This is a genomic window from Streptomyces sp. H27-D2 (genome assembly GCF_035828615.1).
Classification (GTDB): Bacteria; Actinomycetota; Actinomycetes; order Streptomycetales; family Streptomycetaceae; genus Streptomyces.
Genome location: NZ_JAYMZR010000002.1, coordinates 56,686 through 172,028, shown reverse-complemented (window position 1 = coordinate 172,028; position 115,343 = coordinate 56,686). Strand labels below are relative to the sequence as shown.

86 protein-coding genes, 2 tRNA genes and 2 pseudogenes (2 of these 90 only partly in view) are annotated in these 115,343 nt (G+C 69.9%); 43 read left to right on the top strand and 47 right to left on the bottom strand.

Going from position 1 to position 115,343, the window contains the following annotated elements; translation table 11 throughout:
- Both QMK28_RS01560 and QMK28_RS01555 read right to left on the bottom strand, forming a co-directional pair.
- On the bottom strand, positions 1 to 971 hold the 5' portion of the coding sequence (locus QMK28_RS01560) for an NAD-dependent epimerase/dehydratase family protein (RefSeq protein ID WP_326435100.1). It extends 31 nt beyond the left edge of the window; 971 of the gene's 1,002 nt are visible here — the first part of the coding sequence; its start codon is at positions 969 to 971; the stop codon falls past the left edge of the window.
- Positions 968 to 1,603: a ScbR family autoregulator-binding transcription factor gene (locus QMK28_RS01555; RefSeq protein WP_326435099.1), complete on the bottom strand. Its 636-nt coding sequence runs from the start codon at positions 1,601 to 1,603 to the stop codon at positions 968 to 970. Before QMK28_RS01555 ends, QMK28_RS01560 begins: the two co-directional genes overlap by 4 nt.
- 199 nt (positions 1,604 to 1,802) lie before the next feature.
- Between QMK28_RS01555 and QMK28_RS01550 the strand changes: the two genes are divergently transcribed.
- On the top strand, positions 1,803 to 2,756 hold the full coding sequence (locus QMK28_RS01550; RefSeq protein WP_326435098.1) for a ScbA/BarX family gamma-butyrolactone biosynthesis protein: 954 nt from the start codon (positions 1,803 to 1,805) through the stop codon (positions 2,754 to 2,756).
- Positions 2,757 to 2,983: 227 nt separating this feature from the next.
- Here QMK28_RS01550 and QMK28_RS01545 read toward each other — a convergent pair whose 3' ends face one another.
- The 3 genes from QMK28_RS01545 to QMK28_RS01535 are packed head-to-tail and all read right to left on the bottom strand — an operon-like array spanning position 2,984 to position 6,343.
- Positions 2,984 to 3,727, bottom strand: coding sequence for a succinate dehydrogenase/fumarate reductase iron-sulfur subunit (locus QMK28_RS01545; RefSeq protein ID WP_326435097.1), 744 nt, complete (start codon positions 3,725 to 3,727; stop codon positions 2,984 to 2,986).
- A complete protein-coding gene (locus QMK28_RS01540; protein ID WP_326435096.1) occupies positions 3,724 to 5,673 on the bottom strand; it encodes a fumarate reductase/succinate dehydrogenase flavoprotein subunit in 1,950 nt (649 codons plus the stop codon). Before QMK28_RS01540 ends, QMK28_RS01545 begins: the two co-directional genes overlap by 4 nt.
- Before the next feature lies 1 nt (position 5,674).
- On the bottom strand, positions 5,675 to 6,343 hold the full coding sequence (locus QMK28_RS01535) for a succinate dehydrogenase cytochrome b subunit (RefSeq protein ID WP_326435095.1): 669 nt from the start codon (positions 6,341 to 6,343) through the stop codon (positions 5,675 to 5,677).
- Positions 6,344 to 6,902: 559 nt separating this feature from the next.
- Between QMK28_RS01535 and QMK28_RS01530 the strand changes: the two genes are divergently transcribed.
- The 21 genes and pseudogenes from QMK28_RS01530 to QMK28_RS01430 form a co-directional block, all read left to right on the top strand.
- Positions 6,903 to 8,447: a class I adenylate-forming enzyme family protein gene (locus tag QMK28_RS01530; protein ID WP_326435094.1), complete on the top strand. Its 1,545-nt coding sequence runs from the start codon at positions 6,903 to 6,905 to the stop codon at positions 8,445 to 8,447.
- A gap of 98 nt (positions 8,448 to 8,545) precedes the next feature.
- Entirely contained in the window at positions 8,546 to 9,244 is a 699-nt protein-coding gene (locus QMK28_RS01525; protein ID WP_326435093.1) for an ABC transporter ATP-binding protein, read from the top strand.
- A complete protein-coding gene (locus QMK28_RS01520; RefSeq protein WP_326435092.1) occupies positions 9,244 to 11,763 on the top strand; it encodes an FtsX-like permease family protein in 2,520 nt (839 codons plus the stop codon). The genes QMK28_RS01525 and QMK28_RS01520 overlap by 1 nt, the downstream gene beginning before the upstream one ends.
- A 109-nt stretch (positions 11,764 to 11,872) precedes the next feature.
- Positions 11,873 to 12,616 (top strand): fructose-bisphosphate aldolase, encoded by a 744-nt coding sequence (locus QMK28_RS01515; RefSeq protein WP_326435090.1) that lies wholly within the window; start codon positions 11,873 to 11,875, stop codon positions 12,614 to 12,616.
- A gap of 74 nt (positions 12,617 to 12,690) precedes the next feature.
- Positions 12,691 to 13,812 (top strand): 3-dehydroquinate synthase II, encoded by a 1,122-nt coding sequence (locus QMK28_RS01510; RefSeq protein WP_326435089.1) that lies wholly within the window; start codon positions 12,691 to 12,693, stop codon positions 13,810 to 13,812.
- The gene (locus tag QMK28_RS01505) at positions 13,802 to 14,776 is read left to right on the top strand and encodes a UbiA family prenyltransferase (RefSeq protein ID WP_326435088.1); all 975 of its coding nucleotides are present in this window, start codon (positions 13,802 to 13,804) and stop codon (positions 14,774 to 14,776) included. The genes QMK28_RS01510 and QMK28_RS01505 overlap by 11 nt, the downstream gene beginning before the upstream one ends.
- Before the next feature lie 193 nt (positions 14,777 to 14,969).
- Positions 14,970 to 16,037: an acyl-CoA dehydrogenase family protein gene (locus QMK28_RS01500; protein WP_326435087.1), complete on the top strand. Its 1,068-nt coding sequence runs from the start codon at positions 14,970 to 14,972 to the stop codon at positions 16,035 to 16,037.
- A 14-nt stretch (positions 16,038 to 16,051) separates the two neighbouring features.
- The gene (locus tag QMK28_RS01495) at positions 16,052 to 17,239 is read left to right on the top strand and encodes an SDR family oxidoreductase (RefSeq protein WP_326435086.1); all 1,188 of its coding nucleotides are present in this window, start codon (positions 16,052 to 16,054) and stop codon (positions 17,237 to 17,239) included.
- Positions 17,236 to 18,234, top strand: coding sequence for an SDR family oxidoreductase (locus QMK28_RS01490; RefSeq protein WP_326435085.1), 999 nt, complete (start codon positions 17,236 to 17,238; stop codon positions 18,232 to 18,234). The genes QMK28_RS01495 and QMK28_RS01490 overlap by 4 nt, the downstream gene beginning before the upstream one ends.
- Positions 18,231 to 19,754, top strand: coding sequence for a PEP-utilizing enzyme (locus QMK28_RS01485; protein WP_326435084.1), 1,524 nt, complete (start codon positions 18,231 to 18,233; stop codon positions 19,752 to 19,754). Before QMK28_RS01490 ends, QMK28_RS01485 begins: the two co-directional genes overlap by 4 nt.
- A complete protein-coding gene (locus QMK28_RS01480) occupies positions 19,747 to 20,070 on the top strand; it encodes an acyl carrier protein (RefSeq protein WP_326435083.1) in 324 nt (107 codons plus the stop codon). The genes QMK28_RS01485 and QMK28_RS01480 overlap by 8 nt, the downstream gene beginning before the upstream one ends.
- Positions 20,070 to 23,705, top strand: a complete 3,636-nt coding sequence (locus tag QMK28_RS01475; RefSeq protein WP_326435082.1) for an AMP-binding protein — start codon at positions 20,070 to 20,072, stop codon at positions 23,703 to 23,705. The genes QMK28_RS01480 and QMK28_RS01475 overlap by 1 nt, the downstream gene beginning before the upstream one ends.
- Entirely contained in the window at positions 23,702 to 24,463 is a 762-nt protein-coding gene (locus QMK28_RS01470; RefSeq protein ID WP_326435081.1) for a maleylpyruvate isomerase family mycothiol-dependent enzyme, read from the top strand. Before QMK28_RS01475 ends, QMK28_RS01470 begins: the two co-directional genes overlap by 4 nt.
- Before the next feature lie 91 nt (positions 24,464 to 24,554).
- Complete coding sequence (locus tag QMK28_RS01465) at positions 24,555 to 25,133, top strand: hypothetical protein (protein ID WP_326435080.1); 579 nt, start codon at positions 24,555 to 24,557, stop codon at positions 25,131 to 25,133.
- Positions 25,134 to 25,170: 37 nt separating this feature from the next.
- Positions 25,171 to 26,118: a LysR family transcriptional regulator gene (locus QMK28_RS01460; protein WP_326435079.1), complete on the top strand. Its 948-nt coding sequence runs from the start codon at positions 25,171 to 25,173 to the stop codon at positions 26,116 to 26,118.
- 135 nt (positions 26,119 to 26,253) lie between these two features.
- Positions 26,254 to 28,236, top strand: coding sequence for an FAD/NAD(P)-binding protein (locus tag QMK28_RS01455; RefSeq protein ID WP_326435078.1), 1,983 nt, complete (start codon positions 26,254 to 26,256; stop codon positions 28,234 to 28,236).
- A complete protein-coding gene (gene pcaB, locus QMK28_RS01450) occupies positions 28,233 to 29,636 on the top strand; it encodes a 3-carboxy-cis,cis-muconate cycloisomerase (RefSeq protein ID WP_326435077.1) in 1,404 nt (467 codons plus the stop codon). Before QMK28_RS01455 ends, pcaB begins: the two co-directional genes overlap by 4 nt.
- Before the next feature lie 383 nt (positions 29,637 to 30,019).
- Positions 30,020 to 30,274, top strand: coding sequence for a type II toxin-antitoxin system VapB family antitoxin (locus QMK28_RS01445; RefSeq protein ID WP_326435076.1), 255 nt, complete (start codon positions 30,020 to 30,022; stop codon positions 30,272 to 30,274).
- Positions 30,274 to 30,693 carry a PIN domain nuclease gene (locus QMK28_RS01440; protein WP_326435075.1) on the top strand — a complete coding sequence of 140 codons (420 nt, stop codon included), beginning with the start codon at positions 30,274 to 30,276 and terminating at the stop codon, positions 30,691 to 30,693. Before QMK28_RS01445 ends, QMK28_RS01440 begins: the two co-directional genes overlap by 1 nt.
- A 36-nt stretch (positions 30,694 to 30,729) precedes the next feature.
- On the top strand, positions 30,730 to 30,957 hold the full coding sequence (locus tag QMK28_RS01435; protein WP_326435074.1) for a hypothetical protein: 228 nt from the start codon (positions 30,730 to 30,732) through the stop codon (positions 30,955 to 30,957).
- A 359-nt stretch (positions 30,958 to 31,316) separates the two neighbouring features.
- Positions 31,317 to 32,047 (top strand): annotated as a pseudogene (locus QMK28_RS01430) (tyrosine-type recombinase/integrase); the annotation flags it as partial.
- Positions 32,048 to 32,093: 46 nt separating this feature from the next.
- Here QMK28_RS01430 and QMK28_RS01425 read toward each other — a convergent pair.
- From QMK28_RS01425 to bldG, 11 genes are all read right to left on the bottom strand, one after another.
- Positions 32,094 to 32,167 (bottom strand) — tRNA-Thr (locus QMK28_RS01425).
- A 177-nt stretch (positions 32,168 to 32,344) separates the two neighbouring features.
- The gene (locus QMK28_RS01420) at positions 32,345 to 33,955 is read right to left on the bottom strand and encodes an alpha/beta hydrolase (protein ID WP_326435073.1); all 1,611 of its coding nucleotides are present in this window, start codon (positions 33,953 to 33,955) and stop codon (positions 32,345 to 32,347) included.
- Between the two features lie 209 nt (positions 33,956 to 34,164).
- Positions 34,165 to 35,376, bottom strand: coding sequence for a DNA polymerase III subunit delta' (locus QMK28_RS01415; RefSeq protein WP_326435072.1), 1,212 nt, complete (start codon positions 35,374 to 35,376; stop codon positions 34,165 to 34,167).
- A gap of 275 nt (positions 35,377 to 35,651) precedes the next feature.
- A complete protein-coding gene (tmk, locus tag QMK28_RS01410; protein WP_326435071.1) occupies positions 35,652 to 39,317 on the bottom strand; it encodes a dTMP kinase in 3,666 nt (1,221 codons plus the stop codon).
- Between the two features lie 343 nt (positions 39,318 to 39,660).
- Complete coding sequence (topA, locus tag QMK28_RS01405) at positions 39,661 to 42,549, bottom strand: type I DNA topoisomerase (RefSeq protein WP_326435070.1); 2,889 nt, start codon at positions 42,547 to 42,549, stop codon at positions 39,661 to 39,663.
- Positions 42,550 to 42,769: 220 nt separating this feature from the next.
- Complete coding sequence (locus tag QMK28_RS01400) at positions 42,770 to 42,967, bottom strand: hypothetical protein (protein WP_326435069.1); 198 nt, start codon at positions 42,965 to 42,967, stop codon at positions 42,770 to 42,772.
- 349 nt (positions 42,968 to 43,316) lie between these two features.
- Positions 43,317 to 44,858 carry a DUF7059 domain-containing protein gene (locus tag QMK28_RS01395; protein WP_326435068.1) on the bottom strand — a complete coding sequence of 514 codons (1,542 nt, stop codon included), beginning with the start codon at positions 44,856 to 44,858 and terminating at the stop codon, positions 43,317 to 43,319.
- 243 nt (positions 44,859 to 45,101) lie between these two features.
- Positions 45,102 to 45,677 (bottom strand): small secreted protein, encoded by a 576-nt coding sequence (locus QMK28_RS01390; protein WP_326435067.1) that lies wholly within the window; start codon positions 45,675 to 45,677, stop codon positions 45,102 to 45,104.
- A 247-nt stretch (positions 45,678 to 45,924) separates the two neighbouring features.
- Positions 45,925 to 48,333 carry a sodium-translocating pyrophosphatase gene (locus tag QMK28_RS01385; RefSeq protein WP_326435066.1) on the bottom strand — a complete coding sequence of 803 codons (2,409 nt, stop codon included), beginning with the start codon at positions 48,331 to 48,333 and terminating at the stop codon, positions 45,925 to 45,927.
- A 356-nt stretch (positions 48,334 to 48,689) separates the two neighbouring features.
- Positions 48,690 to 49,175: an ATP-binding protein gene (locus QMK28_RS01380; RefSeq protein WP_326435065.1), complete on the bottom strand. Its 486-nt coding sequence runs from the start codon at positions 49,173 to 49,175 to the stop codon at positions 48,690 to 48,692.
- 148 nt (positions 49,176 to 49,323) lie between these two features.
- Complete coding sequence (gene bldG / locus QMK28_RS01375; protein WP_098752640.1) at positions 49,324 to 49,665, bottom strand: anti-sigma factor antagonist BldG; 342 nt, start codon at positions 49,663 to 49,665, stop codon at positions 49,324 to 49,326.
- A 55-nt stretch (positions 49,666 to 49,720) separates the two neighbouring features.
- Between bldG and QMK28_RS01370 the strand changes: the two genes are divergently transcribed.
- A complete protein-coding gene (locus QMK28_RS01370; protein WP_326435064.1) occupies positions 49,721 to 52,177 on the top strand; it encodes a DEAD/DEAH box helicase in 2,457 nt (818 codons plus the stop codon).
- Here the strand turns inward: QMK28_RS01370 and QMK28_RS01365 are convergent.
- The 7 genes from QMK28_RS01365 to ssd form a co-directional block, all read right to left on the bottom strand.
- Positions 52,140 to 52,439, bottom strand: a complete 300-nt coding sequence (locus QMK28_RS01365) for an Rv3654c family TadE-like protein (RefSeq protein ID WP_326435063.1) — start codon at positions 52,437 to 52,439, stop codon at positions 52,140 to 52,142. The genes QMK28_RS01370 and QMK28_RS01365 overlap by 38 nt on opposite strands.
- Positions 52,440 to 52,455: 16 nt before the next feature.
- Complete coding sequence (locus QMK28_RS01360) at positions 52,456 to 52,941, bottom strand: TadE family type IV pilus minor pilin (protein ID WP_326435062.1); 486 nt, start codon at positions 52,939 to 52,941, stop codon at positions 52,456 to 52,458.
- Complete coding sequence (locus QMK28_RS01355) at positions 52,928 to 53,113, bottom strand: DUF4244 domain-containing protein (RefSeq protein WP_326435130.1); 186 nt, start codon at positions 53,111 to 53,113, stop codon at positions 52,928 to 52,930. Before QMK28_RS01355 ends, QMK28_RS01360 begins: the two co-directional genes overlap by 14 nt.
- 304 nt (positions 53,114 to 53,417) lie before the next feature.
- On the bottom strand, positions 53,418 to 54,338 hold the full coding sequence (locus tag QMK28_RS01350) for a type II secretion system F family protein (protein ID WP_443050486.1): 921 nt from the start codon (positions 54,336 to 54,338) through the stop codon (positions 53,418 to 53,420).
- A complete protein-coding gene (locus QMK28_RS01345; RefSeq protein ID WP_443050491.1) occupies positions 54,335 to 55,318 on the bottom strand; it encodes a type II secretion system F family protein in 984 nt (327 codons plus the stop codon). The genes QMK28_RS01350 and QMK28_RS01345 overlap by 4 nt, the downstream gene beginning before the upstream one ends.
- A 41-nt stretch (positions 55,319 to 55,359) precedes the next feature.
- Positions 55,360 to 56,517: a TadA family conjugal transfer-associated ATPase gene (locus QMK28_RS01340; protein WP_326435061.1), complete on the bottom strand. Its 1,158-nt coding sequence runs from the start codon at positions 56,515 to 56,517 to the stop codon at positions 55,360 to 55,362.
- Positions 56,514 to 57,623, bottom strand: coding sequence for a septum site-determining protein Ssd (ssd, locus tag QMK28_RS01335; RefSeq protein WP_443050485.1), 1,110 nt, complete (start codon positions 57,621 to 57,623; stop codon positions 56,514 to 56,516). Before ssd ends, QMK28_RS01340 begins: the two co-directional genes overlap by 4 nt.
- Before the next feature lie 462 nt (positions 57,624 to 58,085).
- Between ssd and QMK28_RS01330 the strand changes: the two genes are divergently transcribed.
- Positions 58,086 to 58,910 carry an HAD family hydrolase gene (locus QMK28_RS01330; protein WP_326435059.1) on the top strand — a complete coding sequence of 275 codons (825 nt, stop codon included), beginning with the start codon at positions 58,086 to 58,088 and terminating at the stop codon, positions 58,908 to 58,910.
- 397 nt (positions 58,911 to 59,307) lie between these two features.
- Here the strand turns inward: QMK28_RS01330 and QMK28_RS01325 are convergent, their stop codons facing one another.
- Complete coding sequence (locus tag QMK28_RS01325) at positions 59,308 to 60,129, bottom strand: oxidoreductase (RefSeq protein WP_326435058.1); 822 nt, start codon at positions 60,127 to 60,129, stop codon at positions 59,308 to 59,310.
- Positions 60,130 to 60,230: 101 nt separating this feature from the next.
- On the opposite strand from QMK28_RS01325, the gene QMK28_RS01320 reads away from it, so the two are divergent.
- Entirely contained in the window at positions 60,231 to 61,322 is a 1,092-nt protein-coding gene (locus QMK28_RS01320) for an ATP-binding protein (RefSeq protein ID WP_326435057.1), read from the top strand.
- Here QMK28_RS01320 and QMK28_RS01315 read toward each other — a convergent pair.
- Positions 61,303 to 62,592, bottom strand: a complete 1,290-nt coding sequence (locus QMK28_RS01315) for a hypothetical protein (RefSeq protein WP_326435056.1) — start codon at positions 62,590 to 62,592, stop codon at positions 61,303 to 61,305. The two genes, QMK28_RS01320 and QMK28_RS01315, sit on opposite strands and share 20 nt — an antisense overlap.
- A gap of 315 nt (positions 62,593 to 62,907) precedes the next feature.
- Here QMK28_RS01315 and QMK28_RS01310 point away from each other — a divergent pair, with 315 nt between their 5' ends.
- From QMK28_RS01310 to QMK28_RS01285, 6 genes are all read left to right on the top strand, one after another.
- A complete protein-coding gene (locus QMK28_RS01310; RefSeq protein ID WP_326435055.1) occupies positions 62,908 to 65,286 on the top strand; it encodes a bifunctional SulP family inorganic anion transporter/carbonic anhydrase in 2,379 nt (792 codons plus the stop codon).
- 92 nt (positions 65,287 to 65,378) lie between these two features.
- A complete protein-coding gene (acs, locus tag QMK28_RS01305; protein WP_326435054.1) occupies positions 65,379 to 67,358 on the top strand; it encodes an acetate--CoA ligase in 1,980 nt (659 codons plus the stop codon).
- Between the two features lie 258 nt (positions 67,359 to 67,616).
- Complete coding sequence (gene nhaA, locus QMK28_RS01300; protein ID WP_326435052.1) at positions 67,617 to 69,008, top strand: Na+/H+ antiporter NhaA; 1,392 nt, start codon at positions 67,617 to 67,619, stop codon at positions 69,006 to 69,008.
- A 142-nt stretch (positions 69,009 to 69,150) separates the two neighbouring features.
- Positions 69,151 to 69,609 (top strand): phage holin family protein, encoded by a 459-nt coding sequence (locus QMK28_RS01295; protein ID WP_326435051.1) that lies wholly within the window; start codon positions 69,151 to 69,153, stop codon positions 69,607 to 69,609.
- On the top strand, positions 69,606 to 70,568 hold the full coding sequence (locus QMK28_RS01290; RefSeq protein ID WP_326435050.1) for an alpha/beta fold hydrolase: 963 nt from the start codon (positions 69,606 to 69,608) through the stop codon (positions 70,566 to 70,568). Before QMK28_RS01295 ends, QMK28_RS01290 begins: the two co-directional genes overlap by 4 nt.
- Positions 70,569 to 70,777: 209 nt before the next feature.
- Positions 70,778 to 70,972 (top strand): hypothetical protein, encoded by a 195-nt coding sequence (locus QMK28_RS01285; RefSeq protein ID WP_326435049.1) that lies wholly within the window; start codon positions 70,778 to 70,780, stop codon positions 70,970 to 70,972.
- Positions 70,973 to 71,155: 183 nt separating this feature from the next.
- On the opposite strand, the gene QMK28_RS01280 is transcribed toward QMK28_RS01285, so the two are convergent.
- The 3 genes from QMK28_RS01280 to nth all read right to left on the bottom strand — a co-directional run bounded on the left by QMK28_RS01280 (position 71,156) and on the right by nth (position 74,222).
- Entirely contained in the window at positions 71,156 to 72,355 is a 1,200-nt protein-coding gene (locus QMK28_RS01280; RefSeq protein WP_326435048.1) for a MarP family serine protease, read from the bottom strand.
- 147 nt (positions 72,356 to 72,502) lie between these two features.
- A complete protein-coding gene (locus QMK28_RS01275; RefSeq protein ID WP_326435047.1) occupies positions 72,503 to 73,195 on the bottom strand; it encodes an NUDIX hydrolase in 693 nt (230 codons plus the stop codon).
- Positions 73,196 to 73,265: 70 nt separating this feature from the next.
- Positions 73,266 to 74,222: an endonuclease III gene (nth, locus tag QMK28_RS01270; protein WP_443050484.1), complete on the bottom strand. Its 957-nt coding sequence runs from the start codon at positions 74,220 to 74,222 to the stop codon at positions 73,266 to 73,268.
- A gap of 295 nt (positions 74,223 to 74,517) precedes the next feature.
- On the opposite strand from nth, the gene QMK28_RS01265 reads away from it, so the two are divergent.
- Positions 74,518 to 75,192, top strand: coding sequence for a Crp/Fnr family transcriptional regulator (locus QMK28_RS01265; RefSeq protein WP_326435045.1), 675 nt, complete (start codon positions 74,518 to 74,520; stop codon positions 75,190 to 75,192).
- A 428-nt stretch (positions 75,193 to 75,620) separates the two neighbouring features.
- Here QMK28_RS01265 and QMK28_RS01260 read toward each other — a convergent pair whose 3' ends face one another.
- The 4 genes from QMK28_RS01260 to QMK28_RS01245 form a co-directional block, all read right to left on the bottom strand.
- The gene (locus tag QMK28_RS01260; RefSeq protein WP_326435044.1) at positions 75,621 to 76,451 is read right to left on the bottom strand and encodes an MBL fold metallo-hydrolase; all 831 of its coding nucleotides are present in this window, start codon (positions 76,449 to 76,451) and stop codon (positions 75,621 to 75,623) included.
- A complete protein-coding gene (locus QMK28_RS01255; RefSeq protein ID WP_326435042.1) occupies positions 76,448 to 77,506 on the bottom strand; it encodes an NUDIX hydrolase in 1,059 nt (352 codons plus the stop codon). Before QMK28_RS01255 ends, QMK28_RS01260 begins: the two co-directional genes overlap by 4 nt.
- A 101-nt stretch (positions 77,507 to 77,607) precedes the next feature.
- On the bottom strand, positions 77,608 to 78,072 hold the full coding sequence (locus tag QMK28_RS01250) for a RidA family protein (RefSeq protein WP_326435041.1): 465 nt from the start codon (positions 78,070 to 78,072) through the stop codon (positions 77,608 to 77,610).
- The gene (locus QMK28_RS01245; protein WP_326435040.1) at positions 78,069 to 78,230 is read right to left on the bottom strand and encodes a hypothetical protein; all 162 of its coding nucleotides are present in this window, start codon (positions 78,228 to 78,230) and stop codon (positions 78,069 to 78,071) included. The genes QMK28_RS01250 and QMK28_RS01245 overlap by 4 nt, the downstream gene beginning before the upstream one ends.
- A 70-nt stretch (positions 78,231 to 78,300) precedes the next feature.
- Here QMK28_RS01245 and QMK28_RS01240 point away from each other — a divergent pair, with 70 nt between their 5' ends.
- On the top strand, positions 78,301 to 79,281 hold the full coding sequence (locus tag QMK28_RS01240; RefSeq protein WP_326435039.1) for an ArsA family ATPase: 981 nt from the start codon (positions 78,301 to 78,303) through the stop codon (positions 79,279 to 79,281).
- Positions 79,278 to 80,666: pseudogene (locus QMK28_RS01235) on the top strand (ArsA family ATPase); the annotation flags it as partial. The gene QMK28_RS01240 and the pseudogene QMK28_RS01235, both read left to right, overlap by 4 nt.
- Positions 80,667 to 80,966: 300 nt before the next feature.
- Here the strand turns inward: QMK28_RS01235 and QMK28_RS01230 are convergent.
- A complete protein-coding gene (locus tag QMK28_RS01230; RefSeq protein WP_326435127.1) occupies positions 80,967 to 81,308 on the bottom strand; it encodes a WhiB family transcriptional regulator in 342 nt (113 codons plus the stop codon).
- A gap of 383 nt (positions 81,309 to 81,691) precedes the next feature.
- Between QMK28_RS01230 and QMK28_RS01225 the strand changes: the two genes are divergently transcribed.
- The gene (locus QMK28_RS01225) at positions 81,692 to 83,965 is read left to right on the top strand and encodes a transglycosylase domain-containing protein (RefSeq protein ID WP_326435037.1); all 2,274 of its coding nucleotides are present in this window, start codon (positions 81,692 to 81,694) and stop codon (positions 83,963 to 83,965) included.
- A gap of 496 nt (positions 83,966 to 84,461) precedes the next feature.
- Here QMK28_RS01225 and QMK28_RS01220 read toward each other — a convergent pair whose 3' ends face one another.
- Complete coding sequence (locus tag QMK28_RS01220) at positions 84,462 to 84,929, bottom strand: GatB/YqeY domain-containing protein (RefSeq protein ID WP_326435036.1); 468 nt, start codon at positions 84,927 to 84,929, stop codon at positions 84,462 to 84,464.
- 75 nt (positions 84,930 to 85,004) lie between these two features.
- On the opposite strand from QMK28_RS01220, the gene QMK28_RS01215 reads away from it, so the two are divergent.
- The 3 genes from QMK28_RS01215 (at position 85,005) to QMK28_RS01205 (ending at position 86,734) form a co-directional block, all read left to right on the top strand.
- Positions 85,005 to 85,931: a metallophosphoesterase gene (locus QMK28_RS01215; protein WP_326435035.1), complete on the top strand. Its 927-nt coding sequence runs from the start codon at positions 85,005 to 85,007 to the stop codon at positions 85,929 to 85,931.
- A gap of 313 nt (positions 85,932 to 86,244) precedes the next feature.
- Positions 86,245 to 86,610: a Pr6Pr family membrane protein gene (locus tag QMK28_RS01210; RefSeq protein ID WP_326435034.1), complete on the top strand. Its 366-nt coding sequence runs from the start codon at positions 86,245 to 86,247 to the stop codon at positions 86,608 to 86,610.
- Between the two features lie 50 nt (positions 86,611 to 86,660).
- A tRNA-Pro gene (locus QMK28_RS01205) sits at positions 86,661 to 86,734 on the top strand.
- Between the two features lie 173 nt (positions 86,735 to 86,907).
- Here the strand turns inward: QMK28_RS01205 and QMK28_RS34135 are convergent.
- From QMK28_RS34135 to QMK28_RS01185, 4 genes are all read right to left on the bottom strand, one after another.
- Positions 86,908 to 87,123: a hypothetical protein gene (locus QMK28_RS34135; RefSeq protein WP_443050483.1), complete on the bottom strand. Its 216-nt coding sequence runs from the start codon at positions 87,121 to 87,123 to the stop codon at positions 86,908 to 86,910.
- Positions 87,124 to 87,423: 300 nt separating this feature from the next.
- Complete coding sequence (locus QMK28_RS01195) at positions 87,424 to 87,585, bottom strand: hypothetical protein (protein WP_326435033.1); 162 nt, start codon at positions 87,583 to 87,585, stop codon at positions 87,424 to 87,426.
- 344 nt (positions 87,586 to 87,929) lie between these two features.
- The gene (locus tag QMK28_RS01190; RefSeq protein ID WP_326435032.1) at positions 87,930 to 91,760 is read right to left on the bottom strand and encodes a caspase, EACC1-associated type; all 3,831 of its coding nucleotides are present in this window, start codon (positions 91,758 to 91,760) and stop codon (positions 87,930 to 87,932) included.
- Between the two features lie 9 nt (positions 91,761 to 91,769).
- Entirely contained in the window at positions 91,770 to 92,264 is a 495-nt protein-coding gene (locus QMK28_RS01185; protein WP_326435031.1) for an effector-associated constant component EACC1, read from the bottom strand.
- Positions 92,265 to 92,529: 265 nt separating this feature from the next.
- Here QMK28_RS01185 and QMK28_RS01180 point away from each other — a divergent pair, with 265 nt between their 5' ends.
- Entirely contained in the window at positions 92,530 to 94,131 is a 1,602-nt protein-coding gene (locus tag QMK28_RS01180) for a hypothetical protein (protein ID WP_326435030.1), read from the top strand.
- A gap of 261 nt (positions 94,132 to 94,392) precedes the next feature.
- Here the strand turns inward: QMK28_RS01180 and QMK28_RS01175 are convergent, their stop codons facing one another.
- Positions 94,393 to 95,187 carry a hypothetical protein gene (locus QMK28_RS01175; protein WP_326435028.1) on the bottom strand — a complete coding sequence of 265 codons (795 nt, stop codon included), beginning with the start codon at positions 95,185 to 95,187 and terminating at the stop codon, positions 94,393 to 94,395.
- On the opposite strand from QMK28_RS01175, the gene QMK28_RS01170 reads away from it, so the two are divergent.
- A complete protein-coding gene (locus tag QMK28_RS01170; RefSeq protein ID WP_326435027.1) occupies positions 95,179 to 95,472 on the top strand; it encodes a hypothetical protein in 294 nt (97 codons plus the stop codon). The genes QMK28_RS01175 and QMK28_RS01170 overlap by 9 nt on opposite strands.
- 508 nt (positions 95,473 to 95,980) lie before the next feature.
- Here the strand turns inward: QMK28_RS01170 and QMK28_RS01165 are convergent.
- Entirely contained in the window at positions 95,981 to 97,243 is a 1,263-nt protein-coding gene (locus QMK28_RS01165; protein ID WP_326435026.1) for a hypothetical protein, read from the bottom strand.
- A 703-nt stretch (positions 97,244 to 97,946) separates the two neighbouring features.
- Positions 97,947 to 98,393, bottom strand: coding sequence for an HD domain-containing protein (locus tag QMK28_RS34130; protein ID WP_443050490.1), 447 nt, complete (start codon positions 98,391 to 98,393; stop codon positions 97,947 to 97,949).
- A 623-nt stretch (positions 98,394 to 99,016) separates the two neighbouring features.
- On the opposite strand from QMK28_RS34130, the gene QMK28_RS01155 reads away from it, so the two are divergent.
- Positions 99,017 to 100,144: a site-2 protease family protein gene (locus QMK28_RS01155; RefSeq protein WP_326435024.1), complete on the top strand. Its 1,128-nt coding sequence runs from the start codon at positions 99,017 to 99,019 to the stop codon at positions 100,142 to 100,144.
- A gap of 185 nt (positions 100,145 to 100,329) precedes the next feature.
- Here the strand turns inward: QMK28_RS01155 and QMK28_RS01150 are convergent, their stop codons facing one another.
- From QMK28_RS01150 to QMK28_RS01130, 5 genes are all read right to left on the bottom strand, one after another.
- Complete coding sequence (locus tag QMK28_RS01150) at positions 100,330 to 102,489, bottom strand: DEAD/DEAH box helicase (RefSeq protein ID WP_326435126.1); 2,160 nt, start codon at positions 102,487 to 102,489, stop codon at positions 100,330 to 100,332.
- A gap of 14 nt (positions 102,490 to 102,503) precedes the next feature.
- Positions 102,504 to 103,853 (bottom strand): BREX system ATP-binding protein BrxD, encoded by a 1,350-nt coding sequence (gene brxD, locus QMK28_RS01145; protein ID WP_326435023.1) that lies wholly within the window; start codon positions 103,851 to 103,853, stop codon positions 102,504 to 102,506.
- On the bottom strand, positions 103,850 to 106,645 hold the full coding sequence (gene pglZ, locus QMK28_RS01140) for a BREX-2 system phosphatase PglZ (protein ID WP_326435022.1): 2,796 nt from the start codon (positions 106,643 to 106,645) through the stop codon (positions 103,850 to 103,852). Before pglZ ends, brxD begins: the two co-directional genes overlap by 4 nt.
- On the bottom strand, positions 106,645 to 110,616 hold the full coding sequence (locus QMK28_RS01135; RefSeq protein WP_326435021.1) for a PglY protein: 3,972 nt from the start codon (positions 110,614 to 110,616) through the stop codon (positions 106,645 to 106,647). The genes pglZ and QMK28_RS01135 overlap by 1 nt, the downstream gene beginning before the upstream one ends.
- A gap of 96 nt (positions 110,617 to 110,712) precedes the next feature.
- Positions 110,713 to 111,252: an ATP-binding protein gene (locus QMK28_RS01130; RefSeq protein ID WP_326435020.1), complete on the bottom strand. Its 540-nt coding sequence runs from the start codon at positions 111,250 to 111,252 to the stop codon at positions 110,713 to 110,715.
- Positions 111,253 to 111,368: 116 nt separating this feature from the next.
- Here QMK28_RS01130 and QMK28_RS01125 point away from each other — a divergent pair, with 116 nt between their 5' ends.
- Positions 111,369 to 112,214, top strand: coding sequence for a helix-turn-helix domain-containing protein (locus tag QMK28_RS01125; RefSeq protein WP_326435019.1), 846 nt, complete (start codon positions 111,369 to 111,371; stop codon positions 112,212 to 112,214).
- The gene (locus QMK28_RS01120) at positions 112,193 to 112,402 is read left to right on the top strand and encodes a DUF397 domain-containing protein (RefSeq protein WP_326435018.1); all 210 of its coding nucleotides are present in this window, start codon (positions 112,193 to 112,195) and stop codon (positions 112,400 to 112,402) included. Before QMK28_RS01125 ends, QMK28_RS01120 begins: the two co-directional genes overlap by 22 nt.
- Before the next feature lie 64 nt (positions 112,403 to 112,466).
- Here QMK28_RS01120 and pglX read toward each other — a convergent pair whose 3' ends face one another.
- On the bottom strand, positions 112,467 to 115,343 hold the 3' portion of the coding sequence (gene pglX, locus QMK28_RS01115) for a BREX-2 system adenine-specific DNA-methyltransferase PglX (RefSeq protein WP_326435017.1). The gene runs 828 nt beyond the window's last position; 2,877 of the gene's 3,705 nt are visible here — the last part of the coding sequence; its start codon lies off the right edge, out of view — the gene reads right to left on this strand; it ends in the stop codon at positions 112,467 to 112,469.

The following is a 115,343-nucleotide window of genomic DNA, read 5'->3' as shown; positions in this document are numbered from 1 at the left end:
CAGGGCGCGGCGTCGGCCAGCCGCTGCAGCGGTCCCGGGCCTTCGGCGCATCCGGTCAGCCGCCAGACGTCATCGCTCAGGTACCAGTGGTCCCCGGCGAGCAGGGTGAACTGCCGCTCGCTGATCCGCCCCGGAGTCTCCCGCAGCCGTCGCAGGCACTCCGCCCAGGACAGGCTGCCCGTGACCGCCGGCAGCACCGTCAACTCCGCCAGCCGCGCCATAAGTTCACTATTGCGAACGGGTACGGGGTGGCTGGCGTGGTACACGCCGCCGTCCGGCGCGGCCCCCGTGCGCACCAGCGCCCGGATGAGCCGGGCCAGGTCGCCGACGTCCACCATGGAGGCGCGCCCGCGCCCGCCGTCCCAGCCGGCCGGCACCCGCTCCAGCAGCTCCCGCAGCGCGGGCACCACCCAGCGGTCACCGGCCCCCGACACCAGCCCCGGCCGCAGCACGACGGCGCCCGCGTCGAGCGCGTACCGCTCACCGGCCAGCCTGGTCCTGCTGGCGTGCGAGAGCGGCCGCGGAGTGACACCGCCGACGGGTATGCCGCGGTGGGGGCCCGGACCGTAGACCGCGGCGGTGGACAGGTGGATGATCCGCCGCACGCCGGAGCGCCGGGCCTCCGCCAGGATGGCGCGGGTGCCGTGGATGTTGACCGTGCCGCACTCCTCTTCGCTTCCGGAAACACGTGAAGCAAGATGGACCAGGACGTCGACGCCGTCGGTCACGCCCCGCAGCGAGCCGGGGTCCGACAGATCGGCCGCCACCCACTCGATTCCCGCGCTCGCCGCTCCGTCCCCAGCGGCGGGTGCGGGGATCGAGTGGGTGGCGGCGACGGTGCGCGCCACCGCCCGGACCGACACAGCGGGCTCCCCCGCCGACTCCCCCGCCCGCTCCCGCGCCAGTTCCCGCAGGACCGCCGCACCGACGAACCCCGTCCCACCCGTCACCAGCACCCGCACAGGTCTCACGCGCCCTCGGCAGTCCGGCCCGACGGCCAGGGCGAGACGTCGAGGGTGGCGATCACCTCGGGGGGCGCGATGGCGGGCAGCAGACATCGCCACATGTCACTGATCCGGTCCGGCAGGTCGGCCCGGCCGGAGGAGATCCTGGCCATGATCTGCGTTCCGGTGTAAGCGGCGACCAGGACCCGGGAGAACCGCGCCTCGTCCGCCTCTGGAAGCAGCTGCCCGAGCTCCCTGGACTTGATGAGCTGCTCCTGGAACTGCTCGGCCCACCAGTCATAGATCGAGTAGTCCAGCAGGTTCGTCTCGTTCTGCTCCACCGCGAGGCGGACACCGGCGCGGAAGAGCACGTTGCCCTGCATCCGCACGGCCAGGTACTGGCACATGTCCAGCAGCTGCTGGAGGCCGACGTTCTTCTCGGGGAAGCACAGCTCGGCGGCCTGCTGGACCACGACCGCCCTGGCCAGGTCCTCCTTGGACTTGAAGTGGAAGTACATGGCGCCCGCGGTGACGCCCGCCCGTCCCAGGATCTTGTTCAACCCCGCCCCGGCGTAACCGTGTTCATCAAATGCTTCCGCTGCCGCGTGAAGGAGCGCCCAGCGCGTCTGCTCCGCACGCTCCTGACGGGGTCGTGCCATAACTCTCGCCCTCCAAACCCTCGACAAACAAAAAGAACGACCTCTATGTTATTCCTACCGGCCTACTCGCCCCACAGAGCGCCGCTGCCACTCTCGCACGCCCGAACACACAGTTCTTGCACGCCCGAAGACACAGCATTCAGGGGGAGCCATGTCGTTGCACCTTACAGAGAGTCACCTCACCAGCACTCTCATACCCGTGGACCAGGCATTCACGCATAAGACGAACGCTGAAGAGGTGCTGCTCAAGAGCTGGCAACGGACCGGGGACGACACCTTCACCGTCATCGCCCAGTGGCCCCGCACCCACCGGTTCTACACCAGCCGGAACGGACTGCACGATCCACTCCTGCTGACGGAGACGATCCGGCAGACCCTGCCCCTACTCTCCCACAGCGCTTACGGCGTGCCGTTCGGCCATCAACTGATGTGGCACGATTTCGCCTTCGACATCCGCCCGGAGGCCACCTACGACGACGGTGACCCGGCCGACGTCGCACTGCACATCACCTGCTCCGACGTCACGTACCGCAGGAAGCACGCGTCCGCCGTGACGCTGAGTGTCGAGGTCGAGCGAGCCGGCCGTCAGCTGGCCACCGCACGCTCCCGCTTCACCATCCAGGACCGGGCCGTCTACAACCGGCTGCGAGGCCCCTACGCCGACATCGCGGCGGCCAACGCGCGCGCCCTGCCGCTGCCGCCCCCCGCCGCCATGACGCCCTTCGGCCGCGACCGCTTCGAGGACGTCGCGCTCGCCTCCACCGACCGGCCCCGCCGCTGGCAGCTGCGCACCGACACGGCCCACCCCATCTTCTTCGACCACCTGGTCGACCACACCCCCGGCATGCTGCTGCTGGAAGCCGCGCGCCAGGCCGCGCTGGCCACCGCCTACCCCGCGCCGGTCACCGTCACCGGCATGGATTCCGTCTTCTCGCGCTACGCCGAACTCGACGTCCCCTGCTGGGTCACCGCCGAGCCGCTCACCGACAGCGGTTCGTCCGAGCACGGTTCGCCCCCGAAGCCGTTCGCCGACCGAGTCCGGATCACCGCCGAGCAGAACGACCGCGAGATCTTCTCCTCCCTGGTCACCCTGGCCCCGATCCCCGCCCAGGCCCCGGTCTCCGCCGCCGCCCCCACACACACCGCACGCTGACAACGGCCCCTGGGGCAGCCGTCCGGACGGGCGGCCCATCGATCCCCGGGACGACCGGCAGGAGTTCAAGGACCTGTCGGCCGAGGCCGGCAGGCAGCGGTAACGAGAAAACCCCAGGTCAGAATGGACTCTGACCTGGGGTTGGCGCTGAGCCGCCTTCGGGATGCGAACCCGAGACCTACGCAGGTCCGGATAGCGTCGGCAATCTCAGCGAGAGCCTCGGTTGCTCAGCGGGGCCGCACGCTGGCCCTCAGGAACTCCCGGTTCATGGCGGCGATGGACGGCAGCGGGATGCCCTTCGGGCAGGCGGTCGCACATTCGCCGGCCAGGGTGCAGCCTCCAAAGCCCTCCGCGTCCATCGTCTCCACCATGTCGAGCACCCTGGTCTCGCGCTCGGGTGCGCCCTGAGGCAGCACATTGAGATGGTTGATCTTCGCCGAAGTGAAGAGCATCGCGGAGCCGTTCGGGCAGGCCGCGACGCAGGCTCCGCACCCGATGCACTCGGCGTGTTCGAAGGCCGCGTCCGCGACGGGTTTCGGCACAGGGGTGGCATGCGCCTCGGGGGCAGCACCGGTGGGGACCGTGATGTAGCCGCCGGCGCCGATGATCCGGTCGAAAGCGCTGCGGTCCACGACAAGGTCCTTGACGACCGGGAAGGCTCCGGCCCGCCACGGTTCGATGTCGATGGTGTCGCCGTCGCGGAAGTGGCGCATGTGGAGCTGGCAGGTGGTGGTGCGTTCCGGGCCGTGGGCATCGCCGTTGATGACGACGCCGCAGGCGCCGCAGATGCCCTCGCGACAGTCGTGGTCGAAGGCCACGGGGTCCTCACCCTTGAGAATGAGTTCCTCATTGAGGGTGTCGAGCATTTCCAGGAACGACATGTTCTCGGAGATGCCATCGAGTCGGTAAGTGACCATGGCGCCGGGTGCGTCAGCGTTGCGCTGGCGCCAGACGCGGAGAACAAGCCTCATGCGTAGCTCCGCTGGGTGGGATGGACGTACTCGAAGACGAGGTCTTCCTTGTGCAGGACGGGCGCGGCACCGGTGCCGGTGAATTCCCAGGCAGCGGCGTACGAGAATTCGTCGTCCTTGCGGGCGGCCTCGCCGCCGTCGGTCTGACTCTCCTCGCGGAAGTGTCCGCCGCTGGACTCGCTGCGGTGCAGCGCGTCCAGGCACAGCAGCTCGGCCAGTTCCAGGTAGTCGACGACGCGATTGGCCTTCTCCAGGGACTGGTTGAGCTCCTCGCCGCTGCCTGGCACCTTGATCCGGCGCCAGAACTCCTCGCGGATCTCGGGGATGCGGCCGAGTGCCTTTTGCAGGCCCGCCTCGGTGCGGGCCATGCCGCAGTACTCCCAGAGAAGTTCGCCGATCTCCTTGTGGAAGGAGTCGGGGGTGCGGTCGCCGTCGACCGCGAGCAGCCGCTCGAGTCGCTCGGTGGTCTCCGCGACGGCTGCGACCGCCGTCGGGTGGCTCGCGTCGAGCTTGTCGTGGTGCGGGTGGCGGGCGAGATAGTCGTTGATCGTCGCGGGAAGGACGAAGTAGCCGTCGGCCAGCCCCTGCATCAGGGCGGAGGCGCCGAGCCGGTTGGCGCCGTGGTCGGAGAAGTTGGCCTCGCCGATCGCGAACAGACCAGGGACGGTGGTCTGCAGGTCGTAGTCGACCCACAGCCCGCCCATCGTGTAATGGATCGCCGGATAGATGCGCATCGGCGTTTCGTACGGATTCTCCGCGGTGATCCGCTCGTACATCTCGAAAAGGTTGCCGTACTTCTCGGCGACCTTCTCCTTGCCCATGCGCGCTATCGCGTCGGCGAAGTCGAGGTAGACACCCTGCCCCCCGGGTCCGGCGCCACGGCCCTCGTCACACACGTTCTTCGCGGCCCTGGAGGCGATGTCGCGCGGCACGAGATTGCCGAAAGCGGGGTAAATGCGCTCCAGGTAATAGTCGCGCTCGTCCTCGGGAATCTCCGCAGGTGGGCGGGTGTCGCCCTGGGCTTTGGGCACCCAGATCCGGCCGTCGTTGCGCAGTGACTCGCTCATCAGCGTCAGCTTGGACTGATGGTCGCCGGAGCGCGGGATGCAGGTGGGGTGAATCTGGGTGAAACAGGGGTTGGCGAAGTACGCGCCGCGCCGGTGGGCCCGCCAGATGGCGGTGGCGTTGGAGTTCATGGCGTTCGTCGACAGGTAGAAGACATTGCCGTAGCCGCCGGAGGCGAGCACCACGGCGTCGGCGAAGTAAGTGGAGATATTTCCGGTGATCAGGTCGCGGGCGACGATTCCTCGTGCCCGTCCGTCGATGACGATCAGGTCGAGCATCTCGGTGCGCGGGTGCATCTCCACGCTGCCGGCCGCGATCTGCCGCGAGAGCGCCTGGTAGGCGCCGAGCAGCAACTGCTGGCCGGTCTGGCCGCGGGCGTAGAACGTACGGGAGACCTGGACGCCGCCGAAGGAGCGGGTGTCGAGCAGGCCACCGTACTCGCGGGCGAAGGGGACGCCCTGCGCCACGCACTGGTCGATGATCGCGGCGGAGACCTGGGCGAGGCGGTGGACGTTGGACTCGCGGGCGCGGAAGTCGCCGCCCTTGACGGTGTCGTAGAAGAGCCGGTGCACCGAGTCGCCGTCGTTGCGATAGTTCTTGGCCGCGTTGATGCCGCCCTGTGCGGCGATGGAGTGGGCGCGACGGGGCGAGTCCTGGTAGCAGAACTGCACGACGTGGTAGCCCTGTTCGGCCAGCGTCGCTCCCGCCGCACCGCCCGCGAGGCCGGTGCCCACGACGATCACCGTGTGCTTGCGGCGGTTGGCCGGGTTGACCAGCTTCGCCTCGAAGCGGCGGCGGTCCCAGCGGTCGGCGATCGGGCCGTCGGGGGCCTTGGTGTCGGCGATCGGCTCGCCGACACCGTATTCGGTGTATTCGGTCATGTCAGCTCACCACTCCAGTCATGACGGCGACGGGTACACAGATGAATCCCAGGGTCAGCACCGCCGCGAGGACGTTGGCGACGGTCTTGAAGATCCGGTCGCGGATCGCGTTACCCACGCCGAGGGTCTGAGCGGCGCTCCAGAAGCCGTGCCGTATGTGGAGCCCGAGGGCCAGCATCGCAACGATGTAAATGACATCGCCGTACCAGGTGTCGAAGGTCGCGACGACATTCTCGTACGGGTGCCCCGCTTGGGCGTTCTCGTTCACCGTGAGGGTCGTGAGGTCCAGCAGGTGCCAGACGATGAACAGTCCAAGGATCACGCCGCCCCAGCGCATGGTGCGCGTCGCATAGCTCGCGCGCCGCTTCTTACGGGCGTACGAGACGGGGCGCGCCGCGATATCCCGCCGACTGAGCTGGTACGCGGACACCCCGTGCAGGACCACTGCGGCGACCAGCACGACCCGGAAGATCCACAGCGCCCACTCATAGTGCAGGAAGGGCTCGCCAAGGGTCCGCAACCAGTGTGCGTAACCGTTGAACTCACCCGCCCCGAAGAAGATCTTCAGATTGCCCATCATGTGGACGACCAGGTAGGACAGCATGATCAGGCCGGTCACGGCCATGACGATCTTTTTGCCGACGGTTGATCCCCAGAGCGTTCGCGTCATCGACGGCCGTCGGTCCGTCCGTGTAGCCAGTGCCATGAACACTGACCGTAGACGTACTAGTCGCATTGGTCCAAGACGTATTTTGGTTCGAGCCGATAGCTATCCCCTATGATCCGGGGGACGCCGGTGACAGCCATATCCGCCCGGCCGGTGGCGACTTGGCAGCGGCCGGCGTTAACGCCCCTGGTCCATCGCGAGAACGCCGTCGGTCGCCGCGGTGGCACCCCGTCCGGTTCTCACGGTGCGATGAGAGCCGCTCCGCGTGACGTGGGTCACGCGCCTTGCGGGACCGGCCCGCCCGCCCTGGGCCCGCCCAGGCCACCTGACCAGCAGTGACGTGATGATCACGAGCCGTATGGGCCAGCTTTCCCTGAGGGCGAGCAGCGGACTTTGCTTGACAACGCAATCCAGAACTTGATCAGATTCTTCCACCTGCTGAACCAGCCAACGCCTGGAAGTCCTAGTCTTCTTGGCGGGCAGTCAGTAGTTGGCTAGAGCATTTTTTCGGGTAGTGAAGCGAAATGCCTCACCACCCGACTATCTCGGGGGAGATGCTGCTATGGAGACGCCTCAGTCTGCTGACTTGCTTTTCGCTCAACTGACTGCCGTGGGCCGCGTCGCCACACGCCCTTGGGCAACCGACCATGAATCCGCAGCCGTCGTGGTCAAGGGCGGTACGGTCGAACCCAGCGAAATCGCGGCCGCCGCAAAACGCTTTGCATATACCGCGGCGGCCGAGGGTATCTCAGCGGAGTCCTGGTGTGTGGTGCGCCTGGACAACCCTCTCGACATTCTTGTGGCGGTCTCGGGTTTGACCGCCATCGGCGCCATCCCGGTGTTGATCAGCCCTGGCCTCGACGCGCAGACCGCGCGGGCCGCGCTTGAAGACGTGCCGTACCCGATGCATCTGCTGATCAGCGAAGCGCGCGCGGGTGATTTCCCTGACGGCCTGTCCTCAAACGCTGCCACGCTGGTCTGGGAGGACGCCGTGTCGCGCCCTTCTGCAAAGGTCGCGGAACCATTGCCGCCCAACGGCGTCGAAAGAGCTCCGGACCGCCCCTACTTGGCGACTCACACGTCCGGCACGACGGGTGTGCCGAAATTCGTTATCCATACCCGTGCCAGCTTTTACCAGCAGTCGTCTGTGCAGACGAGGATGCTGCGACCGATGTTCCTCCGGGGGTACCTGGCGGCGGCCATATCGCCCGTGCACGTACGCACGTTGTCGGGCATCCTCAGCGCCCTGCGGCTACGCTTGTCGCTTCTGTTGTGCGCGTCGGAGGACCCGGACAGCATCGGCGGGTTGCTGGAGCGGTGGCGGCCGGAGTATCTGGAGACGCACCCCAACACCTACGTGACGTGGGAGGACTTGGCAGCCTCTGGCGCGATGGCCTCGGTGCGGATCTTCCTCGGCACGTTCGACGCGATGCACCCGCGGACGGTCGACCGCATGCTTGCCGGGTCACGCCGTCGTCTGCCGGTGTTCACCGAGGTGTACGCGCAGTCGGAACTCGGACCGATCTCCTGCCGTGTGCGCATGCGCGGCATGGCCCGGGGGCGACGTGGTGTGGATGCGGAGCTGGCGGGACATCGCGTCGGCTGGGCCATCCCCGGATATGACCGGGTCCGCGTCGTCGACGAAAGCGGCCGCAAGCTCCCGCAGGGCGGGCAAGGCCGGATTCAGGTGCGGTCCAAGGGAATGTTCGCCGGCTACCTCAACTTTCCCGAGCGCACGGAACACCTGTCGGCCGGTGATTGGTGGGACTCCGGAGACTGGGGTTCGCTCGGGCGCTCCGGTGCGCTCCGGTTGCTCGACCGGCAGGTCGAGAGACTGGACGGGGCGCCCAGCGGGATCGCACTCGAAGACGTGCTGATGAGCCGTATCCCTGAACTGTCCGAAGTCGTCGTTCTGGAGACGGACGGAAGGCTGCTCCCCGTCATCGCGAGCCGAGGAGCCGTGCCCATTACGGACGAGCGATGGGCTGCGGCGACCCATGACATGCCCTCGCTCGAACCGCCCCGCTCAGTGGCCTGGGACGACATTCCCAGGACGGCTACCGGCAAGGTGCGGCGGGAAATCCTGCGCGGGCGACTCACCGGCTGATTCAGCCGACCGGAACCGATTCCATCGGCTGGTCCGTACCGCCGGACGCGCCCAGTCCAGCGGCATGTTTCATTCATATCGATAGGGACGGTTGTCGAGTGACCGAGAAAAAAATAGTGCTGCGCGCCAAAAACGTGCAGCGCGAATTTGTCAGCGGAGATACCACGGTGACGGCCCTCCGGAACTGCAGTCTGGATGTTTCCGCGGGAGAATTCGTTGCCATCGTGGGGAAGAGCGGAAGTGGCAAGTCCACTTTGGCTAACTGTCTCTCCGGCCTCGACCGCCCGACCTCGGGAACGGTGACACTGCTCGACCGGGACTTGGCCACACTCAGTGAGGCCGAAATGGCGGGACTGAGGGCCAAGGAAATCGGATTCGTCCTGCAGAAGGACAACCTCATCCCATCCCTGACCATTGAGGAGAATGTGGCAGCGCCGCTCGTGATGGGCGGAATGAAGCTGTCAGCGGCCCTCGACCGGGCCCGCGACATGCTGGCCGAGGTCGGCCTCCAACACCGAGCCGGACAGTGGCCCAGTCAGGTATCCGGCGGCGAGGCGCAGCGCGCGGCCGTCGCCCGAGCCTGTGTCGCCGAGCCGGCCATCATCTTCGCCGACGAGCCTACGGGCTCACTCGACGAGGAGAACGGCAAGCAGGTTCAGGAGATCTTCCACAAGCTCGTCGCCACCACCGGCGCGGCTGGGCTGATCATCACGCACGATATGGACCTGGCAGCGGGCGCGGACGTCGTCGTCACCATCGTTGACGGCCAAGTGGTCAGCACCGAGAGGAAGGCGTGATGGCGCTCGACCCCGCTCGCCTGGTCGCGCGCTCGCTGAGCAGGAGCTGGCGGCAGCGGCCCGCCCGGATGGCCGCCGCCATCGCTGCGGGCATCGGCGGCGTACTGCTGACCACCGCGATGCTGCTGGTCTCCGCATCCGTACTGGACGCGATCAAGGGCGCCTCCATCAGCGGCATCCGCGACAACGTCGTCGCGGTGGAGGCGAGGGCCCCCGGTGGCATGAGCAAGGCAGTGGTGGACCGCACCGAGCGGGAGACCGGGGTGCGGGGCTCCCGCGCCCTGGTGATCAGCACCAGTGTGGCCACCAAGCCCGGCGGTGACACGACCCCGATCATCGTCTTCGGCGTCGATCAGCGTCTTGGAAACCTCACCGACAAGACGCTGGCGGACGAGATCAGCCGTACCCGGCTCGGTCCCGACGAGGTCTTCCTGTCCGCGGTGTGGGCCGACGACCACGCAGTGGGCAAGGGCGACGTGATCCATGTCGGATCGCCCACCGGTATGCAGACCTGGAAGGTGGCCGGCCTGCTCAACGGGGAGGTCGCCAACCGCGGTGCCGTGGTCATCGCTCCCTTGCCCAGTGTCGCCACCGCCTTCGATCGTGGCGATAACAGCGACGTGCTCCTCCTCGATCCGGGCAAGAAGAGCCGTGGCGAGATCGCCGCCGTGGCGCAGAAGGCGGTCGACGGCGCGGCCGACATCAAGCACCCCGGCGACCTGCTCTCCGGTTACAGCAAGACGTTCAGGACCTCGCTCACGATCCTGGGCATGTTCGCGGTGATCGCTGTACTCACCGCTGCCGTAGTGCTGTTCCTGACCTGGCGGCTCGCGCTCGACGACGCCCGCAAGACGCTCGCCCGCATGCGGTTGTTCGGCGTGCGCACCAAGCACCTCATGCTTGGTTCGGCCGCGGTGATGGTTCCCCTGTTGCTCGGCACCTACGTCATCGGGGCCGGTCTGGGCGTCTTCGTCGGCACCCTGCTCGGCTCCTTCACCCAGCAGATCACGGACCTGACCCAGCAGGCCGTCACTCCGGGCCTGCCCTGGCAGTGGCCGGTGGCGGGCGCGTTCGTCGCCGCGGTGCTGATGTTCGCCGTGGCCTGGTTGTCGGGTGTGCGGCGCTTCACCAAGATCACCGCGATCGAAGCGGTGACCGGACGCGACCAGATCGCGCTGATGCCTGGCGGCGCCGGCCCGCGGTTCGTCGCCGGGTTCATCACTCTCGCCATTGGGACGCTGTTGGTGGCGCTGGGCGGGGACATGGTCAAGTCGACCAGCCTGGTGTTTCTGTTCATCGGTGCGGCCCTGCTCAGCGTGGTGCTGCCGGTGATGGTCGGCACGCTGTTGCGCAAGGGGGATCCCGGAGCCGTACGGCTGGCCGTCAGCAGGCACCTGCAGCTCGGCTGGCGGCGCAACGTAGCGCTCAGCATCACCTTCACCGTCGCTGTGGTGACGTCGGTGGCCATGGCCGGGGTGTCCAGCAGTATCAAGAACGATGTGGCGTCTTCCGTGGAGCGGTGGACTCAGGGCGAGCTGTTCGTCCAGGCAGCCCCGGTCGGGCAGAACCTGCAGAACGAGAAGTTCCCCATCTCCCTGGAGAAGGAGCTGCGCGATGTCGACGGCGTGGATGCCGTGACCTCCTTCAGCTACGCGAACGTCGGCCTCGACGGCCGCAAGGTGCAGGTGTGGAGCTGGGGGGCGCAAGGCGACTCCGACAAGCTCACCAAGCTCAAGGTGTCCAAGGGCGCGAAGGACTTCATCCACACGCTCGGCACGGACGAGATCGCGATTTCGTCGAACTTCGGCCGCACCCGCGACCTTTCGGTCGGCGACACGATGGATCTTCCGCTGCCCAGCGGTCACCGCACCGTGCGGGTGAAGTCCGTACTGGAGGACTCCGCCTCCGACGGCGGCATGATCGTCGCCGGGACGCGCCTCTACGAGGAACTCACCGCCACCAAGGGTGTGTACGCGTTCTACATCGGCGTGAAGGACGGGGCCGATGTCGGCCAGGTCCAAAGCGCTCTGGAGAAGAAAATCGGCGACCGCTATCCGCGGGCCCATGTCCCGAACCAGACGGAGATGCGGGACGCCTTCGCGGGTATCACCGCCCGGCTGGTGAGCGCCTTCGAGGCTTTCGCCTGGGTGATGTTCCTGCTCGCCGTACTGGTGGGGGCGGCGACACTCGCCTCCGGCCTGGTGGAGCGGCAGCGCGGCCTGGCGCTGACCAGGCTGGCCGGCGCGACGAAGAAGGCGATCAACCGGCAGCTCGTCGCAGAGTCGGTGCTGATCGCGTTCAGCTCGTGGATCGTGGCATTGCCCGTGGGCTGCCTGGCGATCCCGGCGATGCTCGACGCTCAGGCCGGGACGAGCGGGCTGCTGCCCCCGATCACCGTGCCGATGCTGCTCAGCGTGCTCAGCCTGCCCCTGGTGGTGCTCTGCATGCTGCTCGCCCTGGCGGTGGCCAACCCCCGCCGGGCGAACCCGCCACTGCGGGAACTGCTGGCCCAGGAGTAGCCGGGCGGTCGCGGTGGCGACACTTCCAACTCGCCCGGAACCCGGGCGGCATCAGGAGAACTACGGGGGAACAGTCGTGATTACAGGAAAACAGCGCCGACTCCGGCGTGTGCTGGGAGCGGACGGACGCACCCTGCTGGTTGCCGTCGACCACGCGTTGACGACCGGTGGCGAGGGCGGCCTGTCGCGGATGAGCACGGTGCTCGGCGCGGTGGTCGACGGCGGCGCCGACGGTGTCGTGATGCACCGCGGTTCAGCGGCCAACTCCATGCCTCTGCAACGAGACACGGCGTTGATCGTGCACCTGTCCGGCAACACACGGCTCAGCTCCGGCTCCGAGCTGAAGACACGGGTCTGCGACCCGGAGACCGCCCTCGCCCTGGGCGCGGACCTGGTCTCGGTGCACGTCACCTTCGGAGGCGGGAGCCAGGAGGACCGGGCGGCGCTCACCGATCTCGGCCGCGTCGCGGCGTCGTGCGACCGGACCGGGCTGCCGCTGCTCGTCATGACCTACGCGCAGACCCAGCACACCGGGCGCGAACAGAGCCTGGCGATCATCCATGCCGCCAGGGCCGTCGCCGAACTCGGGGCGGATGTGGTCAAGGCCGCGCATCCCGGGCCCGAGTACCTGAGTGAGCTCGTGGCCTCGGTGGAGGTGCCAGTGGTCCTCGCGGGCGGCGAGGCCGCCGGCGGCTGGGACGAGTTCGTCGCCACCGCCAAGGACGCGATCGGCCACGGCGTGGCAGGTCTGTGCGTCGGCCGCCGGGTGTTCAGCAGCCCGGACCCGGCCGACGCGGTGGCCCAGCTCCGCGCTGTCGTGCACGGAGACGTATCGGCCCTCGCGGCGGGCTGACCCGGCTCGGCGTACCGAGACAGACCTTGGAGCCGACGGCTTCAAGAGTTACCGCTTCTGACAGGAGGAACCTCATGACCATGACCGAACTCTGGGTGGACGTCAGCACACTGACTCCCGCGGAAACGCCCGACACTCTCGCCTACCTGCGGTCGTCCTCGGCCACCGTCCTCGTGCTGCGCCACGACCAGTACGTGGACTGGCAGCCGATCGACCGGCTGCGGACCGCCTGCCTGGTGGGCGCGGAGGAGGCGGACGTCGCGGAGCAGATATCCGCCGACGAACGGGTCGACATGATCATCGCCCGCTCCCCCGCGGATATCGATCTCGCCCGGCAGGTAGTCGGCTCCCGCCCCTTGGTCGTCCGCTGCGAGATCGTCGACGGTGACACGATGAACGAGGCCGCGGACCTGTCCGGCAAGGTGGACGTCGTCGTCGCCGCGTTCAGCGATGAGACCAACATCCCCCTCGAACTGCTGCTGGCGAAGGCGCAGAGCACGAAGACGGGCATCGTCAAGCAGCTCCTGAACACCGCGGAGGCGTCCACGGTGGCCGGCGTGCTGGAGAGCGGGCCCGCCGGGCTGATGGTCTCCGCCGAGCGGCTGAGCGACGTGGAGCTGGTTACGTCGGTCGTGGCGGCGCAGCGCAAGGTGCACAAGGATCTCGTCCAGCTTGAGGTCATCCGGGCCGAGCCGGTGGGCATGGGTTACCGCGGGTGCATCGATACCACGACGCTCTTCGGCGAGGACGAGGGGATGATCATCGGCTCCACGTCGTCCGGCGGAATCCTGGTGTGCGCGGAGGTGCACTACCTGCCGTACATGAACCTGCGGCCGTTCCGGGTGAACGCGGGTGCGGTTCATTCCTACGTCTTCGGAGCGCAGGACACGGCGTACATCACCGACCTGCGCGCCGGCGAGCAGTCGCACGCGGTGGCGGCCGACGGCCAGTTCCGGGAGGTGGGGATCGGCCGGGTCAAGGTCGAGATGCGGCCGCTGCGGCTGATCGAGGCCCGGTACGGCGATGTCACGGTCAACGTCATCCTCCAGGACGACTGGCACGTACGTGTCATGGGCGGGGACGGCAAGGCGAAGAACCTGACGGACGTCACCCCGGGCAGCACACTGCTCGGCATGATCACCGAGCCCGGGCGGCACGTGGGCATCAAGGTGTCCGAGTACATCGATGAATACTGAGACCACGTCTTCGCGCACGGGCCGCGGGGACCGGGCCGAGCGCTCCGGGTGGGAAACCACCCGGGCGTTCGTCCGGCTCTCGAAGGCCACGGTGTACCAGCACTTCTTCCCATGGGCGCTGGCACTGGCCCTGCTCGACACGGCGGCCCTGGGCCGGTCCGGGGCCGCCGTGGCCCTCGCTCTCTTCCTGGTGGCCTCAGCGGCGATCGTGGCGTGCACCTCAGCGGTGGACGACGTCATCGGCTTCCGCAACGGCAGCGACAGCATGAACTACCAGGAGGGCGACCTGGGCCGGGACATCCGGCGCAAGCCGCTGCTCAGCGGGGCGATCACAGAACGCCAGGCGCAGATCTTCGCCGCCGTCACAGGGGCGGCGGCACTGGTCACCGGGCTCGGCGGGTTCGCGGTGCTCGGCTGGGACGTGCCGGCCGAGTCGGTGGTCATCTTCCTCGTCGTGACCGCATGTTCGGTGCAGTACTCGGGCGGTTTCCGGTTCAGCTTCCGCACCGGCGGCTCGGAGTCCATGCTCGGACTGGTCACGGCCGGGGGGTTGATCTTCCCCTACCTGGCGCTCGCACAGCGCTGGTCCACGGCCGCGGTGCTGGAAGCGCTGCTCATGGGCCTGTGGCTGGTCATGGTGATCTCGTACTCCAATGTCAACGACAAGGACGGCGACGCCGCCGTAGGCCGCCGGACGCTGGCGGTAGTGAGCGGACCCAAGGTCTTCAAATCGGCCATGGTGACCTTCTTCATCGTTGATGTCGGGCTGCTGGCCGCCTTCGTGGCACTGCCGTCGGTGCCGTGGTGGGCCGCCCTGACGCTGCTGCCCGCCGCGGGCCTGCACATCGCGCAGCTGTGGTTCGGCGTGGGCCAGGAGAACTGGCTCAAGGCCCGGCTGTGCGGGTTCATCGGCTACGACCTCGGCTTCCTGGGACTGCTCGTGCCGACTCTGTTCATCGGCTGAAGCGCCCTCGACCGGCACCTTTTTAACTCATTGCCGAGAGATTGATAGTTACTAGCCATTCTTTTTGGGGGGAAATATGGCAGTCGCTTCCGATACTGTCGCTGTTGAATTCTCTGGCCCGCTGGGCGACGCGGTCCGCGAGTCTCTCTCTGATATCGGTGAACCTTCCGAACTCCGCAGGTTCCCGCGCAGTGTGCTCGAAAGGCTCGGCAAGCTCGGCGTGCTGCGCCACCGTTGGCGCGGGGAACACCCTGGTGACGTGCGCTTCGGCGCCGCCCTCGCCGAGGAGGTCGCCAAGAGGGCGCCGACCGGGATCGCCGTCGGCGTGAGTCTGCACACCGAGTCCGTACTCGCCATGCTGCATCGCTTCGGGGGCAGCTCCGGCTACCTTGCCGACCTGCGGGAACGCGCGCTGGACGGTACGGCGATCGGCGCGTTCGCCGCAAGCGAGCCCGCCGGCGGCAGCGACCTGTCCGCCATACAGTGCCTGGCCACGCCGGTCTCCGAAGGCTGGCGAATCAAGGGCAGCAAGAAGTACGTCTCCCTCGGCGCGGTCGGCGACTTCGTCATCGTCCTGTGCCGGCTCGCCGACCGCTCCGGCACGCCCACCCAACGGCTAGGGACCCTGGTCGTGCCGCTGGAGGCCGCCGACCTGGTCCGCGAGCACGAGAAGCTCGGCACTCACGCCTTGGACACAGTGGCGGTGGAGTTCAACGACGTCGTGGTGCCGGCGGAAGCCATGCTCGGCCGCCCCGGCCTGGGCCTGGCCAATGTCAGTTACGGCCTTTCCTTCGAGCGGCTCGCGGTGGCCGCACAGGTCCTCGGAGCCTGCGGCCACGCCCTGGCGCTGGCCGTGGAGCACACCGAGCGACGGGTGCAGTTCGGCAGGCCACTGCGTGGACATCAGCACCTGGAATTCCGGCTCGCCGACGTCCTGGTCGAGCTGGAGGTGCTGCGCGGGGCCGTTAACCACACAGCCGACCAGCTCATGACCCAGCCGCTGGACCGCAAGCTCATCGCCCGGATCGCCGCGGTGAAGGTGCACGCGGCCCGGCTGGCGGAACGTCTCATGAGCGAGTGCATGCAGATGTTCGGCGGAGCCGGCTACCTCCCCCGGGAGACGCCGCTCGGCCAGATGTGGCAGGACGTCCGGCTGGCCCGGATCGGCGGTGGCACGGACGAGATGATGCTCGCCCTCGTCGCCGGTGAGCTGCGCGGCGCCGCCGAGGCGTACGACTCCTCCATCCGGATCTCGACGTGAACGGGGTGAACGGGGTGAGTTCTCCCCCAGAGCACTTCCTGGACTCCCGGCCGCGGACATCCGGCGCGCCGGGCACGCAGGGCATGCGCATCCTGGTCGCCGGGCTGACCGGGCAGGTCGGCCAGGGGCTGCTGGAGGCGTGCCACGCGTCCGGCGATGACGCGCCCTCCGTGATCGGGCTCGTACGGCGCAGGCCGCGGGCCGCGCACATCATGGGCGAGTCCGTCACACAGCAGGTCGTCGGGGATGTCCGAAGCGCCGGCTGGGGCCTGTCCGAGACGGACCTCGACCAGCTCGGCGAGATCGACGCCGTGCTCAACCTCTCCGGAGCCACCGACTGGACGGCGAGCCACGCCGCGCTGGACCAAGTGAACGTCCTCGGGGCGGTGCACGGCCTCGACCTCAGCAAGGCGCTCAGCGAGCGGCTCGGGCGCCCGGTTCCGTACCTGTCGGCGAGCTCGGTGTTCGTCGCGGGGCTCTCCGACGGCGTCGTCGTGGAGGACCTGCTCCCCCCGAACGTGGACCGCACCCCGTACGAGCTCAGCAAATGGACCGCCGAGCGGGCGCTGATGGCCCGCGCCCGCCGCACCGACCACCCCCTCGCGCTGGCGCGGGTCGGCGGCGTCGTCGGCAACTCCCTGACCGCGCGCACCACTCGGCGCAGCTCGCTCTACCAATTGGTGTCCCGGCGCGAGGAGGACAAGCGCCTGCGGGTGCTGCCCGCCCAGCGCGGCGCACGCGTGGACACCTTGCCGCGCGATGTGATCGGCGAATCCCTGCTGCGCATGCTCGGCCAAGGCCGCCGTAACGGGTTCGCCGACTGGCGGTCGGGAACCATCGCACAGGTCGCGGCCGGCGAGCGTGCCCCGACCCTGGCGGCGCTGCTGGCACAACTGGAGTCGATGGACACCGGTTCCCGCTACTGCGTCCCGCGGCTGGTGCCGGCCTCACGCTCCATGCTCGAGATGGTGACCCGGGTGGGGACAAGGTATGTCCGCTGGAGCCGGCAGACCGGCAACAGACTGCACGGACTGCGCTACGTGACCGTCGACCGCGTCTTCGAGCGGACCCGCTTCGCCGGTCTGACCGGCGGCTGGCTGCCCGCGGTGCCGCTGGAGACGATCCTGCGCGTCACCTTTGACCTGCACGAGCAGCACCCCACCGCGCCCGTGGCCAACCTGCCGCTCGGGAGGTTCCAGTGAAGGTTCTCGTCATCGGCGCCAGCGGATACCTGGGCTACTGGGTGACCAAGCTGCTGACCGATTCCGGAGACAGCGTCGTAGAGCTGAGTCGGCGGGGCGAGTCCCGGCACGGCGAGGCCATCGTCGGCGATGTCACCTCGACCGGCCTCGGCCTGTCGCCCGAGGCGCTCGCCGAACTGGCCGACGTCGACGCCGTGGTGTCCTGCTTCGGCTCTGTCGACTGGGACCTGGACCCGTCAGCGTTGGTCAACCTGCACCTGACCGGCACCCGCAACGTGCTGGACACAGCGGCGAAGCTGCCCTCCGTGCGACGCGTGGTGCATGTGTCGTCGCTGCTGGCGCTCGGCCGCGCCGAGGGTGTCGTCGGCAACGGCGAGCTGGCCGTGGGCCAGACCTTCCGCAACTGGTACGAATACGCCAAGTACCGCAGTGAGGCGCTGGCCAGGCGTGAGCGGCGGGTTCCGGTGAGCATCGTCAGGTTCGGCCCGCTGCTCGGCCCGGCTCCCGCGGAGCTGGTGCCCGCTACCGGCGGTCCGCTGCAGGCTCTGCCGAGCCTGCTGCAGGGCATGCCGCTGTTCCTGGAGCGCGGCGGGCGGTTCCCGGTCTACGTCGGTGACGTGGCCGCCGCCGCCGGGGTGGTCGCCTCACTGGCCCGTGCTGCCGAAGCCCCGGCTGTGTGCACCTACTTCGACCCCAAGCGGCCGACGCTGGCGCGGGTGCTGCATGAGCTGTGCCAGCCGTACGGCGTGGTTCCGCGGCTGGTGGACGGTACCCGCGGACGCTGGCTGCAGCGCTTGGTCGCGAGTCGGATGGGGCTCACCGACAGCACCCTGGAGTACACCTCGCCGCTGCCGTCTCTCGCCCCGGACGTGCTGGAGGCCCTGCCGTGGCCGAGCCCTGTCGAACGGCCCGGCTACATATCGGCGACAGCGGACATCCTGCGCGATGCGCGGCGTGTACTGCTGCCCGTGGACGCGGAAGTGAGCACGCCATGACCCAACCTGCGATCGCGTCCGGTGACACAGCGCCGGCCTCCGCGTGGCAGCCCCCGTTCTGCCGGATGGACACCCATGTCCATCCTCGGATGCGGGTTTACTCGGCGGGCAATTTCGGCGAAGTCGCTCCCGAGCGACTGTCTCCGATGTCCTGGTCGCTCGTCGGCCGTCCCATGGAGCTCGGCACCCGCCGGTTCACGGGCCGAGTCCTCGGTCACCCGCGATGGACCACCGGTTCCACCTATGTCTTCACCGGTTACCACGGCCTGCGCCCTTACCACAACCTGACGGCGTACTGCCATGTCGCCGACAACGTCGTGCTGACCGAGCCGCGCGATGTCACCGACGCGTACTTCGAGGGCGTCGCACCGCCACCGCCGTCCGACATCGAACGTGTCATGGGCTGGCGCAAGGTGATGGTCGGCCCGCGGATGTTCACCGAACTGCTGGGATTGCGCACCCGCAACGCCAAGCTGGAACAGCAGGTGTTCGCCTTCGAGCAGGACGTACGCGAGGCCGCAGCGGCCGGAATCGACTGGCGGCTCGGCGAGTTCGTCATGCGTGGCAAGCGACTGCTGGAGATCGCCTGGGAGGTGCACATCACCTGCACCTCGGGTGCCGTCGCGGCCGAGGTGATCCGGCGCAAGGTGACCGAGAAGCTGGTGCCGAACGCGGACTCGGTGGCCGGCTGGCTGCGGGAGCCGGCCGAACTTCCGTGGACCCGGCTGTTCGGGCTCGGCAGCATGAAGGACGGGCCGGCCAGCTTCCTGGACAAGGTCTTCTACGAGGTCGCCGACCAGCACAGCCCTTGGTCGGAGTACGCGTTGCGGCCGCTCGCCCAGCCCATGGAGGGCAACGGCGGCGCGGTCGACGTGAGCCCGCGCGAGGCTCTCATCGGCATGCGGGAGACGCTGCGCGGCCGGGCTGTCGACGCGTCCGTGCTCTTCCTCGGCGACATGATGTCCGTACGTGAGCAGAGCAAGTCCCTGGCGATGCGGCTGCTGCACGTTCACCGCACACTCGCCCGGGAGTTGGCCCGCTGCCGAGGGGTGGCGCACGACGACTGGCCGTACCTGTCGATGGACGAGCTGAGCGGTCAGGTCGTGCCCACACCGGCCGAGATCGAAAGGCGCAGGGAGTCCTGCGCCGAGGCGCTCGGCCTCGTCATGCCGGACTATCTGGACCTGCGGCCGGGCGCTTCGCCCGATGCCGTGCCTCGCCGCCGCCCCACCGGTGTTTCACCGGGCGTGTTCGAAGGGGTGGCCATCGGCATCGAGGACATGCCGACGGAAGAGGGCGTCGTCCTCGTCTGTGAGAGCGCCGACGCGAACATCATGCCGATCCTTCCTTTCGTCGGTGCGGTGGTGACCGCACGCGGCAGCCAGTATTCGCACGTCGCGATCCTCTGCCGGGAGATGGGGGTGCCCGCTGTGGTGTCCCACCCGCTGGCCGGCGAAATCGCCGCAGGACGGCGCGTGCACGTAAACGGTGATACGGGAGAAGTGAGGACCCTTGACTGAGAACAGCGTGGCTACGGACAACGTCGTGGCCGGACCCAGCATCGAAGCGATCGTGACCAAGCTGGAGGAGGCCATCGCCGTCGGTCAGCCCCACCGTGACCTGCGGCTGACCGACTCCATCAGAGCGGACATCCGCCTTGATTCGCTCGCGCTGCTGGAGGTGCTGACGCGACTGGAGGACGAATTCGACATCGAGCTGATCGACACCCCGAAGACGTACACCACGGACACCGTCGGAGCCCTCGCGGAGCTCATCCAGGAGAAGATCGCGGCCCCTGGCGCCGATCCCGCCCCGCAGGAGGTGGGGCACGAGTGATGCGCGACCTCACCAGTTGGCTCATCGACCCGTCGACGGACGCGGGGATCAACTACTACGACGGCCGGCGGTGGCAGCGCCACACCTACGCCGAATTCGCGCAGCAGGTGCTCGACGCGGCCGGGCACCTGCGGCAGCACGGCGTCGGCAAGGGCGACCGGGTCGCGCTGATGGTGCCTTCCGGGCCGGTGTTCGCGCGGTACTTCTTCGGTGCCATCGCCATCGGCGCCACTCCGACCCCCATTGCCCCCAACGGCTACCAGGGTCCGGTCGACTACGCCACCTTCGTCGCCGACCTGCTCACCACCCTGCGTCCCGACTGCGTGGTGAGTGCGGGCGAGACGCTGGACATCCTGGCGGACCTTCGCCCGGACGGCGAGCTCGGGCCGCTGCGTGTCGTCGACGCCGGGCAGCCCGCGCCGCAGGGGACCGACCGGTCGCGCGCCGTCCTGGCCAAGGACGACCTGGCACTCATCCAGTTCACGTCCGGCTCCTCCAGCGCTCCGCGGGGCGTGACGCTGACCAACGAGGCGGTGCTCGCCCAGGTCGCGCTGCTGGAGGAGAAGTACCGCATCGCGCCCGGGTGTTCCTTCGGTTCCTGGCTTCCGCTCCACCACGACATGGGCCTCATCGGCCTGTTCGTCACCCCCGTGGTGCTCGGCGCCGAAGTGTGGCTCATGCGCCCGGAACACTTCATCCGGCGCCCCCTGGAGTGGCTCACGATCTTCGGCCGCCACGGCGGAACCCACTCGGCGATACCCAACTTCGCTCTCGAACGGGTGATGCGGAGGATACGCCCCGAGGACGTCGCAGACATGGACTTCAGCGCCTGGCGCGCGCTGATCGTCGGCTCCGACCGGGTCAGCATGCCCGCGCTCGACTCCCTCTACGAACTGCTCGCGCCGAGCGGATTCCGACGGGAGACGCTGTCCCCCTCGTACGGCATGGCCGAGGCGACTCTCGCGGTGTCCGCGGCCGGCTGGGGCCAGGAGCCGAGCGCGCTGCTCCTCGGCTCGACGGAGTTCAGCCCGGGCGCCCCTGTGCACGTCGTCGGGCAGCGCGGACTGGGCCGCTCCGAGCCGGGCGACGCGGCGCTGCACAGCGTCGTATCGTGCGGCAGCGAACTGCTCGGCGTGGACATCACGGTGGTCGGTGAGGACGGTCATCCCCTCCCCGACGGCCACGTCGGTGAACTGCTGGTCCGCTCCCCCGCGCTGTCGACCGGCTATTTCGGCGACCCGCCGGAAAACGAGAGGTTCAGCACCGGCGGCTACCGCACCGGCGACCTCGGCTTCCGGGTGGAGGAGCAGATCTATGTCCTCGGCCGGGCCGGCGACTCGGTCAAGGTCAACGGACGGTTCGTCACCGCGGAGGACGTTGAGCTGGCGCTGGTGCGGGCCTTGGGGTTGCAGCCCGACAAGCTCGCCGTGGTACTGCACTCCGCGGGCGGCAGCCCGGCCGTGCTCGCCACCGTGCAACGCGCGGCCGGGACCGTGGACACCGATCGGCTCGGCGATGTACTGGGGACCTTCGGCCTGAGTATCGAGCGTTCAGCCGTGCTGCACGTGGGGGCCCTGGCCGTACCGCGGACAACCAGCGGAAAGCCGCAGCGGACCAAGCTGTGGCGGTCCTTCACGGCTGGTGAGCTCAGTGGGTCGGTCGTACACGTCGGCCAGGACTTCCCGTACCGCTGCGAGACGGCAAGCGCCACCGGCCGGTCACGCATCGCCGTCACGCCCGCTCCGGTCACCGGCCGCGAGGGCCCCGCGGAGTCCCGTGCCCGGCTCGGGGGCAAGGGTTTCCACTTGACGCTCATGCGCCAGGAGGGACTGCCGGTACCGCCGTTCGCGGTATTCGACGCGGATGAGCTGGCCGCGGGCCCGGTCGGGGCGGACCGTATCCGTACGGTGCTCGCCGAACTGGCCGACGCGGCGGCGGACACCATGGGCCCACGCGCCTGTGCGGTGGGCCTGGCGGTGCGCTCCAGTCCGCCGTCGAGCATGCCCGGCATGATGGACACCCTGCTCGGTATCGGCCTGTCCCCGGCGGACATCGGACCTCTGACGCAGCGCCTCGGCGACCCCGCCGCCGCCTGGGAGATGCTGCTCACACAGGCCCGGCATCTGTGCCGCTACGTGGGTGGTGCGGACGCCGCGCGGCTACGCGGCGCGGAAGGCGGCCCGGCCGAGGAGCCGCGACTGCGGTTCGACCGGCTGCGGGCGCTGTACGGCGACCTGACCGGCGGCGTGTATCCCGCGGACCCGATCGACCAGGTGCGCAATGCCGTCGAGGCGGTACGCGCCTCGTGGCAGTCGGACCGCGCGCGGGAGTACCGGAGGGCGAACGGCATTCCGGAGGAGCCCGGTCCCGCGGTCGTGGTGCAGGCGATGGCCTACGGCATGGCGGGCAGCGTCTCCGGCAGCGGCGTGGTGTTCAGCCACAACCCGATCAACGGCGACGCGGGTCTGTTCGGCGAGTACGTGGCGGGTTCGACCGGCGAGGACCTGGTCTCCGGCACCCGCACACCGCAGGCGATCAGCGCGCTATGGGCGCAGGACGGCGCCGTGCACGCGGAGTTGGCCGAGCGGGTGGCACATCTGCACCGCAGACTGAAGGCCATGGTCGACGTCGAGTTCGTCGTCGAGAACGGAAAGTTGTGGTTGGTGCAGGTGCGGCCCGCGGCCGCCGCGCCGCACGTACTCAACCAAGTGGCCCAGGGCGCCTGGCGCGACGGACAGCTCACCGCGGAGCAGACGTTGCGGCGGATGGACCTGGACGCGCTGTTCACGCCACTGCCGACGAGCGTGGCGGGGGACCATCCGCGGCTGCTGGCCGTGGGGCTGCCCGCGTGCGCCGGGGTTGCCCGCGGACCGGTGGTCACCAGTACCGAGGAGATCCTGTCGCACCCGGCCGGCGAGGCGGTTCTGCTCCGCCCCACGACTGAACCGTCGGACTTCGCGGCCATGGTGCACGCCGCGGCGGTAGTCACCCTGGAAGGCGGCGGCACCTCGCACGCCGCTGTGGTCGCGCGTGAGCTGAACGTGCCCACGGTGGTCGGCGCCCACATCGTGGACGCGGACTTCGCGGCCCGCGTCCGGGCCCGCGAGTCCGCCGACGGCGGCCCGCTCCCCGAGGTGACGGTGTGCGGCACCACCGGCAGGGTGTGGGTGGGAGAGATCCCCGCAGCGGACAGGTCGCACCCGGACCGGCCCGAGGAGCTGCTGCAAGCGGCGAAGTTCACCACAGTGCTGTGCCTGCCCTACGAGGAGGGCTCGGCCGCCGAAGACGTGGTCCTGGTGGACGACGCCACGGGCACGCCGCTGGCGATCCGGCCGGATTCGCCCGGGACGGTGCGCGACTCCGCTGCCCAGCGGGCGCTGGTATGCCGGACCGCGGACGAATTGCCCACCTCGCCGACCGACCGGCTCGTCGCGACCGGCGACGCCCGGACGGCCGAGGTCTGGGCGGGCCGGGGCGGCCGGGTGGCGTATCTGCACCCGCACCCCGGCTCGTCGCTCCCCTCGCGCGCCGACCTGCCGGGCTGCCCGCTCGAACTCGTCGTACTGGCGGTCCCCGGACAGCGGGAACACGCCCGCTGGACGATCGCCATCGCCGAGGCGAAGAGGGCCCGGTGAAGGGTCCGGGACCGGGGACCGAGCTGCGGGACCTGCGCACCCAGTACCAGTCGGTGCGTGCCCTCTTGGAGGGCACCACCGACCGGGACATGGACCTGCCCACCTCTGCCCAGGGCTGGGCGGTCCGGCATCAGATCGCCCATCTGGCGGATACGGAGGAGGTCGCGGCGGACACCGCTCTGGGCGGCCCCCGCACCTTCGCCGAGGCGGTGCGGCCGTACGCCGGAGCGGAACAATTCACGGCAGCCGGGGCTGCGAGAGCCGAGGACAGGGGCCGGGACGACTTGGTCGCCTGGCTGTGCCGCGCCCAGGACGCCACTTCGGCCGCGCTGGAACAGGTCGGGCCCGATGCCCGGGTGCCCTGGGGCCTGGGGCTTTCGGCCCGTGCGTTCGCCCAGGCCCGGCTCATGGAAACCTGGGCGCACGGCCAGGATCTGGGCCGGGCGCTCGGCGCGCCGGATGAGCTGACTCCCGAAGCGTGGCACGTGGCCTCGCTCGGCTACGAGACGCTGCCATTCGCTCTGCGGCGGGCGAGGGTACGGGCGCCCCGTGAGTGCACGCTGCGTCTCGAACTCGACGCGGGCCCGCTGGGCCGGTGGGCCTTCGGCCCCCATGACGCCACCGACCTGGTGACCGGGACCGCTGAGGCCTGGGTGAAGACAGTGACCCGGCGCACGGCGGACGAGGCGCGGGAACGGCTGCGCGCCGACGGTTCCTTGGCGCGGCTCGCCATCGTGCACGCCAAGGCGTTTCTGTGAGACGCACGGCGAACCACACATCTGACACGCACAGAGCAATCACGCACAGAGCAATGACGAGTGAACGACGAAGAAATGAGGAGGAGGCACCGTGCTGAACGTTCCTGACACCCACGGCCCCGCCCTGCACGCGTTGCGGGTGGCCGGCTGGCTGGAGGCCGACCGCCTCTCGCTCTGGCAGGTGACCGAGCCGCTGGAAACGATCACGCGGCTCATCGAGTCGGGCCATGTACGGCAGGTGCGAAGCCCGCGGGGTGAGATGTACGGCCTCACACCTGCCGGAACCGAGCGGGCGACGTCGCTGGCGGCCGGATGGCTGGGAGAATCGACCAGGGCCGAACGCGCCGCTCTGACCGCTGCGCTGGCCGGCTTCGAGGCCCACGACAGCACGCTGAAACAGTTGGTGACCGCCTATCAGAGAGGCGCGATCGAGGCTGTGGCGGAACAGCTGCGCGAACTGCACGACCGAGCGCGGGACGCTCTGAACGCCGTTGGCTCCGCCATCCCGCTGTGGGAGAGCTACCCGGCGCGCCTGGAGAACGCGGCCCTCAGAGTGGAGAAGGGCGAGCTCGGCTATCTGGCCTCCCCGCTCCTGGAGAGCTACCACACGGTGTGGCATGTGGCGCATCGCGATATGCGGCTTGTCTGCGAGGAACTCAATACCTCTTGACAAGAGCAGCTGCATAGGTCATTGCTATCGTCGGTGAATGCAACTCCAACACCTCCGCTACTTCGTCACCGTCGCAGGCACCCGGCATTTCACCCGGGCCGCGAAGCTCCTGCACGTGGCGCAGCCGTCGCTGTCGCAGCAGATCCGGGTTCTGGAGAGGGAGTTGGGCTCCGATCTCTTCGACCGGACGCGCGGCAACATCACGCTCACCGACGCTGGTACGGCGCTGCTGCCGCTGGCCCGGCAGCTCCTCGCGGACTCCGAGACGGCGCTCCGCGAGGTGCAGGAGGTCGCCCAGCTCCGCCGTGGCCGGGTGCGGCTCGGCGCCCCGCCGAGTCTGTGCGCGAGTCTCGTCCCTGACGTGCTGCGCCGTTTCCACGACGAGTTCCCCGCTATCGAACTGGTCGTGGACGAGGGTGGTTCGCAGGATGTCGTCCATACCTTGGCGGCAGGGGAGTTGGACCTCGCACTGATCATCACGCCCTTGCCGGGGCAGGAGGCGTCGGCGCTCGCCACCGCCGAGCTCCTGCGGGAGGACCTTGTCGTGGTTTCAGCACTTGAGTCACCGCCGCCCGTACGACGTGGGCGCATACACGTCACGGACCTGCGGGACCAGCCGCTGGTCATGTTCCGGCGCGGCTATGACCTGCGGGAGTTCACCACGGCTGCCTGCCGGGCGGCTGGATTCGAGCCGACCTTCGCGGTCGAGGGCGGGGAGATGGACGCGGTGCTCGGGTTCGTACGGGCGGGCCTCGGCTTCGCGGTGGTGCCGGGCATGGTGGCAGCCCGGTCCGGACTGCGGGTCACCTCGTTCGCGGAACCGGGCATGCAGCGCACCATCTCTGTCGCGCACCGCAAGGACGTTGTGCCGCCGCGCGCCGCGCGCGAGCTGCAGCGGGTGCTGTTCGAGCACTTGCGTTCGGCGGACGAGAGCGCCCGCCTTCCGCCGGGCACGCGCCTGCTCCTGGGCCCGCCCTGCCCCTGACCGGCGAAAGGCGCCCGTCGACGGAAAGAGCATCCCGACGGCACGCACGTCGAGTTCCGTGTGCGGGACCGGAGGCTGTACGCACCGGGCGACTCAGCCGGCGATTTGAGACCAAGACGGGAAAGGCACTTCCTCATGACCAGTAGCCGCAAGGCGATATGCATCATCGGCGTCGGACCCCGGGGACTCTCCGTACTGGAACGACTGTGTGCCAATGAGCGGACGGACACATCGAGTTCCGCTGTCACCGTGCACGTCGTAGAGCCGTACGAGCCGGGGGCGGGGGCGGTATGGCGCACCGATCAGGTCCGGCACCTGTTGATGAACACCGTCGCCTCGCAGGTCACCGTCTACACGGACGGAAGCTCTCGCATATGTGGCCCCGTTGAGCCCGGGCCGAGCCTGTACGAATGGGCCCGGAGCCTGTCCGCGCACGGTGGTTCCGACGGCCACGACAGCCACGACAGCCACGACAGCCAGACCCTCGCCGAGGCCCGGGACCTGGGTCCGGACTCGTATCCCACCCGGGCTTTCTATGGAACGTATCTGTACGCCATGTTCCAGCGGGTCGTGCGCGGAGCCCCTGAGCACATCAGCGTTGAGGTCCACCGCTCGCGCGCTGTCGCTCTGGCGGACGCGCGCGGTGTCCAGGACGGCCCGCAGAGCGTATGCCTTGAGGACGGCAGCTGGCTGAGCGGCCTCGACGCCATCGTGATGGCGCAGGGGCACGTGCCCACCCGACTGACGCCGCAGGAACAGAAAACGGCGCATCTGGCCCGCATTCACGGCCTCACCTATGTACCCCCCGCCAACCCGGCGTTCCTGGACCTGAGCCGCATCCGCCCCGGCGAGCGGGTGCTGCTGCGTGGCCTCGGGCTGAGTTTCTTCGACCACATGGTGTTGTTGACGGTGGGGCGTGGCGGTGCCTTCGTACGGGACGGAGAGCGGCTGGTGTACCAGCCGTCGGGGCAGGAGCCCCGGATGTACGCCAGCTCCCGCCGCGGCATCCCGTACCACGCCCGCGGAGAGAACGAGAAGGGCGTCTCCGAACGGTATTTCCCACGGCTCCTCACGCTTGAGGTCATCGCCGGGCTGCGCGCACGGGCGGAGAAGGGTGAGCGGGTGCGCTTCAGCGACGAGTTGTGGCCGCTCATCGCCTGCGAAGTGGAAAGCGTCTATTACTCCACCTTGCTCAAGACTCGCGGGCGGGACGCACAGCACGAAGACTTCGTCGATCGTTACCTGGCCGCGTCAGGATCTGCCGAACGGCACGCGCTGCTCGACGCCCACGGCATCGAGATCTCCGACCGGTGGGACTGGGATCGGCTCTCGAACCCCTACAAGGGGCGAGAGTTCACCAGTCAGGACGACTTCCGGCCCTGGGTGCTGGAGTATCTGGCCAGGGACGTCCGAGAAGCAAGGGCCGGCAACGTCAGTGGTCCGTTGAAGGCAGCCTTGGACGTGCTGCGGGACCTGCGCAACGAGATCCGGCTGGTGGTCGACCACGCGGGCCTGGAGGGCGCCTCGCACCGCGACGAACTCGACGGCTGGTACACCCCGCTCAACGCGTTCTTGTCCATCGGCCCGCCGGCCTCGCGCATCGAGGAGATGATCGCGCTGATCGAGGCCGGCCTGCTGGAGCTGACGGGCCCCGCTACCGAAATCCGCATCGACACCGGCGCTTCGGCCTTCGTGGCCCAGTCACGTGCCGTGCCAGGGCCGCCCGTACGAGCCACCGTGCTGGTCGAGGCGCGACTTCACGAGCCCGACCTGCGCCGCGCCGCCGACCCGCTGCTGCTGCACCTGCTGAACACGGGACAGGCCACGACCTTCTCCATTCCAGAAGCTCGCGGGACGACCTACGAGACCGGCGGCCTCGCGGTCACCAAGCGCCCGTACCGGCTGCTCGATGCGCGGGGCCATGCCCATCCGCGCCGGTTCGCGTACGGCGTTCCCACTGAGTCCGTGCGCTGGGCGACCGCTGCGGGGATACGCCCTGGGGTGGACTCCGTCACCCTGGGCGACTCCGACGCGATCGCCCGGTCGGTCCTCGGCCTCGCCGCTGTCTCCCTCTCGTCTGCCACCTCCGAACCCAATTCGCTTGGAGTAATCGTATGAACAGGCAGTTCGGAAGCCAGGAAGACGCCGGCCTGCTCTCCCCGGTCCGAGCCGGCACGCCCGTCGAAGAGGCGGTCTGCGACCGGGCGTGGCTGCAGGCGATGCTTGACGCGGAAGCTGCCCTGGCCAGGGCACAGGCAAAGCTCGGCACACTGCCTCAACACGCCGCCGACACCATCACCACCGTGGCGCGGGCCGAACAGCTCGACCTCAGGGCCATCTCCGTGGCCGCACGCGAGACCGCCAACCCCGTAGTGGGGCTCGTGCGGGCACTCACCCAGCTCGTGGCGGGAGTGGACCCCGCCGCAGCTGAGTATGTGCACCGGGGCTCCACCAGCCAGGACATCTTCGACACCGGCGCGATGCTGGTCGCCGACCGGGCGCTGACGCTGATCCGGTCGGACCTGGGCAGGACGGCCGAGGCGCTGGCCGCCCTCGCGGTCCGGCACCGCGACACCGTCATGGTGGGCCGCACCCTCGCTCAGCATGCGGTGCCTACCACGTTCGGGCTCAAGGCCGCCGGCTGGCGGCAGTTGGTCCTGGATGCCGACCGGCGGCTGGGCCGAGTACAGGAGGGGGGACTGCCCGTCTCGATCGGCGGAGCCGCCGGCACCCTCGCCGGATACCTGGAGTACGCCGGTACCGACGGAGAGAGCCAACACCTGGGCGCCTACCATGCCCGTTTGACCGAGGCCTTCGCCGATGAGACCGGCCTCGCACGTCCCGGCCTGCCCTGGCACGCCCTGCGCACCCCGGTCGCCGACCTCGCGGCGGCACTGGCGTTCGCCTCCGGTGCGCTCGGCAAGATCGCGATCGATGTGCAAACGCTGACCAGAACCGAGACAGCAGAGGTCACCGAGTCCATCGTCGCCGGGCGCGGCAGTTCCTCAGCCATGCCCCACAAGCGCAATCCCGTGTTGGCGACGCTCATCCGAAGTGCCGCACTCCAGGTTCCGGCCATCGCGAGCGGCTTGACCCAATGCCTGGTATCCGAGGACGAGCGCTCAGCCGGGGCTTGGCACGCGGAGTGGCAGCCGCTGCGCGAGTGCCTACGACTGGTCGGCGGCGCTGCGCACACCGCGGTGGAGCTCGCCGAAGGTCTCGAGGTCTGGCCGGAACGGATGCGTATCAACCTCCATATGACCGGCAGCCAGGTCGTGTCGGAACGGCTCGTAGCGGCCTTGGCCCCCCGACTGGGCAGAGCCGCCGCCAAAGAGCTGCTGACCGGCGCGTCCACCGCGGCCCAGCAGAGCGGGCGGCCGTTGCAAGAACTTCTCGCTCGGGCCCCGATGCTCCAAGGCGTGCTATCTCCGGAAGAGTTGGGTTTCCTGTGTGACCCAAGGCGCTATACAGGCGCTGCGGGCGCCTTGGTGGATCAGGCGGTACGGCCTGAATGCTGATGCCGTCGCGCAGCAGCGCAAAAGCGAGCCATGCCGCGGGCTGCCGGCCGGGCCTGTGCGGGTGACCTGGACGTCCGATGGGCTTGGGAACACGCTTGATCCCGTCCTGGGCGGCCCGGCTCCTGGCCTTCGCATCACGAGACCATGAGCGATCATGTTGCGTGGTGTCTCGTGGTGCTGTGCAGTGACGTCTTTCCTGATCAGAGTACGTGCAACAGGCTGTCCTGTGCCGCCCCGTGATGCAAGGAGCGACCGCGCGGCACTTCACCACCGAGCGCCGCGGTCTCCATCCACGACGAGAGCCTCTCATAGAAACGATATCTACCACAGCCAATAAATGGTATCGTTTTGCTGACAGGAGTATCCGCGGAGGGACCATCCACATGGCCAGAACAGTCATCGACCTCGACGAAGACATGGTCGCCGAGGCCATGCGCATCTTCGGCACCAAGACGAAGGCCAAGGCCGTCCGCCTCGCCATGGAGGACGCCGTCAAGAGGCGCCTGCGGCAGGAGGGCTTCGACTCCATGGACGCCGGCGAGCTCGACTTCAGCGAGATCGTCGAGAACACTGGCCCGCGCAACGCCGACGGCTCCCTCAAGCACAACGGCGACCGCGACGGAGGCCGGGCCGCCTGATGCAGGACCGCTACCTGATCGACAAGTCCGCCCTGGCCCGCTGGACGAAGCCGAGCGTCAAGGAGGTGCTCAAGCCTCTGCACGAGCGCAATCTCCTCGCCGTGTGCCGGCCCATCGAGTACGAGATGATCCACTCCGCACGGGACAGCTCAGAAGCAACACGGATCAGTACCTGGCTCCACGCCTTCGACTACCTCCGCACCGACGACGGCGTCTTCACCCGCGCTCTCGAGATCCAGCGCCATGCCCTCAACGCCGGCTTCCACCGCGCTCTGTCGCTCCCCGACCTGATGATCGCCGCCACAGCGGAACTGAACCGGCGAACGGTCCTCCACTACGACGGCGACTTCGACATGATCGCCTCCCTCACCGGCCAACCCACCGAATGGGTCGTCCCGCCCGGCAGCGCCGACCGATGAGAATGCCGGCCTTCCCCACCTCCGATGAGTTGTCTGGTGTCCCTCATCGAGTGGTCGCCGAGAGGGTGGCAGCTGGCCTGCGTCAGCGCGCTGGTCGCCCTGTACAGCCTGGCTCTGCACGGATCCCTGCGGGCCCTGGGCTGGGCCGCCGGGGTTAGCTCCGTCGAACTGCCCCTCGCCGTCTTCTTCCTGACGCCGACCGCAAACCCCCTCGGCCCCTTCCTCCTGCTCGGGACGGCGACGGGGCCGTCGCCACCGGCCTGACGCTCCGTATCCGCCGGATGTACCTGACGGCACCGGAGGACCGGGCGCCCGCCCGAAGACAGAGCACGACCATCGCGTCCGGCTCACCGCGGCGGCGGATAGTCGGACGGAGGGCCGGCTGCAAGCGTCTCCGGGCCCCCGCTCATTCGTTCCCTACGCCGGGGGCATGATCGTCCGCGACCACGACGGCAACGCGCTCGGCGGACTGGGCGTCTCCGGCGCAGCGGCCTCGGAGACCAACAACGAGATCGGGCCGGCGGCCGTCGCCAAGCCGGCGTGAGCCCGCTGGGTACCACCAATTGACGGCACGCCAGAAGTGGACCCAGGCCCGGCACTCGCTGCCGCCTCAGCCCACCGGCACGACCGCGTACGCTGCCAGGCTCAAGCCCCGGTCCCTGGATGACTCCAAGACCCGCAACGACATCGTGCCCGGCCTCGGTCAGCACCGCCTCGACAAGCTCGCACCGGAGCACCTGGAGAGGCACTACGCCGACATGCTCCGGGAGGGGCACACTCCGTCCCACGTGCTGAAGGTGCACCGCATCCTGTCGCGCCCTGAAGATCGCACACCGTCGCCGGATGATCGTGGAGAACGTCGCCACTCTCGTGGACCCGCCCACCGTCGACGAGACCGAAGCGAATCCCTTCACCCTGAAGGAGGCCAAAGCCTCCCTGCTGGCCGCAGACCAAGAAGAGCCGGAACGCCGTCCCCATCCCCGCACCGTTCATCCCGCACCTGCACGCTCATAGGCAACAGCAGGAAGCCGCACGGGACGACTGGGAGGAGTTCAAAGAACTGCTCGAATCGGCGGGGGATCAGTGACCGGCGGCTGTACGACGGCAGCCGTTACACGGCAGGGACCATCCTGAACGAGCTGGGTGTGGACATCCCGACCGTCATGGAGATCCTTCGCCATACCCAGATCAGTCAGACACGGCGGTACGTGAAGGGCCGATCCGCCCTTCAGAAGGACGCCATGCTCCGCATGGGCAACGCCTTCACCCCCAGCCCAAACCGGCATTTGAGACCAAAACTGAGACCACCGACGGCAAAACAGCGCGCGCCCAACGCCGCCGACGCATCCGCTAAACGAAAAACTCCAGCTCAGACACTGTCTGAGCTGGAGTTCAAAGTGAGCCGCCTTCGGGATTCGAACCCGAGACCTACGCATTACGAGTGCGTTGCTCTGGCCAGCTGAGCTAAGGCGGCAAGCTGCGTGATCAGATTCTCATCAGCAGCGCGGCCAAGTCTACACAGTTTGGATGGGTGCTCCGTACGCCCCCTGCGCACCGCCCCCGAACCCGCTCCGCCGCAGGTCAGCGGCGGTAGCGGAGGGCGGGCGGGGGGGGGTGGGAGCGGATTGGCGGCGGACCCGGGAGGAGGTCGTCAGGTGCACTTCTTGCCGTTCGCCGGGGCCTTGCCTTCCAGGAGGTAGGTGTTGATCGCCGTGTCGATGCAGTCGCTGCCGCGCTTGTACGCCGTGTGGCCGTCGCCCTCGTAGGTCAGCAGGGTGCCGGAGTCGAGCTGGGCAGCCAGGCTCTGGGCCCACTTGTACGGGGTCGCCGGGTCGCGGGTCGTGCCGACCACGACGATCGGGGCCGCGCCCTCGGCCTCGATGCGGTTCGGCTTGCCGGTCGGGTCGGCCTTCCAGTAGCTGCAGTTCAGGGCGGCCCAGGCGAGGCCCGCGCCGAAGGTCGGGGAGGCCTTCTCGAAGGAGGGGAGGGCTTTCTTCACGGCGTCGGGGCCGCTGAAGGAGGGGGGCAGGTCGAGACAGTTCACGGCCGGGTTGGCGAACATGAGGTTCGCGTAGGAGCCGTTCGCCTCACGCTCGTAGTAGATGTCGGCGAGCTTGAGCAGACCCGCGCCGTCGCCGTCCCGCGCCTGCTGGAGCGCCTCACGCAGGGTGGGCCAGGATGCCTCGTCGTACATCGCGGAGATCACCGCGGTGGTGGCCAGCGACTCGCCCAGCTTGCGCGTCTCGCCGGTCGGCACCGGCTTCGCGTCCAGTTTCCGGAAGAAGTCCCGCATACGCTGCGCCGCGTCCTTGGCGCTCTTCTTGCCCAGCGGGCACCCGTCGGTGCGCACGCAGTCCTTCGTGAAGGCGGTGAACGCGGTCTCGAAGCCGCCGGTCTGGTCGCGGTTCAGCTGCTCCGACGGGAGCGAGGGGTCCATCGCCCCGTCGAGGACGAGCCGCCCCGCTCGGGCCGGGTAGAGCCCGGCGTAGGTCGCGCCGAGGAACGTGCCGTACGACGCCCCGACGTAGGTCAGCTTCTCGTCGCCCAGGACCGCTCGCAGCATGTCCATGTCGCGCGCCGCCTCGTTCGTCGAGACGTGGCCGAGCATCCTGCCCGAGCGCTTCTGGCAGCCGGCCGCGAAGTCCTTGAAGGAGTCGACGATTCCGTTGACCTCGCCCTGGTCGTCGGGGGTCTGGTCGACCTGGGTGTAGGTGTCCATCTGCTTGTCGGAGAGGCACTCGATGGGCTCGCTGCGCGCGACGCCGCGCGGGTCCATCGCCACCATGTCGTACCGCGCCCGGACCGGCGCCGGATAGCCGATCCCCGCGTACGCCTGGAGATAGCCGATCGCCGAGCCGCCCGGCCCGCCCGGGTTCACCATCAGCGATCCCAGCCGCTTGCCCGGCCCGGTCGCCTTCTTGCGGGCCACCGCCAGCTTGACATCGTCGCCCGCGCCGGCCTTCGCGTAGTCGAGCGGCGCCTTCATCGTGGCGCACTCGAAGCCGGACACCCCGCACTCGCGCCAGGTCAACTTCTGCCCGTAGTACGGCTTGAGGGTGGCCGGGAGCGCGGTGGGCAGCGGCTTCAGGGTCTCGGACGACGCGTTCGCCGGCGTTTCGCCGCCCGGCCCGTCACCGTCCTGCGCGGTGCGCGAGGACGCCGAGGCGTCCGGGGTCGAAGTCCCGGACGAACAGCCGGAGATCAGCAGGGCGACGGCCGCGAAGACGGGGCCGGAGATGCGCAGCAAGCGCCTGGTGTCCATCGTTCGGTCCCTCACTCGCGGCGGAACGGGCACAGTCTCGGGGCAGGTTCTCGGAGCGTATCCGCCCGGGCACACTCTCCGCGCGATCCACGCGCTCGTACGGGTGAGACGGGGAAGTGCGGGTGAGCGCGCACGGCCGGCCATGCGCGGATCCGGGGGCGGATGCGGAAGCAGGTCCAGGAACGGGCCCACCTCGACCGGGGGCCGGATCAACCCGCGCGGAGCCCCATCGTCATCGACTCGACCGCCAGCAGCGGCGACACGTTGCGGTCCAGCGCGATGCGGCAGGCGCCCACCGCCTCTATCCGGCGCAGCGTCGACTCCGGCGTCGAAGCGCTCGCGATCCGGTCCAGTGAGCTCTGCACCTCGGTGTTGGCGATGGCCACCGAGGAGCCCAGTTGCAGCGCCAGTACGTCACGGTAGAAGCCGGTGAGTTCGACCAGCGCGAGGTCCAGACTGTCCCGCTGGGTACGGGTCGCGCGGCGCTTCTGCCGGTCCTGGAGGTCCTTCATCGCGCCCGCCGTGCCCCGCGGCATCCGGCTGCCGGTGCCCGCCGCAGCGCCCAGCGCGGCGCGCAGTTCCTCTGTCTCCTTGCCGTCGACATCCTCCGCGACCTGCTTGGCGTCCTCCGCGGCCGCGTCGATCAGCTCCTGGGCCGCCTTCAGACAGCCACCGATGTCATCGACCCGCAGCGGCAGTTTCAGCACCGCGGCGCGCCGGGCGCGCGCCCGCTCGTCGGTCGCGAGGCGGCGAGCGCGGCCGATGTGCCCCTGTGTGGCGCGGGCTGCCGAGGCGGCCAGCTCCGGTTCGATGCCGTCACGGCGCATGAGCACCTCGGCCACGGCGTGCACCGGGGGCGTACGGAGGGTCAGGTTGCGGCAGCGCGAGCGGATCGTGGGCAGCACGTCCTCCAGGGACGGCGCGCAGAGCAGCCATACGGTGCGCGGCGCGGGCTCCTCCACCGCCTTCAGCAGGACGTTCCCCGCGCCCTCGGTGAGCCGGTCCGCGTCCTCCAGGAGCATCACCTGCCAGCGCCCGCCGGCCGGCGACATCGCGGAGCGGCGCACCAGGTCGCGGGTGTCCTTCACACCGATGCTCAGCTGGTCCGTACGAATCACGTCGACGTCGGCGTGCGTGCCCACGAGCGCGGTGTGACAGCCGTCGCAGAAACCGCAGCCGGGGACGCCGCCCAGAGCCCGGTCAGGGCTGACGCACTGCAGAGCGGCGGCGAACGCGCGCGCCACGGTGGACCGGCCGGAACCGGGCGGCCCGGTGAACAGCCAGGCGTGCGTCATCTTCGACGCCACGCCCGAGTCGGGGGCCCCTCTGCCGGCCGTGACCAGCGTGTCCGCGTCGCGGGCGGCAGCCGCGAGCTGCTCCGTCACCTTTTCCTGGCCGACCAGGTCGTCCCACACCGCCATCGCTGTCCCGCCGTCCCTGTGCTGTGGCCGTACGGCCCCGTTGCCTTCGCGCCGCCGCGCCGTTCCGGGGGCCCCGCAGCCCCGCTGTCGTCGTCCGGCCTGCCGTCTTCCGCCCGTCTTCCGCTCCGAGCGCTGCGGTTTCCCATTGTGGGCCACCCCACTGACAACCCGGAGCAGCCCGGCCCCGAGAGGGACCCGAGACGGCTCCGGGCACAGCTCAGGGGGCGGTACCCGACCGTGGCCGAGCGCCGCCCCCTGAGGGTCAACCGTCCGTACTAGCTCCGGCGGCCGCGGCCCTTGCCGCCCCGACCGCTGTCGTCCTCGTCGTCACGCGTGCCGAGAAGCTCGTCCGCGAGGGTCGGCAGGTCGTCGAGCGGGGTCTCCTCCGCCCAGTCGGGACGCGGACGGCTGCGGCGCGGCGGCTCTGCCGGATGGCCCGTCGCCGGGTCGATCTGGGGCAGTTCCCGGGTGCGCTCGGTCTCGGTCTCGGGCGTGGACTGGGGCCGGGACCGCGATTGCGACCGCTGCCGGGGCGGGGGCTGCTGCGCCCCGCCGTCCTCCTTGTGGAACAGCCACGGCGGTACGCGGTCCGCCGGGTCCGCGGGCCGGTCGGCGGGTACGGACGGCAGCACGGCCGTCTCGTCCGCCGCGCCCGGGGCGTGCGGCTGCGCGTGCTGCTGGTTCTGTTGCTGCCACTGCTGCCGCTGCTGCGATTGGACGTTCGGCTGCGGCAGCACGGCCGTCTCCTCGGCGTCCGCGCCGCGCCCGCTCTGCCCGGAACCGGACCGCGAGTCGGACCGCGGGTCGGACCGCGGGTCGGACCGCGGGTCGGACCGCGCCCCGCCCTCGCGCCGGTCGGACGGCCCGTCAGGCCGTACGGACGGCAGCACAGTCGTCTCATCGGCAGGACCAGTGACACCGGCGGCACCGCCCGCCGCATCAGCCCCAGGCCGACCGCCCCGCAGATCCACCCGAGGCGTCTCGACCGTCAGCGCGTCGTCCGCGTGCCCGGCGCCACCGGTGCCACTCGTGCCACCAGCGCCACCGGCCGCGTCCCGGTCCGTACCCGGCACGGAGCCCGGCTCCGCCCGCTGACCGCCGCTGGGAATCTGCGTCTCGATCGTCGGAGCGTCGTCCAGCTTGCGCGCCTTCGCGGCTGCCGCAGCCGCCTCGTCGGCTTCCTTCTGCGCCGCCGCCCGAGCCGCGGCGGCGGCAGCCGCAGCTTCCGCCGCGGTCGCGGCCCTGGCGGCGTCCGCCGCCTGCCGGGCCCGCTCCGCGCGCAGCAGGGCTTCCTCCGCCTTGCGCTGCTTCTCCAGCCGCCGCTCCTCGGCCTCCGCCCTGAGCCGTGACTGCTCTTCCGCCTGGCGTCGCAGCCGCTCCTGCTCGATGGCCTTCGCACGCTCCTCCGCCTCGCGGCGCAGCTGCGCCTCCTCGGCCAGCCGGCGCGCCTCCTCGGCGCGCTGCCGGGCCTCTTCCTGCCGGCGTTCCGCCTCGCGCAGCTGCGCAGCCGCCAGTTCCTCGCGCTTGCGCTCCGCTTCCTCCGCGCGCAGCTTGGCGAGCTGCGCCTGGCGCTCGCGCTCCAGCCGCTCTTCCTCCGCCTTGCGCGCGGCCTCTTCCTCGGCCTTGCGCCGCGCCTCTTCCTCGGCGGCCTTACGGGCCTCGTCGCGCACCTTGATCTCGGCCTCGGAGAGCGGCAGCATCTGGTCGAGCCGGTGCCGGATCACCGTGGTGACGGCCTCCGGCTCCTGGCCGGCGTCGACGACGACGTAGCGCGCCGGGTCGGCGGCGGCGAGGGTCAGGAAGCCGGCCCGTACCCGCTGGTGGAACTCTGCGGGCTCGGACTCCAGCCGGTCGGGCGCCTCGGTGAAACGCTCGCGGGCCGCCTCCGGGGAGACGTCCAGCAGCGCCGTCAGATGCGGCACCAGGCCGTTCGTCGCCCAGCGCGAGATACGGGCGATCTCGGTCGGCGCGAGGTCGCGGCCCGCGCCCTGGTAAGCGACGGACGAGTCGATGTAGCGGTCGGAGATGACGACCGCGCCGCGCTCCAGCGCGGGGCGCACGATGGAGTCGACGTGCTCGGCCCGGTCGGCCGCGTACAGCAGCGCCTCGGCCCGGTCCGAGATCCCGGCGGACGACACGTCCAGCAGGATCGACCGCAGCCGCTTGCCGATGGAGGTCGCGCCCGGCTCGCGGGTCACCACGACCTCGTGGCCCTTGTTGCGGATCCAGTCCGCCAGCACCTCGACCTGAGTGGACTTGCCGGCGCCGTCGCCGCCCTCCAGGGCGATGAAGAAGCCGGTGGCGGACGGGGCCTGGGCGGGCTCGCCGCCGCGCAGGGCCTCGCGCAGGTCGCGCCGCAGCGGCACGCCCTGCCGGTCGTCGGTCTTGCCCAGCACCAGCGCGGCCACGGGCAGCAGCAGCGCGCCTACGAGCATCAGGGTGAAGGCAGCGCCGCCGTGCGCGAAGACGAAGGAGCCGTTGGCGAGCCGGTGCGGGCCGATCGCCGCGGCGAGCAGCGGGGCGGCGAGGGCGGCGAGGCCGACGGCCACCCGGACGACGGCGTGCAGGTGTTCGGTCGCGCGCCCCCTGCGACCTTCCTCCACTTCCTGTTCGAGGAGGGTGTGGCCGGTGTTCGCGGCGACTCCGGCGGCGGTGCCGGCGAGCAGCGCCAGCAGCAGCACGGTGGTCGGGTCGGGGACCAGACCGGCGGCCAGCAGGGCCAGTCCGGTGAGCATGATGGCGAGCGCCAGCAGCCTGCGGCGGGAGAACCCGGGCAGCACCTTGGGCGCGTAGCGGATGCCGATGACCGGTCCGCTGCCCAGCATCAGGACGAGCAGCGAGAAGCCGACCGGGCCGCCCTTGAGGTCGGTGGCCTGCAGTGCGGCGACGGCGACCGCCGCGGCGACCGCTCCGGCTACGGCGGCGCAGGCGAGGACGAGCAGCGGGAGCACGCCCGTACGGCCCTTGTCCACGAGGGGGCGGGGGGCTGTGACAGCGGCGGAACCCTTTGTTCCACCAGCGGAACCCGAGCCGGATCCCGAACCGGAGCCCGAGCCCGAACCGGGCGTACCTGGCGTGCCGGCGCCGGCAGCACCGGCGGCGCCGGCCTTCTTGGGACGGCGCAGTCCCTCAAGCGGGGAGCGCGCGCGGAGCGTCTGCACGCCGGGCAGTTCGACGAAGTAGAGGATCGACACGGACGAGGAGAACAGCCCGGCCGCTACGTACGAGCCCAGGGCCGCCTGGTGCGTGTGGAACCAGTCGATGCCGGCGCCCAGCAGATTGCCGAAGAGCGAGATGACGATGAGCGAGGCGGCCGCGATGGGCAGCGTCACGAAGGTCGTACGCAGCGACAGCCGCCGCAACGCGTCGAAGTGGTCCGGGAGAGGCCGTATGACCGCGCCCTCGATCGGCGGCGCGGGCAGCAGCCCGGGGGCCGCGCCGTCCTTCGCCACCGTCCAGAAGCGCTCGGCGACACCGGCCACGAAGGCGGTGACGAGGATCAGGGCGAGCGCGTTGTCCGGGGTCCAGTCGATCCACAGCGGGGCGACGACGAGCAGCGCCATCCGCACGCCGTCCGCCGCGATCATGGTCCATCGCCGGTCGAGCGGTCCGGCGGGGCCGACCAGTGAGGAGAGTGGGCCGAGCAGTACGGCACCGAAGAGGAAGGTCGCGAGCAAGCGGGCGCCGAAAACTGCGGCGACCGCCAAGGCCGTCCCCCGATAACCACCCCCGAAGGAGCCTGCGAGTACTGCCGCTTGAAGCGACAGGAGCAGGAGCACAAGCAGGGCTAGGGCGTCGCCGATCCCTCCCACGAGCTGCGCGCTCCACAACCGCCGGAGCGGTGGGAAGCGCAGCAAGGCTCGAACGGCGCGCTCGCGGGAGTCCGCTGCAAGGGCGCCGGATGTGGGGGTCACGACCGTTGGCTGCTCGGCACGCGTCATCCAGCCAGCCTATCCGGATCACGCGAATCCCCGTGCCCCCGCCCGAACAAGTGCCCGCCGATCCCGGCGAGCCCACCGATTCGGGCCCCTCGACGGTTCACAAGGACGCTGCCGATGACGGCGACTCCGCGCCCTCACGCCCCGGCGCACCGGCCGAGCCACGCGCCCCCGTGACGCTACGCGCCCCGTTCCCACGCACCCCGCGCCTCCACACCCCGGACACAGCGATGGCGCCTGCCGACGCCCCCCGACTGGGGAACCCCGACAAACGCCACCACCACTGCAACCACTGCTGTCACACCGGCCGCCGCGGCCATCGCAGCCGCCACCAGCGCCGTAACGCCTACTCGGAAGCGTCCGCCGCCGTCGGCTTGCCGGCTGAGGCCGCCGTCGCAGCAGCCTTCTTCGCCGGAGCCTTCTTCGCCGGAGCCTTCTTGGCCGGGGCCTTCTTCGCGACCGCCTTCTTGGCGGTGGTCGTGCTCGCCGCGGCCGTCTTCTTGGCCGCTGTCTTCTTCGCGGCGGTCTTCTTGGCCGGGGCCTTCTTGGCGGTCTTCTTCGCCGGCGACTTGGCCCGCTTCTCGGCGAGCAGCTCGTACCCGCGCTCCGGGGTGAGCGACTCGACCTCGTCGTCCCGGCGCAGCGTCGCGTTCGTCTCGCCGTCCGTCACGTACGCGCCGAAGCGGCCGTCCTTGACCACCACCGGCTTCTCGCTGACCGGGTCGGTGCCCAGTTCCTTGAGCGGCGGCTTGGCGGCGCCGCGGCCACGCTGCTTCGGCTGGGCGTAGATCGCCAGGGCCTCGTCGAGCGTGATGGAGAAGAGCTGGTCCTCGGTGTCGATCGAGCGCGAGTCCGTCCCCTTCTTGAGGTACGGGCCGTAGCGGCCGTTCTGCGCGGTGATCTCGACGCCGTCGGCGTCGGTCCCGACCACTCGCGGCAGGGACAGCAGCTTGAGCGCGTCCTGCAACGTGACCGTGTCGAGCGACATCGACTTGAAGAGCGAGCCGGTCCGCGGCTTGATCGCGTTCTTGCCGGTCTTCGGAGTGTCCTCGGGGAGGATCTCGGTGACGTACGGGCCGTAACGGCCGTCCCGGGCGACGACGGGCCGGCCGGTCTCCGGGTCGGTGCCCAGCTCGAAGTCGCCGCTCGGCTTGGCGAGCATCTCCTCGGCGTACTCGACGGTCAGCTCGTCGGGCGGCAGATCGTCGGGGACGTCGGCGCGCTGGTGGCTCTCCTCGCCCTTGTCGCCGCGCTCCACGTACGGCCCGTAGCGGCCGACGCGCAGCATGATGCCGTCGCCGATCGGGAAGGACGAGATCTCGCGGGCGTCGATGGCGCCGAGGTCGGTGACGAGCTCCTTGAGGCCGCCGAGGTGGTCGCCGTCGCCGTTGCCGGCGTCAGCGGCCGACTTCGTCCGCCCTTCCTCGGGCTCCGTGGAGCCGAAGTAGAAGCGGCGCAGCCACGGCACCGGCAGGGCCTCGCCGCGCGCGATGCGGTCGAGGTCGTCCTCCATCTTCGCGGTGAAGTCGTAGTCGACGAGCCGGCCGAAGTGCTTCTCCAGCAGGTTGACGACGGCGAAGGAGAGGAAGGAGGGGACGAGCGCGGTGCCCTTCTTGAAGACATAGCCGCGGTCGAGGATGGTGCCGATGATCGAGGCGTAGGTCGACGGGCGGCCGATCTCGCGCTCTTCCATCTCCTTGACCAGCGAGGCTTCGGTGTAGCGGGCCGGCGGCTTGGTCGCGTGGCCGTCGACCGACAGCTCCTGGGCGCTCAGCGCGTCGCCCTCGCCGACCTGCGGCAGCCGCCGCTCGCGGTCGTCGAGCTCGGCGTTCGGGTCGTCGGCGCCTTCGACGTACGCCTTCATGAAACCGTGGAAGGTGATCGTCTTGCCGGACGCGCTGAACTCGACGCCCCGGCCGTCCGAGGAACGGCCGCCGATCTTGACGGTGACGGAGTCGCCGACCGCGTCCTTCATCTGGGAGGCGACGGTCCGCTTCCAGATCAGCTCGTAGAGCCGGAACTGGTCGCCGGTGAGGCCGGTCTCCGCGGGGGTGCGGAAACGGTCGCCGGAGGGGCGGATCGCCTCGTGCGCCTCTTGCGCGTTCTTGACCTTGCCGGTGTATGTGCGCGGCTTGTCCGGGAGGTATCCGGCCCCGTAGAGCTGGGTGACCTGCGCCCGGGCGGCCCGCACGGCGGTGTCCGAAAGCGTGGTCGAGTCCGTACGCATATAGGTGATGAAGCCGTTTTCGTACAGCTTCTGCGCCACCTGCATGGTGGACTTCGCCCCGAAGCCCAGCTTGCGGCTGGCCTCCTGCTGGAGCGTCGTCGTACGGAAGGGGGCGTACGGCGACCGGCGGTACGGCTTGGACTCGACGGACCGTACGGAGAACTCGGAGTCCTCCAGCGCGGTGGCCAGCGCGCGAGCGTTGGCCTCGTCCAGGTGCAGGACGGTCGAGCTCTCCTTGAGCGTGCCGACGGAGCCGAAATCGCGGCCCGTGGCGACACGGCGGCCGTCGACGGTGGTCAGCCGGGCGGTCAGGGTGCTCGGGTCGGACGCGTCGCCGGTGCGGCCGGTCAGGAAGGTGCCGGTCAGGTCCCAGTACTCGGCGGAGCGGAAGGCGATGCGCTCGCGCTCCCGCTCGACGACGAGGCGGGTGGCGACGGACTGCACGCGGCCCGCCGACAGCTTCGGCATGACCTTCTTCCACAGGACCGGCGAGACCTCGTAGCCGTACAGGCGGTCGAGGATTCGGCGGGTCTCCTGGGCGTCGACCAGGCGCGTGTTCAGCTCGCGCGGGTTGTTCACGGCCTCGCGGATCGCGTCCTTGGTGATCTCGTGGAAGACCATCCGGCGGACCGGGACCTTGGGCTTGAGGACTTCCTGGAGGTGCCAGGCGATCGCCTCGCCCTCCCGGTCCTCATCTGTCGCGAGGAAAAGCTCGTCGGACTCGGCCAGCAGCTCCTTGAGCTTGCTGACCTGCGCCTTCTTGTCTGCGTTGACGACATAGATCGGTTGGAACTCGGCGTCGACGTTCACGCCCAGGCGGGCCCAGGGCTCGCCCTTGTACTTCGCCGGGACCTCGGCTGCCCCATTCGGCAGGTCGCGGATGTGCCCCACGCTGGCCTCGACCACGTAGCCGGGGCCGAGATAGCCCTTGATCGTCTTCGCCTTGGCAGGCGACTCGACGATGACGAGTCGGCGGCCGCCCTTTGCGGGCTCGCTGGTCGGGGACAACTTCGCTCTTCTCTCCGGTCGGCGCTCGGTCTGCGGACTCTCGGTCCACAGACTGTCTACAGGCGCTGCGATGCGGTGACACCGCAGTGACGCTGCGGAGTGTGACGGTACCTCCCGCCCCCGTGTCAAACGGAAAAAGCCCGCAACGCCACTCGAACGGTAACCCGACAAGTGGCCATCCTGCCGCCTGGACCGATACACCGCTTTCGCGGGAGCGCCGTCAGACCTGCCCCAGACACCAGACGCCGAGGGCCACTGACACCCCGCCGGAGAGAAAGGAGAGGAGTGCCGAGGTGGCAGGGCTCACGCCATATGCCACCGGCGCACGCAGTCGAAGACGCGCCCCCGCCCACAGCAGCAGGCCGAGCCCGAACAGCACGAACGTCATCCCTGCGAAGACCGCTGGTCCACTCTCCATGGCGCGAGGGTGACACCCGTGGGAGGCGTACGGGCGAACGGCGGGTGAATGCCGGCGGACGACTCCCGGCCGGCCGCCGCCCGCCCGCCTCCCGACCCGCTTCGCCCGTCCCCCGACCCGCTTCGCGCGCCTGCGCGCCTCCCGCGTGAACCGGCGCGCCCCGGCGCACACCCGCGCGCTTCGGGGGGCGCACCCGGCGCGCATCCGGGGGCGCGCCCGGCGGCGCACGCCCAGGGCCGCACCCGGGAGGCGCGCAAACCGGCGCAAGCGCGGGTGCACCCGGCCGGGCAGCCGCACACCCGACGGCTCGGGCGGACTACTACCGCAGCGGATTACTACCGCAGCGGACTTACTCCGGCAGCAGAAAGCCCTGTTCGACCAACAGCCTGATCTGCGCCGGCGTACGGTCGCGCAACAGCAGCGGCTCCTCGTCCACGAGTTGGGCGATGGCGTCGAGGATGCGCCCGGACGGCAACGACCCGTCGCAGACGCCCACGAAGCCCGCGCCCACCGTGTCGACCTTGGTGGCGCGCCGCATGCCCCGGTTCTGACGGAGCACCACATGCTCGGGGTCCTCCGAACCGGGCAGTCCGACCTGCTCCTGGACGACCTCGGCCGCCAGCCTGAAGTGCGCCTCCAGCAGCCCCGCGTCGTCCACGCCGCTGAGGAAGTCCTGCCGCTCGAAGTGCGCCTGGATGGCCGCGCCGAGCGGCTGCTCGACGGAGTGCGGCCACTCCTCGACCGTCACCGAGGGCCGGTCGGCGCCGGACTTGCGCAAGGTGATCCAGCCGAAGCCGACGGCCTTGGTCCCGCGGGCCTCGAATTCGTCCAGCCAGGCGTCGTAGCGGGCCGCGTACCGCGCCGGTTCGGCGCGGTGGTCGCCGCCGTCCCGCAGCCACAGCTCGGCGTACTCCGCGACGTCCTGCACCTCGCGCTGCACGATCCAGGCGTCGCAGCCGCGCGGCACCCAGGAGGCGAGCCGGTCGTGCCAGTCCTCGCCCTCCACATGCTGCCAATTGGCGAGCAATTGGCAGTAGCCGCCGTCGTTGAGACGGTCCCCGGCCTGCTGCACCAGGGTGCGGCAGAGGTCGTCGCCGCCCATTCCGCCGTCCCGGTACGTCAGCCGCGCGCCCGGCGAGATCACGAACGGCGGGTTGGAGACGATCAGGTCGAACCGCTCGTCGCCCACCGGCTCGAAGAGCGACCCCTCGCGGAGCACGGGCGCGGCCGCGCCGGAGAGCGCCAGGGTGAGCGCGGCGATCCGCAGGGCGCGCGGATTGAGGTCGGTGGCGGTGACCCGGGTGGCGTACTGAGCGGCGTGCAGCGCCTGCACGCCGGAGCCGGTCCCCAGGTCGAGCGCGCTCGCCACCGGTTTGCGCACGGTGATCCCGGCGAGCGTGGTGGACGCGCCGCCGACGCCGAGGACCAACTGCGAGCGGTCCACCCCGGACGCCTCCCCGCTGATCCCGCCCGCGCCGCCGACCGCGCAGCCCAGGTCGGAGACGATCCACCAGTCCTGCGCCTCCGGGCCGCTGTACGGGCGTACGTCGACACTGGCCCGTACCTCGCCGCCGTCCCTGACCAGCCAGCCGTCGGCCAGGCAGTCGTCGACGGGCAGCACCGCGCGGACCCGCTCGTACGGGGCCGGGGACTGCAGCAGGAAGAGCCGGACGAGAGTCTCCAGCGGACTGTCGCCCCGGGTCGCGCGCAGCGCGGGGACGGTCTCGCCCCGGGCGAGGGCCGAATAGGCGGGCGCGCCGAGCAGGTCGAGCAGGCCGTCAGGGGTGAACGCGGCGGTCCGCAGGGCCGCGCGCAACACTTCGACGCGGTCGGCTCCTGCGCTGTCGCTGGGTGTGGTGGTGCCGGCAGTGGGAAGGCGGTGCGTACTCACCCGTCCATTGTCACGGCTGACAGCGACGACGGCCACGACCCGGCGCGTCGCCCTGGTGGCGCGGTGGGCCATGGCCGTCGTCAGCGGTCATACGGCAGCCGTCACGCGGCTGCGGTCCTACGGCTGCGTCATACGGCTGTGATCGCGCGGCAGCGTTCACGCGACGGCGGTCACGCGGCAGAAGCCGTCACACAGCAGCGGCCAGACGACAGCCGTCGCGCGGCAGCCGTCACACAGCAGCGATCACGCCTTCTTCGACGCCGAAGCCGAGGGAGATGCTTTCTGGCAGCCGGACTGCTTGGCCATCGCCTTGCCGACATCGCCGGACTGCAGCTTGTTGAGCGCCTTGTCGCCGCTCTTGCTGAGCGTGTCGAGCTTGTCCGCGACGCCCTTGAGACCGTCGGCGAACTTCGCCTGGTCCTTGGTGTCCAGGCCGTCCACGGTCTTCTTGAGGTCCTCGTACGACTTGGAGGTCGCGTCGAGTTCCTTGACCGCTTCCTTCTGGGTCTTGGCCCCGCCGTCCACCGGCGGCGCGCCGGCCTTCTCGACCGCGTCGCCCAGCGCGGCGTACGCGTCGGAGATCTGCTGGAAGGCCTTCGAGTCCGTCGTCTTGACGTCCTCGGGCTTGCTGTTGTCCGCCGTCGCCTTCTGGATCGAGGCGTTCGCGCCCTGGATCTTGTTGAGCTGGGGCTGCACCTGATCGCAGACCTTCTTGGCCCAGTCGTCGATCTTCTTATTGCCGTCGTCACTACTGCACCCGGACAGTGCCAGTACGAGTACCGCACCGCCGGACAGTGCGCAGCCAAGCTTCTTGTTCACCGGATCGGTCCCTTCCATGGCTCTACGGCCCCGGAACATACACGCCAAGTGGCCCGACTCCACGAATCGAACGCCCGGTCAGCCCACTATTGGAGCCATTTGCACCAAGCACAGGGCCCATCCGACCCCTTCGAGTACGGGGCGTACGGGGAGCGCGAGGGGGCGGGCGGCGCGCTCAACGCACGTCGCCTGCCCCCTGCTTGCCCGGCTCCCGCCCGGTGGATCCGTCGCGGGAACGGTTCTTCCGTTAGGACACCACCGCCGGGTCCGTGCTGTTGGCCACCCGCTCGGAGTTGCCTTCGTCACCTACGGCGATTCCCCGCCGCTTCGAGACGTAGACCGCGCCGACGATGATGGCGATGGCCAGCCCGGCCACCACGCCCCGTACGCCCGGGTTCGAGTCGTCGCCGTAGCTGAACTTGACGACCGCGGGGGCGATCAGCAGCGCCACCAGGTTCATCACCTTGAGCAGCGGGTTGATCGCGGGGCCCGCGGTGTCCTTGAACGGGTCGCCGACCGTGTCGCCGATGACCGTCGCGGCGTGCGCCTCGCTGCCCTTGCCGCCGTGGTGCCCGTCCTCGACCAGCTTCTTCGCGTTGTCCCACGCGCCGCCGGAGTTGGCGAGGAAGACCGCCATCAGGGTTCCGGTGGCGATGGCGCCCGCGAGGTACGAGCCGAGGGCGCCGACGCCGAAGCTGAAGCCGACAGCGATCGGCGCGAGAACGGCGAGCAGGCCGGGTGTGGCGAGCTCGCGCAGCGCGTCCTTGGTGCAGATGTCCACGACGCGGCCGTACTCCGGCTTCTCCGTGTAGTCCATGATCCCGGGGTGCTCGCGGAACTGCCGCCGCACCTCGTAGACCACCGCGCCCGCCGAGCGCGACACCGCGTTGATCGCCAGCCCCGAGAACAGGAAGACGACCGCGGCGCCGAGCACCAGACCGACCAGGTTGTTCGGCTGCGAGATGTCCAGGCTCAGCCCCATCTCGGCCGGGTTCGCCTTGACCTCCGACACCGCCGTGGCGATGGCGTCGCGGTACGAGCCGAAGAGGGCCGCGGCGGCCAGCACGGCGGTCGCGATGGCGATGCCCTTGGTGATCGCCTTGGTGGTGTTGCCGACCGCGTCGAGGTCGGTGAGCACCTGCGCGCCCGCGCCCTGGACGTCGCCCGACATCTCGGCGATGCCCTGCGCGTTGTCCGAGACGGGGCCGAAGGTGTCCATCGCGACGATGACGCCGACGGTGGTGAGCAGCCCGGTGCCGGCCAGCGCGACCGCGAACAGGGCCAGCATGATCGAGGTGCCGCCCAGCAGGAACGCGCCGTACACGCTCAGGCCGATCAGCAGCGCGGTGTAGACGGCCGACTCCAGGCCGATCGAGATGCCGGCCAGCACCACGGTCGCGGCGCCGGTCAGCGAGGACTTGCCGATGTCCCGTACGGGCCGTCGGCTGGTCTCGGTGAAGTAGCCGGTGAGCTGCTGGATCAGGGCGGCCAGCACGATGCCGATGACGACGGCGAGGAGTGCGAGCACCCGGGGGTCACCGTCGTGCGCCAGGATCGCGGCGTCCGAGACGCCGTCGAGCTCCGCGTAGGTGGACGGCAGGTAGGCGTAGACCGCGACCGCGACCAGGACCACCGAGATCACCGCGGAGATGAAGAAGCCGCGGTTGATCGCCGTCATGCCGCTGCGGTCGGACCGGCGCGGCGCGACCGAGAAGATGCCGATCATCGCGGTGAGCACGCCGATCGCCGGCACCAGCAGCGGGAAGGCCAGACCGGCGTCGCCGAAGGCGACTTTGCCCAGGATCAGCGCGGCGACCAGCGTCACGGCGTACGACTCGAAGAGGTCGGCGGCCATGCCCGCGCAGTCGCCGACGTTGTCGCCCACGTTGTCCGCGATGGTCGCGGCGTTGCGCGGATCGTCCTCGGGAATGCCCTTCTCGACCTTTCCGACCAGGTCGGCGCCGACATCGGCCGCCTTGGTGAAGATTCCGCCGCCGACACGCATGAACATCGCGATGAGCGCCGCGCCGAGACCGAATCCCTCCAGCACCTTGGGGGCGTCGGCCGCGTAGACCAGCACCACGCTGGAGGCGCCCAGCAATCCCAACCCCACGGTGAACATGCCGACGACGCCACCGGTACGGAAAGCGATCTTCATCGCCTTGTGCGAAACGTCCGTCAAATCCTTGGCCGCCTCGCCTTCCTGGGGTGTCGCCTCGCGGGCGGCGGCGGTGACGCGCACATTGCTGCGCACCGCGAGCCACATTCCGATGTATCCGGTCGCCGCCGAGAAAAGCGCGCCGACCAGGAAGAACGCGGAACGTCCCGCGCGCTGCGTCCAGTTGTCCGCCGGAAGCAGCATGAGCAGGAAGAACACCACTGCGGCGAATACGGCCAAGGTGCGCATCTGCCGTGCCAGGTAGGCGTTCGCGCCTTCCTGGATCGCCCCGGCGATCTCCTTCATCCGGTCGGTACCGTCGCTGGCCGACAGCACCTGGCGTACCAGCACCACGGCGACCGCGAGCGCCGCGACCGCGACGGCCGCGATCACCAGAACAAGCAGTCGATTGTCGTCGGTCAGCGTCGCCGCGTCCTGATTCGCCGCGGCGAGGGTTGAGTGGAAGTCCTGCTGAAGAGGGGTAAGGGGCCCCGCCATTCGTCCTCCTTGACGTTTGGCGCATGGGCGCGCAGCAGTCCTGCGACCGTAGAACGGCAGCCACACGCTCAGGCGTGCTGAGCTCAAGATGTGGACGGATTGTAGGTAGCCGAACTAGATCAAAACAGTGCGCCGCAAACGGAATTCGCACACATCGGCAGGCCAGATAGGGACCGGGGCTGAAAACTTCGCTCGAAGGTGCGAATGCCGCTCGGTTGCTGACGTCCGTGAAACGATCTAGATATTGCAGAAAAGGCCCTGATCAGGACAGCCGCAGCAGGGCACGCAAAAGGGCCCGCGGGCAGATTCGAAGGCGGCGGCGCGGACGCCGCGAGGTCACAGGAGCGGGCGCGAGGTCACGGCAGAACGGGCACGGGGATGGTCGGCCAGCTCATCCGGATCAAGCCACCGGTCTCGTCGGAGGTCACCTCGACGTCGTCGACCAGTCCGCTGATGACCGCGAGACCCATTTCGTCGTCGCCCTCGGAGGCGTGGTCGATGGCGTTCTCGATGCCGTGGTCGATCGCACTGCCGTCCGCGGCGGGGCCGGCGTCGTCCGTACGGCCGCCGGACGCCGAAGCGGCAGGGGTGCCGGGCACGGAGTCGCCGACCTCGATGGAGAAGCTCTTCTCGTCCTCGATCAGGACGACCCGGACGGGGTCGGTCAGGCCATGGCTCAGGTGCAGCCCGACAGCACGGGTGCAGGCCTCACCCACGGCCAGGCGCACCTCGTCCAGCACGGCCTCGTCCACCCCGGCCCGACGCGCCACCGCAGCCGCTACCAGGCGGGCGGTTCTGACGTGCTCCGGAAGGGCGCTGAATCGCAATTCGACGGTGGCCATGCCATCCCCCTCGGTGGTACGGGGCCCTCACGGAAAAGGGCAAACTCGCGGAGGGGCCGGGCCGACAGCCCGGTACCCCCTCCTGCTTCCTCCCCTGGCCGACGGCGCAGGAGTCCTGTGCCGACGACGCAGGAGGTCCCGGCAGCTGTCAGTCCGTCGCGGAGACAGCGTCGTCGACCGAGGTGTGAATCGGGAACACCTTGGTCAGACCGGTGATACGGAAGATCTTCAAAATGCGTTCCTGGTTGCAGACCAGGCGCAGCGAGCCCTCATGGGCACGCACCCGCTTCAGCCCTCCGACGAGCACTCCCAAGCCGGTGGAGTCCAGGAAGTCCACACCCTCCATGTCCACCACCAAGTGGTAACTGCCGTCATTCACCAGCTCGACCAGCTGCTCACGCAGCTTGGGCGCGGTATATACATCGATCTCGCCACCGACCTCGACGACCGTACGGTCGCCGACAGTCCGGGTCGACAAGGACAGGTCCACGGATCCTCCAGCACCTTGCTCTTGAGCGGTCGCCCCCCATGGATCGGCAGCCGCGTTGGCATTCAATCACTTACCAGCGGGGATGCACGACGCCTTGAGCCCATTGTCCATCACTCCGGTGACACACTCGGTGCCGATGGCCCCGAATCAACTCCCGCGACACGCGGGCGCACGCCCCTCCCCACGCTCGGTACTCGACCGTCTCAGCGCCGGGCCGAGCCGGACTACGCGCATCACTCATACGGAGCACTTGCCCCCGCGCACCGGTAGCCATGCCGACTGGCCCGCACGGATCCGGCCGGAAGTGATCGCCGCGATCCGCATGGCCGGAATCGACCGTCCATGGCGCCACCAGGCCCGTACGGCCGAACACGCGCTGGACGGCGAGTCCGTGGTCGTCGCCACCGGGACCGCCTCGGGCAAGTCGCTCGCGTACCTCGCCCCGGTCCTCAGCGCCCTCCTGACGGGCTCCGAGGCCCCGAACGGCCGGGGGGCCACCGCGCTCTATCTGGCCCCCACCAAGGCCCTCGCCGCGGACCAGCGGCGCGCGGTCGCCGAACTGGCCAGGCCGCTCGGAAGCGGCGTCCGCGCCGCGGTCTACGACGGGGACACCCCGGTCGAGGAGCGCGAGTGGGTCCGGCAGTACGCGAACTACGCGCTGACCAACCCGGACATGCTGCACCGGAGCATCCTGCCCGCCCACTCCCGCTGGGCCTCCTTCCTGCGCGCGCTGAAATACGTCGTCATCGACGAGTGCCACACCTACCGCGGCGTCTTCGGCTCGCATGTCGCCCAGGTGCTGCGCCGACTGCGCCGCGTCTGCGCGCGCTACGGCTCCTCCCCGGTCTTCCTGCTCGCCTCCGCGACCGCCGCCGAACCGGCCGCCGCCGCGACCCGGCTCACCGGCCTGCCCGTGCTGGAGATCACCGAGGACAACTCCCCGCGCGGCGAGCTGGTCTTCGCCCTCTGGGAGCCGCCACTCACCGAGCTGCACGGCGAACAGGGCGCCCCGGTCCGCCGCACCGCCACCGCCGAGACCGCCGAGCTGCTCACCGACCTGGCCGTCCAGGGGGTCCGCACGGTCGCCTTCGTACGCTCCCGGCGCGGCGCCGAACTCGTCGCGCTGATCGCCCAGGAACGGCTCGCCGCCGTCGACCGCTCGCTGCCGGGCCGGGTCGCCGCCTACCGCGGCGGCTATCTGCCCGAGGAGCGCCGGGCCCTGGAGCGCGCCCTGCACTCCGGGGAACTCCTCGGCCTGGCCGCCACCACCGCGCTGGAACTCGGCGTGGACGTCTCCGGGCTGGACGCAGTCCTGATCGCCGGCTATCCGGGCACCAGGGCCTCGCTCTGGCAGCAGGCGGGCCGGGCCGGGCGCTCCGGCCAGGGCGCGCTGGCCGTCCTGATCGCCCGGGACGACCCGCTGGACACCTATCTCGTCCACCACCCGGAAGCCCTCTTCCAGCAACCGGTCGAATCCACCGTTCTGGACCCGGACAACCCGTACGTCCTCGCCCCGCACCTGTGCGCCGCCGCCGCCGAGCTGCCGCTGACCGAAGCGGACCTGACGCTCTTCGGCCCGGCGGCCGCGCCGCTGCTCCCGCAGTTGGTGGCGCGCAAGCTGCTGCGCCGCCGCACCAACGCCTGGCACTGGACCCGGCGCGAACGCGCGGCGGACCTCACCGACATCCGGGGCCAGGGCGGCGCCCCGGTGCAGATCGTCGAGTCGGCCACCGGCCGGCTGCTCGGCACAGTGGACGCGGCAGCCGCCCACACCACCGTCCACGACGGCGCCGTCCACCTCCACCAGGGCCGGACCTACCTGGTCGAGCGGCTCGACCTGGAGGACGACGTCGCCCTGGTGGCGTCCGCGAACCCGCCGTACTCCACCACCGCCCGCGACACCACGGCGATCTCCATTCTCGAAACCGACACCGAGATCCCCTGGGGCCGGGCCCGGCTGTGCTTCGGCTCCGTCGAGGTCACCAACCAAGTCGTCTCCTTCCTGCGCCGAAAACTGATCACCGGCGAGGTGCTCGGCGAGACCAAGCTCGACCTGCCGCCCCGCACCCTGCGCACCCGCGCCGTGTGGTGGACGGTCACCGAGGACCAGCTCGACGACGCGACCATCCACCCCGAGACGCTGGGCGGCGCCCTGCACGCCGCCGAGCACGCCTCCATCGGCATGCTGCCGCTGTTCGCCACCTGCGACCGCTGGGACATCGGCGGCGTCTCCGTCCCGCTGCACCCCGACACCGGGCTGCCCACCGTCTTCGTCTACGACGGCCAGCCCGGCGGCGCGGGCTTCGCCGAACGCGCCTTCCACACCGCGGGCGCTTGGCTGACCGCCACCCAGCAGGCCATCGCGTCCTGCGAGTGCGACGCCGGCTGCCCGTCCTGCATCCAGTCGCCCAAGTGCGGCAACGGCAACGAACCGCTCAACAAGCGAGCCGCGATCCGGCTGCTCGGGGAGCTGCTCAAGCAGGCCCCGCCCGAGACCGCACCCGAGGGCTGAACGGGCCCGCCCGCACCTCCGCCGTGAGGTCCGCGATCCCGCCGCGCACCGCGCAGCGCACCACCCGCGCGCCCTGGGCGTCCGCGACCCGCCCGGCGGACCGGCACGCTTCCAGCTCGCCGGCCCACGCGTGATCGGCCGCCGCGAGCGCGGCCAGGTCCGCCGCCCCGCCCGCCCGGTGGCGGGAGACCACGGCCTGCCCCATGGCCAGCACCGCCATGAACACCGCGCACAGCGCCGTCGCGGCCAGCGCCGTCCACACCGTCGCGACCCCGCGATCACCCCACTGGGCCGCCCTCCTGGGAAACCGTCTCCTCCGCAAGAGCCACCGCCTCTCCGGACAACCGCACCGACAGCGCGCCGGGCCCCGCCGTGGGCGCGTCGACCCGTACCCGCACCAGATCCCCTTCCCGGCCCACCGTGACCCGCGCGCCGCGTGGGGCGGCCGACCGCGCGGCGGCCACCGCGACCGACGCCGGCTCCGACCGCGCCGCGGCTCGCGCGCCCGCCCGCGCCGCGTCCACGCACTGGATCTGCGCGGCAGCGGCCATCAGCCCCCAGATGAGCAGCACGGCGAACACCGCCAGCGTGGGCAGCGCCACGGCCGCTTCCGCGGTCACATACCCGGCGTCCGCCGACCCGCGAGTCCGGGAGCCGACGGTCTCGAAGCCGGCTCGCTCGGATGCGGCATCCGCCGCTCTGGAGCCCGCCGCGGCCCCAGGACCCGCTCCGACGCGCTCGGAGCCGTGCTCAGAACTGCGCATCGAGCGCCCTCTCGATGAGCGACCGCAGCGCCGCGTCGACCGCCCCGCTCGTGACCACTTTGTAGAGCACGGCCGCGAACCCGCAGGCGGCGATCGTTCCCACCGCGTACTCGGAGGTCGTCATGCCGGCGTCCTTCGCGGCCGTCCGCAGCCGCCCGAGCCTCTCGCTGATCTTTGGCCGAAAAGCAGCCCCGGCTTTCGGGACGGTTTGCGCGCCGCACAGCGCGCGAGCCTTTCCCTGATCCGCCGCAGCGTCGCCGTTCGTCCCGCGCCTCGTCATGATCTTCGCCGCCTGCGCGCGCTCTGGCGCGCGCCACCTCCGCAGCTCCAGCACTTCCATCACGTCCCCCTCGATCTTCACCCGATTGCTCCAATCTCCACATGCCACTCACCGCACGCCGGTCTCCGAACGCCCGGCCCCGCACGCCGGTCTCAGCACGTCGGTCTCCGCACGCCGGTCTCCGAATGCCGCGCCGTCAGTTCCCCTGCAGCAGGCCGTCCGCGAGTCCGATCACCACCGGAGCCACCCCGACCGACAGGAACGCGGGCAGGAAGCAGAGACCCAGCGGGGCGGTCGCCAGGACTCCGGCGCGGCGTCCGCGCGCGACGGCCGCCCGCGTCTGCTCGGCCCGGCAGTCGGCCGCCACCCGGGAGACCGGCTCCACCGCCGGCACCCCCGTCGTCCCGGCCCGCTCCAAGCAGCGCGCCAGCCCGTATGCGCCGGGCACCGCCGCCAACCCCGCCCAGGCCCGACCCGGTTCACCGCCGAGCCGCAGCTCGGCCGCGACCCGCATCAGCCGTTCGCCGACCGGCCCTCCGAGCGAACCGCCCACCGCCTCGGCCGCCTCACGCGGAGCCGCACCGGCTGCCAGACAGGCCGCCAGCAGATCCGCCGCCAAAGGGAGTTGCCGCTCCGCACCGGCTCCGACGAGCCGGTCGGCGGAATCGGACGGGACTCCTGACCACCTGCCAGGACCCCATCCAAGCCCCCCTCGCTGATGAAGACGCCCGGGCTCCCGCGCGTCCTGATGCCGCCAAGGCACTCGTTGGCATCGCGACCCTCGACGCCGCTGCCAACGCCACACCGCGTACGCCGCGGCGAGTCCCGCCGCGCATCCCGGCACTCCACCGAGCAGGATGAAGCCGGTGACCGCCGCACCCAGCGACGCAGCCCAACCCCGCGACCAGTCGCCCCGTCCCGGCCATGCCCGTACCCGACCCACCAGCCCCGCCGGCCGCACCGGACGGACCGCTCCGCAGTGCGTTCCGAGCAGCAGGAACAGCCTTCGTCGGGCGGCTCTCTCGCGGCGGAGCGCCCGCGCCGCGCCGATCAGACACGTCACGACGGTCGGGACTGAAATTAATATCCACAGGCTGTGGATGAATTCCCGGCTCACCGATCAGCCACCTCCTCCGCTCCCCCGGACCACTCCGCGCCACCCGCTTCAGGTCCCTCCGCAGCCCGTACGACCCGCGCGGTCCAGGCCAGGCCCGCCCACTCCAGGAGCCCGCCGATCAGCAGACAGGCCGCTCCGGCCGGGGTGTGCAGCAGCACCCGCAGCGGGTCCGCGCCGAGCGCGCTGCCCATCAGCACCCCGAACAGCGGCAGTAGCGCCAGCATCGCCGCAGTCGACCTCGCGCCCGACAACTCGGCCCGCAGGTCCTCGCGTTGGTCCCGTTCCGCACGCAGCGCCGCGGCCACCCGCTCCAGTCCCGAGGCGAGTCCCGCGCCACCGTCCACCGCGACCTGCCAGCACGCGGCCACCCCTGAGAGCCCTCGCGCTCCGGGCCGGCGCGCCGCCTGCCGTAGCGCGTCCGGCACGTCACCGCCGAACCGCGCCGCCGCCAGCACCACGGCGCCCGAGTCCCCGAGACAGTCCGTCCCGGCGAACATCAGCGCCTCCCCCGGCTGACGCCCGGCCCGCAGTTCGCCTGCCACCGTCGTACACAGGGCGATCACTTCCGTGGCCCGCCGTTCCCGGTCCCGCCCCCGCTCACGCGCCCTCAGCAGCCGGACCGCCAGGGGGACAGCCGCCAGCGATGCCAGCAGAGGCAGCACGGAGGACCCCAGGAGTCCGAGCAGCGCCCCTGCCGGCAGACACCACCAGGCCAGGCCGCCGTACTCCTGGGCCCGGCGGAGCACCGCCCAGCGCCCGCCGCAGCGCTTCTCCAGGCCGTCCCGCACCACCAGAGCCAGTTCCCGAGCCCGGAAGGGCACGCCGGCCGCACCGGGAGGCATCACGGGTCCGCCGGCGAGCAGCAGGCGGACCCGTCGCGACGAACGGCCCCACCCGCCGGTCAGCCACACCGCCGCCGCCACGCACAGCATCGCCATGTACACCGGCATCAGGTCCGCCACCGCGGACTCGCTCCCCATCACAGCGCCGCTCGTCACAGCGCCAGCCACCACAGTTCCCATCACAGCCCCTCACCGCCCCGCGCACACAGCCGGTCCAGCCGCGGCCGGCCCCGCTCCGCCACGAATCCATCCGCGCCCCAGACCACGGCCGGCACAGTCGTGACCAGACCCGCCCGGTCCCGCTCCAGAACATGGATCTCCGCGATCCGCCGCCGCCCGGAGCGGTCCCGGGCCAGATGCAGCACCACGGACAGGGCCGCCGCCAACTGGCTGTGCAGCGCAGGCCTGTCGAGCCCCGCCGTGCAGCCGAGCGCCTCCAGCCGCGCGGGCACGTCCGAGGCCGCGTTCGCGTGAACCGTGCCGCAGCCGCCCTCGTGACCGGTGTTCAGAGCGGCCAGCATGTCGGTGACTTCAGCTCCCCTGACCTCTCCGACCACCAATCGGTCCGGCCTCATCCGCAGCGCCTGCCGGACCAGGTCCCGCAGGGTGACCCGCCCGACGCCCTCCTGGTTGGCCGGCCGGGTCTCCAGCCGCACCACATGCGGATGGTCGGGCCGCAACTCCGCCGAGTCCTCGGCCAGTACGATCCGCTCGTCCGGCCCCACCAGTCCCAGCAACGAACTCAGCAGAGTGGTTTTCCCTGAGCCGGTCCCCCCGCTGATCAGGAAGGACAGCCGGGCGTCGAGTACGGCCCGCAGCAGCGCCTCGCCGCCCGGCGGCACCGTCCCCGCCGCCGACAGCTCCGCCAGGGTGAACGCTCGCGGCCGCACCACCCGCAGCGACAGGCAGGTGGAACGGACAGCGATCGGCGGCAGCACCGCGTGCAGCCGTGTCCCGTCCGGCAGCCGCGCGTCCACCCACGGCCGAGCGTCGTCCAGCCGGCGTCCGGCCGCCGCCGCGAGCCGTTGCGCGAGCCTGCGCACCGCCGCCGCGTCCGGAAAGCCGACCCCGGTCCGCTCCAGCCCGGCCCCTCGGTCGACCCACACCTCGTCCGGCGCGGTGACCAGCACATCGGTGACCTCCGGATCGGCGAGCAGCGCCTCCAGCGGACCGCTGCCGACCAGCTCGGAGCGCAACGCGCCGACGACGCCCAGCACTTCGGTGTCACCGAGCAGCCGCCCCTCCTCCCGCAGCGCGGCGGCCACCCGCGCGGGCGTCGGCTCGGCCCCGGCCCGCGCGAGGCGCACCCGTACGGCGTCGAGCAGTTCGGCCGTCATACGGCGACTCCGCCGCCGCTGGGCAGCGCCTGCGCCCAGAACTCCGAACAGAACCGCGCCAACGGCCCGCCGCGACTGCCTCCCGGCGGCGCGCCGCTCGCCAGGGCTGCCGACAGGCCCGGCTCCGGCGGCAGTTCGCCGGCCAGCGGGAGGCCCAGCAGCCGGGCGATCTCCTCGTCCGGCAGCCCCGGCCCGCAGGGGCCGCGCACCACGGCCCGCAGATCGCGGAGCACCATGCCCACCATCGAGGCCACCCGCTGCGCGGCGGCGACGGCCCGCAGCTCCGGGGGCACCACCAGCAGACCCATGTCCAGCTGCGCGAGCGCCTCGGCCGCCGCCTCGTCGACCCGCCGCGGCAGATCCACCACGACGACACCGCCCCGCCGCCGGGCCGCGGCCAGCACCGACCGCATCGCCGCCGAGGGGATGACCACCGAGTCACCTCGATCCCAGCTCAGGACCCGCAGCGAGTGCAGCTCGGGCAGCGCCTCCTCCAGCGCGCCGCCGCCGACCCGCCCGCGCGACTGGGCGAAGGCCGGCCAGCGCAGCCCCGCCGCCGCCTCGCCGCCGAGCAGCACATCGAGGCCGCCGCCCAGCGGGTCTCCGTCGATGAGCATGGTGCGCCGCCCATCCCGGGCGGCGGTCACCGCGAGCGCGCAGGCCAGCGTGCTCGCCCCCGCGCCGCCCCGGCCGCCGATCACTCCGACGGTCAGCGCCTGCCTGCCGACACCCTCCGCCACGTCGGCGATCCGGTCCACCAGCCAGCTCTCGGCGTCCGGCAGGAACAGCACATGGTCCGCGCCGAGATCGACGGCCCGCCGCCAGACGCCGTGGTCGTCGAGGTCCCGCCCGATGAGCAGCACCCCTTGCCTGCGGGCGGCGCCGCGCAGCCGGTCCGCGCAGTCGGCGCCGACCAGTACCAGCGGCGCCGTCTCCCAGCGTTCTCTACGCGCGGGGATTCCATGCGCCACTTCGGGAACGGCCCCGGCCGCCGCGCACAAGCGCAGCAAGTCGTCCAGCAGACCTTCGTCCTCTGTGACGATCAGCGGCCCCTCTTGTGGTCCGCCGTCCATTGTCGGTCGATCAGGTGTTGTGGATCCGGCCACTGTCCCCGCCCTCTCTCACTCCGCACTCGGAAGTCCGCGAACATCGCGGGGAATCACCGTGCGGCAGGGCCGAAAATAATGGGGATCTTGGTAAGAAACTGTGGACAAATCTCCAGTTGTAAATAACTCCGTCACCCAAACCAGGGACTTCCCAAAGGTATCCAAGAGATTACGCTGGGTGACATGGGGAGGGCATGGAGCGGCCTGAGCACGAGCGTCAGGGAGGGCTGCGAAGCCGGGATCAATCCCCCGTACGGACCGCCAAAACGTATCCGGACATGCGACGACCCCCGCCGGGGGGGAGAGCGGGGGTCGTCCCCACGGTCCGACTCGGGGGGGGAGGAGCCAGACCGGGTTAGCACGGTCGCGAACGATCCGTGACTTCCATGGTGTACCCGAGAGCCTTCTCAGGCAAACCCACGCGCCTCAGCTTACGCCGAATGGTGGCCATATGCTCAGCTTGTGGAAAACCACTCCTTGCCTCGTACAGCCGCCTTCTTCGACCTGGACAAGACGGTCATTGCAAAATCAAGCACTCTGACCTTCAGCAAGTCCTTCTACCAAGGAGGCCTGATCAACCGGCGGGCGGTATTGCGCACCGCATATGCACAGTTCGTCTTCCTCATCGGCGGAGCCGACCATGACCAGATGGAGCGGATGCGCAACTATCTCTCCGCGCTCTGCCGTGGCTGGAATGTACGGCAAGTTCAGGAAATCGTGGCCGAGACGCTGCACGATCTCATCGACCCGATCATTTACGACGAAGCCGCCTCCCTGATCGAGGAGCACCACACAGCCGGCCGCGACGTGGTGATCGTCAGCACCTCGGGCGCCGAGGTCGTGGAACCGATCGGCGCGATGCTCGGCGCGGACCGCGTCGTCGCCACCCGGATGGTCGTCCAGGACGGCTGCTTCACCGGCGAGGTCGAGTACTACGCCTACGGCCCGACCAAAGCGCTCGCGATCGCCGGACTGGCTGAGAGCGAGGGCTACGACCTCGCCCGCTGCTACGCCTACAGCGACTCCGTCACCGACCTCCCGATGCTGGAGTCCGTGGGTCACCCGCACGCGGTCAATCCGGACCGCGCGTTGCGCCGCGAGGCGCTCGCCCGGGGCTGGCCGGTGCTCTCGTTCGTACGCCCAGTACGGCTGAAACAGCGCGCCGCCGGGCTGTCCATGCCGCCGAGACCGGTAATCGTCGCGGTCGCCGCGGTGGGCGCTGCCGCCGCCACGGCGGGCCTGGTCTGGTACGCCAATCGGCGGCGCGCACCCTATGCCCGCATTTGAAGCTAAAAGTAAAGATCTGCGGCGAGGGGTTCCACTTCATTCCCGACAGGAGTAGAAAGGACTCAACGGCCCGCGAGACCAGGGGCATCCGGGAGGATCCCCCGACGCATCACGGCCCCACGGACCGAGCACGAAAACCGAGCACCCACGCGACGCCGACCCGTCGATTACGGGCCAGTCGCACCAGGTACGGGCCAAGCTCCCGGCCTGATGGGCAAATACAAAGCACGCATGGTAACTCGGTGGACGTGTCAGCGGCGGTGCCGATTTCAATTCCGGTGCCGCCGCAACTCTGTTCAGGAACCGGATGGCTCCGTCCAAGAACCAGGCGCGCCCGTTCAGGCCGGCCGGCCCGCCCAGCGACCGCCGCCCGAACCGGGGCGGCTGCTCCGGTAGGTCAGGCCGCGCCGCGTTGCAGCGCCTCGCAGACCGCCGTGCTCTCCCGCGCGCCCAGCTCCGCCGAACGCCCGCAGTGCGCGATCCACGCCGCTACGCCTTCCGGCGTACCGGAGGCGAAGCTCTCCAGCGCCCCCACGTAAGCCGCCCGCCCCTGCTCGGCGTGGCCGACCTCGGGCGGACAGACCGACTTCGGGTCGAGCCCGCTGTCGATCAGCACGATCCGCTCGGCGGCCCGCGCGACGAGCCCGTTGTGCGAGCCGAAGGGGCGCAGCGTCAACAGCTCGCCGTGCACCACCGCCGCCGTCACCAGCGCCGGCGCCTCACTCCCGGCGAGCAGCAGCCGCGCCAGCCCTTCCAGCCGTCCGGCCACCTCGTCCGCTTCCGGCAGCCGCAGCTCGACGAGCGGCTCATCGGCCGGCTCGCCCGCCAGCCGGGGCCGCCCCACCGCGTCCTCCGGCGCTCCTCCGCCGGCCGCGACCAGGTGCAGCCTGGCCAGCACCCGCAGCGGCGACTGCCGCCATACGCTCAGCAGCTGGCCGCACTCGGCGGTCAGCCGCAGCGCGGCGCCCACGGTCCACGGCTCGCCCTCGACCCCGAAGTCACTGCGTCGGCGCACCTCTTCCAGCGCCCAGTCGGCGCCGGACAGCGCCGCGGAACCGCGCGCCCCGCGCAGGGCCGCCTCGGAGGTGATCTCGGTGCTGCGCCGCCGCATCACCCGGTGCCCGTAGACCCGGTCCACGGCTTTGCGTACGGAATCCACCGAGTCGGCCACGCCGGGAAGCGAGCCGAGGGTGGCGAGCGGATCGGCTGTCGTACTCATGGGTAGGAGCCTACGCACTCATGGGCCACACCCCTCGAAAGAGTGGTCTTCTTCACCCAGACCCCTCACTGGGAGCGTTCTTGCGATTACCCTTGGTGAACATGAAGATCGCTTTCGTAGGGAAGGGCGGCAGCGGTAAGACCACGCTGTCCTCACTGTTCATCCGCCACCTCGCAGCCACCCGCACCCCAGTGGTCGCGGTGGACGCCGATATCAACCAACACCTGGGCGCGGCCCTCGGCCTGGACGAGGCGGAGTCCTCCGCACTGCCTGCCATGGGCGCGCACCTCCCCCTCATCAAGGAATACCTCCGCGGCACCAACCCGCGGATCGCCTCCACCGAAACCATGATCAAGACGACTCCGCCGGGCGAGGGCTCCCGGCTGTTGCGGGTCGGCGAGGACAACCCGGTGTACGAGGCTTGCGCCCGGCCGGTGCTGCTCGACCTGTTCGACGCGAGCGCGGACGACCCCGCCGGCTCCGGCGACCCCGCCGGCTCCGGCAGCCGTGGCGACTCCGGACGCTCCGGCGCGCTCACCGACGGCGGTCGCGCCCCCGTTCAGCTGATGGCGACCGGCCCGTTCACCGACACCGACCTGGGCGTCGCCTGTTACCACTCCAAGGTCGGCGCCGTGGAGCTGTGCCTCAACCACCTCGTCGACGGCCGCGACGAGTACGTCGTCGTCGACATGACGGCCGGCTCGGACTCCTTCGCCTCCGGGCTGTTCACCCGCTTCGACATGACGTTCCTGGTCGCCGAGCCCACCCGTAAGGGCATCTCGGTCTACCGCCAGTACAAGGAGTACGCCCGCGACTTCGGCATCGAGCTGCGCGTCGTCGGCAACAAGGTGCAGGGCCCGGACGACCTCTCCTTCCTACGCGACGAGATCGGCGAGGACCTGCTCGTCACGGTCGGCCACTCCGACTGGGTGCGGGCCATGGAAAAGGGGCGCCCGCCCCGTTTCGAGCGGCTGGAGCCCGCCAACCGCCGTGCGCTGCGCGCCCTGCACGACGCCGCCGACGCCTCGTACGAGCAGCGCGACTGGGAGCGGTACACCCGCCAGATGGTGCACTTCCACCTGAAGAACGCGGAGAGCTGGGGCAACGCGAAGACGGGGGCCGATCTGGCTGCCCAGGTCGACCCCGCCTTCGTCCTCGATGAGCGGGAGGCCGCTACTCCGCTACCGGCTTGACCGATACGGCCAACGCCGGCGGCCTGGTCGGCTCGGTGGGCTGGGCGTCCAGGAAGCCGGCCCAGCCCCCCTTCGGCCTCTCCCCGACGTCCAGCGTGCGCAGCTTCTTCAGGTTCTTCGGGTCCTGCGCGTCCAGCCAGTCGGCCAGTTGCTTGAAGGAGACGCAGCGCACGCCCTTCTTGGTGCAGACGGTCTTGATGGTGCCCTCGACGGCGCGCATATAGGTGCCGCCGTTCCAGGACTCGAAGTGGTTGCCGATGTACATGGGTGCGCGATTGCCCCGGTAGACCCGGTTGAAGCCGGAGACCAGGCCGCCCCGCATCTGGCGGCCCCAGGCCGCGTGCCGCGTCGGGTCGCCCTTGGTGGTGCCGGACTGGTTGGCGAGGAAGTTGTAGTCCATCGACAGCGTCTCGAAGGCCCGCCCGGGGACCGGCACCTGCTGGAGCGGGAAGTCCCAGACGCCGTGGATCCGGCTCGGCCAGACCTGACGGCCGCCGACGGAGCTGGAGTCGTAGCGGAAGCCCATCGCCTTGGCGGCCGGGATGAGGTTCTTCTGGCCTTCGAGGCAGGGCGCGCGTCCGCCGACGAGCTCCTTGGCGTAGTCGAAGGGCAGCGACTTCTCCTGCCTCAGCTTCGCGTTGGTCCGCCAGTTCCTGACGAAGGACCGGGCTTCCTTGATCTCGGTCTTCCACTCCCGCTCGGACCAGGTGCCGACGCCGCCGTTGGGGCCGCAGAAGTGGCCGTTGAAGTGGGTGCCGATCTCGCTGCCTTCCAGCCAGGCGCCCCTGATCTGGGCGACTGTGGCCTTGATCCCCTTGGCGTCGTTGAAGCCGATGTCGGAGGCCCCACGGGGGTGCTTCGGCGCGTCGTAGAGCTCCTTCTTCGCGCCGGGGAGCAGATAGACGCCGCTGAGGAAGTAGGTCATCGCCGCGTCGTACTTCCTGCCGACCTTGCGGAAGTGCGAGAAGAGCTTCTGGCCGTCCTGGCCCGCGCCGTCCCAGGAGAAGACGACGAACTGCGGGGGCCGCGCGCCTGGCTTGAGCCGCTCGGCCGTCGGCTGGTGCGGCTGCGCTCCGGTGTACGAGGTCGAACCGTCGCCGATCAGCCGCACCTGCTTGGCCGGCCGGGGCTGCTGGACGTGCTTGCGGTCCGGCGCGTCCTTGCGCGCGTTGTCCGATTCGGTCTGCGCCCGCTCCGAGCATCCCGCTGTCCCCGCTGCCAGTGCTGTCGTCGCGAGGAGGCTCGCGACCACTCTCCATGCAGCTGTCATCAGCCCACCTCATCCCTGGACGGCCATCACGGACGCATTGCGGACCAAGGTGACATGTCCGAAATATCAAGATGAGACGACAAGCGGAATAAAACGAATATTCACCCTAAAGGCGGAACACAAGCCCTCTTGGTCGATTAGGGCTTCCTTACTCCTTTACCTGGCATTACGATCCATTTACCGACGCTTGAGAGTCACCGGCTTCTCACCGACCGTGATACCGGCCTGCCGACTCACATCTCTCCCGCCACAGCACACCCGTGACCCACGGCCGCGCCCCAGTGCGCGCCGCGCCGCTCCGGAGGAGACGGGACCATGCGCAAGCCACCATTCCTCGACCAGAACCAAGACCGGAACCGGGGCCGCGAGCGGAACCGGAACCGGAACCGGAGCCCCGACCGGCCGGCCTGGCGCCGGGATCTCTCCGCTTCGATCGTCGTCTTCCTGCTCGCCATTCCGCTCTCCCTCGGCGTCGCCCTCGCCACCGGCGCACCGCTCCAGGCCGGGCTGGTCGCCGCGGCCGTCGGCGGCATCGTCGCCGGGCTACTGGGCGGCGCACCGCTCCAGGTCAGCGGCGCCGCCACCAGCCTGCTGGTGGTCACCGCCGATCTGGTGCAGCGCTACGGCTGGCGGGCGACCTGCTGCATCACCGTGCTGGCCGGGGTCGCCCAACTCCTGCTCGGTCTGCTGCGGGTGGCCCGCGCCGCGCTGGCCGTCAGCCCGGCCATCGTGCACGGGATGCTCGCGGGCATCGGCGTCGCCATCGCCGTCGGACAGTTGCACGTGGTGCTCGGCGGCAGCCCCGACAGCTCGGCGCTGGACAATCTCGCCGCGCTGCCCGCCCAGCTCGCCGACGCGCACCCGGCCGCGCTGCTGATCGGCGCGCTCACCGTCGCGCTGCTCGTCGCCTGGCCGCTGCTGCCGGGCCGCTACGGGCGGGGGCTGCGTACGATCCCGTCCGCGCTCGTCGCCGTGGTGGCCGCCACCCTCGTGAGCGCGGGGTTGTCGCTGCCGCGCGTCGAACTGCCGTCCTGGAACCTGCGGGTGCTGCCCGAGGTGCCGCAGGGGCCGGTGGTGGGGCTGGTCGCCGCCGTCCTCACCGTCACTCTGGTGGCGAGCATGGAGTCGCTGCTGTCCGCCGTCGCGGTTGACCGGCTGCGTGCCGCACAACCTGCCGCAGTGCCCGCAGTGCCCGCAGTGCCCGCAGTGCCCGCCGTGCCCGCCGTGCCCGCCGCGGTGCCCGGCAGTCGGGTCGGACCGGCCCGGCTGGACCGTGAACTGGCAGCTCAAGGTCTTGCCAACGTCGTGTCCGGGCTGCTGGGCGGGCTGGCCGTGACCGGCGGGGCGATCCGCGGCTCGGCCAATGTGAAGGCCGGCGCCGCGACCCGCAACGCCACGGTGCTGCACGGCGTCTGGGTGCTGCTCTGCGCGGGCCTGCTGGCCGGGGTGCTGGAGCTGATCCCGCTGGCCGCGCTCGCCGCCCTGGTGATGGTGGTCGGCGTGAAGATGGTCAGCTTCGCGCACATCCGGCACGTCCAGCGGCACCGGGAGTTCCCGGTGTACGCGGCGACGATCGGCGGCGTCGTGGTGTTCGGTGTGCTCCAGGGCGTGGTGGCCGGCATCGGCGTCGCCGCCTTCACCTCGCTGCGGCGGCTCACCCACACCCGGGTCACCGTGACCGAGGAGGCCGACTGCCACCGGGTGCGCGTCAGCGGGCAGTTGACCTTCCTCGCGGTGCCCCAGCTGACCCGGACCCTCGCGCAGGTGCCGACCGGCGCGGGCGTCGTGATCGAGCTGCGCGGCTCCTTCATGGACCACGCCGCGTACGACGCCCTCCAGTCCTGGTCGCAGGCGCACCGTACGCACGGCGGCTGGGTCAGCCTCGGCGGCCGGTCCGGGCGGCCGATCACGGAGCCGGCCAGCGCGCACGCCTGCCGCCCCTGGACGCCCTGGCGCAACCACCACTGCACCCGCCCCGGCGCGAGAACCGCCGCCGAACCGGCCGGCAGCCAACTGCTCGGCGGCGTGAGCGCCTTCCAGCGCAACACCGCGCCGCTGGTGCGCGAGGAGCTGGCCCGGCTCGCCCGCGAGGGGCAGCGCCCCACCCAGCTGTTCCTGACCTGCGCGGACTCCCGCCTGGTGACGAGCATGATCACATCGAGCGGCCCCGGCGATCTGTTCACCGTGCGCAACGTCGGCAACCTCATGCCGCCCCCGGGATCCGACGCCGCGTGCGATTCGGTGGGCGCGGCCATCGAGTACGCGGTCGAGGTCCTCGGCGTCGGCAGCATCACCGTGTGCGGGCACTCCGGCTGCGGCGCGATGCAAGCGCTGCTGGGCTCCTCCCATGAGCCCGGCGCGCAGACCCCGCTCGCGCGCTGGCTGCGGCACGGCCGCCCCAGCCTGGCCCGGATGTCGCGGATCGGCCGCCTGGGGCGCGGCGAAGTCGCCCTCGCCAACCGGCCCGTCGCCGACGACGTGGAGCGGCTGAGCCTGGTCAACATCATGCAGCAGCTCGATCATCTGATGGCTCACGGCTGTGTGGCCCGCCGGGTCGCGGAGGGCTCGTTGCAGCTGCAGGGGATGTACTTCCACGTCGCCGAGGCGCAGGCGTACGTCCTCGATCCCACCTCGGGGACCTTCTCCGCGGTCCGCCCCGAACCCCATGTGAGGCATGATCGAGTAGAGGTCTAAACCAATATTTTCCAACAGCCCTTGTCAGGGTGTGCCGCGGGCTGATGAGCTATGGCCCGGGACACAAAGGACACCCTGGGAAGGGACATGTCGTGAGCAACGAAAGCCTGGCCAACCTGCTGCGTGAGGAGCGGCGGTTCGCGCCGCCCGCCGATCTGGCCGCCAACGCCAATGTCACCTCGGAGGCGTACGAACAGGCCGCAGCGGACCGGTTGGGCTTCTGGGCCGAGCAGGCCCGGCGGCTGAGCTGGTCCACCGAGCCGACCGAGACCCTCGACTGGACGAACCCGCCGTTCGCGAAGTGGTTCGCGGACGGCAAGCTCAACGTCGCCTACAACTGCGTCGACCGGCACGTCGAGGCGGGCAACGGCGACCGGGTCGCCATCCACTTCGAGGGCGAGCCCGGCGACACCCGCTCCATCACCTACGCCCAGTTGCAGGACGAGGTCTCCAAGGCCGCCAACGCGCTGATCGAACTCGGCGTGCGGACCGGCGACCGGGTCGCGATCTACCTGCCGATGATCCCGGAGGCCGTCATCTCGATGCTGGCCTGCGCCCGCATCGGAGCCCCGCACTCACTGGTCTTCGGCGGCTTCTCCGCCGACGCCCTGGCGACCCGTATCAACGACGCCGACGCCCGCGTCATCATCACCGCCGACGGCGGCTACCGGCGCGGCAAGCCCTCCGCGCTCAAGCCCGCCGTGGACGAGGCGCTGACCCGCCCCGGCACCGAGAACGTCCGCAGCGTCCTGGTGGTCCGCCGCACCGGCCAGTCGCTCGAAGAGGCCGGCGGCGTCTGGACCGAGGGCCGCGACGTCTGGTGGCACGACGTGGTCGACCGCCAGTCGGAGCAGCACACCCCCGAGGCGTTCGACGCCGAGCACCCGCTCTTCATCCTCTACACCTCCGGTACGACAGGTAAGCCCAAGGGCATCCTGCACACCACCGGCGGCTACCTCACCCAGGTGGCGTACACCCACAGCGCCGTCTTCGACCTCAAGCCGGAGACCGACGTCTTCTGGTGCACGGCGGACGTCGGCTGGGTCACCGGCCACTCGTACATCGTCTACGGGCCGCTCGCCAACGGCGCCACCGAAGTGCTCTACGAGGGCACCCCGGACACCCCGCACCAGGGCCGCTGGTGGGAGCTGGTGCAGAAGTACGGCGTCACGATCTTCTACACCGCCCCGACCGCGATCCGCGCCTGCATGAAGTGGGGCGACGACATCCCGGCCAAGTTCGACCTGTCGTCGCTGCGCATCCTGGGCTCGGTCGGCGAGCCGATCAACCCCGAGGCCTGGATCTGGTACCGCAAGCACATCGGCGCCGACGCCACCCCGGTCGTCGACACCTGGTGGCAGACCGAGACCGGCGGCATCATGATCAGCCCGCTGCCCGGGGTCACCGCGACCAAGCCCGGCTCCGCGCAGATCGCCGTCCCCGGCATCTGCGCGACCGTCATCGACGACGAGGCCAAGGACGTCCCGAACGGCGGGGGCGGCTACCTCGTCCTCACCGAACCATGGCCGGCCATGCTCCGTACGATCTGGGGCGACGACCAGCGCTACCGCGACACCTACTGGTCCCGGTTCGAGGGCAAGTACTTCGCGGGCGACGGTGCCAAGAAGGACGACGACGGCGACATCTGGCTGCTCGGCCGGGTCGACGACGTCATGCTCGTCTCCGGCCACAACATCTCGACCACCGAGGTCGAGTCGGCCCTCGTCTCGCACCCGAAGGTCGCCGAAGCAGCGGTCGTCGGCGCGGCCGACCCGCAGACCACTCAGTCGATCGTCGCCTTCGTCATCCTGCGCGGCACCGCCAACGCCGAGGACGAGGGACTCGTCGCGGAGCTGCGGGCCCATGTCGCCAAGGCGCTCGGCCCGATCGCCAAGCCCAAGCGGATCATGACGGTGGCCGAGCTGCCGAAGACCCGCTCCGGCAAGATCATGCGCCGGCTGCTGCGCGACGTCGCCGAGAACCGCGAGCTGGGCGATGTCACCACGCTCACCGACTCCTCGGTGATGGACCTCATCCAGACCAAGCTGCCCAGCGCCTCCACCGAGGACTGAGCACACCGGGCAGCCGTGAGACACCGCGGCACAGCGGCACACGCAGCCGCCGTACGGGGCGTCCGGCACCGCGCCGGGCGCCCCGCCCGACCGTAAAGTGAAGATCGCCGGATAGCCCTCGCGCGCCCCCCGGGTAGAGTGACTGCCGCGTCAACAACGCGACAAGAACGAATGGTGCGCCGGGAAGTCTGGTCGGCAACTGCCACAGCTGTGTTTCGGCTGCGGCTCCGCTGCCGAACCCGACCGGAGGTCATCCCCTTGTCCGCACCCACCAGCCGCAAGTTCCTCGGACGTCAAGGACTGCCCGAACGAACCTTCATCGCGGACGCGCTGCGCACCGAGACGGTCGGCGGTGTCCTGCTGCTGGTCGCGGCCATCCTCGCGCTCGTCCTCGCGAACACCCCGCTCGACGGCTTCTACCGGGACGTCAAGGACTTCAGCTTCGGCCCCGAGTCGCTGCACCTGAACCTCTCGGTGGCGTCCTGGGCCAAGGACGGCCTGCTGACCATCTTCTTCTTCGTCGCCGGCATCGAGCTCAAGCGCGAACTCGTCGCGGGCGAGCTGCGCGACCCCAAGGCGGCGGCCCTGCCGGTGGTCGCGGCGCTTTGCGGCATGATCGTCCCCGCCCTCGTCTACGTCGCCGTCAACGCCTCCGCCGGGGGCGACATGAGCGGCTGGGCGGTCCCGACCGCCACCGACATCGCCTTCGCGCTCGCCGTCCTCGCGGTCATCGGCACCTCACTGCCGTCCGCGCTGCGCGCCTTCCTGCTCACCCTCGCGGTCGTCGACGACCTCTTCGCGATCCTGATCATCGCGGTCTTCTTCACCAAGGACATCGACTTCGTCGCCCTCGGGCTGTCCGTACTCGGCCTGGTCGTCTTCTGGGTCCTGCACCGCAAGGGCGTCCGCGGCTGGTACATCTACCTCCCGCTCGCCCTCGTCATCTGGGCGCTGATGCACGCCAGCGGCGTGCACGCCACGGTCGCGGGCGTCGCGATGGGCCTGCTGCTGCGCTGCACGCTCCGGGACGGCGAGGAGCACTCGCCCGCCGAGCACATCGAGCACCTCGTACGGCCCGTGTCGGCCGGCCTCGCCGTCCCGCTGTTCGCGCTGTTCGCCGCCGGGGTCTCCATCTCCGGCCAGGCCGTCGCCGACGTGTTCACCCGGCCGGAGACGCTGGGCGTGGTCGCTGGCCTGGTCCTCGGCAAGACCTTCGGCATCTTCGGCGGCTCCTGGCTCGCCGTCCGGTTCACCAAGGCCCAGCTCAACGACGACCTCGCGTGGAGCGATGTGTTCGCCGTCGCCTCGCTCGCCGGGATCGGCTTCACCGTCTCGCTGCTCATCGGCGAACTGGCCTTCGCCGATGACCCGGCGCTGGCCGACGAGGTGAAGGCGGCGGTGCTGATCGGCTCGCTGCTCGCCGCGGCGCTGGCCTGCGTGCTGCTCAAGCTGCGCAACGACAAGTACCGGAAGCTGTGCGAGGAGGAGGAGCGGGACGAGGACCAGGACGGCATCCCGGACGTCTACGAGGCGGACGATCCGGCCTACCACCTCCGGATGGCCGACATCCTCGATGCGCGGGCGGCCGAACACCGTCGGCTGGCCGAAGTGGCCGACGGGAGCAGCGCGAAGCACGATGGTCCGGCATGATCTGAGGCGGTAGCGGAAACCCACGGGTAATGACCGCCGAATGACGACCGGCGTACGACGGCCCCCGGCCGACGAGCACCGCATGACCGAACATGACCGTGCATGACCGTGCATGACCGCTGATGAGTAGAGGGAGAACGCGATGAGCGCAGCCGACGACGGCGCGAACCGCAGCCTCGGGCAGCTGGTGGCCTCGGCCACGACCGAGCTGTCCGCGCTGGTGCACGACGAGATCGCACTGGCCAAGGCCGAACTGCGGCAGGACGCCAAGCGCGTCGGCATCGGTGGCAGCGCCATCGGCGCGGCCGGGGTGCTGGCCCTGTTCGCGCTCCCGGTGCTGAGTTTCGCCGCGGCCTACGGCATCCACCATCTGGGCCTCGGGCTCGCCTGGTCTTTCCTGATCGTCGGCGGGGCCTACTTGCTGCTCGCGGCCCTGCTCGGGCTGTTCGCCGTCGCCAAGTTCAAGAAGGTCAAGCCGCCGGAGAAGACCATCGCTTCGGCCAAACAGACCGCGTCCGTACTGGGGAGCGTCAAGCCGCATCCGCGCGTGACGGCCGACGGGAGCCCACTGGCCGTGGATGTGACACGCTCGTCCGTATGACGCTTTCCGACACCTCGGCGGTGCCCGCGCCATCCACTCCGTCCCGGACCCCCTCGTCGGTCGTACGCCCCGACGGGCCCTGGACGCACCGGGAGGTCGCGGCGAACGGCGCGCGCTTCCACATCGCCGAGATGGGCGAGGGACCGCTGGTGCTGCTGCTGCACGGCTTCCCGCAGTTCTGGTGGTCATGGCGGCACCAGCTGTCCGCGCTCGCCGACGCCGGCTTCCGCGCGGTGGCGATGGATCTGCGCGGCGTCGGCGGCAGCGACCGTACGCCCCGCGGCTACGACCCGGGCAATCTGGCGCTCGATGTCACCGGCGTGATCCGCTCGCTCGGCGAACCGGACGCGGCGCTGGTGGGGCACGACCTGGGCGGATACCTCGCCTGGACGGCGGCCGTGATGCGGCCGAAGCTGGTCCGGCGGCTCGTGGTGTCCTCGATGCCGCACCCGCGGCGCTGGCGCTCCGCCATGCTCGGCGACTTCCGGCAGAGCACGGCCGGTTCGTACATCTGGGGCTTCCAGCGGCCGTGGCTGCCGGAGCGGCAGCTGCTCGCGGACGACGCCTCGATGGTCGGCCGGCTGGTCCGCGAGTGGTCCGGGCCGCGGCTGCCCGAGGACGACGCCGTGGAGGTCTACCGGCAGGCGATGATGATCCCGTCGACGGCGCACTGCTCGATCGAGCCGTACCGCTGGATGGTGCGCTCGATGGCGCGGCCGGACGGCATCCAGTTCAACCGCCGGATGCGGCGGCCGGTGCGGGTGCCGACCTTGCATCTGCACGGGTCGCTCGATCCGGTGATGCGTACGCGCAGCGCGGCGGGCTCCGGGGAGTACGTGGAGGCCCCGTACCGCTGGCGGCTGTTCGACGGGCTCGGGCACTTCCCGCACGAGGAGGACCCGATCGCCTTCTCCACGGAGCTCATCAACTGGCTCAAGGACCCCGAACCCGACCGGTAGTCGGGCACCGGTACTCGGACGCCGGTAGTCGGACACTGGTCATCAAGCACCGTTAAACGGACACCGATGGCCGGAATCGAGCCGGAATCGGACGGGTGCCGAACGGGACCAGAACAAGCGTCCATCGAACAGCCAATTGCCGGGCGCATAGGCCAATTGACGGACCCACAGGTGATTACCGACCTTGGACCACGGGCACAGTGCGGGGTATGGGTTGGACGCACGACTACCGTGATGTGTCACACAACCGGCGCGCGGCCGCCGCGCTCGGAATCCGGGAGAGGGGCGCGCCGGATCACTCTTCGAGCGATCCGAGCAGCAGAACCCAACCCCTGGGCATTCCACATATCCTGCGCCGCCGCGCGCGCTGGGTGAGCGCGCGCCTGCGGCATCCGCGCAACTGATCCCGGGCGACGGCTGCCGCGCGACTGGCGACCGCTCCCGCGCGGCTGATCCCGCGGCTGATCTCCCACGCGCCTGAATTCCCACGCGACTGAATTCTCGTGGTGCCCGCCGCGACCGAGCGGCATCCGGCGCGCCATCACATCCGGCGCGCCGACGCCGCTCGTCACTCCGTCACATCGCGATCACATAGCGCAGCCTTGACTGTCCACCGTCCGGGAGGCCGTACGCCCCTTGACGATGTCCTCGCGGATCTCGTCGGCGGTGAGGGCGTAGCCGGTGTTCGCGTCGTCCAGGGACTTGGCGAACACCACGCCGTACACCCGGCCGTCCGGAGTGAGCAGCGGGCCGCCCGAGTTGCCCTGCCGGACCGTGGCGAAGAGCGAGTACACATCACGCCGGACGGTGTCACGGTGGTAGATGTCGGGGCCGTTCGCGGAGATCCGGCCGCGCACCCGCGCCGGGCGGACGTCGAAGGCGCCGTTCTCCGGGTAGCCGGCGACGATCGCGCCGTCGCCGCTCCTGGCGTCGCCCCCGGTGAACTTCAGCGAGGGCGCGTCCAGCGAGGGCACGCTGAGCACCGCGATGTCGCGCTCCCAGTCGTAGAGCACGATCTTGGCGTCGTAGAGCTTGCCCTCGCCGCCGATCTGCACGGTCGGCTCGTCGACCCCGCCGACGACATGCGCGTTGGTCATCACGCGGTTCCTGCCGAAGACGAAGCCGGTGCCCTCCAGGACCTTGTTGCAGCTCTGCGCGGTGCCGACCACCTTGACGATGCTCTGCTTGGCGCGGCCCGCGACCGGGCTGCTGGCCAGCTTCGGGTCGGGGGCCGGCACAGAGGTGATGGGCTCGTTCGAGAACGGCGCGAAGACCTGCGGGAAGCCGTTCTGCGCGAGCACCGCGCTGAAGTCAGCGAACCAGGTATTGGTCTCGTCCGGGATCACCCGCGAGACGCCGAGCAGCACCTTGGAGTTGCGGACCTCCTTGCCGAGCGTCGGCAGCGAGGTGCCGGCCAGGGCGGAGCCGATCAGCCAGGCGACGAGCAGCATCGCCAGCACATTGACCAGCGCGCCACCGGTCGCGTCCAGCGCGCGGGCCGGTGACCAGGTGATGAAGCGGCGCAGCTTATTGCCCAGATGCGTGGTGATCGCCTGGCCGACCGAGGCAAAGATGATCACTACGACCACCGCGGCGACCGCGCCGAAGGAGCCCGGCGACGAGTCCTCCGAGACCTCGTTCCAGACCAGGGGCAGCAGATAGATCGCGATGAGGCCGCCGCCGATGAACCCGATCACCGACAGGATGCCGACGACGAAGCCTTGGCGGTAGCCCACCACCGCGAACCACACGGCGGCGAGCAGCAGCAGGATATCCAGCACGTTCACCGAAGTTTGCCTCGCATAGACGTCACCGGCCCGGATGCCCGGTGGGGTCACCGGATGCCCGGTGGGTGGTCAGAGGTCCGCGGCGCCGACCGCCGATGTCACGATCCCCCGAGGGGCCCCCGGGAGATGAAGCACCGCCATACCGTCTCATGCACGCCAGTCGAGTGGCACCTGTCTGCTGCTGTCCCAGGGCCGCTCCCAGCCCGAGTAATGCAGAATGCGGTCGATCACCCCGGCGGTGAACCCCCAGACCAGCGCGCCTCCGACGGCGAACGCCGGTCCGCGGTGGCCGCTCGGGTGCCGGGTCGTCACACGGTTGGCGGGGTCCGTGAGATCCGCCACCGGAACGGTGAAGACCCGCGCGGTCTCGGCCGCGTCGACCGGGGCCACCGGGCTCGGTCTGCGCCACCAGCCGAGGACGGGTGTCACGACGAATTCGCTGACCGGGATGTAGAGCCGGGGCAGCACGCCGAACAGCTGCACCCCCGCCGGGTCGAGGCCGGTCTCCTCCTCGGCCTCGCGCAGCGCGGCGCGCAGCGGGCCGTCCCGCTCCGGGTCGCCGTCCTGCGGGTCGAGTGAACCGCCGGGGAAGGAGGGCTGCCCCGCGTGCGAGCGCAGGCTGCTCGACCGCTCCATGAGCAGCAGCTCGGGCCCGCGCTCCCCCTCGCCGAACAGGATCAGGACAGCGGACTTCCGGCCTCCCACCGCGGGCGGCAGGAACCGGCTGAGCTGCTGCGGCTCGATCGTGTGGGACGCCCGCGCCACGGCGGTGAGCCAGTCGGGCAGGCCCTGCTCGCTGAGCGTGATCTCACCGCCGAAGGTGTCTTTCGCACTCGTCATACGCATCCTCCACGGTGACGCGCCGGACCGGTCCCGCCGCCCGTACGCGGGCCGCGGACGGGCCGGGCGCTCACTCGGCTCCCAGCGGCGGCGCGGGCTCGCCCGGGTAGCCCGGCGGCGGCTTGAGGCGCTGGCCCGGCAGGCCGCCCATCTCGTACTTGAGCAGCTTCTTCGCCTTCTCCGGGTCGGTCTCGCCCTCACCGTACGAGGGGCAGAGCGGCGCGATCGGGCAGGCGCCGCACGCGGGCTTGCGGGAGTGGCAGACACGGCGGCCGTGGAAGACGACGCGGTGCGAGAGCATCGTCCACTCGCCCTTCGGGAAGATCTCGCTGATCTCCGCCTCGACCTTCACCGGGTCCTCCTGGTCGGTCCAGCCGAAGCGCCGCACCAGCCGCCCGAAGTGCGTGTCGACGGTGATGCCCGGTACGCCGAAGGCGTTGCCCAGGACCACGTTCGCCGTCTTGCGGCCGACGCCGGGCAGCGTCACCAGATCCTCCAGCCGGCCCGGCACCTCGCCGCCGAACCTGTCACGCAGCGCGGCGGACAGGCCGAGCAGCGACCTGGCCTTGGCCCGGAAGAACCCGGTGGGCCGGATCAGCTGCTCCAGCGCCTCAGGGTCGGCCGCCGCCATGTCCTCGGGGGTGGGGTAGGCAGCGAAGAGCGCCGGGGTCGTCTGGTTCACCCGCAGGTCGGTGGTCTGCGCGGAGAGGACCGTGGCCACCAGCAGCTCGAAGGAGTTCTCGAAGTCGAGCTCGGGGTGGGCGTACGGGTAGACCTCGGCGAGCTCGCGGTTGATGCGGCGGGCACGGCGGATCATGCCGAGCCGCGACTCGCCCTTGGCCGGCTTCGGCCGGCCTTCGGCGGCGTCCGACACGCGCTTGGCCGTCTTCGGCTCGGCCTTGGCGGTCTTCGGCGCGGCTTTGGTCGCCTTCACCGCGGCTTTGGTCGCCTTCGGCTCGCCCGGAGCCGGCTTCTGCGCGGCCTCGGCGGGCTTTCGTATGGATCGGGGCTTTTTCGGCGTTTCCACTGCTTTTGCGGCCTTCAAAGTGTTGGCGGGCGACTGTTCGCCCACAGCGGAATTACGGACCCCGGTCACCCGCCCGGCCCCCTTGCCCTGTGCTCTCACCGGCGTATTGGACACTCGGCCAGCGTAAGGCCAGGCACCGACATTCACCCGGGCCACGGCCAATACACACCCCAATCCGCCCCCTGCCGTACGCGCCGCGACAGTCGTCCGGCATCCTTGTGATCGATCGCACTGTTTTACGTCCGGCATGATGGGGACAACGGTCACCCTGAGCATGTCGACAAGGAGAGAACTCGTGGACGACGTTCTGCGGCGCGCCCCGCTCTTTGCGGCGCTCGATGACGAGCAGGCCGCTGAGCTGCGCGCCTCCATGGGAGAGGCGACCCTCGCACGAGGCGATGCCCTTTTCCACGAAGGTGACCCCGGCGACCGGCTCTATGTGGTCACCGAGGGCAAGGTGAAGCTTCACCGGACGTCCCAGGACGGCCGCGAGAACATGCTCGCCGTCCTCGGCCCCGGTGAGCTGATCGGCGAGCTGTCGCTGTTCGACCCGGGCCCGCGCACCGCCACCGCCACCGCGCTGACCGAGGTCAAGCTGCTCGGCCTCGGCCACGGCGACCTGCAGCCCTGGCTCAACGCCCGGCCGGAGGTGGCCACCGCCCTGTTGCGCGCCGTCGCCCGACGGCTGCGGCGCACCAACGACTCGATGTCGGACCTGGTCTTCTCCGACGTGCCCGGCCGCGTGGCCAAGGCGCTCCTCGACCTGTCGCGCCGCTTCGGCGTGCAGTCGGAGGAGGGCATCCACGTCGTCCATGACCTGACCCAGGAAGAGCTGGCCCAGCTCGTCGGCGCCTCCCGCGAAACGGTCAACAAGGCCCTCGCGGACTTCGCCGGCCGCGGCTGGCTGCGGCTCGAAGCCCGCGCGGTGATCCTGCTGGACGTCGAGCGGCTGGCGAAGCGGTCGCGCTGACGCGTATCGCCTGACGGCCGTTCGGATATCGCCGGACGGCACAGTCCGGTCCTGCCCTGACGGCCGTCCGATGCTGTCTGGCGGCTGTCCGACGCACCTGCGCGGGGCGTACGAGGCCTGCGGGGCGGTACGAGCCCCAGGGGCGGCCCCTGCTTGTACGGGCCCGCCTGCGCGGCCCGTACGGCTCGCATCGCCCGTACAGCTCACACCATCCGTACGGCTCACATCCCGCGCCGGAGAAGCGAAACACGCACGAACTGCCGGAGGGGCGCTCCACCACGACGGTGGAGCGCCCCTCCGCTCGTACGCGCTGCCCCGCGCCGGGCGCTCGGACCGCACCGCACGCCCCCGCCCACGCTCTGCACCCCCGCGTGCACGCCGCGTGCACGCCGTCGGACCGGCCCAGGCGGACCGCCCAGGCCGCGCCCTCAGATCAGCCCATGCTCGCCCAGATAGTCGAGCTGGGCCCGCACCGACAGCTCGGCGGCCGGCCACAGCGAGCGGTCGACGTCGGCGTAGACGTGGGCGACCACCTCGGAGGGGTCGCGGTAGCCCGCCTCCACCGCTGTCTCGACCTGCGCCAGGCGGTTCGCCCGGTGCGCGAGGTAGAACTCGACGGCGCCCTGAGCGTCGTTCAGCACCGGCCCGTGGCCCGGCAGGATCGTGGTGACGCCGTCGTCGACGGTCATCGAGCGCAACAGCCGCAGCGAGTCGAGGTACTCCCCGAGCCGCCCGTCCGGATGCGCGACGAGGGTCGTGCCGCGTCCGATGACCGTGTCGCCGGTGAGCACGGCGGCGTCGGCCCGGAGGTGGAAGGAGAGCGAGTCGGAGGTGTGCCCGGGGGTCGGTACGACGGCGAGTTCGAGCCCGCCCGTGGTGATGACGTCCCCCGCGCCCAGGCCCTCGTCGCCGAGGCGCAGCGCCGGGTCCAGGGCGCGTACGTGGGTACGGGTCAGTTCGGCGAAGCGGCCCGCGCCCTCCGCGTGGTCCGGGTGGCCGTGGGTGAGCAGCGTCAGCCCGATCCGCTTGCCCGCTCGCGCCGCGGTGTCGATGACCGCGCGCAGGTGGCCCTCGTCCAGCGGGCCGGGGTCGATGACGACCGCCAGGTCCGAGTCCGGCTCGGCGATGATCCAGGTGTTGGTGCCGTCCAGAGTCATCGCGGAGGCGTTCGGCGCCAGGACGCAGACCGCCCGGTCCGTCGCCGGGCCGGCGATGTCCCCGCCGCGGGGCTGTCCGGGCAGGGAGGCTGCGTAGGTCATGCGGAGGCTCCGCCCGTAGAAGGTTCGGTCGTGGAAGCGTCAGTCTTCGTGACGGTCTCGGTTGTGGAGGTCTCGGTCGCGGAGGTCTCAGTCGTGGACGCCGTGCCGCCGGGAGCAGCCGGCCCCGGGGGGCTCGCGCCGGTGCCGGTCGCGCCCCCGCCCGCGCCGGTCACGCCCCCGCCGGCCCCGCCCGTAGAAGTGATCCGCTTCGTGAACTCATCGTGCCCCGGCCAGCTCAGCACGATCTCGCCGTCGGAGTCGGACAGCTCCGCGCGGGCCAGTACCGGCGTGAGATCCCGGCCCGCCGAAGCGGCCAGCGTCTCGGCCGCGCTGCCGTAGGGCAGCAGCTGGCGCAGCGTGGAGATCGTCGGCGGCATCATCAGCAGCTCGCCCCGGTCGTAGCCGGCCGCCGCGTCCTCGGGCCGGACCCAGACCGTACGGTCCGCCTCCGTCGAGGCGTTGCGGGTGCGCTGGCCCTTCGGCAGCGCGGCCACGAAGAACCAGGTGTCGTAGCGGCGCGGCTCGAACTCGGGCGTGATCCAGCGCGCCCAGCCGCCCAGCAGGTCGGAGCGGAGCACCAGGCCGCGGCGGGTCAGGAAGTCGGCGAAGGACAGCTCGCGGGCGACCAGCGCCGCGCGGTCGGCTTCCCAGGTGTCGTCCGTCGTGTCGTCGACGACGGTGTCCCCCCTCGCCCCGGCCAGCAGCACGCCCGCCTCCTCGAAGGTCTCGCGTACCGCCGCGCAGACGATGGCCTGGGCCGCGGTCGCGTCGGTGCCCAGGCGTGCGGCCCACACCTCGCGCGCCGGTCCCGCCCAGGCGACCTCGCGCTCGTCCCGCGGGTCCACGCCGCCGCCCGGATACGCGTACGCGCCCCCGGCGAAAGCCATGGAGGCGCGTCTGCGGAGCATGTGGACGGCCGTCCCGGAGGACGTGTCCTTGAGCAGCATCACGGTCGCGGCCCTGCGCGGCGCCACCGGCGTGAGTTCGCCGCTCGCGAGCGCCCTGATCCGGTCCGGCCATTCCGGCGGGTACCACTGGCCATTGGTAGTGGACATGGCCGGATGCTATGCGCTGCCAGGAGGATGTTCGAGTGGCACTCCGCGGCGGCGGCCGGCCCGTCAGGCCGGTCCGCTCCGTCAGGCCGCTGCGGACCGGCTCAGTCCTCGACCTCGACCAGGAACTCGATCTCGACGGGTGCGTCCAGCGGAAGCACCGCGACACCGACCGCGCTGCGCGCGTGGATGCCCTTGTCGCCCAGCACCTCGCCGAGCAGCTCGCTCGCGCCGTTGACGACGGTCGGCTGCCCGGTGAAGTCCGTCGCCGAGGCGACGAAGCCGACGACCTTGACGACGCGCACGATCCGGTCCAGGTCACCGACCACGGACTTCACGGCGGCCAGGGCGTTGAGCGCGCAGGTGCGCGCCAGCTCCTTGGCCTCCTCCGGCGTCACCTCGGCGCCGACCTTGCCGGTCACCGGCAGCTTGCCCTCGACCAGCGGCAGCTGCCCCGCGGTGTAGACGTACGCGCCGGAGCGCACCGCCGGGACGTACGAGGCGAGCGGCGCCGCGACGGCCGGGAGCTTCATCCCCAGCGAGGCGAGCTTCTGCTCGATCGCACTCATGCCTGCTTCTCCCGCTTGAGGTAGGCCACCAACTGCTCGGGGTTGTTCGGACCCGGCACGACCTGGACGAGGTCCCAGCCGTCCTCGCCCCAGGTGTCCAGGATCTGCTTCGTCGCGTGTACGAGCAGCGGCACGGTCGCGTATTCCCACTTCGTCATGTGGCGACTGTAATGCCTCTCTCCCCCCGCCTCGTGCGTAGCCCGGACCGCTACTGGTTAGGCTCCTGATGTGAGCAGGCTCCATGTCGTCAGCGGTAAGGGCGGTACCGGGAAGACCACGGTCGCCGCCGCACTCGCGCTCGCCCTCGCGGCAGAGGGCAAGCGCACTCTCCTGGTGGAGGTCGAGGGGCGGCAAGGGCTCGCCCAGCTTTTCGAGACCGAGGCGCTTCCCTATGAGGAGCGCAAAATCGCGGTCGCGCCGGGTGGCGGCGAGGTGCACGCGCTCGCCATCGACGCCGAGCGCGCCCTCCTGGACTACCTCCAGATGTTCTACAAACTGGGCGGCGCGGGCCGAGCGTTGAAGAAGCTCGGCGCGATCGACTTCGCGACCACCATCGCGCCGGGCCTACGGGACGTCCTGCTGACCGGCAAGGCGTGCGAGGCGGTCCGCCGCAAGGGCAAGGACGGCCGCCGGATCTACGACTCGGTGGTCATGGACGCGCCCCCCACCGGCCGGATCACCCGCTTCCTGAACGTCAACGACGAGGTCGCCGGGCTGGCCCGGATCGGGCCGATACACAACCAGGCACAGGCCGTGATGCGCGTCCTGAAGTCGCCCGAGACCTCGGTCCACCTGGTGACGCTGCTGGAGGAGATGCCGGTCCAGGAGACGGTGGACGGGGTGGCGGAGCTGCGCGCGGCCGGCCTGCCGGTGGGCAGCGTCGTCGTCAATATGACGCGCCCGCCGGTGCTGGACGAGAAGGCCGTCGCGGTCGCGGGCGCCGACCGAGCGCGCATAGCCAAGGCACTGTCGCAGGCCGGGCTGGGCGGCGCGCGGCGCGGCGGGCTCGCCGAGCGGCTGGTCGACCCGCTGCTCGACGAGGCCCGAGAGCATGCCGAGCGCGTCACGCTGGAACGCGAACAGCGGGCGGAGCTGGCGGAGCTCGGGCTGCCGACGCACGAGCTCGAACTGCTCACCGAGGGAATCGACCTGGCCGGTCTCTACCGGCTGGCTGTGGATCTGCGCAAGCAGTGGCAGGAGGCTGTATGACCCTCGACGAGGCGCCCAGGCTGGACGCCGACCGGCTGCTCGACGACCCGCAGACCCGGATCATCGTGTGCTGCGGCTCGGGCGGAGTGGGCAAGACGACGACCGCGGCGGCGCTGGGGGTACGGGCGGCCGAGCGCGGCCGCAAGGTCGTCGTGCTCACCATCGACCCGGCCCGCAGGCTGGCCCAGTCGATGGGGATCGCCTCGCTCGACAACGTCCCGCGCCGGGTCGGTGGCGTGGGCGCGGAGGCGGGCGGCGAACTGCACGCCATGATGCTCGACATGAAGCGGACCTTCGACGAGATCGTCGAGGCGCACGCGGACGGCGACCGCGCCCGCTCGATCCTGGAGAACCCCTTCTACCAGTCGCTCTCGGCCGGTTTCGCGGGCACCCAGGAGTACATGGCGATGGAGAAGCTCGGCCAGCTCAGGTCGAGCGACGAGTGGGACCTGATCGTCGTCGACACCCCGCCGAGCCGCTCCGCACTGGACTTCCTGGACGCCCCGCAGCGGCTGGGCTCGTTCCTGGACGGCAAGTTCATCCGGCTGCTGATGGCTCCCGCGAAGGTGGGCGGCCGGGCCGGCATGAAGTTCCTCAATGTCGGCATGTCGATGATGACGGGCACTCTCAGCAAGGTGATGGGCGGCCAACTGCTGCGCGACGTGCAGACCTTCGTGGCGGCGATGGACACGATGTTCGGCGGCTTCAGGACCCGGGCCGACGCCACGTTCCGGCTGTTGCAGGCGCCTGGAACCGCGTTCCTGGTGGTGGCCGCCCCCGAGCGGGACGCGCTGCGCGAGGCCGCGTACTTCGTCGAGCGGCTGGCCGCCGAGCGGATGCCGCTGGCCGGGCTCGTCCTCAACCGGGTGCACAGCAGCGGGGCCCCTCAGCTCAGCGCGGAGCGGGCGCTGGCCGCCGCGGAGGCGCTGACGGACGGCACCTCGGCGGACACCGCGTCCGGCACCACGTCCGGCCCGCCGCGGACCGCGTCCGCGAGCACGCCGGAAACCACCGGGGGAACCGCACCGACAGAAGATCTTGCCGGAGGTCGCATTGTCGATCTCGATAGCGGGGAGACTGATCCTCGTACAACCGTAACGGCTGGTACGGACAAGACCGTTGGGGCTGACAAGCGAACTGGTGCGGCCGAGAGCGCTGGCACCACCGACACGGCTGATGTCGCCGGCGGCGCCGACACCTCGGCGGGCCTGGCCGCGGGGCTGCTCCTGCTGCACGCGGAGCGCATGCAGGTGCTGGCCCGCGAACGGCGCACGCGCGACCGCTTCGCCGCGCTGCACCCGGAGGTGCCCGTCGCGGAGGTCGCCGCGTTGCCCGGTGACGTGCACGACCTGACGGGACTGCGAACGATAGGCGAACGGCTCGCAGGCCGGTCGGGCGACGGCGACACTGACCGGTCGACGGACCGGTCGGGCGACGGGACAGGCCGAAGCGTTACGGCAGGCCGGGGCGACCCGGTGGCCGAAAGCGACTCGCTGGGCGCGTGAGCCCCGTACGGGACGCGTCAGCCCGTACGGCGAGCTGATCCGTACGGGAGCAGCTCTGCGGCCCGTACGCGATGCGGCTCGCGCCGCGCCAACCAGTGAGCCAGGAGCGGCTCGTGAGCCTGAGTCAGCGCTCCGCGCGTCAGTCGGCTGAACACTCGGCGGTCCGGCCGCCGTGAGGTGCTACCCGACTGCCGCATAGGTCTCGTAGTCGACTTCATCGAGGTCGTCCGGCAGCAGTCCCGCCCCGCGCTCGTATTCATGGCGCGCGGTCTCCAGGAGACGACGCCATGACGTCACGGTCGGCCGGCGGCGCAACAGCGCCCTCCGCTCCCGCTCGGTCATCCCACCCCACACGCCGAACTCGACGCGATTGTCGAGGGCATCCGCAAGGCATTCGGTCCGCACCGGGCAACCGGTGCAGACCGCCTTGGCCCTGTTCTGCGCTGCCCCTTGAACGAACAGTTCATCCGGATCGGTAGTGCGGCAGGCTGCCTGCGCACTCCAGTCGGTTACCCAGCTCATGCTGGCGCCGTCCTCTCCCGAATCGAGGCTCCCCCACGGCGGCAGCGGCATATTCACCGTTGCCAGTTGAGGACGTTACGGAAGGTAGGCAGGGCGCAACACCCCCTTCGGGCCCAATCTTGAATGGCCCGAACGGACTATGCGTACGCGGCAGATCACCCACCGGAGTGAGCGAGCGACATTGTGGACTTAAGCGGCAGATCGGGATACTTCACCCGAACCACAGGGGACGTCCAGTGACACTTGGCGGCAATCCGGGCACATCTCATCACTCACAAGAGTGAGAGCGGAGGTCGCGCGAATAGGCACTTCTGCGAAAGGCTTGATCAGCGTAAGCGAACACACAGGCGTCTGTCCGGCGATTGAGAACGTAGGGTGCTTCCATGTCAATGAAGCGCTCGGGCGGGGGTCTGACTGCGACCCAGCAGGCCGCGAAGTTCCTCGGGGTCAGTGTGCTCTCCGGGGCAGTTCTGGCCGGTATCGCCCTTCCCGCCGTCGGTGCGCTGGGCTTGTCGGCCAAGGGATCGGTCGAGGGGTTCGACGAGATCCCGGCCAACCTCAAGCAGCCGCCGCTGAGCCAGAAGACGACGATTCTCGACGCCGAGGGCGGTCAGATCGCGAGCGTCTACTCGCGCAACCGCACTGTGGTGCCGCTCAAGAAGATCTCCCCGTACATACAGAAGGCGATCGTCGCGATCGAGGACGCGCGCTTCTACGAGCACGGCGCGATCGACCTCAAGGGCATCCTCCGCGCGCTCAACAAGAACGCGCGGAGCGGCGGCAACAGCGAGGGCGCCTCGACCCTCACCCAGCAGTACGTGAAGAACGTCTTCGTGGAGGAGGCCGGTGACGACCGGGACAAGGTCGCCGCGGCCACCCAGCAGACCATCGGCCGCAAGGTCAAGGAACTGAAGTACGCGATCCAGGTCGAGGAGGAGCTGGGGAAGAAGAAGATCCTCAGCAACTACCTCAACATCACCTTCTTCGGGCAGCAGGCGTACGGCGTCGAGGCCGCCGCCCAGCGCTACTTCAGCAAGTCGGCCAAGGACCTCACGCTGGCCGAGTCGGCGCTGCTGGCCGGCATCGTCCAGTCGCCGAGCCGCTACGACCCGGTCAACGACGCCGAAGAGGCCACCAAGCGTCGCAACACGGTGCTCGACCGGATGGCCCAGCTCAAGGACATCACCCCGCGGCAGGCCGCGGCGGCGAAGAAGAAGGGCCTCGGGATGAAGGTCAGCCGGCCCAAGAACGGCTGCATCACCTCGACCAACGGCGCGGGCTTCTTCTGTGACTACGTACGCGAGGTCTTCCTCCAGAACCCGGTGTTCGGCAAGACGAAGCAGGACCGCGCCAAGCGCTGGAACCAGGGCGGCCTGACCGTCAGGACCACGCTCGCCCCGCAGGCGCAGAAGTCGGTCCAGAGCTCGATAAGCCGACATGTCTACAAGGACGACAAGGTCGCGACCGCGGCCTCGATCGTCGAGCCCGGCACCGGCAAGATTCTCGGCTTGGGCCAGAGCCGCCCGTACGGCTTCGGCACCAACGAGACGCAGATCAACCTGTCGGTGGACCGCAAGATGGGCGGCGGCGCGGGCTACCAGCCCGGGTCGACCTTCAAGCCGGTGATCGCGGCGGCCGCGCTGGAGCAGGGCACCAGCGCCTCGAAGTCCTACCCCGCGCCGTACCAGATGCAGTACCCGAGCCCGGTGAACACCTGCCGCGGCCAGTGGTCCGGCAGCGCTCCGGTGGAGAACGAGAACTCCTCCGAGGTCGGCCCGTACGGGATGAAGGAGGCGACCGCGAAGTCGGTCAACACCTACTTCGTCCAGCTCATCAGCGACATCGGCATCTGCCCGGTGACGAAGATGGCCGACGGGATGGGCATCGCCCGCGCCGACGGCAGGGCCATCGACCAGGTGCCGTCCATCACCCTGGGCACCCAGGAGATGTCACCGCTGACGATGGCGAACGGCTACGCCACCTTCGCCAACCGCGGCGTTCACTGCACCCCGATCGCGATCGAATCGATCACCGGGCCGACCGGCAAGTCCATGAAGGTGCCGAAGACCACCTGCGAGCGGGCGATGACCGAGAAGACCGCCGACACCATCAACACCCTGCTCCAGGGTGTGGTCGAGGACGGCACCGGCAAGGAGGCCGGGCTCAGCAGTCGGCCGAGCGCGGGCAAGACCGGTACGACGGACGGCCGTTACGCCGCCTGGTTCGTCGGCTACACGCCGAACATGTCCGGCGCGGTCTGGGTCGGCGACCCGCGGCACGAGCAGCGGATGGTCGGCATCAACATCGGCGGCGTCTACCACCCGAAGGTCTTCGGCGGCCAGGTGCCGGGGCCGATCTGGAAGGACGCGATGGCGGGGGCGCTGGCGGGCAAGCCCGCGCCGGACTTCAACACCGTGCCGATCTCCAACCCGCACAAGGGCAAACGCGATGGTGGCGGGGCGGGTGGCGACGCAGGCCGGGATGAGGGCGACAACAAGCCCGGCGGCGGCGGGAACAACGGCGGTGGCGGGGCCGGCGGCGGCGATGGCGGGGACGACAGCGATCCCTGGCCGGACGTGTCGATCCCGCCGGACCTCATCGGTGGCGGCCACGGCAACGGCGGGGGCCATGGGAACGGCGGGGGCTGGGGTCGCTAGCGCCGGTCGCGCGGCGGACCAGTAGTCCGCGCAGAGCATGAAGAAGGGGGCGTGGGGCCCCCCGGTGCGACCCGCGTGAACCAGCGGGCCGCACGCCCCCTTCTCGCGCTGTGCGCCGGGCGCTCCGCGCTGGACGCTGAGCGCCGGGTGGTGCGCGCCGGGTGGTGCGGTTGTGGACTGCGCGGTGTCGCGGTACGCGTTGGGCCATGCGGCGGCACCCTGCGGCGGTGCGGGTGGCTCGGCAGCGTTCCCTGCGGCGGGCGGTGCTGCTCGCCGTGCGCTGCTGTTCGCCCTGCGATGACGTTCGCGGCGCGCCGCTCGCTCTGCGTGCCCCGCGCCGCGCGTTGCCGTTCGCCCTACGTGCCCCGCGCCGCGCGTTGCCGTTCGCCCTACGTGCCCCGCAACGTGAGTGCCCCCGCGTCCGCGCGTGCGTACGGTCGCCCTCGTGCCTGGCAACGTCGCCGAAGGCCAGTACCGCGCCGCGCGTGCGTACGGCTCAGCCCGCTGCCAGCAGTCGCTTGACCTCGGCGGCCACTCGGCCGCCCTCCGCGCGGCCCGCGACCTTCGCGTTCGCGAGCTTCATCACCGCGCCGATCGCGCGCGGCCCCTCGGTGCCGGCCGCCACGGCCTCCGCGACCGCCTCCGCGACCAGGGCGTTCAACTCCTCGTCGGACAGCTGCTTCGGCAGGTACTCCGCGAGCACCTCGCCCTCGGCCAGCTCCTGAGCCGCGGACTCCGCGCGCCCGCCCTGCTCGAAGGCCTCGGCCGACTCGCGGCGCTTCTTCGCCTCGCGGGTGATCACCTTGAGCACCTCGTCGTCGGACAGCTCACGGGCCGTCTTGCCCGCGACCTCCTCGTTGGTGATCGCCGAGAGGGTCAGACGCAGGGTGGAGGAGCGCAGCGTGTCGCGCGCCTTCATCGCCTTGGTGAGGTCTTCCTGCAGTTGCTTCTTGAGCGTGGTCATGCCGACGAGTCTGCCAGTACATCCGCGAAAGACCCGCCGATTTCCGGGGCCCCCGCGGTCTGCGACGATGGGGCCATGCGCGCGCGATACGGAGTACCCCTGGGAATCACGGCAGTCGGCGCGGCCGGCCTCGCCTATGCCGCCGGCTTCGAAGTCCGGTCCTTCCGGCTGCGACGGGTCACCGTGCCCGTGCTGCCACCCGGCATGCGCCCACTGCGGGTCTTGCAGGTCTCCGACATCCACATGGTGGGCGGGCAACGCAAGAAACAACGCTGGCTCCAGTCGCTCGCCGGGCTGCGCCCGGACTTCGTCGTCAACACGGGTGACAACCTCTCCGACCCGGACGGCGTGCCGGAGGTCCTCGACGCGCTCGGCCCGCTGATGGAGTTCCCCGGCGCCTACGTGTTCGGCTCGAACGACTACTACGGCCCGAAGCTGCGCAACCCGGCCCGCTACCTGCTGGAGAAGACCAACGGCAAGCACGGCCTCAACGGCAACGCGCCCGTGGTAAACGCCGTCCACAACCCGTGGGAGCAGCTGCGCGACGGCTTCGACGCGGCGGGCTGGGTCGGCCTCTCCAACACCCGCGGCCGGCTCAAGCTCGAAGGCATCGAGATCGCCCTGACCGGGCTCGACGACCCGCACATCAAGCGCGACCGCTACACCGAGGTCGCGGGCGGCCCGGAGAGCGGCGCGGACCTGTCGCTGGGCATCGTCCACGCGCCGTACCTGCGCGTCCTGGACGCCTTCGCGGCCGACGGCTACCCGCTGGTCCTCGCCGGTCACACGCACGGCGGGCAGCTCTGCATCCCCTTCTACGGGGCCCTGGTCACCAACTGCGATCTGGACGCCAAGCGGGTCAAGGGGCTCTCCAGGCACCGCGTGGGCGACCAGAGTTCATACCTCCACGTCTCGGCGGGCTGCGGCACGAACCGCTACACCCCGGTCCGCTTCGCCTGCCCGCCCGAGGCGACCCTGCTGACCCTGACGGCGCGGAGCTGACCCGGAGCGCGGCGGCGCACTGAGCGCCCCGGCGCGCGGGGAGTTTCGCGCGCCGGGGCGCGAGGGTTCGGGCAGCACGCCCGGGGCGCGTTTTACGGTGGAGTGATGATCCGCCCGACCCTGCCCACGCACACCCAGCACACACCGCACACCAGAGACAGCGCGGTGAGCGCCGCCGGGGCGCCCGCTTCTGCGGTCGTCCCGGCCATGCGCCGCCCGGCCGTCGCCGTCTTCCGGCTGCTCATCGCAGCAGCCGCCGTCACCGGCGTCAGCATCGACTGCGCCGTCGGCGACGTGCCGAGGGTGCTCAGCGATGACCGGCGACATCACAGAGATCAGCGGCGCCCGGTCGGTGTCGAACCAGCTCCTGCACACCGTCACACCGATCGCCGTCGCGGTCGACTGGCTGCTGCTGACGCTCCCCGGCGGCCTGCGCCTGCGCTACACCTGGCAGTGGCTGGCCTACCCGCTCGCCTACCTGGCCTTCACCCTGATCCTCGGCGCCGCCCTCGCCCCCGGCACCGAGGCCCGCTACCTCTATCCCTTCCTGGACGTCGGTCTCCACGGCTGCGCCGGCGTCCTCACGAACAGCGCCGTATTCGGCCTCTCCTTCTACGTCCTCACCGTGATCCTCTCCGCCCTCGACCGCGTACGTCCCGACCTGCGAGGGACCCGATAAACCGGATTTCGTCTGCGGCGATCGGTCCGCTAGAGTAGGGCTCGTTGCAACGGGGTGTGGCGCAGCTTGGTAGCGCGCTTCGTTCGGGACGAAGAGGGCGTGGGTTCAAATCCCGCCACCCCGACGCTTGTAACAGCAGGTCAGGGGCCTGATCCACTCAGTGGATCAGGCCCCTGACCCGTTGCTGAGGCCCCTTTGGGAGCCGTTTGGGAGCCGATCCCGAAATCCGGCTCCCGATGCTATTGATGCGCCATCGAGCGTGCTCGCAGCAACGCATCGAGCACAGCCACCGGCGAGCTACGGCTCATAGCCAGGCAGGCGTCGAGTGACGCCTCCCACGGCGTTGTAAGTCCGATCAGCAGCCGTCTCCGCATGCCGGTGGTCACGTGGCAGCGTGTTCTCCTGGCGCAGCCGGGCCAGCTCCTCACGCTCGGGCACGCTCAGCGTCCCGTCCCCGCCGGCCCTCTTCACCCGCGACACCCAGCTGGCCAGCGTCGTGTCGTTGATCCACAACTCCTTCGCGACCTACGCGATCGGCCTGCCCGTCTCGGCAACGATCCGCACAGCCCCCTCACGGAACTCCGCGTCGAACTTCCGCCTCGTGTCTGCCATGACTCCCAACTTCCCCTGCATTCACGGTCTCCACGCTACGAGGGGATGCTCAGTGTCAGGCAGCCCGCTCCTCAAAACGGAACTCCGGGGTGGAGTCGGGATCGATGCGTGCGCCGGAGTGGAGCGCGTCGGCGAACTGTTCGATGAGTTCGAGAGTCGGGTCCGCCCCGCTCTCCTCGATGGATTCGATGTCCTCCTCGGTCAGGCCGACGCGACGTGCGAGTTCCGCGCTGCTCCAGCCGAGCGGGAGCGGCGGTCGTAGACCGCCTGCGCGAAGTCCATCCGGCGCCCGGCTGCCCGGTAGGCGGGGTCTTCGCGGTGCTCGGGCGGGACCTTCCAGCTGGTGTGGTATCCGCTGCTCATGAGTCCTCCTCGGGCCTACTGTAAGCGTCCTGCGCACCCGCCGAAGGGTGCGCGGCCTCACAGCGCTTTCGGGCCCTGTGCGCTCTCAGGACCTCGTCGGTCTGCCGCATCTTCGTCTTCCGGAACACGGCGAGCAGAACAGCTCTCCGGCCAGGAGCCAGCCAGTACGTCACACGGACGGCGCCGATACGCAGTGGGCCGTGACCGAGCCGTCCTTCTCATCCGGGCGAACTCCGCCCGTACGGGTTTGCCGGGTGCCGCGAGACGCGGGGCGGCACCCCAGCGCCTGGCCGGCCGGGCGAAGAGCAGGCGACGACGGGATACGGCACCTGGCCGGCCGGCGCTCAGCACGTCAGTCCCGGCAGGCGTTCACCGGCCGTGATCTGCCATGCCGGGACACGCACCGATCTGGCCACAGGGCCGGGCTTCGCTCCGATTCCACCGGACGGAAGCCCGACGAGGAGATCGCCACGCGCATGTGTGAGACGCAGGTGCCGAGCGTGATCTTCACCCTCGGCGGGTCCCTCATCGATCAGTACGGCGATGTTCTCTCCGTGCACGGTGACCACGAAGTCGACCGGATGCCCACCAACGGCTGCCGAGCGATCGATCGCGGTGATGCCGCAAGAGCCGAGGTGTGCTTGAAGCCGGTCCGCGAGGGCTTCATACGCGCGCGAGGGGCTCAGCGCATGCGGCGGAGTGAGCGTCCCTTCCGCCTGGGCCGTGCCTGAGTCGACTGCCACGAGGGCGGATTGCTCGGCGAGTTTGGCGGGAAGCCCGGCGTGCTGCTTCCAGAAGGCGTGCTGGCCCACCGTGATCAACTGCGACTTCGCCCGCGTGATCGCGACATTCCAGAGATTCACCTGACCCGCGACCCAATGCGTGGTGCCCGCAGGAGTGTTGTGGGTGGCGACAAGGCTCAGCACCATGATGTCGCGCTGACCGCCCTGAAAGGCGTGGACGGTCCCGACCCGGACACGATCATCGCGCAGCGCCCGTTCCAGATATTCCTTCTGCGCCCGGAAAGGGGTGACGACGCCGATCGTGGCATCCTCGGGAAGATTCCGGAGAAGCTTGGCCACCACCTGCTCGACGGCGGCGGCCTCGCCGGGATTGCGCCAGGAGCCGCCCCCGCTGCCCTGGGCACAGACGCCGTCCGGCACGTCCACCCAGCACAGCACCGGTGGTGATTCCGATGCCCCGGTCAGATCCACCGCCGGTACATGCCGCCGGACATCCGTGAGGACCCGCAACTGACCGGCGTAGCAGTATCCGTTGACGAGATGAGCAATCTGCGGGTGGCATCTGTAGTGCTCGTCGAGGAGCAGCGCTGATGCACCGTGCTGGGCTGCCGCGTGGTACGAGGAGTGCGCCCGGTAGGAGAGCCGGTGCTCCTCGAGCCACGCGGCGCTCAACCCGGCGCGTTCCCGAGCCTGCCTCTCCTGTTGCGGCGAGATCGAAGCGATGTGCCCCAGCTGCATCGGATCACCGATGATCAGTGCGCGCTTGGCGCGAAAGAGCAGCGGCAGCACGGACGGGATAGAGCACTGACTCGCCTCGTCGATGACAACGAGGTCGAAGAGCCGAGGGGAGAGCTCAAGTTGCCGCACGGAATGCGTGCTGATGGCCCAGCCTTTGATCTGCGCCATCAGGTTCTTCTGGCTTTTCTGGTAGCCCCGTCCCTGGCGAAGTACTTGCAGACGCTGATTCAGCAAATCTCGTGCAGGGCGCAGCTTTTCGGCGGACCGGGCCCGAGAGGCTTCGCCGGACAGTCCACTGAGCCGCGCGGCAGCCCACAGCGACGCGGCCCGCATCTCCTGCTCGTCGCCCTTGGCGTGTCCGGTCAGCAGAGACCGCAGCTCGACTTCGAGGCCGGCGAAGTCCGCCAGAAGCTCCAGCTGTTCGGCCTCCGTAGGCCGGGGGGCCGTCCAGGACACCACGTCACCGGAGCCTGCGGCTTCAATGAACGCCGCCGCGGCTCGCGCCCTGCGCCACCGAGCGAACCACCGCGCGCGCAGCGCTCTGCGCGCTCGCCCTTCCCAGCGGTCAAGTGCGGCGTCCTGGCCGGCCCAGGCGGACGACAGCAGGCCGACCGGTGCGTCCAGTGCCCTCGCCTTCGCCTCCCGCTCTCCGTAGATCCCGGAGAGGCGCAGCTCTTCGCGCACATGCCTGGCAGCGGACTGCCTGTTCGCAGCCACCTGGGCATGGGTGTTCCGGAGCTCGCCCGCGACGGTGGCGGAGCTGCGGTCGGGCTGGTCAGGGTGCTGCCGCAGCAGTCCTTCAAGCTTCTCGGCCTCACGCACGCGGGTCTCGACGTTCCCGGTACGGAACAGCAGCCCGGGCGCGATCTCGTCGCACCGTTCCGCGACGACGTTCACTGCCTCGTTGTTCGTCGAAGCCACCAGCACGGACTTCCCGGCCTGGACACACGTCGTGACCAGGGCAGTGACCACCTCGCTCTTCCCGGTTCCCGGCGGCCCCGTTGCCACGGTCACCGACTGCTCCATGGCAGCGCGGATCACACTCTCCTGGCTCTCGTTGCACGGGCCGGAGGACACCACGACCGCCGGTGCTTCCTTGGCCTCAGGGGCTGAGGCTTCCCCCGGCAGGAGCGCACCCAGCGCGGTTCCAGCGATCTCCGCGGCGCGGGTGGACATCTGCAGCAGGTTGTCCACCAGCCCCTCTGTGGTCTTGTCGGAGCCTGACGTCACGAGCAACATCGCCGCGTTGTGCGCCCCAGGCCTCATTGTGGTCATCACGCTCGCGCCGCTCAGCGCGGAGATGTCCAGCGGCTCCAGCTCGGGGAGCGAAAGCTCCTTCAGCAGCTCCCGGACCGCCCGAAGCATCTGATTGCCGTTGCCCTCCTGCCAGCTGGGCTGCCACCGGGCGACGAGTTCCGCTGCCTCGTCCGGGGACATCAACTGGGTGAGCAGGCCGGTGTGCACGGACGGCACCCCGCTCGGCCGGAGCGTGGCCCTGCCCGAGGAATCGGGGACGAGTTCCATCTGCTGCAGAAGCAGAGGCGCCAGGCGCACGGAGACCTTGCCGCGCCCGGCCCCTCCGTCGGAGGGCAGGGTGATGGCCGGGTAGCCGTACCAGTACTCGTTCTGCCGGCCGTCCTTGGCCTTGGGGAGCTGTGGCGCGGGAAAGGAGCGGGTCAGCCCGGCTTGGACCGTCTCATCGCCGCTGCCCAGCAGGAAGTAGTCCCTGTCCCTACCGCGTTCGCGCTCGGGCATCATCTCGGCGGCGGTCTGCGCGCCGATACAGCTCACGTAGTACGTGATGAGCCGCTGCCAGTCGATCCCCGCCTGCGCGTCGGTTTCGGCGCGCTCACGTGCCTTGAGCAGCGCACGGGACGGCGCGGCGGCCTCCGCGGTGCGTGAGCCGGGCAGCGGCGGCAGAAAGACCGGCTGTGCCACCGAGCGGGCGAACGGGAGGCTCCGGGTGGCACGGATCGTCGACTTGGTGGGGCGCTGTTCCTCCGGCACCCCGTTGCGGGCCATCTGCTGACCGAGATACGTGAAGAGATCGTCGGGCGTGATCCACCCGCCGTCCTTGATACGACCGTTGCGCAGGCCCTCGACGATCTCGCCGGTGAACCGTGATGTGCCGAGTGAGGAACCTGGCGGCGCCATCGCCGAGGCGGCCTGGAGCGCGTCCGAGGCCGTGATGAAGTAGACGCCGGTGGGGCGGAGCAGCGTGCTGTGCTCGGGGGCGGTTTCCTCCGGAGCGGAACCCTTGGAGGACCATCCTTGCACCACGGAGCCGCTGGAGCAGCAGTCCAGCAGCACGATCTTCGAGGAGGCCCGGCAATCCTGCAGCATCCGCTCCAGGAACTCGGCTGACACCGCGGTACCCGGTAAATCCTCCTTGTCCGCGTCCCGGGTCAGGAAGTACAGCTGACTGTCGGTCTCGCAGAACGCCCCGTGCCCGCTGAAGTACAGCAGCGCCGTATCGCTCCGCTGCCGCTCCCCGAGGAAAGCCTCGATGGCGTGCAGCATCTCGGCTCGTGTGGGCTCGGCGACGACCGCGCAGTCGTTGTACATTCCGATCTCGGTGCTCTCCAGCACGGCCTGCATGTAGTGCAAGTCGGCACGAACAGCCGGGAGTTCGTGGTACTCCGCACTGTCGTAGCTCGATACGCCGATGAGCATCGCGTAACGGTCGTTGTCCATCTGCGCCGATCAGTCTTCGGAGTCGGTGGCATCGTCCGATTCTCCGGAGAGGAAGCGGTCGAGCAGCGCACCGTCCTCCTGCGCCTGCTTGCCAGTGATCTTCAGCGCTGTGCCGTCCGGTCGTGTGACGCTGATCGTGCGGTTCGGCACGCGAGCGAGCCATGCCTGTACGACGGTGACGATGAGCGACCCGGCACCGATCAGCACTCCGATCGTGTCCAACGGGGCTGAGCCCACCGAGCCCTTGGCGCTGTCGTCCGCCTCCTGCGGCTGCGGCACATCGAGGACGGCTTCGGCGTCGGCCTGCGCGAGTTCGGCGATCAGTTCTCTGGCTTCTCGCCGGGATCGCAGCGGATCCTCATCGAGCAAGCCGATCCGATGACGAACCTCCCGAGCCGTGCCCACGCCGTCCCCTCCCGCTTTGTCCTGCGCCTTCGGCGCACAGAGTGAAAAGGGTACCCAGCATGCTGCCGAGGTGCCTGCGGTTGGCTGGAAGGCGTCCAAGACTGACGTGATCCGAGCTGCTCGGCGGCGCAGCGGCGCAGCGGCGCAGCGGCGCAGCGGCGCATGATAATGCCGACATCCACCGGGTGGAGCTCCACCCGCGAGAGGTCCGCTCCGGTAACCCCACCGTGGAGACCCACAGCTCTCCACCAGGAGCCGGAGTCTCCCCGAAACCGGGCAGCCAGTCTCCAGAAGCCATCGAGGGCACCGCACATCAGATACACCCGGTCCTCCCGGGCCGCCTCACCTTCTCAAGGAACCACCTATGCACCAGTACATGTCCCCCGAACTCGTCGAACAGTGGTGGAACGCCAAACCGGCGCGGACCGCCCTCCAGATCCAGAGCGCCATAGGGGACGACGAGCTGCTTCAAGAACGACTCGGCCCCGATACCGGGCGCTGGCTGGTCGCCATAGCGCTGATGGCCTCCGACTTTCCCGGGAGCATGGCGGAGCTGGCCGACGAGGCCGAAGAGACTTCCCGCAGCGGAGAGTTCCCGCCCGCCCCGAGCTGGACCGCCATCGGCCGGCCGGTCGACCTGCTGCTCTCCTGGGCCCCGGAACCGGCCGTGGACCGTATCGTCCGCTGGCTGGGACCGGAGGGACGTCGGCTGCTCGCCGAGCAGACCACCTACTGCTCCGAGAATGCCCGTGCGTTGATACGCCACGGCGACCTCGCGATACGCCGGGAACTCGCCAAGGACCGGGAGCAGATGGACCAAGGGGGCCCGTACCCTCCGGCCCCGGACGAACGGATCATCAGCGCGCTGCTGGAACTGGACGACGCGGAGACCAATCTCTGGCTGCTGCGCGACGAACGGCTCCGCGCCGACAACCAGTTCGATGTCCTCGTCGGACGCCCCTTCGCGCCCGGCCGTACGGAGCCCGCCCCTCGGCTCCCCGAGACACTGGAGCTCGCCGAGCGCATTGCCGAGCTCGTCGATCCCCGTGAACTGGCCCGCCGGTTCGACGCGGCGGATCCGGACCACGTACTGCTGGCGCTGTGCGCCGAGGCGACGCCCGGGGAGTTCCTGCTGACGCCCTACCTACAGCTCGTGTCCGGGCTGCTGCTGGCCCGCGCCGGTCGCACCGACCTGCTCACCGAGGCACTCGTCACGGCCCCGCTCGATCCCGATGTACGGGGCTGGTACACGCTGGCCATGACCGGGCAGGAGAGCCCCTCGGAAGCGTTGCAGCGAGCCGTCCTGCTCACCCAGCAGGAGGACGGCTTCTTCGAAGCGGCCCGCGTCTCGCTTTTCTACCGCCACCTCGCCAGCAGCGGTCAGGCCAAGCTGCACCGGCCTGACCGGCTGCTGGCCCATGGCCGCGCCCTGACCGAGGATCCCTGGTATCCGCTGGACTGGGACGCGGCACGCCGCATGGCCACCGACCCCGCGAACTGGAACCAGCGCGGCCTCCCGGGCTGGTCGCTCCGCAAGCTGCTGGAGCACGCCGACTGCCCGCTGGACCTCGTACGCCTGATGGCGGGCGAGGAGACCGCCGACGAGTACGTCTTCCTGCATCTGTTCCGGAACCGAGCCGAGGGACTCGATCTGCTGCGCTCGATGCCCCTCACCAAGAACACCGCACCCCTCGCCCTGTGGGCCGCCACACCGGACGGCGACTGGCATCCCGAAGTCACCGTCTTGGATGTGCTGCGCCTCGGCCGTCCCGCTCGCGCTCTGGTCCAGTGCAGGACCGAATCCTTCCCCCGACGGTTCCCGGAGTACGTCCGTGCGGCCGTCGGCGCCGCACTGGACGAGCTGCTGAGCGACGATGCGGCACAGCGCGCTGCACAGCACGCAGCCATGTACGAACGCCTTCCGGCCTTCGAGGGCACTCTGCCCGAACTGTTCAGCTCCCCGTGACGGGAGCCGCTGGCACCGTGGAACACGACATGGCCCCCGCGCTGGGATATGGGTGCATGACGGAGGACGGCCCGGCTGTACAGGACCCCACCCGCTCGCCGGTGGCGAGGTCGAGCTCGGCCCAGACGGTCTTGCCGGGAGCCCCGGGGCGCGGGGCGACGGACGAGCGGGGGGCAAGGTGCTCTACGAGAGCAGGCCGCGCCCGGACTCGGACTCGGCATCGGGAGCCGGGGCGGAGAGGGAGGAGAGCCGCTCGCTCACCTATGTCCCGAGCCTCGGGCCGATGTAGGCGATACGCAGCGCCTTGTCCTCCGGGACAAGGCGGAAGTGCAGCCGGCCCGCCCCCGGAGTGAAGCGGCCGTGCAGGTGGAAGCACCGGTCGACGCCGTCCAGGTCACGGAAATAACAGAGCCGCTTGCGCTGCTCATGCTCCGGGGTTACGTTCGCGCCCTGCCAGACGGGCACCGCGCTCACAACCGGGTCCCACCGTGAGGCGGACGCCTCCAGACGGGCCAGCAGCCCCCGGACCTGGACGAACCACTTCAGTTCCAGGCGCTCAAGGTCTTCGCGCACGCGGGACAGGAACTGGAGCCGGGGAAAGAAATCCGCGCACTGCTCCCAGAGTTGGGCGGGCGTGTCGACGGCGTCGAGTCCTGCGGAGCGCCCCCACTTCTCGTGGGTTACCAGATCTCCGCGGCGGGCGCTGTGCCGGACAAGTTCAGCCGCCTCCTCCATCGCCAGGTCGCCTGCGTCGGTCTCGACGAGTCTTCGTACCATGACATCCAGCCACGAGCCGGACCATGTGCGCGAAAGGGGAAGGCTCACCGCGAGGCCGTCCATCAGATGCGCCGCACCGATGCCCTCGACGGGTTCACCCGCGCACTCATACTCGATCTCGCCCGGGCTGCTGTGCTGCGGCAATACGTCGGTGAAGGGAGCCCGATTGCGCAACGCCTTGATGAACTGGCGCTGCGTACGGTTGCGGTTGTCAGAGGCCCACTGCTGGTAGTAGTAACCCCTGGCGATCACCGCGGCGGGGAGCGGGGTTTGTGTCACCAGGGCCACCTCCCGCCACTTGCGGGCCTCGCGCAGTACGCCGACGAACTCGTTGACCAGGGCGACAACGTCCTCTCCGGGCGCAGCGTCATCGCGCTTCTCAACGCCCTGCGCACCACCGTGTACGCGGGCACCGGCCAGGAGGTCGAGACTTGGGCGCTGGCCGTCACCTGCTACGAACGCATCGCCCAGGTCGTCAACGCCACCCGGCCTGCCACCGACGAGCAGCAGCTCACCCAGCCCCGCATCGTCCTGGACGACCTCAGCATGAAGAGTGCTGCCTGATGAACACCGGGTGCGGGTGATCCGACCCTGGGATCGGATCACCTTGCCGATCCGGTCACCGGGACCGGGCCCGCCGTACGCTGATGACCGACCCCTCGCGATTCCCGCGTGAAGGGTCGGCCATCTTCCGGCCGGGATGAAGGGGCGCGGCAAGGGCCGCCTCGCGGCCCGGGCCCAGCGGCAGCCGGACTTCCGCGATCGGCGCGGTGAGGCCCGCCGACGGCTCTGCTGGCAGGGCCGCCCGCCGGAGGGACGGTCCAGCGGATCCGGTGAGCCAGGATTCTTGGAGAGCCCCGCTGGTCACGCGACCGAGCACGCGTGACCAGCGGGTTGACGGCGGTCAGTGGGATGGGATGGGTCATGCCGTCGGCCACGAGGGAGAGCTTCTTGATGATCTGCTGCTCCCGTGAACTGGCTCGACGGGGAGACCCATGGCAGGGTGCCGCCCCAGCCAGTCGGAATCTCAACACGCTGACGCCTCGCGACCCGGCCGGTTCACTGTCAGCACCTACTTGGAGCCGCGGTGGATGCAGAAGAGCTGGTCCTCGCTGCCGTTCTTGTCCCGGTAAGTGATCAGGGCCGGGCCCTGGTTGCTGGCGTGGCCGGGCAGCTTGGTGTCGGTGCTCCAGCTGGTGCCGTTGAAACGGGTCCACCACAGGTGCTGGTCGGAGCCGCCGCGGTGGACGCAGTACAGCTGGTTCTTGTACACCGCCAGGGCTGGGCCGTCCTTGCTTGCGTGACCGGGGAGCTTCTGGTCCGGGCTCCAGCTGGTGCCATCGAAGCGGGTCCACCATAGGTTGCTGTCGCCGTTGCCGCGGTGCACGCAGTAGAGGCGGTCGTTGAAGACCGCGAGGGCGGGGTTGGAGTCGGTGCGGTGGCCCGGCAACTTCTGGTCCTGGCTCCAGTTGATGCCATCGGTGGACGTCGTCCACCACAGGTCATTGTTGCCGTTGCCCTTGTGGACGCAGTAGAGCCTGTCACGGAAGACCGCGAGGGCGGGGCCGTCGTCGGTGCGGTGGCCCGGGAACTTCTGGTCCTGGCTCCAGTTGATGCCATCGGACGATGTCGTCCACCACAGGTCATTGTCAGCGCGCCCGCGGTGCACGCAGTACAGCTTGTTGCGGAATGTCGCCAGCGCCGGGCCAGAGTTGCTGGCGTGGGCCGGCAGCATGCGGTCCTCGCTCCAGCCCTTGTCCGGGTCGTACGTAGCCGCCCACAGCCGGGTGTCGCCGTTGCCGCGGTGCATGCAGACCAGCTTGCCTCCGATCTCGCCCAGCGCCGGGTTGTCGGCGGTGTAGTGCGCGAGAAACCGCTGGTCCTCGTTCCAGGCGTCCTTCGGCCCGAAGACCGTCCACCACAGACTCGGGTCGTCTATGGGCGTCATGGGGACAGGGATGAGCATCGTCGGCGAAAACCAAGGCGAAACCAGCTTGCAACCGTACCCACCCGACACAGCCTTGATCACCATGTCCTGCGCCAGCGCCACGGCGGCGATCACCTGCGCCAGCCCGGTGGGCAGGAACTCGCCCACAACGTCGGCGATGACGCCGCGCAGCGACTGTAAGGTGTCCACGGCTTCCTGGTTGAGGCGGATCTCGAACCCCCACCATTTCTTGTGGAAGCTGGCCTCCGCGGCGAGCGTCCCCAGGCGTTCGTGTGCCGTCTTCGCGGCAACCAACGCCGTCTCATCCGGCGCGTAGCCGGCGTAGCCACGTACCGGGTTGTCTCCGGCACTCGCGGCCTCCGCCACCGAACAGTCTTCCACCGTCACCACGTCCTTATCTCTCGGCGCGAGGCCCTCTCGACACCGCACTGAGAGAAGTCCACACCACGCGGTGAACGAAAGATTGCGGACTGCCGGAACAAGCCAGATATTGGGCAATTCCTATCCTTCACGCATGGGCTCCCCACGAGGCCGGCTCGACGCCGTCCGCGCCGCCCGCCAGGCCCGAGTGAAGCGTCCTGGCCCTGCCTCAAGCGTGCACTCCAAGCACTCGGTAGCCGTCTAAAGTTGCGGCGGCGACCTCCTGGCAGGGTGTCACCCAGGCCAGTCGGAATCTCAACACGCAGACCTGGTAGGGAAGGACAGGGCAAGGGCCGCCTCGCGGCCCGGCCCGGTGCGCTGTCGGCGCGTAGCGTCGATGGCGCAGTCCAGGCGGCAGGGGATGGTCCAGCGCATCCTTGGCGCTGGCCACGGGTGCGGGGGCGGCACGTTGACTGAACTAAAAGTATCGTTTATGCAGGTCAGCGGCCTTTCTGCTAGCTTCCCGTCATGCGTGATGGAGGACATCCCGAGAGGGATCTGGCGAGCCTTGTCGTGCCCGGCGTGGGGCGGTTAGTGGAGACCGGTAACCCGTGGGAGCCGTACAAGCTCTTCGACCCGGCTGGGGCCCTCATTGAGCCGGTGGCGGTCTACTTCGAGGATCTGCAGGCGCAACATGAACACTCGTGCCTGCGTTGCCCCATGCTCACCATTAATCCGAAAATGCTGCCCCGCCTCGATGAGATCGAGGACGACCTCCAAGGCCACCGCGAGCAAATTGGAAGACGTCACGCTCCCTTTCATACACGCCCCACTTGGTTCCCCGACTGCGGTCGTGCCAGGAGACAGCCCAGTGCGACGGGAAGTCCTCAAGGAATATTGGGTATTTGAGAATAGAATTTAGGCTTGCGCGGGCAAGGTTGAGGCCTAGACCTCCGCCTCGGATGGCAATTCTACTCACTATTCTGAAAGACTGAGCATTTCCCTCGAAGCCGCCATTTCCCGGACCCATCAGCCCGTCCAAGACGCCCTCAGCGATATGGCCGAATGGAGGATGGCCTATGTCGTGCGCAAGTCCCGCCACCTCTACGATTTCTGGGAAATCCTTCGCACTCACTTCACAGTTGAAGCCAGAAAGACCCACGAGGCGTTCCGCCATACGGCGGCCCAATTGGCCGACCTTCAGACTGTGAGTCAAGCGATTATGCAGGAGTTGCCGCTCGCGCACTGAGGCAACTTGCGTGATTCCATCGAGTGCGAAATGCAGACGAGTAAAGCAGTCGATCCCGGTCGCGCTGATATGGAGACCTGTACTCGGCATGTGGCGAAGTTTTATTCTCGGACTTGTCCGCGCGCTCGTCGGGAGGAAACTCGTCGTTGATTGACGCATTCACGATGACCACCTGACATGCAGGTTCCTTGTGACCGTACTTACTCAATCGTGCCTCGTTTCGATCCGCCCCGCATCTCAACCTGCACGGGCGAGATCGCTCCTTATTTCAGCCCAAGGTCAGGACCGCCTGCGGCTGTCTGACGGACCTCAGTGGGCTCTGCGACCCAGGGGAGACCTAGCTAGTTCGGAGAAAGATCCGGGTACGCAGAATCCGCCCGTCGTGCAGGGCCAGCTCGTAGCTGACGTGATGGGTCCCGGTGCGCCCACGCGCATCCCGCACCCGCTTCCACGGATCCGCCCGACCCCCGCCCGGCCCCCGCCCGGCCCCGCCGTCGCAGGTGGCCGGGAGCGACACTGGGAGGTGGGAGAGCCTCGCGTGGGAGGCGGCGATGAAGGGTTCGGTCAGGGGCGGACGGATATTCGGTGTTCCGCTGCGGATGCATTGGAGCGTGCCGGCGCTGGCCGTCCTGCTCGGATACGGTCTGGGCAGCCAGACCCTGCCGGTCTGGACACCGGGCCGCTCCAGTGCCGTATACACGGTCGCCGGCGCGGTGGGAACCGTGCTGCTGATGGCGAGCGTGCTGCTCCACGAGGCGGCGCACGCGGCCACCGCCCGCCGGAAGGGCGTACCGGTGCAGGACGTGACGCTCTGGGCAATGGGTGGGATGACCCGGATGGGGCGGCCGAAGACGGCTCCCGTGGCGTTCGCGATCGCCGTCAGCGGGCCGGTCACCAGTCTGGTCCTCGGGGGCGCCGCGCTCGGTGCGGGGATCGGAGTGCATACGGCGGCCGGCTGGGGAGTGACCGCGGCGGTCCTGGTGTGGCTCGGCTGGGCCAACCTCTTCCTGGGCGTGTTCAACCTGCTACCCGCGGTGCCGCTGGACGGCGGCCGGGTCATACAGGCACTTCTGTGGTGGCTCACCGGGGACCGTGACCGGGCCGAGCGGGCTGCCGGCCGCAGCGGACAGGTCATCGGCATGCTCCTGCTGGTACTCGGCTGGATCCTCTTCCTCCGTGGGGCGCCGGGCGGGCTGTGGCTCATGTTCGTCGGCTTCTTCATCACGATCACCGCCGGAGCGGAACGCCGGAACGCCACGGTGCGGACGGCGCTGCGCGGCGTACGGGTGGCCGACACCATGTCCAGCCCGGTGGCCACGGGAGCCGACTGGCTGACCGTGCGGCAATTCATCGACGAGGTCGCCGCGCTCGCCCATCACGCGGCGCTGCCGCTGCTCGGCTTCGACGGCCGTCCCAGCGGCATCGTGACCATGCGTCAACTGGCCGCGGTGCCAGGCGCGCGCCGCGATACCGTGCGGGTGCGCGAGGCGGCGACCCCGCTGTCGCGCTGCACCGTCGCGGCCCCGCGAGACCTTCTCAACGACGCCCTCGACCGGCTCCGTCCCGGAGCCGCCGGCCTGCGGATCCTGGTCGTGGACGACGGCCGCCTGGAAGGGATCGTCACCGCGCACGACATCTCCCGCCTCATGCGGCAACGCACCTTGGGCGACCATGGCTGAGCGACACCGAACCGGTGCGCCTGGCACGCCAGACCAACCCAGACCAACGCGCCGGCCTGCGCAAACGCCAGAAAGAGCATTCCCGGGCGCCCACGGGCATCCATCGGCGGCAAGCTGTTCGTCCCGGCTGCGGCAATGACGAACAGCCCCTGATCGGCCTCTCCCGACCAGCGCGGGCCCGAAGATCATCGATCTTGTCCGCTGACGAATCGGGCCGGCTCGTCCAGCACTGCGGCAGCGCCTTCGAGGTCGGCGAGCCGCGCCGCGAGCGTCGCCTCGGCAAGCCGGGGTGGCAGCGCTGTGCTGAACTTCAGTCCCTTCAATGCCTGTTGGTGCACAGCCGGCAGACACAGTCGCTCCGCGGCATCGGCAACGGTCTGTTTCCATAGCTGGGGGGTCAGGTCCTCGCGCAGCCGGATCCAGCAGTCATTGATGCGCTGCGCCGGGTCGGTCACACCTTCCAGAGTCGCGGCCAGCGTGGCATTGGCCCGGTGCCCGGCCCAGGTCCACCACCGCACATCGCCGTTCTCCCGGCGCACGATGAGCGTGCCCCCGGGATGCACGTACTCCAGGAAGCGCTCACGTGCCTCAGCCAGGCAGCTCGCCGCCCGCCCGGTGAGCCGCACCTGCGGATCGGCCCCGAGCAGTACGTCGCGAGCTGCCCGGGTCAGTTCGTACGATGTGGCGCGTACGAACCCGAGGCCGCCCCACTTCGCCTTGCCGCCTCCGTCGACCGGCTCGACGAAGCATCGGCGTCTGTGCCAGTCGATGTAGGTGACCTGCCAGCTGCGGCCCGCGAGCAGGAGCCTGCGCGGCCCCTGCACGTCCTCGGTCAGCAGGCTGGGGTCGGTCTTGCCGATCTCGGTGAGTCCGTTGAGTACGGTGAATTCGGGTGCGGCGGTGAACACCGCGGTCAGATTCATGAAGTGCCGGTGTCCGAAGCGCCGTTCGGCCTCGGGGCCGATGAACAGCATCCCGCCGTCCTGGTCGAGATACCCCTCGTCCACCAGGTGCCGCACGATGGGCTCGGCGGACGTTCCGAAGGGGCCGAGTCCGGACCACCACTCCTGCCACAGCTGATCGCCGACCTGGTTCTCCTGCAGGCACAGCGCGAGCACCTGCTGGGCGACGATGTGCCGGGGCTCGGGAGGCGGCACCACTGCTTCGACCCAGCCGCGTGACCATTGCAGGAGCAGGGCCGCGGCCGCCAGCAGTCCGTCCTCGCTCAGTGCCAGGAAGAGACAGTTCCGGCTGGTGCCCGCGCGGCGTCCCGTACGTCCCAGCCGTTGCAGGAAGGAGGCGACCGTGGCGGGCGCGTCAATCTGAATGACGCGGTCAAGGTCTCCGACGTCGATGCCGAGTTCCAGCGTGCTGGTCGAGACGATGACGCAGTCACGCGCTTCGGCGAACGCCTCCTCCGCACGGCGCCGTTCATCGACCGACAGTGAAGCGTGTGACAGGAACGTCGTCACGCCCTTGGCCCGCAGCTTCTCGCCCAGCTCCTCGACGAGCCGCCTCGATTCGCAGAAGACCAGCCGCTTCTCGCCCCGGTGCAGGGCCGCGATCACCGTCGCCGCGTTGTCCGCCGAGCCGACGTGGTCGAGCTGGATGTCACCGGGCGGCGGGCCCGGGGCCGACTCAGGGGCCGACTCAGGGGCAGGGTCCGGCCCCGGCCGGGGCTCGGCGAGGTGCGGGGCGACCACGCGCGCGGGCCGCTTCCCCGCGCCCGATCCCTGCAGCCAGTGCAGCAGCTCCTCGGGGTTGCCCACAGTCGCCGAAAGACCGATCCGCTGCACGGGACGCCCGACGACCCGCTGCAGCCGTTCCAGTACGGCGAGCAGATGCCAGCCCCGGTCGTCGCCCGCGAAGGCGTGCACCTCGTCCACGACGATCGCCCGCAGTCCCGCGAAGAACGCACGGTGATCGACATTGGCGCTGACCAGCATCGCCTCCAGCGACTCGGGGGTGGTGAGCAGCACGTCCGGCCGGCCGTTCAGGATCTTCTTGCGACCGGATGCCTTGACGTCTCCGTGCCACAGCGCGGCGGTGCGCCCCAGCCAGGCGGTGTACGTCTCCAGTCTCGGCAGCAGGTTGTTGAGCAGCGCCTTCAGCGGGCACACGTAGAGCACCGAGGTGCCGTTCCAGCGCTCCGCCGCCATCTTCGACAGCAGCGGAAAGGACGCGGCCTCCGTCTTCCCGCCCGCGGTGGGCGCCAGCAGGATCGCGTCCTCACCCGCGAGCAGGGGCGCGATCGCTTCCTCCTGGAGCTTCCGGAGCCCCGGCCAGCCCAGGGTGTTGACGATGTGATGGACCAGGACGGGGTCGAGGTCGTCGATGCCGCTCACGGAACGGGGACCGGTCACGACAGGTTCAGCTCGATGTCGTCGGCACTGTCAGCGGGCACGGCCGCCGCGTTGCGCTCGACTTCGTTCAGCTCCGTACTGGAGACGGTGAGTGCGTAATGCCGCCGCGGGTCGAAGCCCTCGAAGTCGTCGACCCGGTCGAGGACATCGGCGACGAGCTTGCGCAGGAACAGCCGGGGTGCGACCCCGACCTTTCCGCCGAGCCCGCCGGTCACGGCGCCGGCCAGCTCCGCGATGTACGCGTCGTCCACCCGGTCCATGATCCGCTCCGGCGCTTTCGCCGCGCCGGCGAACAGGTCGCGTACGTTGCGCCCCAGCTCGCCGAGACTGTGCAGGTCGAAGCCGGTCAGCCGTAGTTGCACGGCCCGCGGCGAGTCGAAGCGCGCGTCGGTGGTGAAGTCCGTGGCCAGCCGCTGGGCGAGCGGAGGCAGCCGCTGAACGCCCTGCTGCCCGTCGTAGAAGGCCGGCGTGCCCGTGATGACGAGGAAGAGTCCGGGGAAACGTCCGGCGTCGATTTCGTCGAGGAGCTGCCGCAGCGCGTTGAGTCCCTTCTCCCTCACATCTCCGCGCACCCGTTGCAGCGTCTCGGCTTCATCGAGTACGAGCAGCAGCCCCGGGTGCCCGCAGTCCCGGAGTACCGTCAGCAGTCCCCGCAGGAACCCGAGGGCCGCGAAGTGGTCGAGGTCGCCGCGTACCCCGGCGGCGCGCCGGGCGGAGGCCCCCACCGACTTCTGTCCGCCGAGCCAGGCGATGAGCGCCTCCGCGGTGGCGCTGTCACCGGCTGCGAGCGCCTGCCGGTAGCCGCGCAGCGCCGCCGAGAACGCCGGTGTGGTACGTGCCACATCGGCGAGCCGCCGCTCCATCAGCTCGTCGACGGCCTTCGCCAGCGCCTCGGCGTCGTCCTCGTCCACGCCTTCGAGGTCCCCGGCGTCGAGAACCTCCTCCTCCAGGGTGTAGAACCAGGAGTCGATGATCGCGCGCAGGGCGCTCGGCTGATGGGTCGCGGTCGTCAGGCGTTCGATGAGCCGTCGGTAGACCGTCTCCAGGCGGTGCAGCGGGGTCTCGGTCTCGGAGATCTGCACTTCGGCGGTGGCCAGGCCCGCCCGTTTGGCCCGCTCGGCGAGCCAGCGCGCGAAGAAGGTCTTGCCCGAGCCGTACTCTCCGCGCAGGGCGTGGAAGGCCGCGCCGCCGCGCGCGACCGTCGCCAGGTCGTCGTCGAGCGCGGTGGTGAACTTGTCGAGCCCGACCGCGAAGAGGTCGAGTCCGGACTGCGGAACGGTGCCGCGCCTGAGGGCGTCGACGACTTCCCCGCGGCGTACGGCACTGACCTCGGAAGGCGTGCTCATGCGGTCTTCTCCAGTTGGAACTGCGTACGCAACAGGCGCACATCGAGTTTGACGGTGTGCCCCGCGTCGATGAACCCGAGCACCGGATAGCCCTCGACGTTCAGCAGCCGCTGAACAGTGGCGATGAACCCGTCGATGTTGCGCCGGACCCGGCCCGTCGCGGAGACGGCCGCGGCGAGCGCCGCGGGAGACATCGTCCCGTCGGCGTCCGCCAGGGCGTCGATGACCGCCGCGACGACCATGCCGTCGGGCGCCTTGCGCACGTACGCCTTCTGCGCTTCGTACACCTCACTCGCGACGATCGAAGCGCCCAGAGTGCGGGGGGCCGGGGGTGGGGCTGCGGGGTCGGCGGAGGCGATGGCCGTCTCCTCGAAGAGCCCGGCCGACTGCGGCGCCGGCTTCTTGCCGCCTGTCGGTTTGCCGGCGGGCCCGGGAAGGGGTTGCTCGTACGCCGGCTCCGGGGCCGGGGCCGATGCCGATGCCGGGGCCTGCCACCACGGCGGGGTGGCCTGCTCGCGCGGCAGCGCCCGCCAGCCCTTGGGCAGCGACCCGGGTGAGGCTAGGAGCACCAGGAGCGGGACCGTCACTTCGGCGAGCGCCGCGCCTCCGTGGTAGCCGGCCTTGCGCGAGGTGTAGCGGATGTCCTCCCGCCAGGGGGCGGTGATCGTCCCGCCGCCTTCCAGTACCCGGGGGCCCGCCAGCTCGACCTCGCCGTCCCCCGGCGCCCCGGTGCGCCAGCGGGCCGAGTTCGCGCCTTCGGCGCGCACCGGTCCGCCGCTCACGCCGCGTTCGAGGACATGTCCGTGGTCGGCGACGATCAGCACGGGACGGTTGTACGCCTTCGCGGCGTCGAGGAGTTCGCGGAGGTAGGTGACGTCCTCGATCTGCCACGTGGTGCGCTCTCCCTCCTGTCCGTGATCGAGCGCGTAGTCGATGGTGTTGAGGACGACACCGACCGCCGCGGCCGAGGAGAGGGCGGCCACCAGGTCTTCGGAGAGCCGGTATCCCGCCACGCCCTCTATGGCCGCCTTGTGGAACAGCACACCGCCGCCGGGGTGCCGCCGCTGCTTCCAGAATTCCGCGAAGCCCGCCGACTCCACGGGCTGCTTGCCCTTGACCGCCCGCCCGGTGAGCAGCGAAGCGCGGCTGATCTCGGTCACCGAGGGCAGCATCGACACGGCGGCGAGTCGCCGCGGCGCCTCGTCCCCGGCCGGCGCCGGCACGGCTTCGGTCCAGCCCTTGCGTTCGGCTTCCTCACCGATCTGTACGGCTGCCGCGCTGCTCATGCCGTCCAGCAGCAGCACCAGCGGGGCGCCCTGGCCGGAGAGCGGCTGAGCGACCTCGGCGAGCACGTTCTCCACCAGCAGGCAGCCGCCCGGGCTCGGTGCGGAGGCGGTGCGGGTCCAGGATGCGAGGCGCCCGGCGAATTCCTCATCGAGCGCGTCCCGCCGTGCGCGGGCCACCTCGTACAGCGCGCGGTAGTACTGGCCGACGGCGGGGTCGCGGACCGGGTCTCCGGCCCAGAGCACATTGAGCGCCCGGTCCACCCAGCCCCAGTCGGCGAGATGCGTACGGACTCCGGCCGGCACCGAGTGCACCCGCGGGCGCGGCTCGGCGCTCAGCCAGCGCAGCACGCGTACGGCCATTTCGGCCGGTACGACTCTGTCCCGCTGGAGCCGTGCCAGCGCGTGGTCCCGCAGGTCGGCCAGTGCCGCCTCGGCCGCTTCCGGGGACCGGCTCAGGGCCGCTCCGATCATGCGCAGCTGCGCGGTGAAGCTCGACAGCAGGAAGCGGCTGGTCCGCAGCCCCTCGGTCAGCCCCGCGTCCGCCGCGAGGCGGTCGGCCCGGTCGAGGACGGAGATCACCTGCTGCCGCGTGGTCTCGTTGCTCTGCGCCTCACCGATCCAGCGGGTCAGCGTGCCCTCGACCGTCTCGGCGAAGACCTTCAGGTCGGTTCGGCGGGGCATGACCTGCCCGAAGAGACCGCCCACGGCGAGCACCACGTCCGCACTGGCTTCCGGGTCGCCGAGCACCGAGCCGAGCAGCCCCAGCGCCATGGCGTCGGCGCCGTTTCCGGCCTCGGCCAGCGACATCAGGACGGGCACGGCCGCGCCCGCCGTCTCGCCGAGCCAGGACTTCAGCTCGGCCCGCTCGGTGGCGCCGAGTTCCTGGAAACGGGCCGGTCCTGCCGGCGTCCGCGACCAGGCGAACAGCGCGTCGGCGTCGATCGCGACATCCCGCTCCGATGCCGCGTTGCCGCTGGTCGCCCGGCCGAGCCCGAGCCGGGCGACCAGCAGGGCCCGCATCGCGGTGTCGCGGGCGAGTACGGAACCGACGCGCTGCCAGCCGTTCTCGGCCGGCTCGGCGTCCAGCAGCGCCTCCAGCAGCCATGGCTCCCGGTACAGCTGGGGGTCGAGTTCGCTGGCGCCGAAGCGCTGCTTGACGATCTCGGAGTTCTCCACCGTGAGGGTGCGGCGGCGCACCGCGTGCCCGCGCAGATCCCAGCCGAGCTGGGCATCGTCCACACCGGTGGTCACCACCAGCAGGTCGTTGCCGCCGTCCGTCCGCGCCCGGTGCCGCTGCCAGGCGTCCACGATGCCGAGTACGGACGTCTCGTCGCTGACCCGTACCCGCCGTGGCTCCCCGCCGATCTGCGCGGTGAACTCCTGGACCCCGGTGGCCTGGTAGGACCCGTGTACCAGTACGAGGCGGCGGTCCCGCAGCCCTGAGCTGTACGTGTTGAGCAGCGCCTCGATGGTGCGCCGGCTGACCTGCGGGGGTGCGGCGGGCATCAGCGACCGTCCTCCCCGTTCGCCGTGTCGTCCCCGTTCGCCGTGTCGTCCCCGTTCGTCGTATCGTCCCCGTTCGTCGTGTCATCGACGGGACGCCAGTACACCTGGACGCGCGCGCCCGGGTTGGCCGCGACATACCGCCGGATCTCGTCGGTCATGTCCTCGACCGTCGCAGCGAGGCTGGCTTCCAGCCGGGTCGGCTCGACGACATGCGGCGCTCCGGGGTGGGAGGTTCCCGGCTGGGGGGCCGGGGCAGCGGGCCGTATCGGCTGCCGGCCGTCCCCGAGGTCGAGCCGCGCCGGCGTGCCGGCGGAGATGACGGGCTTCCCGTGGTCGGTGAGGCTGATGTCTCCGGCGCCCGGGGTCTGCGGCGCGGGAACCGGCGCCGGCGCCGGCGGGTTGGCCACATTGGCGAGCCGGGCGACTTCATTGACCAGGGCCAGTGACTGGTCCTGCAACTGGTTCAGCACCGGTGCCAGCGACAGCGCCTGCTCATGGTCGTTGGCCGCACGGCCCAGCGAGGCGAGCAGCCGCTCGGCGCGGTCTCCCACGCCGTCGTTGCGTCCGGTGAAGCCGCGGACACTCTTCAGCAGCGTCCAGTTGGTGGCGTCGAGTGCCTCCAGCACGTCGGGCGCGTCAAAGACCGCGGAGCCGATCTCCTGGTCCGTCACCTCGTACGAGGCGGCCAGCAGCTTCTTGACCAGCGCCGTCGCGTCGTGCGTACGCGCCAGCCTGTCCAGCAGGTCCGCTGCCGCCCGCGTCGACTTCATGCGGGGTGCGTCGGCCCCGGTCAGGCCGAGGTCCTCGCCGTGCTTCTGCAGTGAGGCACGAACGTCGTCCACCGCCTTCTTATGGGCGTCCACTCTCTCGCGCACCTTCGCCGCGAGCGTGGCGACATTGCGTGCGAAGAGTACGGGCGGCACGGGGATGCCGAAGATGTCCGCGACCCGCTTGCGCGCCGTCGCGAACTCGTCCTCGGTCGGCAGCTCCACGGCACGCAGCCCGTAGCCGCCGCCGATCCGCTCCAGCTCCGGGGCCTGCTTGACCGGCGAGGTCTGGAAGACCCAGGTCCGGTCGTCCAGCAGCGCGTACGTCGCGATGATCAGGCTGCTGATGTTCTTGTCCAGGCCGGTGTATCCGAGTTCGGTGATCCACTCCCTGATGTCCTCGACCGACAGGTCCGCGCCCGCCTTGGCGTCCGCGGCCTTCTGGTTGATCCGGATGCGCCAGTCGTTGGTGAGGTTGAGCGGCCCGTCGTGCACCTCGCCGAGGCCCAGCGGGTGCACGATCTTCTTCACGGTCGGGAGGTGGTGCCGGTCGACGACGATCCGCCGCGAACCGTCCTCCATGGCGCGCCCGATCCACTCCAGCGCGATCTTCAACTCCCGTACGGTGACGGCCTTTCGGGTCAGCCCGGGGTCGAAGTCGGGGTGCTTGGGGTACAGCGCGGCGAACATCCCGTCCGCGAGCGCGTACAGGTTCTGCTCGAAACTGACCCCCGGCTCCGGCTTGGTCCTGGAGTACGCGGGCTCCAGCGACCACACGTGCTGACCGTCCGGAACCTCCGCGCCGACACTGCCCGGGTCCGGCTTGTTGATCCCGTACAGCTGCTGCAGGACGGCCGTGAGCTGCGAGGTCAGGTTGTCGCTCTGCGCCTTGAGCTGGTGGCGGATCTGGATCCGCTCCTCGGCGGGCCTGGTCGCGGTGTGATCCGCCAGCCGGTCGCGCTCCAGCAGGTAGTTGATCTTCAGCAGCCGGCCGAGCTGGTTCGCCTTCTGCTCGGAGAAGAAGTCGGGCAGCCAGACGACCGAGGCGGCCTGCTTGCCGTCGCGCTTCAGCTTCTCGATCCGCTGGACGTCGTCCATCGGGGTGTGCTGGGCGTCATCGAAGGGATAGTCGAAGACGAAGCGGATATTGCCGTCCGTGAGCGGCTTGAACTGCTCGTCGGGCAGGTGCGTGTCGCGGACGTTCCCGAAGATGAACTCCGCCGTCCGCTTCATTCCGTGCCAGACGACCTCACGCTCGCACACGAACGACTGAGCGTCGCCGATGCCGAGCGCGGCCCACAGCTGGTCCTTGACCCACTGGCGGCGCGTACCGGTGTTGTCCTCCCCCCGCACCTCTTCGAGCAGCGGGTCGATGTCCAGGTCGGACAGGTGCAGATGGAAGACGGGGTCGGCCTCGCCCTCGCTGCGCAGCTCACCGAACTCGCCCTGCATCTCCCGCAGCCGCTTGACCGCCACCGAACCGGCCGATCCCACCCGGGACTTGATCGACCCGTGGTTGAGCGCCGCGAGCCGCGAGCCGGTGAGCCGGGCCAGCGCCGGTACGTTCGGAGCCAGCGACGCCAGCAGCATGGTCTTGATGAGCCGCTCGTCGCCGAGGTAGCGCGGGTCGTCCGCCGAACCGTACTTCTGCAGCAGATACGCCTGTACGCGGTTGTAGAAGCGGTGCGCGATCTCCGACTCCCTGCGCAGCTTGGCCGTGAACGCCTCGCTGGTACGGGCTGCGATGACGTCCCACAGATCGCCGAGCGGGATCAGATCCCCCAGTTTGAGATCGTCCCGGCGCCGTCGCAGCAACTCCTGCACCAGCTTCAGGCCGGTGCGCTCGCGCTGCAGCGCTCCGGAGAGCTCCACCAGCACATTGAGCAGGGCGGGCGAGAGCGGATATACGGTCCGGAAGTCGTCCCAGGTCGCTTCGGTACGCCCGTGAGCGTCCAGCAGCACCTGTCGTACCTCGTCCTTGGACGACTCGACCTGCTGGGCGAAGGCCCCGTCGCGCACCGCTTCCATGCCCGGCTTCGGTTCCAGCACCCGGTGCTTGATGATCTCGATGAGGTTGCTGTCCTCAAGATCGATGACCTCGAAGCGCTCAGCCAGGTACTCGACCTGCTGCTCCAGGTTCTGCACCTCGGCGCCGGCCACATCGGAGCCGATCAGCTGAGAGAGGTCACGCTGCCGGGAGACGAAGGAAATGATCGGCACCGGCCGGTCGCTGTCCCCGGACTCGATCAGCTTGACGAGCTTCTGCACCTGGTCGCGTACGAAGTCCTGCTCGCCCATGTGCGCCTGAAGCCACAGGATCAGCTCGTCGAGGAAGAGCACGATCCCGTCGTAGCCGAGGGACTGGGCGTGCCGGGAGATGACCGACAGGCCGTTCTCCAGCGGCAGGAAGGCCTCCTTGTCGCCGCGGGCCCCCTGCGCGTACGCGGCCATGGGGCCGGTGAGCAGCGCCGAGACCAGCGCCTCGCGGAACCGGTCCCCCGCGGGCGCGGCGAAGGCGCGGTCGAGGTCGGCCGACGACCAGCCGCCTACGGCCGGCGCCTGCTTGCCCGCCGCCGCCAGCACCGGCATGTCGTCGTCATCGTCCCCGGCCGCCGCCACCCCGCCCCCCGGGGCGACCGCGGACGCCCCCTTCCCCAGCCACCGCACGAACTTCGCGTCGTCGGCGAGGAACTCCCGCTGCCCGCGGGCATCGGCGAGTGCGGAGTCGGCGCGGTAGACGGCGGGCGTCGGCTTGTCGGGGTGCTGCGCGCGCACCGCCGCGACATACCCGCCGAGCAGGGCCGAGTCCAGGTCGGTGGAGCCGACCAGGTGGTACGGCACCATCAGGAATTTCCGGTTCCGCAGCCAGTCGTCCTGATCCGCGATGACTTCCTGGAGCCGCGGCTTGTTCCGCGCCGCCGGGTGATTGTTGAGTACGGCGTGCAGCACGGTCAGGAAGTGGCTCTTACCGGCGCCGAAGGAGCCATGCAGATACGCGGCGTGCGAATTCCCGGTCCGTACAGCGGCCCCCACCAACTTGAGCGACCTGCGGAACGCCTCTTGCAGCTGTTCGGTGACCACATACTCGGCGACCCGCGCGTCGGTCTCGGTGAAGCCTCCCGAGAGTTCCACCTTGAAATCGCCGGCATGGACGTCTTCCTTGATGTCGATGACATCCCGCAGGAAGAGCTCGCTGGTGGGCATCGGGTTCTCGTTCCCTCACTCGACGGCACTCGGACCACGCGAATCAGGCGCGATGTCCCATCCTGCCAGCCCAGCTGCGGATTCGCCCTGACTGAGCTACGTCCAGTGCTCGGAACCGTCCTGGGCACCGCCCTCGCCGGAGAGTCCACCCGAGAACAGGTCCAGCACCGCCCAGACCGTCTTGCCAGGCACCTGCTCGACCACGCCCCAGTTGACGGCGAACGCCTGGACGAGGAAGAGTCCGCGCCCGTTCTCGGCGTCGTCGTCGGGCAGGCGGGGGTGCGATGGCGGACGCCGCTCGGCGCAGGCGTCGGAGACCTCGATCCGGAGGATCGCGGGCCGGTCGGGCTCGACGGCGAGCCGCAGCAGGAAGTCCCGGCCGGGCGCGTGGCCGTGTGCGACCGCGTTGGCGGCGAGCTCGGAGACGACGAGCGCGGCCGAGCCGGTTTCGTACCCCCAGGCGGCGAGGTGCTGGGTGGCGCTGACGCGGGCGAGGTGGGCGCCTCTGCGGGTGGAGCTGAAGAGTTGGGTGAACTCCCGCTTTCCGCGCTCGTGCACCGCATTCGCGGCATCCGCCGCATCCGTCGCATCCGCCGCCGTCTTCTCGGCCGCTGAGCCCTGTTGTGTCGCACCCATGTCCGCCGTGCCTTCCCTCGCTGCTCCGCACTTCCACTGACGAGCATCGGTGCGTAGCGCTACCCTCACTAGGGGTAATGACTTTCGCGGGGGCAGAGCGAAAACGGAGGGCGACGATGCCCGCACCCAAAGAACTTGACCCGTCCACCTCACTGGCCGCGCTGTACGGCGTGAAGGTGCGCAAGCTGCGTACGCGCGCCGGGTGGACTCAGCGGGAACTGGGCGACAAGATTCCCATCGCGCACAGCCGGATCGCCCAGTTCGAACTCGGCAATGAGACGCCTCCCCAGGATGTCTCCGCCGCCCTGGACAAGTTGCTCGGCGCCGAGGGTGATCTGTGCGACCTGTGGGGGCACATCAAGCGGACGCCGTTCCCCGACTGGGTGCGGAAGTTCATGGAACGAGAAGCCAGGGCCAGCGCCATGCACAAGTACATGGCGCACAGCGTTCCCGGCCTGCTCCAGACCGAGGCGTACGCCCGCGAGTTGCTCCGGCACGGCAACCCGTGGTCCACCTCGGACGAGATCGAGGAGAAGGTCACGGCCCGCCTTGACCGGCAGGGGCTCCTCGCCCGGCCGACGCCCCCGCTGCTGTGGGTCGTGCTGGACGAGGCGGTCATCCGGCGTCCGGTCGGCGGGGCGGTGGTGATGCGCGAGCAACTGGCGTACGTGATCGAGTGCGCGAAAGCCCCGCACGTCGAGGTCCAGGTCATGCCGTTCGCCGCAGGCGGGCACTCGGTCATGGGGGGATCTCTAACGCTGCTCTCCTTCGAAAACGCGCCCGCTGTGGCCTACATTGAGGGGGACAGCTCCGGCGAGCTGGTGGAGGACAAGACGGCGGTAGCGCGGCACTCCTATCGGTACGATCTTGTGCACGCCATGGCACTTTCCCCTGCTGCGTCAACTGCCTTTATCCGTAAGGCAATGGAGGGCTTCAGTACATGTACACCCCACTCGACCTGACCAATGCCAGGTGGCGTAAGTCCACCTACAGCAATGGAGCGGGCGGCGACTGCATCGAGGTCGCTGACGGCTTCCCCGGTGTCGTGCCCGTACGCGACAGCAAGAACCCAGAAGGCCCGGCGCTGTTCCTCCCTGCCGAGGCGTGGGCTGCCTTCATCGGTGACGTGAAGGCTGGTCACCGGAACTGACCGCGAGTAAAACGCAGGTGGGGCGTACCGGGAACCTCCAGTACGCCCCACCTGCCTGTGCGGACTACTCCGCGTCGAGCGCGGGCTGTTCGACGGCCTTCGTCTTCGGCGCGGCAGCCTTTCGACCGCGCGTCTTCTTCTCCGGTCGCCATGCCTTCAGGTCGGCCGAACCGACCTGGTGCTTGGCCCGCTGCTCTTCGAGGTACGCCTCGCACTCGTCAGCCGGGACGCCCTCCCACTCGGCGTCGTACTCACCGTGCCACTGCCGCACCCACGGCAAGACCTCCTGAAGCCCGGCGAGCAGCGGCTTGACCCGATCCGTGCTCCAGCCGGCCTGCTCCTGACGGTCCTCGATCAGGTTGATCAACGCCTGCGCCTGGTCCTTGTGATCCCAGCCTGCCCAGCCGAGCAGGACGGTCGAGTCGGCGTCGGGGCTCGCCTCCAGGTAGGAGATGAACCGCTCCTTGGGCACGTCGAGCTTGCCCCGGTGCGACCAGTAGGACGGCTTGAGGAAGTCGGCGGAGTTGTACTTCGGCGGTACGGCGATGTCGAGCCGTTCGCCTGTGCGGTCCTCGTCGCGCTGCAACTCCCATACCCGCTCCCACTGCTCGCGGTTGCGGAGGCCGGAATCTTTGTAGCGCATGGCTGCGAGGTACGGGACGTGCTCGTCGGCGGCGATCTCGGCGAGGACCTGTGCGAGGGGCAGGTCGGGCTTACCGAGGTGGTCGGTCGCGTAGAGCTGTGCAACGGAGTTGAAGTCAGCGTCATCGCGAAGGGCGTCGGCGAGCTGGCTGACGGTGAGGGGAAGGGGCTGCTTCACCCCGTCGCGCAGGGCAAACCAAAGGCTGGGGTCCTCGATGCGGTCGAGCAGCCAGGTGCGGAGGGCCGCCTTCTCCTTCTTCTCCCACGGCTCGGATGCCCAGCGTCGCTTGCACTCGGGCCGCTCGATGAGGGCGATGTCCTTGCGGCTCTCGATGAGGTTGATGCGGGCTTGGACGATCTCCCGGTACCAGTCCGGCCAGCGGGTCGGGATCTCAGTGACCGGCGTCGACTCATGCCGCTCGAACCAAACCGTCTCGGTCTCCCGTGCAGTCACGTTGCGAGCGAGCACGATCTCGAACGCCCTCTCCCCAAGCCTCACTTCTGGGATGGCGGCTGCCGCAGGGGATGGATCCGTGACCCGATGAGTCTCTTGCTCGCTGAGAAGCCCGTACATGCCATACACCTGCCAGTCCAGCTCCTCCTGCAACGCAATCATGCGGTGGCGGGCGCGGGTGCACTCGGAGCGAGCTTCATCAAGCGCGCCGCGTGAGGGATTCCCGGCCCCGCACACGGCCGATGGCTCACCCAGCATCAGTTCCTGCGCGAGTGAATCAAGGACACGTCCCAAGATGAGCGGCATCCGCTCAGGCAATGGAAACTCTTGCAGCTTGGTACCAGTGAACTCATAGAAACGTTCCCATTCGTCATGCATGAATCCACCAGTCCCTGACTGGCTCCCCTTGTCGTGACATACCTGCTTCAACCAGAAGCAAGCCGTCGACGAATTCAGCACCCCCAGCAACTCCAGGTGTCGATCCTCCCCCGCTCCCTCCGGCAGCTTGATCACTGGAGCAGAACGGTTGAACACCTTCCCGCCCCGGTCAAGCACGAAGTGGTTATGCGTCGCCACAAAGGCAAACGCTAGGAGGAAGGAAGCATCAGTCCTCTCCCACGAAAGCATGATGTGCTCGTGCCATGCCATCCCCCGGTCTTCCCTGGTCTTGCCAAAGGTCAAGCCGGACCGGAGTGTGCTGCGGTACGGCCAGAACAATGGCGTGCGTTGCAGCGATTGATCGGCTTGCCGTCCCTCGTACGGCCAGAGCACTGCTGCACCACGGTGATCCCAGTCACGCAGGACATCCCCGGTAACCAACTGTCGCGATTGAGCCGACATCTGCTTCCACTGTGTCGGCACATGGTCGGCCGCGAACACGTCATCCTCTCCCAGGATGTCGTGGAATCCCATCGAGTCCGTCCCGGAGGACAGTCGTCGAGCCGACGCAGACTCAATACGCTCCAGCAGAGCCCCCGCCCCACCTCCGCTGACCGACCATGGGTGCGACGAAAAGCTTCCAGCCGGGGCAGCCTCAACCGATACCCACTCCGACTCGCTCCCCGGCTTATTCACTTGTTCAGTGATCGCCCGCCACACAACCCCATCCGCTGGAACTTCCGGCTGCGACGGCTCCCCCCGAACTCCCAGCACTGCCCGTACGGTCCTGTCTGGACTGGGCACCCGGTTGCGCCCAACCAGAATCACCGTCGGCGTCCCATGCCCCGGGATATATGCCCCCGACGTGTCAATAACGTGCGAAAGCTCAACCCTGCCTCTAAAGAACTCCTCGATCAGCTTCTTGCCGAACTCCCGCTTCATGAAAGAATTCGCGGTGATCTGCCCGACAAACCCACCGCCGCCTCTGCCACCGCCCGCACCCTTCACCGCGAGGTCGAATAGTCTCTGCGCGAACGGCGCGGACAACGCGTACTTCCCCGAACAAGCGTCGTACGCCTTCCGATAATTCTCGTTCTCCTGCTTATCCTTAACCGTAATGTACGGCGGATTCCCCACCACCACGTGATACGACCCCCGCCCCAGCAAGTCCACCCGCTGCGCGAACTCCCCCACATCCTCCGTGGAATAGACAAAGGCGCCCCCGTCACCGGAACCGCCCTCCTCCATCTCCGCGAAGAGCGTGTCCAGGTCCGTCTGAATACCCGCCGCCCCCCGCCCATGCAGCAGCGAGTCCCCCACCGCCACATTGACCGGAAACGCCGGCGCGTCCGCCAACCGCCCCGCCCCCGCCGCCCGCATGGCCGCAACCAGCAGCCGGAACCGCGCGATGTTCACCGCGAACGGGTTCTTGTCGCAGCCGTGCACCGACTCCAGCGCCCGCCGCAC

Coding starts and splice junctions, on each gene's coding strand:
- QMK28_RS01555 (WP_326435099.1), bottom strand. CDS start 1,603: ATGGCACGACCCCGTCAGGAGCGTGCGGAGCAGACGCGCTGGGCGCTC.
- QMK28_RS01545 (WP_326435097.1), bottom strand. CDS start 3,727: ATGAGGCTTGTTCTCCGCGTCTGGCGCCAGCGCAACGCTGACGCACCC.
- QMK28_RS01540 (WP_326435096.1), bottom strand. CDS start 5,673: ATGACCGAATACACCGAATACGGTGTCGGCGAGCCGATCGCCGACACC.
- QMK28_RS01535 (WP_326435095.1), bottom strand. CDS start 6,343: ATGACGCGAACGCTCTGGGGATCAACCGTCGGCAAAAAGATCGTCATG.
- QMK28_RS01530 (WP_326435094.1), top strand. CDS start 6,903: ATGGAGACGCCTCAGTCTGCTGACTTGCTTTTCGCTCAACTGACTGCC.
- QMK28_RS01520 (WP_326435092.1), top strand. CDS start 9,244: ATGGCGCTCGACCCCGCTCGCCTGGTCGCGCGCTCGCTGAGCAGGAGC.
- QMK28_RS01510 (WP_326435089.1), top strand. CDS start 12,691: ATGACCATGACCGAACTCTGGGTGGACGTCAGCACACTGACTCCCGCG.
- QMK28_RS01505 (WP_326435088.1), top strand. CDS start 13,802: ATGAATACTGAGACCACGTCTTCGCGCACGGGCCGCGGGGACCGGGCC.
- QMK28_RS01485 (WP_326435084.1), top strand. CDS start 18,231: ATGACCCAACCTGCGATCGCGTCCGGTGACACAGCGCCGGCCTCCGCG.
- QMK28_RS01475 (WP_326435082.1), top strand. CDS start 20,070: ATGCGCGACCTCACCAGTTGGCTCATCGACCCGTCGACGGACGCGGGG.
- QMK28_RS01460 (WP_326435079.1), top strand. CDS start 25,171: ATGCAACTCCAACACCTCCGCTACTTCGTCACCGTCGCAGGCACCCGG.
- QMK28_RS01455 (WP_326435078.1), top strand. CDS start 26,254: ATGACCAGTAGCCGCAAGGCGATATGCATCATCGGCGTCGGACCCCGG.
- pcaB (WP_326435077.1), top strand. CDS start 28,233: ATGAACAGGCAGTTCGGAAGCCAGGAAGACGCCGGCCTGCTCTCCCCG.
- QMK28_RS01445 (WP_326435076.1), top strand. CDS start 30,020: ATGGCCAGAACAGTCATCGACCTCGACGAAGACATGGTCGCCGAGGCC.
- QMK28_RS01440 (WP_326435075.1), top strand. CDS start 30,274: ATGCAGGACCGCTACCTGATCGACAAGTCCGCCCTGGCCCGCTGGACG.
- QMK28_RS01420 (WP_326435073.1), bottom strand. CDS start 33,955: ATGGACACCAGGCGCTTGCTGCGCATCTCCGGCCCCGTCTTCGCGGCC.
- QMK28_RS01415 (WP_326435072.1), bottom strand. CDS start 35,376: ATGGCGGTGTGGGACGACCTGGTCGGCCAGGAAAAGGTGACGGAGCAG.
- tmk (WP_326435071.1), bottom strand. CDS start 39,317: ATGACGCGTGCCGAGCAGCCAACGGTCGTGACCCCCACATCCGGCGCC.
- QMK28_RS01400 (WP_326435069.1), bottom strand. CDS start 42,967: ATGGAGAGTGGACCAGCGGTCTTCGCAGGGATGACGTTCGTGCTGTTC.
- QMK28_RS01385 (WP_326435066.1), bottom strand. CDS start 48,333: ATGGCGGGGCCCCTTACCCCTCTTCAGCAGGACTTCCACTCAACCCTC.
- QMK28_RS01380 (WP_326435065.1), bottom strand. CDS start 49,175: ATGGCCACCGTCGAATTGCGATTCAGCGCCCTTCCGGAGCACGTCAGA.
- QMK28_RS01360 (WP_326435062.1), bottom strand. CDS start 52,941: ATGCGCAGTTCTGAGCACGGCTCCGAGCGCGTCGGAGCGGGTCCTGGG.
- QMK28_RS01345 (WP_443050491.1), bottom strand. CDS start 55,318: ATGGGGAGCGAGTCCGCGGTGGCGGACCTGATGCCGGTGTACATGGCG.
- QMK28_RS01340 (WP_326435061.1), bottom strand. CDS start 56,517: ATGACGGCCGAACTGCTCGACGCCGTACGGGTGCGCCTCGCGCGGGCC.
- QMK28_RS01325 (WP_326435058.1), bottom strand. CDS start 60,129: ATGAGTACGACAGCCGATCCGCTCGCCACCCTCGGCTCGCTTCCCGGC.
- QMK28_RS01320 (WP_326435057.1), top strand. CDS start 60,231: ATGAAGATCGCTTTCGTAGGGAAGGGCGGCAGCGGTAAGACCACGCTG.
- QMK28_RS01315 (WP_326435056.1), bottom strand. CDS start 62,592: ATGACAGCTGCATGGAGAGTGGTCGCGAGCCTCCTCGCGACGACAGCA.
- QMK28_RS01310 (WP_326435055.1), top strand. CDS start 62,908: ATGCGCAAGCCACCATTCCTCGACCAGAACCAAGACCGGAACCGGGGC.
- QMK28_RS01295 (WP_326435051.1), top strand. CDS start 69,151: ATGAGCGCAGCCGACGACGGCGCGAACCGCAGCCTCGGGCAGCTGGTG.
- QMK28_RS01290 (WP_326435050.1), top strand. CDS start 69,606: ATGACGCTTTCCGACACCTCGGCGGTGCCCGCGCCATCCACTCCGTCC.
- QMK28_RS01285 (WP_326435049.1), top strand. CDS start 70,778: ATGGGTTGGACGCACGACTACCGTGATGTGTCACACAACCGGCGCGCG.
- QMK28_RS01275 (WP_326435047.1), bottom strand. CDS start 73,195: ATGACGAGTGCGAAAGACACCTTCGGCGGTGAGATCACGCTCAGCGAG.
- QMK28_RS01260 (WP_326435044.1), bottom strand. CDS start 76,451: ATGACCTACGCAGCCTCCCTGCCCGGACAGCCCCGCGGCGGGGACATC.
- QMK28_RS01255 (WP_326435042.1), bottom strand. CDS start 77,506: ATGTCCACTACCAATGGCCAGTGGTACCCGCCGGAATGGCCGGACCGG.
- QMK28_RS01250 (WP_326435041.1), bottom strand. CDS start 78,072: ATGAGTGCGATCGAGCAGAAGCTCGCCTCGCTGGGGATGAAGCTCCCG.
- QMK28_RS01245 (WP_326435040.1), bottom strand. CDS start 78,230: ATGACGAAGTGGGAATACGCGACCGTGCCGCTGCTCGTACACGCGACG.
- QMK28_RS01230 (WP_326435127.1), bottom strand. CDS start 81,308: ATGAGCTGGGTAACCGACTGGAGTGCGCAGGCAGCCTGCCGCACTACC.
- QMK28_RS01225 (WP_326435037.1), top strand. CDS start 81,692: ATGTCAATGAAGCGCTCGGGCGGGGGTCTGACTGCGACCCAGCAGGCC.
- QMK28_RS01220 (WP_326435036.1), bottom strand. CDS start 84,929: ATGACCACGCTCAAGAAGCAACTGCAGGAAGACCTCACCAAGGCGATG.
- QMK28_RS01215 (WP_326435035.1), top strand. CDS start 85,005: ATGCGCGCGCGATACGGAGTACCCCTGGGAATCACGGCAGTCGGCGCG.
- QMK28_RS01210 (WP_326435034.1), top strand. CDS start 86,245: ATGACCGGCGACATCACAGAGATCAGCGGCGCCCGGTCGGTGTCGAAC.
- QMK28_RS01195 (WP_326435033.1), bottom strand. CDS start 87,585: ATGAGCAGCGGATACCACACCAGCTGGAAGGTCCCGCCCGAGCACCGC.
- QMK28_RS01190 (WP_326435032.1), bottom strand. CDS start 91,760: ATGGACAACGACCGTTACGCGATGCTCATCGGCGTATCGAGCTACGAC.
- QMK28_RS01180 (WP_326435030.1), top strand. CDS start 92,530: ATGCACCAGTACATGTCCCCCGAACTCGTCGAACAGTGGTGGAACGCC.
- QMK28_RS34130 (WP_443050490.1), bottom strand. CDS start 98,393: ATGGCGGAACGCCTCGTGGGTCTTTCTGGCTTCAACTGTGAAGTGAGT.
- QMK28_RS01155 (WP_326435024.1), top strand. CDS start 99,017: ATGAAGGGTTCGGTCAGGGGCGGACGGATATTCGGTGTTCCGCTGCGG.
- brxD (WP_326435023.1), bottom strand. CDS start 103,853: ATGAGCACGCCTTCCGAGGTCAGTGCCGTACGCCGCGGGGAAGTCGTC.
- pglZ (WP_326435022.1), bottom strand. CDS start 106,645: ATGCCCGCCGCACCCCCGCAGGTCAGCCGGCGCACCATCGAGGCGCTG.
- QMK28_RS01135 (WP_326435021.1), bottom strand. CDS start 110,616: ATGCCCACCAGCGAGCTCTTCCTGCGGGATGTCATCGACATCAAGGAA.
- QMK28_RS01130 (WP_326435020.1), bottom strand. CDS start 111,252: ATGGGTGCGACACAACAGGGCTCAGCGGCCGAGAAGACGGCGGCGGAT.
- QMK28_RS01125 (WP_326435019.1), top strand. CDS start 111,369: ATGCCCGCACCCAAAGAACTTGACCCGTCCACCTCACTGGCCGCGCTG.
- QMK28_RS01120 (WP_326435018.1), top strand. CDS start 112,193: ATGTACACCCCACTCGACCTGACCAATGCCAGGTGGCGTAAGTCCACC.